Source organism: Acidovorax sp. Root402, from assembly GCF_001425125.1.
In the GTDB taxonomy this organism is placed as follows: Bacteria; Pseudomonadota; Gammaproteobacteria; order Burkholderiales; family Burkholderiaceae_C; genus Acidovorax; species Acidovorax delafieldii.
Map to the genome: position 1 here is coordinate 56584 of NZ_LMDQ01000002.1, position 107344 is coordinate 163927.

General features: G+C 62.2%; 100 protein-coding genes and 1 riboswitch (1 of these 101 cut by a window edge). Of the genes, 63 read left to right on the forward strand and 37 right to left on the reverse strand.

Annotated features, from left to right (window positions below; translation table 11 throughout):
• The 3 genes from uvrA to ASC83_RS03030 form a co-directional block, all read left to right on the forward strand.
• Positions 1-2179: the 3' end of an excinuclease ABC subunit UvrA gene (gene uvrA, locus ASC83_RS03020; RefSeq protein ID WP_056057893.1), read on the forward strand. Its footprint begins 3695 nt before the window's first position; only the last 2179 of its 5874 coding nucleotides appear in the window; its start codon lies beyond the left edge, outside the window; the stop codon is at positions 2177-2179.
• Between the two features lie 182 nt (positions 2180-2361).
• Complete coding sequence (locus tag ASC83_RS03025; RefSeq protein ID WP_056057896.1) at positions 2362-2868, forward strand: hypothetical protein; 507 nt, start codon at positions 2362-2364, stop codon at positions 2866-2868.
• 274 nt (positions 2869-3142) lie between these two features.
• Positions 3143-3502 carry a hypothetical protein gene (locus ASC83_RS03030; protein ID WP_056057899.1) on the forward strand — a complete coding sequence of 120 codons (360 nt, stop codon included), beginning with the start codon at positions 3143-3145 and terminating at the stop codon, positions 3500-3502.
• A 67-nt stretch (positions 3503-3569) separates the two neighbouring features.
• Here the strand turns inward: ASC83_RS03030 and ctlX are convergent, their stop codons facing one another.
• A complete protein-coding gene (ctlX, locus tag ASC83_RS03035; protein WP_056057901.1) occupies positions 3570-4508 on the reverse strand; it encodes a citrulline utilization hydrolase CtlX in 939 nt (312 codons plus the stop codon).
• Positions 4509-4636: 128 nt separating this feature from the next.
• Between ctlX and ASC83_RS03040 the strand changes: the two genes are divergently transcribed.
• The 3 genes from ASC83_RS03040 (at position 4637) to ASC83_RS03050 (ending at position 7767) form a co-directional block, all read left to right on the forward strand.
• The gene (locus tag ASC83_RS03040; RefSeq protein WP_056057905.1) at positions 4637-5068 is read left to right on the forward strand and encodes an Lrp/AsnC family transcriptional regulator; all 432 of its coding nucleotides are present in this window, start codon (positions 4637-4639) and stop codon (positions 5066-5068) included.
• 141 nt (positions 5069-5209) lie between these two features.
• The gene (locus tag ASC83_RS03045; protein ID WP_056057908.1) at positions 5210-6172 is read left to right on the forward strand and encodes a tripartite tricarboxylate transporter substrate binding protein; all 963 of its coding nucleotides are present in this window, start codon (positions 5210-5212) and stop codon (positions 6170-6172) included.
• A gap of 77 nt (positions 6173-6249) precedes the next feature.
• Positions 6250-7767 carry an NYN domain-containing protein gene (locus tag ASC83_RS03050; protein WP_056057911.1) on the forward strand — a complete coding sequence of 506 codons (1518 nt, stop codon included), beginning with the start codon at positions 6250-6252 and terminating at the stop codon, positions 7765-7767.
• Positions 7768-7770: 3 nt separating this feature from the next.
• Here ASC83_RS03050 and ASC83_RS03055 read toward each other — a convergent pair whose 3' ends face one another.
• Positions 7771-8829: a PfkB family carbohydrate kinase gene (locus tag ASC83_RS03055; RefSeq protein WP_056057914.1), complete on the reverse strand. Its 1059-nt coding sequence runs from the start codon at positions 8827-8829 to the stop codon at positions 7771-7773.
• A gap of 136 nt (positions 8830-8965) precedes the next feature.
• Between ASC83_RS03055 and ASC83_RS03060 the strand changes: the two genes are divergently transcribed.
• The 5 genes from ASC83_RS03060 (at position 8966) to ASC83_RS03080 (ending at position 13624) form a co-directional block, all read left to right on the forward strand.
• Positions 8966-9979 carry a sugar ABC transporter substrate-binding protein gene (locus ASC83_RS03060; protein ID WP_056057916.1) on the forward strand — a complete coding sequence of 338 codons (1014 nt, stop codon included), beginning with the start codon at positions 8966-8968 and terminating at the stop codon, positions 9977-9979.
• A gap of 165 nt (positions 9980-10144) precedes the next feature.
• Positions 10145-11104: an ABC transporter permease gene (locus ASC83_RS03065; RefSeq protein WP_055393070.1), complete on the forward strand. Its 960-nt coding sequence runs from the start codon at positions 10145-10147 to the stop codon at positions 11102-11104.
• 2 nt (positions 11105-11106) lie between these two features.
• Positions 11107-11913, forward strand: a complete 807-nt coding sequence (locus tag ASC83_RS03070) for an ATP-binding cassette domain-containing protein (RefSeq protein ID WP_056057919.1) — start codon at positions 11107-11109, stop codon at positions 11911-11913.
• Between the two features lie 3 nt (positions 11914-11916).
• Positions 11917-12369 carry an RbsD/FucU family protein gene (locus tag ASC83_RS03075; RefSeq protein WP_056057921.1) on the forward strand — a complete coding sequence of 151 codons (453 nt, stop codon included), beginning with the start codon at positions 11917-11919 and terminating at the stop codon, positions 12367-12369.
• A gap of 13 nt (positions 12370-12382) precedes the next feature.
• Positions 12383-13624 carry an ROK family transcriptional regulator gene (locus tag ASC83_RS03080; RefSeq protein WP_055393077.1) on the forward strand — a complete coding sequence of 414 codons (1242 nt, stop codon included), beginning with the start codon at positions 12383-12385 and terminating at the stop codon, positions 13622-13624.
• A 189-nt stretch (positions 13625-13813) separates the two neighbouring features.
• Here ASC83_RS03080 and ASC83_RS03085 read toward each other — a convergent pair whose 3' ends face one another.
• The 6 genes from ASC83_RS03085 to ASC83_RS03110 are packed head-to-tail and all read right to left on the reverse strand — an operon-like array spanning position 13814 to position 21078.
• A complete protein-coding gene (locus ASC83_RS03085) occupies positions 13814-14623 on the reverse strand; it encodes an HAD-IIB family hydrolase (protein ID WP_056057924.1) in 810 nt (269 codons plus the stop codon).
• Positions 14624-14656: 33 nt separating this feature from the next.
• Entirely contained in the window at positions 14657-15715 is a 1059-nt protein-coding gene (locus ASC83_RS03090; RefSeq protein ID WP_056057927.1) for an acyltransferase, read from the reverse strand.
• Positions 15705-16664, reverse strand: coding sequence for a glycosyltransferase family 2 protein (locus ASC83_RS03095; RefSeq protein ID WP_056057931.1), 960 nt, complete (start codon positions 16662-16664; stop codon positions 15705-15707). Before ASC83_RS03095 ends, ASC83_RS03090 begins: the two co-directional genes overlap by 11 nt.
• Before the next feature lie 10 nt (positions 16665-16674).
• Positions 16675-17022, reverse strand: a complete 348-nt coding sequence (locus ASC83_RS03100; RefSeq protein ID WP_056057932.1) for an EamA family transporter — start codon at positions 17020-17022, stop codon at positions 16675-16677.
• Positions 17015-19435, reverse strand: a complete 2421-nt coding sequence (locus ASC83_RS24260) for an acyltransferase (protein ID WP_056057936.1) — start codon at positions 19433-19435, stop codon at positions 17015-17017. The genes ASC83_RS03100 and ASC83_RS24260 overlap by 8 nt, the downstream gene beginning before the upstream one ends.
• A 14-nt stretch (positions 19436-19449) precedes the next feature.
• On the reverse strand, positions 19450-21078 hold the full coding sequence (locus ASC83_RS03110) for a peptide chain release factor 3 (protein WP_056057939.1): 1629 nt from the start codon (positions 21076-21078) through the stop codon (positions 19450-19452).
• 176 nt (positions 21079-21254) lie between these two features.
• A riboswitch (S-adenosyl-L-homocysteine riboswitch) is annotated at positions 21255-21334 on the forward strand.
• A gap of 73 nt (positions 21335-21407) precedes the next feature.
• Between ASC83_RS03110 and ahcY the strand changes: the two genes are divergently transcribed.
• The 4 genes from ahcY (at position 21408) to ASC83_RS03130 (ending at position 25389) form a co-directional block, all read left to right on the forward strand.
• Positions 21408-22841, forward strand: coding sequence for an adenosylhomocysteinase (gene ahcY, locus ASC83_RS03115; RefSeq protein ID WP_056058155.1), 1434 nt, complete (start codon positions 21408-21410; stop codon positions 22839-22841).
• Positions 22842-22991: 150 nt separating this feature from the next.
• The gene (locus ASC83_RS03120; RefSeq protein ID WP_056058158.1) at positions 22992-23978 is read left to right on the forward strand and encodes a TlyA family RNA methyltransferase; all 987 of its coding nucleotides are present in this window, start codon (positions 22992-22994) and stop codon (positions 23976-23978) included.
• Positions 23975-24826 carry a methylenetetrahydrofolate reductase [NAD(P)H] gene (gene metF, locus ASC83_RS03125; RefSeq protein WP_056057942.1) on the forward strand — a complete coding sequence of 284 codons (852 nt, stop codon included), beginning with the start codon at positions 23975-23977 and terminating at the stop codon, positions 24824-24826. The genes ASC83_RS03120 and metF overlap by 4 nt, the downstream gene beginning before the upstream one ends.
• A gap of 176 nt (positions 24827-25002) precedes the next feature.
• A complete protein-coding gene (locus tag ASC83_RS03130; RefSeq protein ID WP_369816936.1) occupies positions 25003-25389 on the forward strand; it encodes a septal ring lytic transglycosylase RlpA family protein in 387 nt (128 codons plus the stop codon).
• Positions 25390-25422: 33 nt separating this feature from the next.
• On the opposite strand, the gene ASC83_RS03135 is transcribed toward ASC83_RS03130, so the two are convergent.
• On the reverse strand, positions 25423-26310 hold the full coding sequence (locus ASC83_RS03135) for a 23S rRNA (adenine(2030)-N(6))-methyltransferase RlmJ (protein ID WP_056057949.1): 888 nt from the start codon (positions 26308-26310) through the stop codon (positions 25423-25425).
• A 252-nt stretch (positions 26311-26562) separates the two neighbouring features.
• On the opposite strand from ASC83_RS03135, the gene ASC83_RS03140 reads away from it, so the two are divergent.
• The 7 genes from ASC83_RS03140 to mdtD all read left to right on the forward strand — a co-directional run bounded on the left by ASC83_RS03140 (position 26563) and on the right by mdtD (position 32930).
• Entirely contained in the window at positions 26563-28530 is a 1968-nt protein-coding gene (locus ASC83_RS03140; protein WP_056057950.1) for a serine/threonine-protein kinase, read from the forward strand.
• A gap of 191 nt (positions 28531-28721) precedes the next feature.
• On the forward strand, positions 28722-29153 hold the full coding sequence (gene rplM / locus ASC83_RS03145) for a 50S ribosomal protein L13 (RefSeq protein WP_015015720.1): 432 nt from the start codon (positions 28722-28724) through the stop codon (positions 29151-29153).
• Positions 29154-29164: 11 nt separating this feature from the next.
• The gene (gene rpsI / locus ASC83_RS03150; RefSeq protein ID WP_005798582.1) at positions 29165-29557 is read left to right on the forward strand and encodes a 30S ribosomal protein S9; all 393 of its coding nucleotides are present in this window, start codon (positions 29165-29167) and stop codon (positions 29555-29557) included.
• 157 nt (positions 29558-29714) lie between these two features.
• Positions 29715-30425 (forward strand): DUF6776 family protein, encoded by a 711-nt coding sequence (locus ASC83_RS03155; protein WP_056057952.1) that lies wholly within the window; start codon positions 29715-29717, stop codon positions 30423-30425.
• Positions 30426-30580: 155 nt separating this feature from the next.
• Positions 30581-30979 (forward strand): polymer-forming cytoskeletal protein, encoded by a 399-nt coding sequence (locus ASC83_RS03160; RefSeq protein ID WP_056057955.1) that lies wholly within the window; start codon positions 30581-30583, stop codon positions 30977-30979.
• 60 nt (positions 30980-31039) lie between these two features.
• The gene (erpA, locus tag ASC83_RS03165; protein ID WP_008907234.1) at positions 31040-31405 is read left to right on the forward strand and encodes an iron-sulfur cluster insertion protein ErpA; all 366 of its coding nucleotides are present in this window, start codon (positions 31040-31042) and stop codon (positions 31403-31405) included.
• A gap of 103 nt (positions 31406-31508) precedes the next feature.
• Positions 31509-32930, forward strand: coding sequence for a multidrug transporter subunit MdtD (mdtD, locus tag ASC83_RS03170; RefSeq protein WP_056057958.1), 1422 nt, complete (start codon positions 31509-31511; stop codon positions 32928-32930).
• A 33-nt stretch (positions 32931-32963) separates the two neighbouring features.
• Here the strand turns inward: mdtD and ASC83_RS03175 are convergent, their stop codons facing one another.
• Both ASC83_RS03175 and ASC83_RS03180 read right to left on the reverse strand, forming a co-directional pair.
• Positions 32964-34073, reverse strand: a complete 1110-nt coding sequence (locus ASC83_RS03175; RefSeq protein WP_056057961.1) for an anhydro-N-acetylmuramic acid kinase — start codon at positions 34071-34073, stop codon at positions 32964-32966.
• Between the two features lie 35 nt (positions 34074-34108).
• Positions 34109-35479: a M23 family metallopeptidase gene (locus tag ASC83_RS03180; protein WP_056057963.1), complete on the reverse strand. Its 1371-nt coding sequence runs from the start codon at positions 35477-35479 to the stop codon at positions 34109-34111.
• Positions 35480-35683: 204 nt separating this feature from the next.
• Between ASC83_RS03180 and tyrS the strand changes: the two genes are divergently transcribed.
• Positions 35684-36916 (forward strand): tyrosine--tRNA ligase, encoded by a 1233-nt coding sequence (gene tyrS, locus ASC83_RS03185; protein ID WP_056057966.1) that lies wholly within the window; start codon positions 35684-35686, stop codon positions 36914-36916.
• 91 nt (positions 36917-37007) lie between these two features.
• Here tyrS and ASC83_RS03190 read toward each other — a convergent pair whose 3' ends face one another.
• The gene (locus ASC83_RS03190; protein ID WP_056057969.1) at positions 37008-38009 is read right to left on the reverse strand and encodes a LysR substrate-binding domain-containing protein; all 1002 of its coding nucleotides are present in this window, start codon (positions 38007-38009) and stop codon (positions 37008-37010) included.
• A 131-nt stretch (positions 38010-38140) separates the two neighbouring features.
• On the opposite strand from ASC83_RS03190, the gene ASC83_RS03195 reads away from it, so the two are divergent.
• Positions 38141-38680, forward strand: coding sequence for a DUF2917 domain-containing protein (locus ASC83_RS03195; RefSeq protein ID WP_056057972.1), 540 nt, complete (start codon positions 38141-38143; stop codon positions 38678-38680).
• Positions 38681-38785: 105 nt separating this feature from the next.
• On the forward strand, positions 38786-39163 hold the full coding sequence (locus ASC83_RS03200; protein ID WP_056057975.1) for a DUF2917 domain-containing protein: 378 nt from the start codon (positions 38786-38788) through the stop codon (positions 39161-39163).
• 88 nt (positions 39164-39251) lie between these two features.
• Here the strand turns inward: ASC83_RS03200 and ASC83_RS03205 are convergent, their stop codons facing one another.
• Entirely contained in the window at positions 39252-39875 is a 624-nt protein-coding gene (locus ASC83_RS03205; RefSeq protein ID WP_056057976.1) for a TetR/AcrR family transcriptional regulator, read from the reverse strand.
• A 159-nt stretch (positions 39876-40034) separates the two neighbouring features.
• Here ASC83_RS03205 and fabF point away from each other — a divergent pair, with 159 nt between their 5' ends.
• Entirely contained in the window at positions 40035-41309 is a 1275-nt protein-coding gene (gene fabF / locus ASC83_RS03210) for a beta-ketoacyl-ACP synthase II (RefSeq protein WP_056057978.1), read from the forward strand.
• 32 nt (positions 41310-41341) lie between these two features.
• Here fabF and ASC83_RS03215 read toward each other — a convergent pair whose 3' ends face one another.
• Positions 41342-41740, reverse strand: a complete 399-nt coding sequence (locus ASC83_RS03215) for a BLUF domain-containing protein (protein ID WP_056057981.1) — start codon at positions 41738-41740, stop codon at positions 41342-41344.
• 138 nt (positions 41741-41878) lie between these two features.
• Here ASC83_RS03215 and ASC83_RS03220 point away from each other — a divergent pair, with 138 nt between their 5' ends.
• From ASC83_RS03220 to ASC83_RS03230, 3 genes are all read left to right on the forward strand, one after another.
• Entirely contained in the window at positions 41879-42634 is a 756-nt protein-coding gene (locus tag ASC83_RS03220; RefSeq protein WP_056057983.1) for a Crp/Fnr family transcriptional regulator, read from the forward strand.
• Between the two features lie 165 nt (positions 42635-42799).
• On the forward strand, positions 42800-44218 hold the full coding sequence (gene glmU / locus ASC83_RS03225) for a bifunctional UDP-N-acetylglucosamine diphosphorylase/glucosamine-1-phosphate N-acetyltransferase GlmU (protein WP_056058162.1): 1419 nt from the start codon (positions 42800-42802) through the stop codon (positions 44216-44218).
• Between the two features lie 181 nt (positions 44219-44399).
• Positions 44400-45185, forward strand: coding sequence for an ATP-binding protein (locus tag ASC83_RS03230; protein ID WP_200938889.1), 786 nt, complete (start codon positions 44400-44402; stop codon positions 45183-45185).
• A gap of 21 nt (positions 45186-45206) precedes the next feature.
• On the opposite strand, the gene ASC83_RS03235 is transcribed toward ASC83_RS03230, so the two are convergent.
• Both ASC83_RS03235 and ASC83_RS03240 read right to left on the reverse strand, forming a co-directional pair.
• Complete coding sequence (locus tag ASC83_RS03235; protein WP_056058164.1) at positions 45207-46259, reverse strand: diguanylate cyclase; 1053 nt, start codon at positions 46257-46259, stop codon at positions 45207-45209.
• A gap of 265 nt (positions 46260-46524) precedes the next feature.
• Positions 46525-47013 carry an Lrp/AsnC family transcriptional regulator gene (locus ASC83_RS03240; protein WP_056057991.1) on the reverse strand — a complete coding sequence of 163 codons (489 nt, stop codon included), beginning with the start codon at positions 47011-47013 and terminating at the stop codon, positions 46525-46527.
• 139 nt (positions 47014-47152) lie between these two features.
• On the opposite strand from ASC83_RS03240, the gene glmS reads away from it, so the two are divergent.
• Positions 47153-49087 (forward strand): glutamine--fructose-6-phosphate transaminase (isomerizing), encoded by a 1935-nt coding sequence (glmS, locus tag ASC83_RS03245; protein WP_056057994.1) that lies wholly within the window; start codon positions 47153-47155, stop codon positions 49085-49087.
• Positions 49088-49550: 463 nt separating this feature from the next.
• On the opposite strand, the gene ASC83_RS03250 is transcribed toward glmS, so the two are convergent.
• Both ASC83_RS03250 and ASC83_RS03255 read right to left on the reverse strand, forming a co-directional pair.
• Positions 49551-50417, reverse strand: coding sequence for an ImmA/IrrE family metallo-endopeptidase (locus tag ASC83_RS03250; RefSeq protein ID WP_056057996.1), 867 nt, complete (start codon positions 50415-50417; stop codon positions 49551-49553).
• Between the two features lies 1 nt (position 50418).
• Positions 50419-50745: a helix-turn-helix domain-containing protein gene (locus tag ASC83_RS03255; RefSeq protein ID WP_056057999.1), complete on the reverse strand. Its 327-nt coding sequence runs from the start codon at positions 50743-50745 to the stop codon at positions 50419-50421.
• Positions 50746-50892: 147 nt separating this feature from the next.
• Here ASC83_RS03255 and ASC83_RS03260 point away from each other — a divergent pair, with 147 nt between their 5' ends.
• From ASC83_RS03260 to ASC83_RS23350, 13 genes are all read left to right on the forward strand, one after another.
• Positions 50893-52500, forward strand: a complete 1608-nt coding sequence (locus ASC83_RS03260; protein WP_156379409.1) for an SAVED domain-containing protein — start codon at positions 50893-50895, stop codon at positions 52498-52500.
• A gap of 27 nt (positions 52501-52527) precedes the next feature.
• Entirely contained in the window at positions 52528-53769 is a 1242-nt protein-coding gene (locus ASC83_RS03265; protein ID WP_056058005.1) for a nucleotidyltransferase, read from the forward strand.
• A 17-nt stretch (positions 53770-53786) separates the two neighbouring features.
• The gene (locus ASC83_RS03270) at positions 53787-55481 is read left to right on the forward strand and encodes a ThiF family adenylyltransferase (protein WP_235509311.1); all 1695 of its coding nucleotides are present in this window, start codon (positions 53787-53789) and stop codon (positions 55479-55481) included.
• Positions 55482-55563: 82 nt separating this feature from the next.
• Positions 55564-55962, forward strand: a complete 399-nt coding sequence (locus ASC83_RS24510) for a Mov34/MPN/PAD-1 family protein (protein ID WP_369816937.1) — start codon at positions 55564-55566, stop codon at positions 55960-55962.
• Between the two features lie 157 nt (positions 55963-56119).
• The gene (locus tag ASC83_RS03275; protein WP_056058010.1) at positions 56120-57151 is read left to right on the forward strand and encodes a patatin-like phospholipase family protein; all 1032 of its coding nucleotides are present in this window, start codon (positions 56120-56122) and stop codon (positions 57149-57151) included.
• A 61-nt stretch (positions 57152-57212) separates the two neighbouring features.
• Complete coding sequence (locus ASC83_RS03280) at positions 57213-59081, forward strand: hypothetical protein (protein ID WP_056058013.1); 1869 nt, start codon at positions 57213-57215, stop codon at positions 59079-59081.
• Positions 59078-60457, forward strand: coding sequence for an MBL fold metallo-hydrolase (locus ASC83_RS03285; RefSeq protein ID WP_082522319.1), 1380 nt, complete (start codon positions 59078-59080; stop codon positions 60455-60457). Before ASC83_RS03280 ends, ASC83_RS03285 begins: the two co-directional genes overlap by 4 nt.
• A 167-nt stretch (positions 60458-60624) precedes the next feature.
• Entirely contained in the window at positions 60625-62823 is a 2199-nt protein-coding gene (locus tag ASC83_RS03290) for an AAA family ATPase (RefSeq protein WP_056058016.1), read from the forward strand.
• Positions 62824-62879: 56 nt separating this feature from the next.
• Positions 62880-63650, forward strand: coding sequence for a retron system putative HNH endonuclease (locus ASC83_RS03295; RefSeq protein ID WP_156379411.1), 771 nt, complete (start codon positions 62880-62882; stop codon positions 63648-63650).
• Positions 63651-63821: 171 nt separating this feature from the next.
• The gene (locus ASC83_RS03300; protein ID WP_235509307.1) at positions 63822-67136 is read left to right on the forward strand and encodes a DEAD/DEAH box helicase; all 3315 of its coding nucleotides are present in this window, start codon (positions 63822-63824) and stop codon (positions 67134-67136) included.
• Positions 67137-67540: 404 nt separating this feature from the next.
• Positions 67541-69283 carry a TnsD family Tn7-like transposition protein gene (locus ASC83_RS23345; RefSeq protein ID WP_082522320.1) on the forward strand — a complete coding sequence of 581 codons (1743 nt, stop codon included), beginning with the start codon at positions 67541-67543 and terminating at the stop codon, positions 69281-69283.
• Positions 69284-69349: 66 nt separating this feature from the next.
• Positions 69350-69679: a hypothetical protein gene (locus ASC83_RS03305; RefSeq protein ID WP_056058023.1), complete on the forward strand. Its 330-nt coding sequence runs from the start codon at positions 69350-69352 to the stop codon at positions 69677-69679.
• Between the two features lie 19 nt (positions 69680-69698).
• Positions 69699-71081 (forward strand): TniQ family protein, encoded by a 1383-nt coding sequence (locus ASC83_RS23350; RefSeq protein WP_082522321.1) that lies wholly within the window; start codon positions 69699-69701, stop codon positions 71079-71081.
• Here ASC83_RS23350 and ASC83_RS03315 read toward each other — a convergent pair.
• From ASC83_RS03315 to ASC83_RS03330, 4 genes are all read right to left on the reverse strand, one after another.
• Positions 71051-72337 (reverse strand): ATP-binding protein, encoded by a 1287-nt coding sequence (locus ASC83_RS03315; RefSeq protein WP_056058029.1) that lies wholly within the window; start codon positions 72335-72337, stop codon positions 71051-71053. The two genes, ASC83_RS23350 and ASC83_RS03315, sit on opposite strands and share 31 nt — an antisense overlap.
• The gene (locus ASC83_RS03320; RefSeq protein ID WP_056058032.1) at positions 72330-74594 is read right to left on the reverse strand and encodes a DDE-type integrase/transposase/recombinase; all 2265 of its coding nucleotides are present in this window, start codon (positions 74592-74594) and stop codon (positions 72330-72332) included. Before ASC83_RS03320 ends, ASC83_RS03315 begins: the two co-directional genes overlap by 8 nt.
• The gene (locus tag ASC83_RS03325; protein ID WP_056058033.1) at positions 74585-75487 is read right to left on the reverse strand and encodes a TnsA endonuclease N-terminal domain-containing protein; all 903 of its coding nucleotides are present in this window, start codon (positions 75485-75487) and stop codon (positions 74585-74587) included. Before ASC83_RS03325 ends, ASC83_RS03320 begins: the two co-directional genes overlap by 10 nt.
• Before the next feature lie 309 nt (positions 75488-75796).
• On the reverse strand, positions 75797-76186 hold the full coding sequence (locus tag ASC83_RS03330) for a helix-turn-helix transcriptional regulator (RefSeq protein WP_056058036.1): 390 nt from the start codon (positions 76184-76186) through the stop codon (positions 75797-75799).
• Between the two features lie 207 nt (positions 76187-76393).
• Here ASC83_RS03330 and ASC83_RS03335 point away from each other — a divergent pair, with 207 nt between their 5' ends.
• Entirely contained in the window at positions 76394-77530 is a 1137-nt protein-coding gene (locus tag ASC83_RS03335) for a hypothetical protein (RefSeq protein ID WP_056058039.1), read from the forward strand.
• A 176-nt stretch (positions 77531-77706) separates the two neighbouring features.
• Positions 77707-78156, forward strand: a complete 450-nt coding sequence (locus ASC83_RS23355) for an HAD domain-containing protein (protein WP_082522324.1) — start codon at positions 77707-77709, stop codon at positions 78154-78156.
• Between the two features lie 71 nt (positions 78157-78227).
• Here the strand turns inward: ASC83_RS23355 and ASC83_RS03340 are convergent, their stop codons facing one another.
• Positions 78228-79118 (reverse strand): hypothetical protein, encoded by an 891-nt coding sequence (locus ASC83_RS03340; protein ID WP_056058042.1) that lies wholly within the window; start codon positions 79116-79118, stop codon positions 78228-78230.
• 383 nt (positions 79119-79501) lie between these two features.
• Here ASC83_RS03340 and ASC83_RS03345 point away from each other — a divergent pair, with 383 nt between their 5' ends.
• Positions 79502-79738: an MbcA/ParS/Xre antitoxin family protein gene (locus tag ASC83_RS03345; protein WP_056058046.1), complete on the forward strand. Its 237-nt coding sequence runs from the start codon at positions 79502-79504 to the stop codon at positions 79736-79738.
• A 42-nt stretch (positions 79739-79780) separates the two neighbouring features.
• Here the strand turns inward: ASC83_RS03345 and ASC83_RS03350 are convergent, their stop codons facing one another.
• The gene (locus ASC83_RS03350; protein ID WP_056058049.1) at positions 79781-80242 is read right to left on the reverse strand and encodes a helix-turn-helix transcriptional regulator; all 462 of its coding nucleotides are present in this window, start codon (positions 80240-80242) and stop codon (positions 79781-79783) included.
• A 78-nt stretch (positions 80243-80320) separates the two neighbouring features.
• Here ASC83_RS03350 and ASC83_RS03355 point away from each other — a divergent pair, with 78 nt between their 5' ends.
• On the forward strand, positions 80321-80590 hold the full coding sequence (locus ASC83_RS03355) for a hypothetical protein (RefSeq protein WP_056058051.1): 270 nt from the start codon (positions 80321-80323) through the stop codon (positions 80588-80590).
• 120 nt (positions 80591-80710) lie between these two features.
• Here the strand turns inward: ASC83_RS03355 and ASC83_RS03360 are convergent, their stop codons facing one another.
• The 4 genes from ASC83_RS03360 to ASC83_RS03375 form a co-directional block, all read right to left on the reverse strand.
• Positions 80711-81022, reverse strand: a complete 312-nt coding sequence (locus tag ASC83_RS03360) for an HU family DNA-binding protein (protein WP_056058054.1) — start codon at positions 81020-81022, stop codon at positions 80711-80713.
• Between the two features lie 70 nt (positions 81023-81092).
• Positions 81093-81896 carry a DNA/RNA non-specific endonuclease gene (locus tag ASC83_RS03365; RefSeq protein WP_235509308.1) on the reverse strand — a complete coding sequence of 268 codons (804 nt, stop codon included), beginning with the start codon at positions 81894-81896 and terminating at the stop codon, positions 81093-81095.
• Between the two features lie 275 nt (positions 81897-82171).
• Positions 82172-82465, reverse strand: a complete 294-nt coding sequence (locus ASC83_RS03370; RefSeq protein ID WP_056058059.1) for a hypothetical protein — start codon at positions 82463-82465, stop codon at positions 82172-82174.
• A gap of 198 nt (positions 82466-82663) precedes the next feature.
• Positions 82664-83587: a DUF72 domain-containing protein gene (locus tag ASC83_RS03375; protein ID WP_056058062.1), complete on the reverse strand. Its 924-nt coding sequence runs from the start codon at positions 83585-83587 to the stop codon at positions 82664-82666.
• Between the two features lie 89 nt (positions 83588-83676).
• Here ASC83_RS03375 and ASC83_RS03380 point away from each other — a divergent pair, with 89 nt between their 5' ends.
• The 5 genes from ASC83_RS03380 to ASC83_RS03400 all read left to right on the forward strand — a co-directional run bounded on the left by ASC83_RS03380 (position 83677) and on the right by ASC83_RS03400 (position 86647).
• Positions 83677-83985 carry a hypothetical protein gene (locus ASC83_RS03380; protein ID WP_056058069.1) on the forward strand — a complete coding sequence of 103 codons (309 nt, stop codon included), beginning with the start codon at positions 83677-83679 and terminating at the stop codon, positions 83983-83985.
• A gap of 26 nt (positions 83986-84011) precedes the next feature.
• Positions 84012-84233, forward strand: coding sequence for a hypothetical protein (locus tag ASC83_RS03385; protein WP_056058072.1), 222 nt, complete (start codon positions 84012-84014; stop codon positions 84231-84233).
• 63 nt (positions 84234-84296) lie between these two features.
• Entirely contained in the window at positions 84297-84668 is a 372-nt protein-coding gene (locus ASC83_RS03390) for a hypothetical protein (protein WP_056058074.1), read from the forward strand.
• 415 nt (positions 84669-85083) lie between these two features.
• The gene (locus ASC83_RS03395; protein ID WP_056058079.1) at positions 85084-85554 is read left to right on the forward strand and encodes a hypothetical protein; all 471 of its coding nucleotides are present in this window, start codon (positions 85084-85086) and stop codon (positions 85552-85554) included.
• Positions 85555-85729: 175 nt separating this feature from the next.
• Positions 85730-86647: a LysR family transcriptional regulator gene (locus tag ASC83_RS03400; protein WP_200938890.1), complete on the forward strand. Its 918-nt coding sequence runs from the start codon at positions 85730-85732 to the stop codon at positions 86645-86647.
• Positions 86648-86662: 15 nt separating this feature from the next.
• On the opposite strand, the gene ASC83_RS03405 is transcribed toward ASC83_RS03400, so the two are convergent.
• Genes ASC83_RS03405 through ASC83_RS03435 form a run of 7 tightly spaced genes read right to left on the reverse strand, consistent with a single transcriptional unit; the run spans position 86663 to position 93192 of the window.
• Complete coding sequence (locus ASC83_RS03405; protein ID WP_369816938.1) at positions 86663-87079, reverse strand: heme-binding protein; 417 nt, start codon at positions 87077-87079, stop codon at positions 86663-86665.
• A gap of 49 nt (positions 87080-87128) precedes the next feature.
• Positions 87129-87785, reverse strand: a complete 657-nt coding sequence (locus ASC83_RS24265; protein ID WP_056058089.1) for a glutathione S-transferase family protein — start codon at positions 87783-87785, stop codon at positions 87129-87131.
• A 45-nt stretch (positions 87786-87830) separates the two neighbouring features.
• Positions 87831-88799 carry a tripartite tricarboxylate transporter substrate binding protein gene (locus ASC83_RS03415; protein ID WP_082522326.1) on the reverse strand — a complete coding sequence of 323 codons (969 nt, stop codon included), beginning with the start codon at positions 88797-88799 and terminating at the stop codon, positions 87831-87833.
• A 59-nt stretch (positions 88800-88858) separates the two neighbouring features.
• A complete protein-coding gene (locus tag ASC83_RS03420) occupies positions 88859-90400 on the reverse strand; it encodes a bifunctional 3-(3-hydroxy-phenyl)propionate/3-hydroxycinnamic acid hydroxylase (RefSeq protein WP_082522327.1) in 1542 nt (513 codons plus the stop codon).
• Between the two features lies 1 nt (position 90401).
• On the reverse strand, positions 90402-91262 hold the full coding sequence (locus tag ASC83_RS03425) for a fumarylacetoacetate hydrolase family protein (protein WP_056058094.1): 861 nt from the start codon (positions 91260-91262) through the stop codon (positions 90402-90404).
• Positions 91259-92164: a VOC family protein gene (locus tag ASC83_RS03430; RefSeq protein WP_056058097.1), complete on the reverse strand. Its 906-nt coding sequence runs from the start codon at positions 92162-92164 to the stop codon at positions 91259-91261. The genes ASC83_RS03425 and ASC83_RS03430 overlap by 4 nt, the downstream gene beginning before the upstream one ends.
• The gene (locus tag ASC83_RS03435; RefSeq protein WP_056058171.1) at positions 92161-93192 is read right to left on the reverse strand and encodes an amidohydrolase family protein; all 1032 of its coding nucleotides are present in this window, start codon (positions 93190-93192) and stop codon (positions 92161-92163) included. The genes ASC83_RS03430 and ASC83_RS03435 overlap by 4 nt, the downstream gene beginning before the upstream one ends.
• 70 nt (positions 93193-93262) lie before the next feature.
• Between ASC83_RS03435 and ASC83_RS03440 the strand changes: the two genes are divergently transcribed.
• The 9 genes from ASC83_RS03440 to ASC83_RS03480 all read left to right on the forward strand — a co-directional run bounded on the left by ASC83_RS03440 (position 93263) and on the right by ASC83_RS03480 (position 103265).
• Entirely contained in the window at positions 93263-94174 is a 912-nt protein-coding gene (locus tag ASC83_RS03440; RefSeq protein WP_056058102.1) for a LysR family transcriptional regulator, read from the forward strand.
• Positions 94175-94414: 240 nt separating this feature from the next.
• Entirely contained in the window at positions 94415-95368 is a 954-nt protein-coding gene (locus tag ASC83_RS03445; protein WP_056058105.1) for a PDR/VanB family oxidoreductase, read from the forward strand.
• A gap of 61 nt (positions 95369-95429) precedes the next feature.
• Positions 95430-96611 (forward strand): MFS transporter, encoded by a 1182-nt coding sequence (locus ASC83_RS03450; protein ID WP_056058108.1) that lies wholly within the window; start codon positions 95430-95432, stop codon positions 96609-96611.
• Positions 96612-96620: 9 nt separating this feature from the next.
• On the forward strand, positions 96621-97685 hold the full coding sequence (locus ASC83_RS03455) for an aromatic ring-hydroxylating dioxygenase subunit alpha (RefSeq protein ID WP_056058112.1): 1065 nt from the start codon (positions 96621-96623) through the stop codon (positions 97683-97685).
• On the forward strand, positions 97682-98341 hold the full coding sequence (locus ASC83_RS03460; protein WP_056058115.1) for a glutathione S-transferase family protein: 660 nt from the start codon (positions 97682-97684) through the stop codon (positions 98339-98341). The genes ASC83_RS03455 and ASC83_RS03460 overlap by 4 nt, the downstream gene beginning before the upstream one ends.
• A gap of 47 nt (positions 98342-98388) precedes the next feature.
• Positions 98389-99429: a porin gene (locus ASC83_RS03465; RefSeq protein ID WP_162245479.1), complete on the forward strand. Its 1041-nt coding sequence runs from the start codon at positions 98389-98391 to the stop codon at positions 99427-99429.
• Between the two features lie 72 nt (positions 99430-99501).
• Positions 99502-100503 carry a tripartite tricarboxylate transporter substrate-binding protein gene (locus ASC83_RS03470; RefSeq protein ID WP_082522330.1) on the forward strand — a complete coding sequence of 334 codons (1002 nt, stop codon included), beginning with the start codon at positions 99502-99504 and terminating at the stop codon, positions 100501-100503.
• 119 nt (positions 100504-100622) lie between these two features.
• A complete protein-coding gene (locus tag ASC83_RS03475) occupies positions 100623-102107 on the forward strand; it encodes a carotenoid oxygenase family protein (RefSeq protein WP_200938891.1) in 1485 nt (494 codons plus the stop codon).
• 21 nt (positions 102108-102128) lie between these two features.
• Positions 102129-103265 carry an ABC transporter substrate-binding protein gene (locus ASC83_RS03480; RefSeq protein ID WP_056058126.1) on the forward strand — a complete coding sequence of 379 codons (1137 nt, stop codon included), beginning with the start codon at positions 102129-102131 and terminating at the stop codon, positions 103263-103265.
• Between the two features lie 50 nt (positions 103266-103315).
• Here ASC83_RS03480 and ASC83_RS03485 read toward each other — a convergent pair whose 3' ends face one another.
• The gene (locus tag ASC83_RS03485) at positions 103316-103972 is read right to left on the reverse strand and encodes a GntR family transcriptional regulator (RefSeq protein WP_056058130.1); all 657 of its coding nucleotides are present in this window, start codon (positions 103970-103972) and stop codon (positions 103316-103318) included.
• 191 nt (positions 103973-104163) lie between these two features.
• Between ASC83_RS03485 and ASC83_RS03490 the strand changes: the two genes are divergently transcribed.
• Together ASC83_RS03490 and ASC83_RS03495 are read left to right on the forward strand one after the other, a co-directional pair.
• Positions 104164-105042: an NAD(P)-binding domain-containing protein gene (locus ASC83_RS03490; RefSeq protein WP_082522331.1), complete on the forward strand. Its 879-nt coding sequence runs from the start codon at positions 104164-104166 to the stop codon at positions 105040-105042.
• Positions 105043-105085: 43 nt separating this feature from the next.
• Positions 105086-105580 carry a tripartite tricarboxylate transporter substrate binding protein gene (locus ASC83_RS03495; RefSeq protein WP_235509310.1) on the forward strand — a complete coding sequence of 165 codons (495 nt, stop codon included), beginning with the start codon at positions 105086-105088 and terminating at the stop codon, positions 105578-105580.
• Positions 105581-105765: 185 nt separating this feature from the next.
• Here the strand turns inward: ASC83_RS03495 and ASC83_RS03500 are convergent, their stop codons facing one another.
• Positions 105766-107304 carry an IS3 family transposase gene (locus tag ASC83_RS03500; protein ID WP_056058136.1) on the reverse strand — a complete coding sequence of 513 codons (1539 nt, stop codon included), beginning with the start codon at positions 107302-107304 and terminating at the stop codon, positions 105766-105768.
• Positions 107305-107344: the final 40 nt, after the last annotated feature.

The window sequence follows — 107344 nt, forward strand, 5'->3', positions numbered from 1 at the left end:
GGCCGACGCACTCACGCACGGCAAGGGTGTGGTGCATGTGCTCAGTGGCATCACCGGCCTGCGCGAAGCCATGGAGGGCGGCCAGCCCACGGCCGGTATTGGCACGCTGCAGGCGTTCTCCACCAAGCGCGCCTGCCCCGTGTGTGCCACCAGTTATGCCGAGCTGGACCCGCGCCTGTTCAGCTACAACAGCAAGCACGGCTGGTGCCCCGACTGCGTCGGCACCGGCGTCAAGCTCACCAAGGACCAGCGCAAGGTGTTTGACGACTCGGTGCAGGACGACAAGGAAAAAGGCCGCGAGCAGACCTTTGCCGAGCCCGAGGTGGAAGACCTGGCCGACACGGCCTGCCCGAGCTGCAGTGGCACCCGCCTGAACGCCACGGCGCGCGCTGTGCAGTTTGCCGGTGTGGGCATCACCGACATTGCCGCGCTGTCCGTGACCGATGTGCGCTGCTGGGTCGAGACCCTGCGCATTGAAGGTGGCATGACGGCGCGCGAGGCCGACATTGCCCGCGACCTGGTGCCCGAGATCCAGAGCCGCCTCGAATTTCTGGAAGAAGTGGGCCTGGGCTACCTCACGCTGGACCGGGGGGCGCCCACGCTCAGCGGTGGCGAGGCGCAGCGCATCCGTCTGGCCGCGCAGCTGGGCAGCAACCTGCAGGGCGTGTGCTACGTGCTCGACGAGCCCACCATCGGCCTGCATGCGCGCGACAACCAGATCCTGCTCAATGCCCTGCACAAGCTGGGTGACAAGGGCAACACGCTGGTGGTGGTGGAGCACGACGAAGACACCATCCGCCGTGCCGACCACATCATCGACATCGGCCCCAGCGCCGGCAAACGCGGCGGGCGCCTGGTGGCGCAGGGCAGCGTGGCCGACATCACGGGCGCCGAAGATTCGCAAACCGGCCGCTACCTGCTGCATGCCATGAAGCACCCGCTGCAACTGCGCCGCAGCATGGCGCCCGGCGAGGTCAGCGCCGAGGCCACGGCGGCCTTTGCCCAGGCCGAGGCGGCCGCGCCCAAGGGCCGCCAAAGCGCCGCCGTCAAGAAGCGTGCGGCGCAGGCTGCATCGCTGGCCGCTGACGCCCTCAATGAAGCCAAGGAGCGCGCTGCCATGCGCTGGCTCACGGTGCATGGCGCGCAGTTGCACAACCTGCAGAACGTGACGGCCACCGTGCCGCTGCACCGCCTGGTGGCGGTGACGGGCGTGAGTGGTTCGGGTAAGTCGACCCTGGCGCGCGATGTGCTGCTGGCCAATGTGCAGGCCTGGGTGCAGCAGCGCAGTACCAAGGCCGGGCGTGATGCGATGGACGCTGGCAAGGCGCCGCCGCTGGTGGGTTGCATAGGCCTGTCGGGCTTTGAGAGCATCGACCGCGTGCTCGAAGTGGACCAGACACCCATCGGCAAAACGCCGCGTTCGTGCCCCGCCACCTACATCGGCTTCTGGGACACCATCCGCAAGCTGTTTGCCGAAACGCTGGAGGCCAAGGCACGCGGCTATGCGGCCGGGCGCTTCAGCTTCAACACCGGCGAAGGCCGCTGCCCCAGCTGCGAAGGCGCGGGCGTGCGCACCATCGAGATGAGCTTCTTGCCCGATGTGAAGGTGCCCTGCGAGACCTGCCACGGCGCGCGCTTCAACCCCGAGACGCTGGCCGTGACCTGGCGCGGCAAGAGCATCGGCGATGTGCTGCAGATGGAGGTGGACGAGGCCGTGGGTTTCTTCGCCACCATGCCCAGCATTGCGCACCCGCTGCAGCTCTTGCAGGACGTGGGCCTGGGCTACCTCACGCTGGGCCAGCCGTCACCTACGCTCAGCGGTGGCGAGGCGCAGCGCATCAAGCTGGTGACCGAACTCACCAAGGTGCGCGACGAGGTCGGCCGCCGGGGCCAGAAGGCGCCGCATACGCTGTATGTGCTGGACGAGCCCACGGTGGGGCTGCACATGGCCGACGTGGATAAGCTCATCCGCGTGCTGCACCGCCTGGTGGACGGCGGCCACAGCGTGATCGTGATCGAACACGACCTCGATGTGATCGCCGAAGCCGACTGGATCCTGGACCTGGGGCCCGAGGGCGGTGGCGCAGGCGGCCGCATCGTGGCGGCGGCCACGCCCGAAGACGTGGTGGCGGCGGGGACCCACACCGGCAAGGCCCTCGCGCCCGTGCTGGCCCGCTGAGGCGTGCAGGGCTGACGGCAGGAGGCTGGGCCAGCCTGGTGGTTGGCGCACAGCGCTGTCGGCCTCTGTCCTACGCACTGCGCAGAACATGGCGCACGCGCTGCATGGGATGGGCTTCCTACGATGGATTGCAGGGGATCGGCTCCCCACCTTCCATCCACATTTCAAGGACGCCCATCACCATGAACGCATTCAAATTCCTCAAGACCTGTACCGCTCTGGCGGCCACCTCCGTGTTGCTGGTGGCCTGCGGCGGTGGCAATAACGACGACCCATCTCCCAGCAACGAGCCCGGTGTGCTGACAGTCAGCAACGCCACCATCGACGGCCTGAATGGCGTGTATGGCAATGGCGCTCTCAACCTCACCGATGTCGACAAGAAGAACCCTGTCGGTTCGGTGCCGGAGCTGTGCACCTTCCGGTTTGATGGCGCCAACAAGGTGGGCTCATCTGCCACGGCCTTTGGCGATATCCGTTACCGCCCCGACGCCACCAGCCTGCACCAGGTGTTCCTGACGTTCGATGGCAAGGAATACGGCAGCGGCGAACCCACCGACACTGCCGTGGTCCGCGAAAGCGACCAGGTGCGCTTCAGCGGCAAGACGCTGACGGCGTCGGATGGATCTGGCGCCACGCTGCGCGTCAGCGGCATCGTGCCCATGCGCCCCAACCGTCCTTCGGGCTGTTGAGTCCGCGTTTTTCGCCTCTGAGACTCGGTTCAAGATCTGATTGCTTGTCTCCCTCCCCGGTCCCTTCGGCCGGTTCAGCCCCAGCTGCGATAGCGGCAGGGGCTTTTTTTTGGGGCGTGCGCGGGGCGGGTGCACACCGCTCTCCCTCGGGTTGCGGCGCAGGGCTGGGCGAACCTGTGCACCTGCGATCCCGGTGCGCGCAGCGGTTTGCTGGCGGCACAATGCATCGGTGCGCGTGCGGCGCTGTGGCCGCGCTGCACGCTACCCATCGTCCATGCCCGTACCACCCCCTCACCCAACCACCGTGGTGTGGCTGCACCCCGAAGCACCTGCCAAGCCGGCCGAGGGAGCGCCCTGCAATGGCTGTGGTCTGTGTTGCCTGGCGGAACCATGTCCGCTGGGTGTACTGGTCTCGCGCCGCCGCCGTGGCGCCTGCGTAGCCCTGCGCTGGAGCGATGTGGACCAGCGCTACTGGTGCGGCATGGTGGCCGATCCGGCCGGGGTGACGGGGCTCACCCACCCCTGGGCAGTGCGCGCCATGTCGGCGCTGGCGCGGCGCTGGATCGCATCGGGCGTGGGTTGTGATGCGCGGCTGGACGTGCAGGGTCCGCCACCAGACAACCAGCTGAAGTAGCCCGCTATAAATTCAATAGCTATTCGGGAATGTTCGACTAGCGCAAGCAGTGGATTGGACTGAAATTTCAGCCCCCCGCACTGCGCCGAGCCAGGTGCACGCCCGCCAGCATGCAGCGCACCGATCCACCCGCCAGTTCGATGGTTGGCACGTCCAACGGCAGCAAGCGGGCGCTTTGCTCGATGGTGGCACGCTGCGCCGGTGCGAGGCTGGCAGCGGCGCGCGCCGACAGCGCCAGCACCCGGCCCTGGGCGCCCGAGAGCTCCAGCGCGTTGCCGGCAAATTCCCTGATCTGGTGGGGGCTCAGGGCGATGACCTCGCGGCCCGTCTCGCGCAGGCGCTCGCACACGGCTGCACGGCGCGCAGGATCGGTGATCATGTGAAAGCCACCCAGCGCAAACGCGGTGCCAATGCAGAGCATCACGTTGGTGTGGTAGCAGGGCTGGCCCTCCTCGTCTGCAGTGGCAAAGACCACGGGCTCGTAGTTGAAGTGTGTGCAAAAGCGCTCCAGAGCCACGGGGTCGGCGCGGTTCGATTGCGCGGTGTAGGCAATGCGGCCGATGTGGTCCAGGACCATCGCACCGGTGCCCTCCAGAAATATGCCGTCGGCCTCCAGTCCCGAGTAGTCGATCACGTCCTGCACGCGGTACTCGGCCTTGAGCAACTCGATGACATCGCTGCGCCGCTCGCGTCGCCGGCTCCTGGCGTACATGGGGTAGATCGCCACATGGCCGCCCGCGTGGGTGGAGAACCAGTTGTTGGGGAACACTGCGTCGGGCGTGTCGTGCTCGCCAGGGTCGTCGAACAGGTGCACGCGCACCCCCGCGCCCTCCAGGCGCTCTGCCGCAGCAGTGACCTCGGCAAACGCGCGGCGCGAGGTGTCTGGGGCCGCCAGCTGCGCGGTGCGCACCTGAAAGGCGTTGTCGGCGGCGGTTTCGGGGTTGGGGTGAAAGCGATGCGGGCGCACCATCACAACGGCGCTGGGGGCTTGGACTGAGGCGTGCATGGCGGGGCGGGGTGTGAAAGAAGAGCGAAGAAGTCCCAGAATTTTCTTGGCAGCCCCCGCTATCCCCTAGCCTCAGAATTGATCAAAATGGCTGATAAATTGCCGTTCTGCCAGTTTTGAAGCCCACTATGACCAAGCTCGACGACACCGACCGCGAAATCATCAGCATCTTGCGTGCCGACGCGCGCACCCCTGTGGCCACGTTGGCGCAAAAGCTGCGCGTGTCGCGCGGCACCGTGCAGAACCGCCTGCACAAGATGGAGGAGAGCGGCGTCATCACCGGCTACACCGTGCGCCTGCGCCCTGATTCCGAGCCGCAGCGCATCCGTGCGTGGATGAGCATTGCGGTCGAAGGCAATGCCGCCCCCGCCGTCATCCGGGCGCTGCGCGGCGAGCCCACGGTGGGCACGTTGCACACCACCAACGGCCGCTGGGACATCGTGGCCGAGGTGCGTGCCGAGAGCCTGGAAGCATTTGACGCAGCCCTGGGCCGCATTCGCCTCACGCCCGGCATTGGCAACACCGAAACCAGTATCTTGTTGTCCACCTACAAGGCGTGATGCGGCCCTGGCGGTGCACCAGCGCAAGGGCTGCGCGCTGGCGCCTGGGCGACAGCGGCTAGGGGGTTTCCGCATGCCCTTGCAGCGCGGCCTGCAGTCCAATGGCGAAGTCTTTGTTTTTGCATTTTCAGGAGCCTCGCCATGCAACGTCGCCAGATCATCCAATGGGGAGCCGCCAGCCTCGCTGTCCCCGCATTCCTGGCGCAGGCCCAGAGCTTTCCCAACAAGCCCATCAAGCTGGTCATCGCCTTCCCGGCCGGTGGCCCCACCGACATCACCATGCGGTCGCTGGCCGACAACGCCAGCAAGATCCTGGGCCAGCCCGTGATCGTGGAGAACAAGCCCGGTGCCGGCGGCACCTTGCCCGCGCAGCAGCTGCAAACGTCTCCGGCCGATGGCTACACGGTGGCGCAGATTCCGCTGGGCGTGTTCCGCCTGCCCTACACCACCAAGATCAACTGGGACCCGGTCAAGGACATCAGCTACGTGCTCAACGTCACCGGCTACGCGTTTGGCCTGGTGGTGCCTGCCGACTCCCCGCTCAAGACCTGGACGCACTTCGTGGCCTGGGCCAAGGCCAACCCTGGCAAGCTCAGCTACGGCTCCACCGGCACCATGACCAGCCCGCACCTGACGATGGAGCTGATCGCCCAGCAGCTGGGCCTGGAGCTGCTGCACGTTCCCTACAAGGGCAGCGCTGACCTCATGCAGTCCATCCTGGGCGGGCAGATCATGGCGGCGGCCGACTCCACCGGCTTTGCGCCGCAGGTGGAAGCGGGCAAGCTGCGCGTGCTCAACACCTGGGGCGCCGAGCGCCTGGCTAAGTTCCCCGATGCGCCCACGCTCAAGGAGCTGGGGCTGAACCTGGTTCAGAACTCGCCCTTTGGCATCGGCGCACCCAAGGGCACACCCGATGCGGTGGTCAAGCGCCTGCACGATGCCTTCAAGCAGGCCATGGAGCAGGACAGCTACAAGACGGCCCTGGCGCGCTACGACATGGTGCCGATGTACATGAGCACCTCGGCGTACAAGAAGTTTGCGCAGGACACGTTCACGCGCGAAAAGGCGCTGGTCGAGAAACTGGGCCTGGCCAAACCCACCTGAGGCCACTCCCTTCGGAGGGGGCAATGCGTTCCGTGTGATGATCCGTCCCAACATTGAACGGAACACCGCGAGCATTTATGGCATCCCCCTCCGACAGCATCAGCATGGCCCTGTTTTGCGACTTTGAAAACGTCGCCCTGGGCGTGCGCGATGCGCAGTACGAAAAGTTCGACATCAAGCCCATCCTGGAGCGCCTGCTGCTCAAGGGCTCCATCGTGGTCAAGAAGGCCTATTGCGACTGGGAGCGCTACAAGGGCTTCAAGGCCACCATGCACGAGGCGAATTTCGAGCTGATCGAGATCCCCCATGTGCGCCAGTCGGGCAAGAACTCGGCCGACATCCGCCTGGTGGTGGACGCGCTGGACCTCTGCTACACCAAGTCGCACGTCAACACCTTCGTCATCATCAGCGGCGACTCGGACTTTTCGCCGCTGGTGTCCAAGCTGCGCGAGAACAACAAGCAGGTGATCGGCGTGGGCGTGAAGCAGTCCACGTCCGATCTGCTGATTGCCAACTGCGATGAATTCATCTTCTACGACGACCTGGTGCGCGAAAACCAGCGGGCCCAGGCCCGCCGCCAGAGCCCTGGCAGCAACCCGCCACCAGCACCCCGTCGCAGCCCCGAGGAGGAGCGCAGCCGCAAGGAAAGCCAGGACGCACGCCGCACCCAGGGCGTGGAGCTGGCGGCCGAAACGTTTGAAGCCCTGCTGTCCGAGCGCGGCGACACCGGCAAGATCTGGGCCTCGGTGCTCAAGGAGGCCATCAAGCGCCGCAAGCCCGATTTCAGCGAAGGCCGCTACGGCTTTCGCACCTTTGGCAACTTGCTGGAGGAAGCGCAGGCGCGTGGGCTGCTGGAGTTTGGGCGCGATGAAAAATCGGGTGCGTATGTGTTCCGCAGCCACGGTGGGCCGACTGCCGCCGCCGCGCCCGCGCGGCCTGAAGGAGCCGGTGAGCGAGCCAGCCAGGGCGGCGCCACGCGGCATGACTTTCATGCGGTGGCGACGGCACCCGATCTGCGTTCTGACAGTGGCGAAGGGCAGGGCGCGCCGGGCCGCAGCCGGGGGCGTCGCGGTGAGGGCGCAGACCGCCCCGACACCCGCTCCACGCAGCGCAGCGAGCCGCGCAATGACTCGAACCAGGAGCCACAGGCGTCCGAGCAGGCGGATGTGCCGTCAGAGCGCCCGGCCAGCCGCTATTTCAGCCAGCCGGTGGCCCACGAGGCCGGGCCATTGGAGCGGGTGATCGACAGCAGCCCTGAGCAGGATGCGCGCACCGAAGCGTTGGATGGCTCCGAGGCCCCGGCAGCGCAGATGCCTGCTGAGAACGATGGTGCCGAGCCTGCAGCCCCTCGCCGCAGCCGCGCTCGCAGTGGAGGCGGTGCCAAGCCAGCTGTCAGCGCCCCCAAGGCTGCTGCTGCGCCCCGAGCGCGTGGCGCGCGTGCCGTGGCGGATGCGGGCGGTGCTACAGCTGCCGAGGCATCGGCTTCTGTGGCCGACGCACCAGCCGCTGAGGCACAAGACGCGGATCCCACCAAGGCGGCCGCTCCCCGTCCACGCAGCCGGGCCCGCAAGCCGGCCGCCAAACCCGCCGAGTAAGTGTTATTGGCCGGCTGCGGTCGCTGAGCGCCGCAACGCCAGCCGCTCTTGCACTTCTTCGTAGCGGGGCGGCGTGCAGCCCGCCCGCTCCACGCAGTGGCTGGCGCTGGCCAGCGCATGGTGCAGCACGGCGCGCAGCCGGGCCTCCGCAACGGGCGCCGTCAGGCCACCCGGGCGCAAGGTCAGCGCTTCTTCGCCCCGCTCAGGCCCTGCCAGCCAGGCGGTGATCAAACCCGCCAGAAAACAGTCGCCTGCACCCACGGTGTCCACCACCGTGATCGGCGCTTCTTCGCGCGCATGCACGGCCAAGCCGTCGCGCTGCAGCAGCCAGGCACCTTCCGGCCCCAGGGTCAGGGCGAGCCATTGCGCCTGTGTTTGCTGCTGCAAATAGTGGGCGCGTTCCAATGCGTTGGCGCCCGGAACGGCCAGCGCCTCCAGGTCATCGTCGCTCACCTTGATGAGGTGGGCGTGCTGCAGGGCGGCCATCACATTGGCGCGGTAGGCCTCCGCATCGTCCATGGCCGACAGGCGCAGGTTGGCATCGACCACCACCATGCGGCCCGCTGTGCGTTGCGCCGCCAGCCAGGGCAGGTAGATGGTGGCGTCTTGCGCCACCAGCGCCAGGCAGCCCGTGGCCACTACTTGCAGCTCTGGCAATGCGGCGCAAGCAGCCGTCAGCGCGGCGGCCGTCACCTGGCGGTCGGCCACGCCGTCGCGGTAGAAGCTGTAGCTGGCCTTGCCCTCGGCATCCAGTGCGGCCAGCGCCAGCGCGCTGGGCGCACGCACCGGCGTGGGGGAGGCCAGGGCCACGCCCGCATCGTGCAGGCCGCGTGCCAGTTGTCGCCCCAGCATGTCGCCCGACAGCGGGTTGAGGTACAGCGTGCCCACCCCTTGCAAACCCAGCGCTCGCGTGAGGTTGTACACCGCGCCGCCCGCGCAGGGCTTGAGGCGGCCATCGGGCTCTTCGATCAGGTCAAACAATGCCTCGCCCGCCGTGGCCACGCGCAGCGGCGGTGCGGTGTGGGCGGGGCTGGAGTCGGCGGACTGGATAGGGAAAACCATAATTAAATCCACTTGATTTATTAACTTGTCGGCCACTATAGTTCGATCCCATCCACCCGACAAGAGTGGTTCACCTGCCAGCCGCGCAGCACGGGGCCGACAGGAATCTGCCATCCCAAAACCCGGAGACAACGCCATGCAACGCACCCCCGCTTTCGCGCTTTCTGCCCTTGCCCTCACCGGCGCCCTGGCCTGTGGCCTGGCCCAGGCACAGACGTCCGAACCCGTCATCGGCCTTATCACCAAGACCGAGACCAACCCCTTCTTCGTGAAGATGAAAGAGGGCGCCACGGCCGAGGCCAAGAAGCTGGGCGCCAAGCTGGTGTCGGCGGCAGGCAAGACCGATGGCGACAACGCGGGCCAGGTCACGGCCATGGAGAACCTGATCGCCGCAGGCGCCAAGACCATCCTCATCACCCCCAGCGACGCCAAGGCCATCGTGCCCGCCATCAAGAAGGCGCAGGCACGCGGCGTGATGGTGATTGCGCTGGACAGCCCCACCGAGCCCATGGATGCGACGGATGCGCTGTTTGCCACCGACAACTACAAGGCGGGCGAGCTGATCGGCCAATACGCCAAGGCCGCGGCTGCAGGCAGGAAGCCCGTGATCGCCACGCTGGACCTGTTCCCCGGACACCCCGTGGGTGCGCAGCGGCACAACGGCTTTCTGAAGGGTTTTGGCCTGCAGGCGAATGACGCCAAGAGCAATGAGCTGTCGCGCCCCGCCGAAGTGGTGTGCATGGCCGACAGCTTTGGTGACCGCGCCAAGGGCCAGACCGGCATGGAAAACTGCCTGCAGAAGAACCCCGACATCAACATCGTCTACACCATCAACGAGCCCGCCGCTGCCGGTGCCTACAACGCGCTCAAGGCCGCAGGCAAGGAGAAGAACGTGCTCATCGTCTCGGTGGACGGTGGCTGCGCGGGCATCGCCGACGTGGGCAAGGGTGTGATCGCTGCCACCAGCCAGCAGTACCCGCTGCGCATGGCCGCGATGGGCGTGGCGGCAGGCGTGGAATACGCCAAGACCGGCAAGAAGGTCAGCGGCTACACCGACACCGGCGTGACGCTGATCGCTGCCAAGCCCATGGCGGGCGTGGACAGCAAGGATGTGAAGACCGGCACCGACCTGTGCTGGGGCGCCAAGTAAGAGCCGTTCTCAAAACTCTTCTGGCGTCGTTGCTGCGTCTTGTCGTACTACCGTACTGCCTGCGACGCAGCGCCTAGCCAGAACCGCTTCGCTGAGTTTTGCGATCGGCTCCCAACCGTCAACTGCTTTCTGAGCGCCACCTTTGTCCACTCGCACGGAGCCGCCATGTCCTCGACCGCTTCCAAACTACCGCCGCTGGCCACGCTGGGGCCGTTCATCGCGCTGATCCTGGCGTGCGCCTTCTTTGCCACGCAGAGCGAGCGTTTTCTGTCGGCGCAGAACTTCGCGCTCATCCTGCAGCAGGTCATGGTCGTGGCCGTGATCGCCATTGGCCAGACGCTGGTGATCCTCACGGCGGGCATCGATTTATCGTGTGGCATGGTCATGGCGCTGGGCGGCATTGTGATGACCAAGATGGCGGCGGACTACGGCCTTTCGGCCCCCGTGGCGATTGCCTGCGGCATGGCGGTGACCATGCTGTTCGGCCTGATCAACGGCCTGCTGGTCACCAAGATCAAGCTGCCGCCCTTCATCGTCACGCTGGGCACGCTCAACATCGCGTTTGCCGCCACGCAGCTGTACTCGGGCGCGCAGACCATCACCGACATCCCCGCTGGCATGACCGCACTGGGCAACACCTTCCAGCTGGGGCAGACCGCCATCGTCTGGGGCGCGGTGCTCATGCTGGTGCTGTACCTCGTCACCTGGTTTGCGCTGCGCGAAACCGCGCCGGGCCGCCACGTGTACGCCGTGGGCAACAGCCCCGAAGCCACGCGCCTTACCGGCATTGCCACCGACAAGGTGCTGCTGGGCGTGTATGTGCTGGCGGGCCTGTTCTACGGCATCGCGTCGGTGCTGTCGGTGGCCCGCACCGGTGCGGGCGACCCGAACGCGGGCCAGACCGAAAACCTCGATGCCATCAGCGCCGTGGTGCTGGGCGGCACCAGCCTGTTTGGCGGGCGCGGCATGATTTTGGGCACGCTGGTGGGGGCGCTCATCGTGGGCGTGTTCCGCAATGGGCTCACGCTCATGGGCGTGTCGTCGGTGTACCAGATCCTCGTCACCGGCATCCTCGTGATCCTGGCCGTGGCCACCGACCAACTCTCGCGCAAAGGAGTGCGTTGATCATGACCACCTCCCCACACACCACGAACGCCCCGCTGGTCATGCAGGCCAAGGGCCTGGTCAAGCGCTATGGGCAGGTCACTGCGCTCGATGGTGCCGACTTTGAACTGCGCGCCGGTGAAATCCTGGCCGTGATCGGCGACAACGGCGCGGGCAAGTCGAGCCTCATCAAGGCGCTGTCGGGCGCCACCGTGCCCGACGAAGGCGAGATCCTGCTCGACGGCCAGCGCATCCAGTTCAAGAGCCCCATCGACGCACGCCGCGCGGGCATCGAAACCGTGTACCAGGACCTGGCCGTGGCCCCGGCCATGACCATTGCCGAAAACCTGTTCCTCGGCCGCGAACTGCGCCGCCCTGGACTGCTGGGCAGCGCTCTGCGCATGCTCGACAAGAAAAAGATGCTCGAAGAAAGCGTGGCCCGCATGGCCGAACTGAAGGTCGGCATCCGCTCCATGACGCAGGCGGTGGAGACACTCTCTGGCGGCCAGCGCCAGTGCGTGGCCGTGGCGCGGGCGGCAGCGTTTGCGCGCCACGTCGTCATCATGGACGAGCCCACCGCCGCCCTGGGCGTGAAGGAGGGCAACATGGTGCTGGAGCTCATCCGCCGCGTGCGCGACAAGGGCCTGCCCGTCATCCTCATCAGCCACAACATGCCCCATGTGTTCGAGATTGCCGACCGCATCCACATCGCCCGCCTGGGTAAGCGCGCCGCCGTCGTCAACCCCAAGAAGATCAGCATGAGCGATACCGTGGCCGTGATGACCGGTGCCATGTCCGCGTCTGACCTGCCCGCTGAATGCCTGGCCTGAACCATGCTGAAAAATATCGATCCCCTGCTGACCCCCGACCTGCTCAAGGTGCTGGCCGAGATGGGCCATGACGACGCCATCGTGCTGGCCGATGCCAACTTCACCGCCATGAGCCTGGGCGCGGGCAAGCCCGTGCTGCGCCTGCCCGGCATTGGCATGGCGCGTGCCGTGCAAGCGGTGGCCAGCGTGCTGCCATTGGCGCAAGACGTGCCGCACCCCGTGGCCTACATGCAGGTGGGCGGTACCGAGGTGCCGTACCGCTCAGCCCTGCAGCGCGAAACCATGGACGTGCTGGCACGCGAGGGCGTGGCCAGCGCGCAGGCCGAAGGCGTGGAGCGTTTTGCGTTCTACGAGCGCGTCAAAAAGGCCTATGCCATCGTCGTCACTGGCGAACTGCAGCCCTGGGGCAACTTCCTGCTGCGCAAGGGCGTCATCGGCGACACTCTGAACGCCTGATCGTTTCATCACCATGCTGGACACCGACGCATCCCTACCCGCCGTTGACAACACTGCCGCCAGCCCCGCGCTGCTGCGCCAGCGCGGCTCCAATCACGTGGGGCTGCGCCAGTTCAACGAACGTGTGGTGCTGCAGGCCCTGCGCACCCACGGCAGCCTCGCCAAGGCCGAGATGGCGCGGGTCACGGGCCTCACGGCGCAGACCATCGGGCTCATCACTGCTCGGCTCGATGAAGACCAGCTGCTGCGCCGCGAAGCCCCGGTGCGCGGCCGTGTGGGCCAGCCTTCGGTGCCCATTGGCCTGAACCCCGACGGCGCCTTTGCCATCGGCATCAAGATCGGCCGCCGCAGTGCCGACTGGCTGCTGGTGGACTTCACCGGCCATGTGCGCGAGCGCATCGTGCTCGACTACGCCTTCCCTGACATCGACGTGCTGTTGCCCGCCATCCGCACGCACCTGAACCAGCTGCTCGACGGCCTGGGTCCGCTGCGCTCGCGCGTGGTGGGCGTGGGCGTGGCCGCGCCGTTCCAGCTCGGCGGCTGGCACCGCATGCTGGGGCTGACCGAGGCGCAGTCCGAAGCCTGGAACAACATCGACCTGGCCGAGCAGGTGCAGCAGATGACCGAGCTGCCCGTGAGCTTTGCCAAGGACACCTCCGCCGCCTGCGTGGCCGAGCTGCTGCAGGGGCGCGGGCGCGACATCCCGAGTTTTCTGTACCTGTTCATGGACACCTTTGTGGGTGGCGGGCTGGTCATCAATTCGCACCTGCATCGCGGTCTGCATGGCAACGCGGGTGCGGTGGCCTCGCTGCCGCTGTCACCCGCCCAGCCGGGCCAGGCGCCCGCGCAGCTCATCAGCCAGGCCTCCCTGTGGGAGCTGGAGCAGCGCTTTCGCGAACACGGTCTCGACCCCATGGCCGCCTACGACAAGCGCGTGCTGCAGGCCCCGTGGCTGGAACACAGCCGGGGCTGGATTGCGCGCGCTGCGGCGGGCCTGGCGCACTGCATCGTCTCGGCCACCGCGTTTTTGGATCTGGACGCCGTGGTGGTCGATGGCGCCGCAGCCCCCGAGCTGCTGCAGGCCCTGTGCGAGAGCGCCCGCCACGCGCTGGCCGACTACAACTGGGAAGGCCTGCACCAGCCCCCCCGGCTGGAGCTGGGCACCATGGGCTCGGACGCCCGCGCGCTGGGCGGAGCGCTGCTGCCGCTGCATGCGTGTTTTGCGCCGGATACCGATATCTTCCTCAAGGCTTGATGGTTGTGCTATTGAAATAATAGCTATCACGGCATATTCCACTAGCGGAGGTGGCGTTTTCAGTCAAAACTGCTTCCTGGAGGTCTTGCGTACACTGTGCCCTCCTGGGAGCGCTGGCCCAGTTGCGTCGATCAGCCAGGGGCTGTGGCGACTGCGCCCTGTTGCCTGCTGCGCTTGCTTCGCTGACAGTCAGCGGCCCGCCAGAATCGCCCGCGCCACTTCGGCAAACCCCGCGCCCCGTTCGCCCTGCGTCACATAGCGTGGCAGATGTGTGAGCTGCGGGGCAAACCGCGCGATATTGGCCACACCCACGCTGTGGGTGAAGTGCTGGAACATCGCCTGGTCATTGCCCGAGTCGCCCACAAACACCCAGCGGTCCAGCTCCTGCGCCAGGTCGCGGCCCAGCAGCTCGCGCACGATCCAGTTGGCACCCTGCCATTTATTGAAGTCCCCAAAGCAGCCATGGATGTGGATGCTGCTCACCGTGGTCTGCATGCCAGCGCGCTGCAGCACAGCCAGCACCTGCTCCACGGTGTCGGGCGCGTGCCGGTCGAACTCTGCGTAATCAAAGGCCAGGTCCGTCTCACGCCCGGCGCTGTCGCGGCTGAGGGCGACCCCTGGCACTTCCGCAGCGACCTGGGCGGCGATCTCACGCATGCGCGCCTGGTTGGCACTGCGCGTGGCGGCGTCTTGCTGGTAGCGCTTGACCAGCGTTGGTTGAGCGCCAGAGCTGCGGGTAAATGCCACGGCACCGTTCTCTGCCACCATGGCATCGACAGGCCAGGTCGAACCGGCAGGCCCCGCCATGAAAGGCTCGCACCAGCCAATCGGCCGTCCGGTGATGGGAATGACCACCAGGCCCGCGGCCTTCAGGGCGGCCAGCGCCTGCAGCGCATCGGGCGTGATGGCGCCCTCGGTGGTCAGGGTGTCGTCGATGTCGGTGAATATTCCCGCGATGGTGGAGCGAGCGGCCAAATTCCAGTGAGGCAGGGGCAGCATGTGGCAAATGCAGGAAGTGTTCTGGCCTGATGATCAGCGCGCAGCTTGCAGGAGGGGCCTCTCGATGCAGCGGAACCACAGCATGCTGATGCCAACAATTGCAACGGGAAGACCGAGCAGGAAGAAGAGCAATGACTGCGGTTCCGAAATACCAAGGGACATGCGCATTCGACCGCTGGCATCGAGCAGGAAGGTGTGAAGCAGATACAAACTGTACGAAGCATCGCCCACCGCTACCAGCCAGGTGGGCGGTGAAAACCTGGTTTGCTCGAGGCACAGGGCAATGACTAGAGTGGCAACGCCCACCACCCCGAAGCTCGCCGCCCGCATGACTTCGACACGATCAAAAAACGGCGACATGGAACCTACCGCAAAGCCCGAGGCTATCAGCAGGAGGCACAACGGGATGGTGGTTTGACGTGTTCGAAAGATTGGAGCGCGTCTGTCATAGGCGTGGGCGACCAGTGCTCCTGCCAGGAACTCCAGCCCCAGTCCGGTGAGTCCATACCGTAGCGGTTGGTTGCCTTCAAACACACCTTGCGGGTCGATGATGACCCATGCGATGCCCCAAGCCGCGAGTACCAGCATTATCAAAACGATGGCTTTGATCCGATATCGCGTCGGAACGACTGCAATGGGAATGATCCACAGGTAGAAGTAGATTTCCATCGTCAGCGACCATGCTGGAGGCAGCCAGTTGTCCCAAATGTTGGGGTACAGCAGCAGTGTGCTGAAAATTATCTTCTGCAGTGGTGGCAGGCTCTCCTGGTATGTCCAGACTGTCGTCAGTGCGATGAGCAGCAGAACGGGCCAATAACCCAAATAGATGCGTCGCAACCGCTTCATCGCGAAAGGCTTGATGCCGCTCTCAGGAATGGTGCGCAGGGCCGAGCGGTAGACCACGAAGCCGCTGAGTGTGAAAAAAATGTCTACCCCTGAGAAGCCCCACCGTGTGATCGTGCTGGTTGCAGACAATATCGGCGACAGATCCCAATGAGGGTGCATGTGGAAGAAGAGCACCATCAGCGCAGCAATGCCACGCAGGGCTTGGATCCAGTGCAGGTCGGTTTTGACAGCGGTATCAGTCCTCATCGGATAACTCGGGACTGAGAGCCTCGCGCGGCACGTTGCTCACGTCATAGTGCAAAAAAGCAATCAAAAACTGAATGCCGATAATGAGTGGCAGTGCGGCGAACATCACAGTTCCGCTGGAAGCGGGAACTCCGGTGGCCATTCCGTGGAGCCAATGAAAGCCACCGAAGGTGATGCCTATTAGGCACAACAATGCGCCTAGGACGCTGTATAGGCTACCGATATTGAAATCCCGCAGGAGATACAGGTACACGTAGCGCTTGATAAGCCGAGAAATATGCTTGCCCAAAAACTCAGGCAGTATTTTGGAGACCTTTAGATTCGACTCTTCGGATGCATAGACTGAATCCATGGGAACGTCGTGTACGACCGCTCGAATGGTATTCAAGTGGTAAAGCATATCTGTTTCGAAAAAATACCGGCGCTCCAGTTTCGCAAGCGGTAGTTGGCGTAAAACCGCTGTATGAATAGCGGTGTAGCCATTGGTCGGATCCATTGAAGACCAGTAGCCGCAACTGAACTTGGTCATCAAAGATAGCACCGCGTTGCCAAACATCCGCACTGGAGGCATGCCGTGCAGGGATTCGGGCCGATAGAAGCGATTGCCCTTTGTGTAGTCGGCTTGCCTGCGTATGAGAGGTCGTACGAACAATGGGAGCAGCGCTGGGTTCATTTGTCCATCACCGTCAATCTTGACTACGATGTCCATCCCATCGGCGATAGCGGCTTCGTAGGCCGTTACTACGGCACCGCCCACGCCCCGGTTCTCGGGGTTGTAAAGTACGCGGACGCGAGGGTCCGAGTTGTGCTTTTCAATAAAGCGGCCACTGCCGTCAGGACAAGCGTCGTCTACAGCGTAGATGACGTTCACTTCGGGCCCAATGGCGGAGATGACCCCGAGGACATGCTGCAATACCTTGTAGCAGGGAATGGCGACAGCAATGCGCATTTTCGTTTTCTCAGCTGGTGGAGGCCAACGCCACGCCTGCCATGATCAGCGCACCGCCAGCCAGCGTGCGCCAATGCAGAGGCTCGCCAAGGAACATCCAGGCCAGCGTTGGAACGATGAGGAATGCAAGGCCCATGAAGGGGTAGGCAAGATGCAGGGGTACATTGCGCAGAATCCATACCCAGCCCAGCGTTGTGAGGCCGTATAGAACCAGCGACGCGATGAGCCAGCCATTGAAGACAAACGCCTGCCATGTCAACGGCGCTGAGAACGCTCCGGACGCTTTCTTGAACAGGATTTGCCCAACGCTGATGGACAGCACGCAGAGCAGTGTGAGCGCTATGGTGACGTTAGGCATTTTCTTGCTCCGATGTCCGGCAAATGATGGGGAGCAAAACCAGCGGTGCAGTGAAAAACGCCAGAAGGTACCGGTATTCCCCCGCGATCGAAAAAATGAAAACGGCGGCCAGTTGCAGGGCATATGTTCCTGCAATCAGTGCAACGACCTTGTCGCGTTGTTTCATCGTGCGGCGAAGCGCCACTGCCAACAATACGAGCCCGCCCCAGGGTGCCCACAGGATTGCGCGATGCTGGATGGAAAAGTCATACCAGGCATGGAGATGTTTGCGCAGCGAGAACTTCAAGGGCTGGACACTGGATATGGACTTGGTGTACGGCAGTATCTTGCTGGTCTCGGAGGGGTCGGGGATGCCGCCATTGGCCATCGCCGCATACAGGAAGATATTGACACGGCTGGCCATGAAGGCGGGGAAGTTGTGCCACAGGTTGTATTTGAAGAACTCCTTGAGGATGGTTCTTTTGGATTTGTCTGAGAGCGACATAAGAGCGGGGCCCGTGGGAAAGAAGATCAATGGGTCCCAGTAGTAGTGGTCGTAGAACTCACGGATCTTGTCCAACGATTGGCCCGTAGAGGTCAGCGCATCGACTGTTTTGGCTGTGACGCGTGGTTGGTCGTGTTCCCACAGCCCCATAGGCCGGTGCTCCAGGAAACCCACCGTTTCATACAGTGCGAGCGGGAATATCGAACCGATAGGGTTCTTGTACTTGTAGATGAACTGGCTGCCAAAGCCGACGATAAGCCAAGGGACGATGACCAAGCTCATGCGGATTCTGTAGGGCTTGGACAGTACCCAAGTCAATCCCGCAAGCGGTATTAGATTCAACACGCCGTTGGGTCGCCCGAAGATTGCAAACGGTATGGTGACGAAGAAGATCAGCAACGACGATAGATCCACGCTGCGGTTGCGGATGCTCCTCCACACTTCGAACATCATGCCGCTGAGCGCAATCGCATAGATACCGTCCGAGTAGAAGCTGCTGGAGTAGTACACGACGCTGGGCGCCAGTGCGACAAAGATGAGGCAGTAGGCAAAGCTCTTCCACATGCGGCGCGCCAGCATCCAGGCCAGTATGCGTGCGCACACTGCTGCACAAATCAGCATCTGCAAAGCGATCGGAACCTCGACCCGCCCTGTTGCGCCGTAGGTGAGCAGCGCATAGAGATACCAGAATGCCGGCTTGTTGGCTTGGTGCACGCGATCGGTATCAACCTCCAGCATGATGGCAAGGCTGTCTTGCCCCAGAATTCCGGGCCAGGAGGCGACGAGCCAGGCGGCATACACGACGCCAATCAACGCCAAGACGAAGGCGAAGTACTGCAGTTCGGACAGCGCCAGAAAGCGGGTTTTGACGGCGCGCACGGCCGACGCGCCAAACCACACCTGCGAGGACGACGGCTTGAATCTCAAAGCTTGCTTCTCCACCAGATGCCAACTGGCGTAGGCCAGCACCACGGTAATGGCAAGCGATATGCAGAGCGTTCCTGTGAATCCCAGCTGGGGCCATCCATACTGAATGACGGTTTGCTGGATGGGAAATGCGAACAGATAAATGCCATACGAAGGATCTCCCCACCGGCCAGCGCGCCGGATGTATGCCGTGGCTTGAGTTCCGGAATAAATGATGAAAAACGGCAGCCCTAGCAGCAAAGCGCTATGCCGCCAGCCCGCCATCCACACGGAGGCAGTTGCAAGGGCGATGGCTCCGCCCCACAGCACAGGCCGACGGCGCCAGTACGGCTCCAAGGTGTAGAGCGCGGCGCCGGCCAAGAAGAACGCACTCAGCTCACGACCGTGGTGAACCGTGCCGGTCACGTCGGGATTGCTGCGGGCGAGAAACCAGCCGATCAGAACCGCAATGCTCAAAAGCAGCACGGGCCGGTACTTCAACAGACCAATCAACCCCGCTAGGCCCAGCGCAATGTAGCAGCGTACTTCGATGGGAATGGTCCACAGCGACCCATTCACGCCGAGGCGATAGGGGTTGTTCTCAAACACCCCGGGCAGCACGAAATGGATCTTCATCCCCAGCGCCTGCAGGTAGTTGGCCGTTGCGCGGTGTGTCAGGTACTCCTTCAACGGAAGTTGCGTGACCCAGGCGCCCAAGACATAGGCGGTCAATACCACTGCGACGGTAAGGGCTGGCCAGATGCGTAAAAAACGACGAAGCCCGAATCGCCAGAGGTTCGGATCCCTCTGCCAACTGGCATTCACCAGATACCCGCTGAGTACGAAGAAGATGGTGACCGCCAGCCCGCCCAGGCTGTGGATGCCGAAGAAAGACGGCTCCATCTGGCCCGTAAGCGCGAAGTGGTGGCTGTATAGCACCATCGTCGCGGCCACGATGCGGATCGCGTCGAAGTTGTTACCCGGGTGGGTGGCTGGGGATGGCACCCCCGTGTGGGCCTTCATGGAACTCGGGGCGCTCATGCGCTGGCCTGCAAAGCCAACCCCGCATGCTCCCGCAGAGGATGGAAGTGGATCTTCGGAAACCGCTCCTGCGCCAGCCGCACGTCGTAGGGCGAGGTGCAAAGGTACGCCAGTGTGTCGGCCGCATCGTGCGCCAGCCGCAGTGGGTAGGCGTCGGTGAACGCGCGCAGGTCGGCGGCATTGTCGGCCGTGATCCAGCGCGCGCCCGTGTACTGGCAGCCTTCCAGCCGCACGTCGGCGTCATACTCGGCCTTCAGGCGGTGTTGCACCACTTCAAACTGCAACTGGCCCACGGCGCCCAGCAGCATGTTGCCGCCGGCGTCGGGCTTGAAGACCTGGATCGCACCTTCCTCGCCCAATTGGGCCAGGCCCTGCTGGAGCTGCTTGGTGCGCAGCGGGTTCTTGAGCACGACAGTCATGAACATCTCGGGTGCGAAGAACGGCAGGCCGGTGAACTGCAGGTTGGCGCCGTCGGTGATGGTGTCGCCCAGCTGCACGCCGCCGTGCGTGGTGAAACCGATGATGTCGCCTGCATAAGCTTCTTCGACGGCCTCACGGCGCTGGGACATGAAGGTCACGACCGAGGTGGGACGCAGTTCCTTGGCGGTGCGCTGCACCTTGAGCTTCATACCCGGCGTGTACTTGCCGCTCGCCACGCGCACGAAGGCGATGCGGTCGCGGTGGTTGGCGTCCATGTTGGCTTGCACCTTGAACACCACGCCAGCAAAGCCTTCGTCTTCGGGCTGGATGGTCTTGACCACGGGCTGTTTGTTGACTTCGAGCGTGCTCACGCGCGGGCCGGGTGGCGGTGCCATGTCTACCAGTGCGTCCAGCACCTCCATCACCCCGAAGTTGTTCACGCCGGAGCCAAAGAACACGGGGGTCAGCTTGCCGGCCAGGAAGGCCTCGTGGTCCCATGCGGGGGATGCGCCCACGGCCAGCTCCATGCTCTCCAGCGCGGCGTCAAACTCGGCGCCGAAGCGCGCGCGCAGTGTGGTTTCATCCGACAGAGGTATGGATTCAAAGTCCTGCGGGCGGCGTTCGCTGCCGGACTCAAACACCGTCATGGTCTTGGTGCGCAGGTTGATGATGCCGCCGAAGGCCTTGCCCTGGCCTACGGGCCAGGTCATGGGGCAGCAGGGCATGCCCAGCTCGCGCTCCACTTCGTCCATGATGTCCAGCGGGTCGCGTACTTCGCGGTCCATCTTGTTGACGAAGGTAATGATGGGCGTGTCGCGCTGGCGGCAGACTTCGATCAGGCGGCGCGTCTGCGCTTCCACGCCGTTGGCGGCGTCGATCACCATCAGCGCCGAATCGACTGCGGTGAGCACGCGGTAGGTATCTTCCGAGAAGTCCTTGTGGCCGGGTGTGTCGAGCAGGTTGATGACATGCTCGCGGTAGAGCATCTGCATGACCGACGAGGCCACCGAGATGCCGCGCTGCTTTTCAATTTCCATCCAGTCGGAGGTGGCGTGGCGGCTGGCCTTGCGGCCCTTCACGGCGCCGGCGATCTGGATCGCGCCCGAGAACAGCAGCAGCTTTTCGGTCAGCGTGGTCTTACCCGCATCGGGGTGGGAAATGATGGCAAAGGTGCGGCGGCGCCGGGTTTCTGGGGCGTAGGACACAGGGGTTCCTGAGTGGGATGGAGCGGGGCAGCGTGCCCTGCACAAGAATCTGGGGGCGGGGCCTGCGGGGAGGCCACGAGGTCTGCGGTCGCGGGATTTTACTGTTCCGTGCAAGGCTGGGGGATGGATTGCCCCGCTGGCGTAGCGCCGGGCGAGCACTTGCTTTTATAATCCGCCGATCCGAGGAGCGTTGCAGCGTCCCCAGCACAGGCGGGGCGTGAGGCTCGGAGTCATCTAGCAACGACGCTCATCCACTTCGCGTGCGGTGAGTCGTATCGACCATCCCCTTCGCGCAGTGGCTTTTCAAACATGCTTTGGAGCACACCATCATGAACGCACGCGTCAACGCCCCGGTCAACACCGACTGCATCATTGCCGACATCGGCCTGGCCGAATGGGGCCGCAAAGAGATCCGCATCGCCGAAACGGAAATGCCCGGCCTCATGGCCATCCGCGAAGAATTCGCCGCCAAGCAGCCGCTCAAGGGCGCGCGCATCACCGGCTCGTTGCACATGACGATCCAGACCGCCGTGCTGATCGAAACCCTGCAGGCGCTGGGTGCACAAGTGCGCTGGGCATCGTGCAACATCTTCTCCACACAAGACCACGCCGCGGCCGCGATTGCTGCCGCTGGCACGCCCGTGTTCGCCATCAAGGGCGAAACCCTGGCGGAATACTGGGACTACACCCACCGCATCTTTGACTTCGGCGCTGCCGGTACCGAGGGCGAAGGTCCCAATATGATCCTGGACGACGGCGGTGATGCCACGCTGCTGATGCACCTGGGCAAGCGCGCCGAAAAGGATGCATCACTGATCGCCAACCCGACCAGCGAAGAAGAAACCTGCCTGTTCAACGCCATCAAGGCCAAGCTGGCCGTGGATCCGACCTGGTACAGCCGCAAGAGCGCCCACATCATCGGCGTGACCGAAGAAACCACCACCGGCGTATTGCGCCTGAACGAAATGGCCGCCAAGGGCAGCCTGATGTTCCGTGCCATCAACGTGAACGATTCGGTGACCAAGAGCAAGTTCGACAACCTGTACGGTTGCCGCGAATCGCTGGTGGACTCCATCAAGCGCGCCACCGATGTGATGATCGCCGGCAAGGTCGCCTGCGTGGCGGGCTACGGTGACGTGGGCAAGGGCTCTGCCCAGGCGCTGCGTGCCCTGAGCGCCCAGGTGTGGGTCACCGAGATCGACCCCATCAATGCCCTGCAGGCCGCAATGGAAGGCTACAAGGTCGTGACGATGGAATACGCTGCCGACAAGTGCGACATCTTCGTGTCTGCCACCGGCAACAAGAACGTGATCCGCTACGAGCACATGGCCGCCATGAAGGACGAAGCCATCGTGTGCAACATCGGTCACTTCGACAACGAGATCGATGTGGCTTCGCTGGAGAAGCTGCAGTGGGACGAGATCAAGCCCCAGGTGGACCATGTCATCTTCCCTGACGGCAAGAAGATCACGCTGCTGGCCAAGGGCCGCTTGGTGAACCTGGGTTGCGCCACTGGCCACCCCAGCTTCGTGATGAGTTCCAGTTTCGCCAACCAGACCATCGCGCAGATCGAGCTGTTCACCAAGCAGGACGAGTACCAGGCTGGCAAGGTCTATGTGCTGCCGAAGCACCTCGACGAGAAAGTGGCGCGCCTGCACCTCAAGAAGGTGGGCGCCATGCTGACCGAACTCACTGACGAGCAGGCCGCCTACATCGGCGTGTCCAAGCAAGGCCCCTACAAGGCCAACACCTACCGCTACTGATCCCTGTGCAGCGCGCCCCGGCGACGGGGCGCGCGCACGGTGGTCTGGCGCCGTTGCTCGGAGCAATGTCTGATTGCTCTTTAATTGATAGCTGCTGGCGCATGATTCACTAGCGCTACCAGCCGATTTGACTCTAAAAGGATGGGCGCGATGCGCGCAGATGTATTTTTGGTGGAGCGTGGCCACGCTGCCACGCGCTCGCAGGCGCAGCGCCTGATTGCCTCGGGCGTGCAGTGGCGCCTGTCGCCGCTGGCGCCCTGGCAGAAGGTGGTGAAGAACGGCGACGACATTCCGTCAGTGGCCGAGGTGCAGCTGCTGGACGATGCAGAAGCCAAGTACATCTCGCGCGGCGGGCTCAAGCTGGAAGGCGCGCTCAAGGCGCTGGGCCTGTCGGTGGCTGGCCTGCGGTGCCTGGATGTCGGGCAGAGCACAGGCGGCTTTACCGACTGCCTGCTTCAGCAGGGCGCTGCCCAGGTGATTGGGGTGGACGTGGGCCACGCCCAGTTGCACGACCGGCTGCGCAGCGATCTGCGTGTGGTGTGTGTGGAGGGCGTCAATGCCCGCTCGCTCACGCCCGATGCGTTGGTCCAGGCTTGTGAGATGGCCCTGTCCGAAGTCATCGAGCCCGAAGAAGACAACGAGACCCAACCCGAGGCACCCTACAGCTGGATGCGCAATGGTGGCTTGGTGGACGAGGCGTACGACGACAGCGACGACGCCAAGGACCAGGACATCGAGGCCTTCAAGTCCGAGCGCGCGCAGCGCGCCCAGGGAACGCTGCCGGTGGAACGCCGCCGCCGGCCCGAGTGCGCCGATGTGGACATCACACCAAGTTTTGCGCTGGTGACCGGCGACCTGTCTTTCATCTCGCTCACCCTGGTGTTGCCTGCGTTGGTGCCGTTGCTGGCGCCTCAGAGCGACCTGGTCATGCTGGTCAAGCCGCAGTTCGAGCTGCAACCCGGGCAGGTGGGCAAGGGCGGTATCGTGCGCGACGAGTCCTTGTATGCGGTGGTGGAGCAGCGCATCCGCGATTGCTGCGCCGCGTTGGGCCTGGAGGTGTTGGCGTGGATTGATAGTCCCATCCAGGGCGGCGATGGCAACCGAGAATTTTTTGTACACGCAAGGAGAGCCGCATGAATGCAGCCCACGCGCAAGGCACCGGGTTCCCGGTGAGTTTCGAGTTTTTTCCGCCCAAGACGCCTGAAGGCGCCGACAAGCTGCGCGTGGCGCGCCAGCAGCTGTATGCACTGCATCCGGACTTCTGCTCGGTGACCTACGGCGCAGGGGGCTCCACGCAAGAAGGTACGTTTGGCACGGTGCGAGAGATCCTGTCCGAAGGCGTGGGTGCCGCCTCGCACTTTTCGTGCATCGGGGCCACGCGCCAGTCGGTGCGCGAGCAGCTGGCCACACTCAAGGCCATGGGTGTCAAGCGTCTGGTGGCACTGCGCGGCGACCTGCCCAGCGGCTATGGCGCGGGCGGCGAGTTCCAGTACGCCAGCGATCTGGTGGCCTTCATCCGCGCCGAAACGGGCCGCGACTTCCACATTGAAGTGGCAGCCTACCCCGAGGTGCATCCCCAGGCCAGGTCGCCCGAGGCAGACCTGCAGGCCTACGTGACCAAGGTGCGTGCGGGCGCGGACTCCGCGATCACCCAGTACTTCTACAACAGCGATGCATATTTCCGCTTTGTGGAAGACGCGCACCGCCTGGGCGCTGATGTGCCGGTGGTGCCGGGCATCATGCCCATTTCCAGCTCCACGCAGCTGATGCGTTTCTCGGACGCCTGTGGTGCCGAGATTCCGCGCTGGATCCGCCTGCGCCTGCAGTCGTTTGGGGACGACACCGCCAGCATCAAGGCGTTTGGCCTGGATGTGGTGACCGACCTGTGCGACCAGCTGCGCACGGCTGGCGTGCCCGCGCTGCACTTCTACACCATGAACCAAAGCGCCGCGACCCTGGAGATCTGTCGCCGGCTGGGGATCTGATGGCGGGGGGCACACAGCCTCCCGGGGCCCATCGCGGCGCTGCCCTGCGGGGGCTGCTGCGGCGAGCGGTGGGTCTGTGGCTGCTGTGCAGCGCTTGCACTGCTGTTCAAGCCCAGGGGTTGCAGGCAGAGCCGGATGCGCTGGCCCCTAATCTCTTGTCCGTGCCGGGCGAGGCCATGCTGATGGATCCCCCGGCCAAACCGGAACCCAGCACTCCTGCCGGGTCGCCGCTCAGCCTGGAGGCGGATGAGGTGGGCCTTGCCTCATGGTACGGGGCGCAGTTCCACCGGCGGCGCACTGCCAGCGGGGAGCTGTTTGACATGCGAGCGCTCACGGCCGCGCACCCCACGCTGCCCTTTGGCTCACGCGTGTGCGTACGCAGCCAGGCCACCGGGCGCACGGTGATCGTGCGCATCAACGACCGTGGCCCGCACACCCGCAACCGGGTGATTGACCTGAGCCGGGGCGCCGCCGAGGCGCTGGGCATGGTGGGCCTGGGGCTCAAGCCGGTGGAGCTGTTCGCCCTGCAGGACGACGACAAGGACTGCCCGGCGGCGCCTTGACGCCAGGCTTTGAACAGGTTCTTGGGAGGCCGGTCAGCCGCCCGATTCGAGCGTGTGGGTGGCGTGTTTGTCCTGCGCCAGCAGCTCGGCCATCTGGGGCAAGGCGTCTTTGAGCGCGGCCTTCAGCGTGTAGGGCGGGTTGATCAGGAACATGCCGCTGGCGGGCAGGCCTGGGCGCTTGGTGTCGCCGGTGACGGTTTCCGTGATCTTGCTTGACTTGACGGTGAGCGTGGCGTGCAGCCAGCTTTTGCCCGCCTTGGTGGCCAGCGTTTTCAGGCGGCGGGGCAGGTCGTGGGCTTCGGGGCGCGGAATGATGGGGTACCAGAACGCATAGGTGCCCGTGGCAAAACGCTTGAGCGAGTCGGCCGCCATGTCGAGCACCTTGGCGTAGTCGCTCTTGATTTCATAGCTGGGATCGCACAGCACCAGGGCGCGTCGGGCCGGTGGGGGCAGGAACTTTTTGATGCCCTCAAAGCCGTCCTCGTGCAGCACGGCCACCTGGCGGCCCGCCTCCAGCTGGGCCACGTTGCCGGCCAGCGCGCGCAGGTCGGTGGGGTGCAGCTCAAACAGCTTGAGCTTGTCGTGGTCGCGCAGCAGGCGCTGGGTGATGAAGGGCGATCCGGGGTACACGCGCAGCGCCTTGCCCTGGTTGAAGGCGCCCACCATGTCCACATAGGCCTGCAGGGCGGAGGTGAGGGCGGGGGTGGTTGGCGCAAACAGCCGGGCCACGCCATCGGCGGCTTCGCCACTGGTGCTGGCATAGTCCCCGTCCAGCCGGTACAGGCCCGCGCCCGCATGGGTGTCCAGCACGGTCAGCGCCGCGTCTTTTTCGGTGAGATGTTGCAAGGCGGCAATCAGCACGGTGTGCTTGAGCACATCGGCATGGTTGCCTGCGTGGAAGGCGTGGCGATAACTGAACATGGCCCAATGGTAACGAGTGTGTTGTGCCAGGGGGGGGCTCCCGTGTCCGGGCGCGGCACAATCGGGGGGGCGTGTGGTGGCGGGAGACGTGATGTTTTTGGCAGACAGGCCGCACTTTGTTAGCCATTTGTTGCCAAATCCGGCGCGGCCATGCTTCATGATCGCGCCTGCGGCGGGGTCAGCGTTTCGCCGTCGCCGTAGTTGCCTCATTGATTTGCATTTGAAATTGCCAGCCCGCCCCGTCCTCTGACCATGACCGCAAGCTCCAGCACAGCCCCCGCCAGTGGTGTCAGCCATATCGATGCGCTGCCCCCTGGCACCCGCCTGGCGGAGTTCGAGATCCTGGGGTTGCTGGGGGTGGGCGGGTTTGGCATGGTCTACAAGGCGTTTGACCATTCCCTGCACCGGGCGGTGGCCATCAAGGAGTACATGCCCTCGGCGCTGGCCGGACGCTCGCAGGGGCAGTCGCTCTGGGTGCGGTCCTCGTCCGACCAGCAGACCTTCCAGGCCGGGCTGGTCTCTTTTGTGGGCGAGGCCCGTCTGCTGGCGCAGTTTGACCATCCCTCTCTGGTCAAGGTGTTCCGCTTCTGGGAGGCCAACAACACGGCCTATATGGTCATGCCGCTGTACTCGGGCATGACGTTCAAGCAAGCCCGTGCCCAGATGCGCACCCCCCCACCGGAGGCCTGGCTGCGCAAGCTGCTGTGGTCGGTGCTGGATGCGCTGCGCGTGCTGCACGATGGCAACACGCTGCACCGCGACATTTCGCCGGACAACATTTTCCTGCAGGACAACGGTCCGCCGGTGCTGCTGGACCTGGGCGCCGCCCGGCACGCCATCAATGACCAGGACCGCAAGCACACGGCGGTGCTGAAGGTGAACTACGCCCCCATCGAGCAGTATTCCGACGGCGACGAGGAACTGCGCCAAGGCCCGTGGAGCGACTTGTACTCGCTGGCGGCGGTCATGCACGGGTGTCTGGCCAATGACACGCCTCTGCCCGCCACGCTGCGCTCCATCCGTGACCGCATGGTGTCGTTCTCCCGAATCGCCAAAACCGTCAAGCGGCAGTTTGGGGTGGAGTATTCAGCGCCTTTTGTCGCGGCGATTGCCCAATCGCTGGCCCTTCGGCCCGAGGACCGCCCACAGAGCATTGATGCCTTTCTCCAGACCATGGAGATGACCTCGGCGCCGGACGATGTGCAGCACTTCGACTTCCGGGCGGAGTTGGGCGACATCTGGGTGGAGCCCGCCGACCAGCCTGGCCCGGGTCTGGCCGCACCTACCGTGGACGTGACCTCCGCCCCCAAGATCGTGGCCGAGATGCAGGCGCAGGCCCAGCGTGAGGACTTGGTGGCGGCGGCTCCCGCATCGGATGCCAGCCGCCCTGGCGATGATTTTGGTGGGGACACGGTCATGCTGGCTGGTCCTGACACCGTGGCGGCCGATGCTGGCGACACGGTGTTCATCGATGCCGGCGATACCGTGGTGGCCGACGACGATTCGCGCTTTGAGGACCTGCCACACCACCGTTCACCGGGCGCGGGCGGGCCGCGTGCAGCCGATCGGCGTTCTGCGCCTTTGGAGCGGGATGTCGTGCGTAGCAATGGCAAGCCGACCCCATCCCCGCGGCGTTCCCCTTTGGTGGCGGGCATCGTGGTGGTGGCGTTGGTGGCTGTGGTGGCTGGCGCCGGTTGGCGCTGGAGCCAGGGCAGCAAGCCGCCCCGGGACGAGATCATTACGGAGATGGCCGAGCGGCCTGCCGCAGCGGCAGCTTCAGACGCTGCCCTGGTGGAGGTCAGCGCTCCGGCTGCTGCCGGGGGCGACGCGCAAGGTCTGAGCTCGGATGGCGCAGTGGCGTCAGCCAGCGCCGCCTCTGCGGCCGCACCTGCTCCTGCCTTTGTGGTTGCGTCTGCACCCAAACCGAGCCCCCGGGTGGCCAAGCGTGCAGGCGCAGAGCCCGCACCCACACCCATCGTGGTGCATGAAGAGCCTGTACCGGCGCCGCCTCCGGTGGTGGCCGAGCCCAAGCCCCGCCCCGCGCCGCCGCCCCGTCTGCCCTCGCCGCAAGAGGTGTGCGCCGACGCCAACTTCCTGGCCCGCCCGATGTGTATTCACCAGGAATGCCAGAAACCGTCCCAGGCCAATCAAATTGTCTGCGTGGAAAACCGTCGCCGTTACGAGGCCGACGAGCAGCGCCGCCGGCAGACGCCAAACTGACCGGAGCAGATGCCCTGAGGGCCGTGGCTGGGGTGCTCTTGCGCAAATGCATGGCTCTTTCGTATAATGGAAGGCTTCGCAGCGCTTTTGTGGTCCCGCGGCGAAGACTTTTTGCCACCTAAGAGGCTTCCTTCAGAGAAGCACCGACCGTGGAAAAGGACCCGCCAAACCCTCTTTTGAAGAGAAAACTCATGACAACTACTTTCAGCGCAAAGCCCGCTGAGGTCGTGCACGAGTGGTTTGTGATTGACGCGACCAACAAGGTCCTCGGACGAGTAGCCAGCGAAGTTGCTCTCCGTTTGCGCGGCAAACACAAGGCCATTTACACGCCTCACGTCGATACCGGTGACTTCATCGTCGTTATCAACGCAGCCCAACTCAAGGTCACCGGCACCAAGTCCCTGGACAAGGTGTACTACCGTCACTCGGGTTATCCCGGCGGTATCACGGCCACGAACTTCCGCGACATGCAAGCCAAGCACCCCGGCCGCGCGCTGGAAAAGGCTGTCAAGGGCATGCTGCCCAAGGGCCCCCTTGGCTACGCGATGATCAAGAAACTCAAGGTGTACGGTGGTGCAGAGCATCCCCACACCGCCCAGCAGCCCAAAGTGCTGGAAATCTAAGGAGCCTTGAGATGATTGGTGAATGGAACAATGGCACCGGCCGTCGCAAGTCCAGCGTCGCCCGCGTGTTTCTGAAAAAAGGCTCCGGCAAGATCACGGTGAACGGCAAGGACATTCAGTCCTACTTCGGCCGCGAAACCTCGATCATGATTGCCAAGCAACCCCTGGCGTTGACCAACCATGTCGAAACCTTCGACATCCAGATCAACGTGCACGGTGGTGGTGAATCCGGCCAGGCTGGCGCTGCCCGCCACGGTATCACCCGCGCCCTGATCGATTACGACGCATCCCTCAAGCCCGTCCTGAGCCAAGCCGGCTTCGTGACCCGCGATGCCCGTGAAGTCGAGCGTAAGAAGGTCGGTCTGCACTCAGCACGCCGCGCCAAGCAGTTCTCCAAGCGTTAAGCTGTGGCCCTGCCGGATGTTGCCTTGTGCAACATCCACTGCGAGGCACTCCTTGCGGGTGCTTTACAGAGAAAAACCGCCTTCGGGCGGTTTTTTCGTTTATGGTGCGCTCTTTTCGTTTTTTGGGGAGGCCTTCCATGGTCCGCCTGTTGAGCCTATGCGCTTTCGCCTGCTTCGCCGTCGGTTGACCATCAGCGCCCCCCGGGTGGCCATCCGCAGCGCCTTGCCCTGGCCCTTTCGATGGCTGGCTCTGGCCGTGGTGATGGGTTTCTGCGCTGCCGTGGCGTTGTGGGCCTTTGAATTCGGCAAATCCATTGCCGGGATCGATACCGTTTCGCGTGACGAAGTGGTCCAGATGAAGACGGAGATCAGCCGCCTGCGCGAAGAGGGCCAGGAGCGCCAGACGGTGGCATTGACCGCCGAGAGCCTGCTGGCCACCGAGCGCGCTGCCAAGGAGAGCCTGATGGCCCAGGTGCGCCAGCTTGAAGCCGACAATCGCACGCTGCGCGAGGATCTGGGCTTCTTTGAAAAGCTGATTCCTGCTGCCAAGACCGATGGGCTGGCCATTCGCGCGCTGCAGGCCGAGGTGCTGGGCGGGATGCAGCTGCGTTGGCAGGTGCTGGTGATCCAGGCCGCCCGCAATGCGCCGGAGTTCAACGGGCGGCTGGAGTTGGTGCTGGCGGGCACTCTGGATGGCAAACCGTGGGCACAGACCCAGCCACCCCAAGGCCAGTCGCTGCAGGTCAAACAATACCGCCGCATCGAGGGCGTGCTCGATCTGCCGCCCCAGGCCGTGGTAAAAACCGTGACCGCGCGCGTGCTGGAGGGCGCCACAGTACGCACCAGCCAGACCATGGCCATCGAATAGTGCAAGGTGGACGGTGGATGCGCTGATCAGGTCTTGGCGCTCTCGCAACGGCAATCCAGCCCCAGCTGCCACCCACAACCATCCGCCTTGCAGGCACGAATTCCACCCCCAAGCGGGCCTTTGTAACCGCTTGGCACTTCAGGAGTCTTCCGACCATGTTCTCGCGTAAAAAGCAGCCACCCATTAAAAGCCTGGTGGCACAGGGCACCAAGATCGAAGGCAATGTGCATTTTGCCGAGGGCATGCGCATTGACGGTGAAGTGGTCGGCGATATCCGGGCGGCGGCGGACCAGCCCAGCATCCTCGTGATTTCCGAGACGGCGCGGGTCGAGGGGGCGGTGCATGCCGACCATGTGATCATCAACGGCCAAGTGCTGGGCCCTGTGCATGCGGGAGAGCTGCTGGAGCTGCAGCCCAAGGCTCAGATCACGGGCAATGTGCATTACAAGGCCCTGGAGATGCACCAGGGCGCCGTGATCGCGGGGCAATTGATTCCAATGGCCGTGCTGGTGGAGGAAAAGCCCCCACTGAAGTTAGCGTCAAACAGCCAGTGACCTGAATTCCCGAGAGGTTTGCAGTAGTATTCCCTGCAAACCCTGAACCCGGAGTACCCCATGAGCGCAGTTGCCGAAAACATCCAGACCGAAATGCCCGCCCCCATCCTGTTCACCGACAGCGCGGCGGCCAAGGTGGCGGACCTGATTGCCGAAGAAGGCAACCCCGACCTGAAGTTGCGGGTGTTCGTGCAAGGCGGCGGCTGCTCCGGCTTCCAATACGGCTTCACGTTCGATGAAATTACCAACGAAGACGACACCACCATGACCAAGAACGGTGTGTCGCTGCTCATCGACGCCATGAGCTACCAGTATCTGGTGGGTGCTGAGATCGACTACAAGGAAGACCTGCAAGGGGCGCAGTTCGTGATCAAGAATCCGAACGCCACCACCACCTGCGGCTGCGGCTCCAGCTTCTCGGCCTGAGGGGCGCCGTGACAGGCGCAGCCCTGCTCCCGTGAATGAATCAACCGCCTTCGGGCGGTTTTTTCATGGGGCGCGTTCGTTTCGTTTGAAAACCCTGCAAACCATGCACCAGGAACCCTCCCAGAAAGTACTGCTGTGGCTGGTGGCCGTCGGCTTCTTCATGCAGACGCTGGACGCCACCATCGTCAACACCGCGCTGCCCGCCATGGCGCAGAGCCTGGGCGAGAGCCCGCTGCGCATGCAGTCGGTGGTTGTTGCGTATTCGCTGGCCATGGCGATGCTGATTCCGGCATCGGGCTGGGTGGCCGACCGGTTTGGTGCGCGCCGGGTGTACTTTCTGGCCATCGTCTTTTTCGTGGCGGGCTCGGTGTTCTGTGCGCTGTCGCACAGCCTGACCCAACTGGTGGCCGCCCGGGTGCTCCAGGGGCTGGGGGGAGCGCTGCTGCTGCCCGTGGGGCGGCTGGTGGTGTTGCGCACCTTTCCGCGCGAGAAGTTCTTGCAGGCCATGAGTTTTGTGGCCATTCCCGGGCTGATCGGCCCGCTGATCGGTCCCACGCTGGGGGGCTGGCTGGTCGAGGTGGCCTCCTGGCACTGGATCTTCCTGATCAACGTGCCGGTGGGCCTCCTGGGCTGTGCCGCCACCATGCGATACATGCCCGGGGTACCCGCGCCGACGGTGGCGCGGTTTGATCTGGCGGGCTACCTGATGCTCGCCTTTGGCATGGTGGCGCTGTCGCTGGCGCTGGATGGCTTGGCCAGCCTGGGGCTGCGGCAGGCGAGCGTGCTGGTGCTCATGATCTTCGGGCTGGCGAGCCTGGTGGCCTACTGGCTGCACGCGGCGCGGCGGCCCGACCCCTTGTTTTCGCCCCGGCTGTTTTCGGTGGACACCTTGCGCATCGGGCTGCTGGGCAATCTGTTTGCCCGGCTGGGCAGCTCGTGCATGCCGTTCCTCATTCCGTTGCTGCTGCAGGTCACCATGGGCTATTCGCCGCTGCAGGCGGGCATGATGATGTTGCCCGTGGCGGTGGCGGGCATGTCCATGAAGCGGTTCACCACCACGCTTATCACCCGCTTTGGCTACCGCCAGGTGCTGGTGGGCAACACGCTGCTGGTGGGGGTGACCATGGCCAGCTTCGGGCTGGCGGCACCCTCGCAGCCGCTGTGGGTGCATGTGGTGCAGTTGGCGGTGTTTGGTGCGGTGAACTCGCTGCAGTTCACGGCCATGAACACCGTGACCCTCAAGGACCTGGGGCACGACATGGCCAGCAGCGGCAACAGCCTGCTGTCCATGGTGCAAATGGTGGCCATGGGGATGGGAGTGGCTGCGGCGGGGGCGGTGCTGGCGGCGTTCACCGATTTCTTCCAGCCCACCGGCACGACACAGACCCTGCAAGCCTTTCAGGCCACGTTTGCCTGCATGGGGCTGATCACGGTGGCTTCAGCCGGTATCTTCTGGCAACTGTCGCCGCAAGACCGTTCCGGCACCCAGGCAGGCGCCTCGGTCGATGCCGGGGACCACGGCTGATCGCCCTGCCCAGGGCTGTGTAGACCGGACGGCTCAGGCGGGGTACACCGCGCCCAGCACGCGGGTACCGGCCGCACCGGTCACGCTGGGCAGGTTGCCTGGCGCCCCCTGCAGTGCCTGGCGCGCCAGCCAGGCAAACGCGGCGGCCTCCACCTGCAGGGCGGGCAGGCCCAGCGCATCGGTGGCCACCACCTGCAAGGACGGGCAGGCAGCCTGCAGCCGCTGCATGAGCTGGCCGTTCAGCGCACCACCGCCGCATACGGCCAGGGTCTTGCTATTGTTTAGATAGCTGTTAGCGCATATGGCACTAGCGCTTGCGGTGAATTCGGTCAATGTAGCCTGCACGTCGGCCGCTGCGGCCTGCGCAAAGGGCTGCAGGTGCGTTGCCAGCCAGGCGGGGTTGAACAGGTCGCGGCCCGTGCTTTTTGGGGGGGCCTTGTGCAGATACGGCTCCTGCAACAACGCAGCCAGCAGGTCCGGCAGCACCTGGCCCGTGGCGGCCCAGGCACCGTCCTTGTCAAACGGCTGGCCGGTGTGCTGCTGGCACCAGTGGTCCATGAGGGCGTTGCCCGGGCCGCAGTCGAAGCCCAGCACGCTGCCATCTGCCCCCAGCACGCTGAGGTTGGAGATGCCGCCAATGTTCAGCACCAGCACCGTCTCGTCCGGCCGGCCGAACACGCCCTGGTGGAAGGCGGGCACCAGCGGCGCACCTTGGCCGCCCGCGGCCACGTCGCGGCTGCGCAGGTCGGCCACCACGGTGATGCCCGTCAGCTCGGCCAGCAGGGCGGGGTTGCCCAGTTGTAGTGTGTAGCCTGTGCCGTCAAATTCCTGGGGGCGGTGCCGCACCGTCTGCCCGTGGGCACCTATTGCACGGATGGCGCTTGCCGGGTGGCCGCTGCGCTGCAGCAGGGTGTGCACCACCTCGGCGTAGGCCCGGGATAGCGCGTTGCCTGCGAGGGCCGCACGGTGCAGCTCGTTGTCGCCGGGGGTGTTGAGGGCCAGCAGCTCGGCGCGCAGTGCGGGGGCAAAGGCGGCGCTGGCGTGGTGCGTGACCTGCAGGCGCGGGCCCGAGAAATCAGCCAGCACCCCGTCGATCCCGTCGAGCGAGGTGCCCGACATCAGGCCGATGTACAGATCGGACATGGCCTGACGGGTGGTGTCTGGAGGTGCGGGAGCGATCAGTCTGCGCTGGCCTGCTCGATGAGCGCAGCGGCGTTCAGCTGAACACGCATGTTGGCCGCGAGGCGGTCAAACGCAGGGCGTGCGGCTGCAGACACCGGTGCCGCAGCTTCGCTCTGGGCGACGATGGTCATCGGGTCCTGGTGCACGCCGTTGACGCGGAACTCGAAGTGCAGGTGCGGGCCGGTGGCCCAGCCCGTGGCGCCCACGGCGCCCAGCGTCTGGCCTTGTTCGACCGACTGGCCCTGGCGCACGTCAATGCGGCTCAGGTGGGCATACACCGTGACGTGCTGGTTGCGGTGCTTGATGAACACCACGTTGCCGTAGCCGTTCTGCACACCCGCAAACTCCACCACGCCATCGCCCACGGTGCGCACGGCGGTGCCTGTGGGAGCCGCAAAGTCGGTGCCCAGGTGGGCGCGCCAGGTTTGCAGGATGGGGTGCAGGCGCATCTTGAAGCCGCTGGTCACGCGCGAGAACTCCACGGGCGAGGTCAGGTAGGCGCGGCGCATGCTTTCGCCATCCAGCGTGTAGTACGCGCCCTTGGTGGCATTGGGTTCCTGGAACCAGACGGCCTGATGGGTCTTGCCGTTGTTGACGAACTCGGCGCTCAGCACGCGGCCGCTGGACAGGGGCTCGCCATCGGCTTCCAGGGTTTCGTACACCACCGAGAAGCGGTCGCCCTTGCGCAGCGAGCGGCGGAAGTCGATATTGCCCGAAAACAGTTCGGCCACTTGCACGGCCACGGCGTCGGGGATGTTCGACGCGTCGGTGGCGGCAAACAGTGAGCTATTGATGATGCCGCCCGCCAGACGGCTGTTGGTCGTCATCTTGGCGGTTTCGATGCGGGTCGCAAACTTGTTGTCGCCCGCGCGCTCGACGATCAGGCGGCGGAAGTTGCCGGTGTCGTCCGGCACCCAGCGCACCGTCAGGCGGATCAGGCGGTGGTCGTCGGTGGTCTCTGCCGACACGATGCGGCCGGTGCGGCCCAGCACGTTCTGGCGCACCGGCGTGTCGCTGCGCATGAAGGCGGCGGCGGCCGGGTCGGCCACGCCCATGCGCTGCAGCAGCGACTCGGGGGTGTCGCTGCTGCGCACCTGTTCGGAGCGGAACAGCGAAAAACTGGGCGCATCCAGCTGACCCAGCACCATGTTCTCGGCGAGCGATTCGACCGGGTAGTTCACCATGCGCACCGGCAGCTCGGCCGGGTCGGGTGCGAAGGAGGCCACGGCAAATGCGCCGCCGCCGCCCGTCAGCAGGATGGCTGCGACGGCGGCGGTGATGCGTTTGGGATGTTGTTGGATCGTGCGGGACAGCTGGTCAAGCAAAGCGATGCTGGCGGTGCGGACCGTAGTGAGGCCGTGAATCAAAGGTCTATCCCCAGGGTGATTGCGGATCCGTGGCACACCCCCGGTGTGAATGCGGGGCGGGGCCAGGAGCACAGACTGTCAGGCTGCAGCCATTCGACAGGTTCATGAAAAACAGGTCGAAACGGCGGGCCCACTAGAATCCGCCTCTGCAATGTGGGCTGAAGTATAGCGGTGCATGCTGTCTAGACATCCCAAAAAACCCTTATGAATCAATCTGCTGTTACAACAACCCCGGTCACTGATGGTGTAAGACAAGCCCTCGAAATCTCGCTGCGCGGCGTGCAAGAGCTGCTGCCACAGGACGAATGGGTCAAGAAGCTGGCGCGTTCGGAGGCCACGGGCCAGCCGCTGCGCATCAAGCTGGGTCTGGACCCCACGGCCCCCGACATCCACATCGGCCACACGGTGGTGCTGAACAAGATGCGGCAACTGCAAGATCTGGGCCACCAGGTCATCTTCTTGATCGGCGACTTCACCAGCCTGATTGGCGACCCCTCGGGCCGCAACAGCACCCGCCCGCCGCTCACGCCCGAGCAGATCAAGGTGAATGCCGAGACCTACTACAAGCAGGCCAGCCTGGTGCTGGACCCGGCCCGCACCGAGATCCGCTACAACAGCGAATGGAGCGAACCCCTGGGCGCCACCGGGATGATCCAGCTGGCCGCCAAGTACACCGTGGCGCGCATGATGGAGCGCGACGACTTCCACAAACGCTTCACCACCGGCCAGTCCATTTCGGTGCATGAGTTCCTGTACCCGCTGATGCAGGGCTACGACTCGGTAGCCTTGAAGAGCGACCTGGAGCTGGGTGGCACCGACCAGAAGTTCAACCTGCTCATGGGCCGTCATCTGCAGCAGGAGTATGGCCAGGAGCCGCAGTGTGTGCTCACCATGCCGCTGCTGGTGGGCCTGGACGGCGTGGACAAGATGTCCAAGTCCAAGAACAACTACATCGGCATTGCCGAGGACGCCAACACCATGTTTGCCAAGGTGCTGTCGATCAGCGACACCCTGATGTGGGACTGGTACACGCTGCTGTCGTTCAAGAGCCTGGCCGACATCGCCGCGCTCAAGGCGGAGATCGCTGGCGGGCGCAACCCCAAGGACGCCAAGGTGATGCTGGCCAAGGAGATCACCACGCGCTTCCACAGCGCGGCTGCCGCCGATGCGGCCGAGCAGGACTTCATCAACCGCAGCAAGGGCGGCGTGCCGGATGAGATCCCCGAGGTGAGCGTGTCTGGCGCGCCGCTGGGGATTGGTGCGCTGCTCAAGCAGGCCAACCTGGCCCCCTCGACCAGCGAGGCCAACCGCCTGATCGACGGCGGCGGCGTGCGCGTGGAAGGCAGCGTGGTCAGTGACAAGGGCCTGAAGCTGGACGCCGGCACCTACGTGGTGCAGGTGGGCAAGCGCAAGTTTGCACGGGTGACTTTGGCCTGATTTGGGGTCAAAACAGCCGTAAGCGCTAGAAGAATAAGCGCTGATAGCTATCAAAATGAAAGCGCTGAGGCCGCAGGGCCCAGCGCTTTTTTCATGACCCGTCCAGGTTGTCGTTCAGGTCCGGGTCGGGCACATCGCCAATTGCCTGGCGGGTGGCCTCGGCCTGCACCTGCAACCAGGCGCAGAAGGCCTTGATCTCCGGCCGTTGCGCGCTGCGCGGCCCCACCATGAGCCAGTAGGCCAGGGGCGAGTCGATGCGGTGGCCGGGCAGCACCTCCACCAGGTCGCCCGAGGCCAGGGCATCGGCAATCAGTGGCATGCGCGCCAGGGCCAGGCCCTGGCCGGCCAGCGCGGCCTGCACGATCTGGTGGGCGTAGTTGAAGTACAGCCAGCGCTGGGGCTGGAGCTTGGTCAGGTCGCGGGTGTCGAACCAGCGGCGCCAGCTCAGGTATTCCAGGTAGTGCGTGCGGTGGGCGTCGCCCGCCTCGATCAGGGTGAACTGCGCCACATCGGCGGGGGTGCGCAGCGGCTTGCCGCTCTTGAGCAGCCAGGGGCTTGCCACCACGGCCAGTTGCTCGCCAAACAGGCGGATGCCGCCCTGCGTGGCCCCGGCCGGCATGGCATAGCGCAGGGCCAGGTCCACGTCCGAGGTTTCCAGGTCCACCTGCACGTCGCTCGCATCAATGCGGATGTCGATGCCCGGGTTGTCGCGCTGGAACTCCTCCATGCGTGGGATCAGCCACATCGATGCAAAGCTGGCCCAGGTGGTGATGGCTACGCTGCGGCGCCCAGCCGTTTGGCGCACCAGGCGCACGGCGGCGTCCATGCGCTCCAGCGCCGGGCCCACGGCGCGCTGCAACTGTGCGCCCGCGCTGGTCAGCTCCACGGCACGCGTGTGGCGCAGGAACAGGGGCACGCCCACTTCTTCTTCCAGCGCCTGGATCTGGCGGCTCACGGCCGACTGGGTGAGGGCCAGCTCGTCGGCGGCCGCGCGGAAGTTCAGGTGTTTGGCCACGGTCAGAAAGGCGCGCCAGTGCCCTGTGGCCACGGGCCGGGTGCGCAAGACGGCGGGAGAGTATTCGGCAGAGGCCATGGCAGTGATCCTGAGTGCGATTCATGCGTTGACGGAATGAATAGCGTACCTTGTTTTCATTGGACTGTGTACGGTGTAAAGCGCACTATCCAGTCTCCTCAACACGTTTTACTGAAGCCAAGGAGCCTGTCATGTCCCCCCGCAACGTTCTGGAATCGCAACAATCCGTCCACGCCGCCACGGCTGGCCGTCGCGCGGCCGGTTGCTGGAAACTGGCCACAGGCCAGGCCTTGTCATTGCACCCAGACACGCATGGCGTGCTGCAGATCGCCCAGGGGCAGGCGTGGGTCACCTTGCGTGGCGTTCTGGCGGACATGCCGGGCGCCGCTGTGGACTACGTGCTGCGGCCCGGCCAACAGCTGACGGTTGCGCCGGGGCAGCATGTGGTGATGGAAGCCTGGAGCGGTTCCGGCTGCGCGGAGCCGGTGGCTTTCCGCTGGGACGTCGTGGCAGCCCCCGCTCTGGCGCAGCCCGCCAGCACGGCTGCCAGGGATTGGGAATGTGGCGTCGTGCAGCCGCTGCGCGATCTGGGCCAGGCGCTAGGGCAGGGCGGACGTGCGCTGGGCACGGCGCTGGCCGGTGTGGCGGGCGCTGGGGGCCGGTTTGCCGCTGGCCTGGCCCGGTTTGCTCTGCTTCGGATAGCAGCACCGCTACAGCGCAGAACCGTTTGAGCAGCTCATGCAGGAAAAGCATCAATCGGTGCCGTGCTTTTCATTGGACGTTGTTCTGCAACCGGCGCACCATACGGTCATATTAGGGTTAACCCGGAGAAAGCCATGACAACCTCTCACGCTTTGCATCTGTTTGCATCTTCCCGCGCCACGGGCGCTGCCGCCGGTGAGGCGGGGCAAGTGGCCGCAGGCGCCGCCGTCACCCTGGCCCCCAAGGCCGCGATGACCCTGCGCATTGCCGAAGGCCAGGCCTGGGTCACGCTGGGCCAGGGCCTGGGCAATGGCAGCGACGTGTTTCTGTGCGCCGGTCAGTCGCTGCCTGTGGCGGCAGGCCAGGCGGTGGTGGTCGAACCCCTGAACGGTCGCCGCCTGCAATACCGCTGGGTGCGTGGCGATGCCGCCGATGCGCGCCCTGCCACGTGGTGGCGCCGTGCGTCGGTGGGCAATGGGGCTCCCGCCTGGGGCGACGCCTGCTGCGCCTGACGTGATCCCAGGGGTGTCTTGCCCCGGGTGATGTGACTTGTTAATAAGAACGGCCAGTGCTTGTGACGCAAGCGCTGGCTGTTCTTTTTTACTTCGAGGGGCTGGTGGATGTATTGTCCAGCCAGTCCGTCAGCTGCGTCTGCAGCGTCACCATCAGCTCATTCGACAACGCGGGTTGCGCCGCTGCCGTGGCGCGGGCCAGCACCATCCCCCCCACCATGGTGGCCAGCACATGGATCGCGCGGGCGCGGTCTTGTGGCGATGGGGTGGCGCCGCCGCCGGCATCGGCAGCGCTGTCAGCCAGCAGCTGGGCAAACCGCTGGATGTTGCGCTCGATGCCCTGGGCAAACACTTCGGACAACCCGCCGCCCGCCCGCGCGGCGTCCACCGCCAATGCGGCCACGGGGCAGCCTGAGCCCGGCGCGTCGCGGTGTTCAGGTGAGAGGTAGCGCTGGATGCGGTCGCCCACCGTGGCGTGGGGCCGCTCGCCGTCCAGCACGGGGATGGACCAGTCGAACGCCTTGGTGCACGCCTCCTGCACCAGCACATCCTTGGACGCGAAATGCCGGTACAGCCCGCCATGCGTAAGCCCGGCATCGCGCGTGATGTCGGCCACCCCTACGCCGGTCAGCCCCCGCTCGCGGTACAGGCGGGCCGCCGCGTCCAGGATGCCCTGCCGGTTTTCTGCGGCCTGTGCTTTGGAAACCTTCATGGAAGCCTCTTATTGATTGCGGTCGTACGCAAAAATGGGTTTGCGGTTTATGATGACGATTGCAATCATAAAGGTGCAGAGCCTCTGTGCCCCAACTGTCTGACGAGGTGAATCCATGAAAAAAGCGAGTGGTATGTGCAGCAACGAGGGGGTGGCCTGATGCGCCGCGTGGTGGTCACGGGCATGGGCCTGGTGTCGCCGCTGGGCTGCGGCGTAGAACTGGCGTGGCAGCGCTTGCTGGCTGGGCGCTCCGGCCTCTCGCGCTTGCCGGACGCGGTGACAGAAGGCATTGCCGCCAAGGTTGCCGGGCAGGTTCCCGGCACAGCGCAAGACCCCGAGGGCGGCTGGGATGTGGACGCCATCGTCTCGTCCAAAGACCAGCGCAAGATGGACCGCTTCATCCCCTTGGCGCTGGGCGCCGCGCAGCAGGCGCTGGCGCAGGCGGGCTGGCCGCCGGCCGACGAGCGGGCGCGTGAGCGCACGGCCACGGTGATCGCCTCGGGCATCGGCGGCTTTGGTGCGATTGCCGAGGCCGTGCGCACCACCGACACGCGCGGGCCGCAGCGGCTGTCGCCGTTCACGGTGCCGTCATTCCTGGTCAATCTGGCGGCGGGGCAGGTGTCGATCCGCCACGGGCTCAAGGGACCGCTGGGAGCTCCGGTCACCGCGTGCGCCGCCAGCGTGCAGGCGATTGGCGATGCCGCACGCCTGATCCGCAGCGGCGAGGCCGATGTGGCCGTGTGCGGCGGCAGCGAGGCGGCCATTGACCGCGTGAGCCTGGGCGGCTTTGCAGCGGCCAAGGCGCTGGGCACCGCGTTCAACGACACGCCCGAGCAGGCCTCACGCCCGTTCGATGCGCAGCGCGACGGCTTTGTGATGGGCGAGGGCGCAGGCATGCTGGTGATCGAGGCGCTGGACCATGCCCTGGCGCGCGGCGCACAGCCGTTGGCCGAGCTGGTGGGCTACGGCACGTCGGCCGACGCGTACCACATCACCTCCGGCCCCGAAGACGGTGACGGCGCAGCGCGCAGCATGTGGGCCGCGCTGGCGCAGGCAGGGCTCACGGCCCAGGACGTGCAGCATCTGAACGCACACGCCACGTCCACCGGTGTGGGTGACCGGGGCGAGCTGGCCGCCATTGGCCGGGTGTTCGGCGCGGGTGCGCAGGTGGCCATCAGTTCGACCAAGTCGGCCACCGGGCACCTGCTGGGGGCGGCGGGCGCCGTGGCCGCCATCTTCACCACCCTGGCGCTGCGCGACCAGGTGGTGCCCGGCACGCTGAACCTGCACACGCCCGATGCGCTGGCCGAGGGGCTGGACCTGGTGGCCCTGCAGCCCCGGCCCATGGCGCTCACGCATGCCATGCTCAACGGGTTTGGTTTTGGCGGCGTGAATGCCACGCTGATCCTGCGGCGCTGGACTGAGGCCGCGTGAAGGTTTGAATGAAAGAAGCGCGAGGAGGCCGGTCAGATCACCAGCTCGCCCCGCACGATCTCAAATGCGGCGATGGCCGCATCCCCATCCAGCAGCTCCATGCGAGCCAGTGCATCCACATCTTCTACGGTGCTGAACGCCAGGCTGAAGTGCTGAAAGCGCCGCCCCGCCAGCGGGCCGTGGTGCAACACCTCGACGTTGATGTGGCGGGGGTCGTTGCGGATGCGTTCAATGAGCTTGAGCACGGCCTTTTGCGGGCCTTCCAGCTGCTGACAAAAGCGCTGTCCGTCAAAGATCAGCAGGCCTGTGATGTCCAGCTCGGCATTCACAAAGCGCGCGCGCCCTGCAATCTCGGCCACCACGCTCAGCGGTTGATCGGGGGCGATGGTGCTCACGTAGAGCACCTCGTACAGGGCAGGGGATAGGTTCATAGGTGCAGCCCAATGTAGGTGGCGCATGGTGCCTGCGCAATGTCAAAAGACATAGAGGAGACAGCCGTTGCACATTGCGCGCAGCTTTGTTGCAACGAGCTGTTTCTGCGTGATTTCCATCCCTAGAATCGCTTCCTCATGAACGTCACCTTGCCCCCCAATGTCTGCCCTCCGGCCTGCCGCGATTGCCGATTGCGCAAGACTGGGGCCTTCACACCCGTGAAGCCGGAGGTGCTGGATTTCATCGAAGGCTTTCGCACCGACAGCCTTGCCGTGGAAGCGGGCGGCGCGCTGGTGCGCGAGAACCAGACCAACGCCAAGCTGTTCACGCTGTATTCGGGCTGGGCGTTTCGCTACAAGACGCTGAGCGACGGGCGCCGACAGATCCTCAACTTCCTGCTGCCCGGTGACTTGGTAGGCCTGCAGCAGGAGTTTGGCGATGTGTCGGCCCACGGTATCGAGGCGCTGACCGACTGCTCGCTGTGCGTGTTCCAGAACGACAGCCTGTGGGCGCTGTTCCGTGAACACCCGCGCCTGGGCTACGACATCACCTGGCTGTCGGCGCACGAAGAGGGCCATGTGGACGACAACCTGCTCACCGCCGGCCGCCGCAACGCCACCGAGCGTGTGGCCATGCTGCTGATGCACTTGTACCGCCGGCTCGACCGTATCGGGCTGGTGGAAGATGGCTCGGTGGCGTTCCCGCTCAACCAGCAGCACATTGCCGACGCACTCGGGCTGTCGCTGGTGCACACCAACAAGACGCTGCGGCGCCTGTCCATGCTGGGCCTGCACGAGCTGAAAAACGGGCGGCTGCGCCTGCTCAACACCCGCGCGCTGGCACGCATTGCCGAGTACTACGACACCCCGCCACGCTTGATGCCGCTGCTGTAGCGCCGTCGTTGCGGCAGGTTTGGGGTTCAACAGGCCGCAAGCGCCAGTCAACCATATGCAGTTAGCTATGGATTGGATAGCGTGTTGTGCCCCGTGGGCTGCAGCCGATAATCCACGCAACGCCCGCGCGTCGGGCTTGTGCTGCGCAACCCCCATTCCATTTTCATGACCCCACTCGACATCCTCATCATGGCGGCCGGCAAAGGCACGCGCATGAAAAGCCGCACCCCCAAAGTGCTGCAGCGCCTGGCCGGGCGCCCGCTGTTGCACCACGTGCTGGACCAGGCCGCGCACCTGCAGGCCCGCAGCGCCATTGTCATCACAGGCCATGGTGCTACAGAAGTAGAAGCGGCTACCGCAAGCGCGACTAGCGCTACGGGCACTTTTGACCTGAAGTTTGTGCGCCAGGAGCCCCAGCTGGGCACCGGCCACGCCGTGCAGCAGGCCGTGCCGCACCTGCGCGACGACGGCACGGTGGTGGTGCTCTCGGGCGATGTGCCGCTGACGCAAGCCGACACCCTGCGCGCCCTGGTGGCCGCCAGCGAAGGCAGCAAGCTGGCCCTGCTGGCGGTGACTCTGCCCGACCCCACCGGCTACGGCCGCATCGTGCGCAACGCCGACGGCGCAGTGCAAGGCATCGTCGAGCACAAGGACGCCACCGACACCCAGCGCGCCATCACCGAGGTCTACAGCGGCATCATGGCTGTGCCCGCGCGGCTGCTCACGCCCTGGCTGGCGCGGCTGACCAACCACAACGCCCAGGGCGAGTACTACCTCACCGACATCGTCGCCATGGCCGTGGCCGATGGTGTGCCCGTGGTGGCCCACCGCATCACTGACGCATTGCAGGTGGCGGGCGTCAACAGCCCGCTGCAACTGGCCGAGCTGGAGCGTGCCCACCAGCTGCGCCAGGCCCGAGCCTTGATGGAGCAAGGCGTGCGCCTGGCCGACCCCGCCCGCTTCGATGTGCGCGACGACACCCGCACCGGCGTGCGCGGGGAACTGGTCTGCGGGCAGGACGTGGAGATCGACGTGAACTGCGTCTTCACCGGCCGCGTGGAGCTGGGCGAGGGCGTGAGCATTGGCGCGAACTGCTGCATTGCCAATGCGCGCATCGCAGCAGGCGCGGTGATCCACCCATACACCCACATCGACGGCGAAAAGGCTGGAGCCACCGTGGGCGAGGGCGCGCTGATCGGCCCCTTTGCCCGCCTGCGCCCCGGCGCCCAACTGGGCCGCGAAGTGCACATCGGCAATTTTGTGGAAGTGAAGAACAGCACGCTGGCCGACGGCGCCAAGGCCAACCACCTGGCCTACCTGGGCGACGCCACGGTGGGCGAGCGCGTGAACTACGGCGCAGGCAGCATCACCGCCAACTACGACGGCGCCAACAAGCACCGCACGGTGATCGAGGCCGACGTGCATGTGGGCAGTAACTGCGTGCTGGTGGCGCCTGTGACCATTGGCGCTGGCGGCACGGTGGGCGGCGGCAGCACCATCACCAAGAGCACGGCGCCTGGCGCGTTGAGCGTGGCGCGGGGCAAGCAAGTCAGCATTGCCAATTGGTCCCGCCCGAAAAAATGAAGCACCCCCTGAGTCGCTTCGCGCCTTCCCCCTCCAGGGGGACGACAGCCTTTGCTGCGGGCCGGCCCTTGCTGGCTGTCCTCGCCTGCGCCTTCGTCTTCGTGCGTAGCGCGTTGGCGCCTCGTTGTGCCGTGCACGCTTCTGTGGCCTGCGGCGGGAGATGAAAGTGGCTGGTGCAGACATGACCCCCGAACAGCTGCGCGCCGAACTGGCCCGCAGCCAGCAGCAGGTGGCCGATATGGCGGCTGCGCAAGAGGAGTTCTTGCGCGCCGTCTCGCACGACCTGCGCGCGCCGCTGCGGCATGTGACGTCCTACGGAACGCTGGTGCGCGAGGTGTTGGGCGACCTGCCGCCCGAGGTGGTGCAGGGTGCTGAGGTGCAAGAGGCCCTGGGCTTCCTCGCCACCATGGACCAGTCGGCTCGGCGCATGGGGCTCATGATCGACGGCCTGCAAGCCCTGGTGCGTGCCAGCCGTGCGCCGCTGCGCCTGCTGCCCGTGCCGCTGACCGATGCTATGGCCCAGGCGCGCGCCACACTGGCCCCGGCCGAGGTCGGACGCGCGGTGGAATGGCAGGTGGGCACCGATTTGCCCACGCTGTGGGCCGACCCGACGCTGCTGCAGGATCTGCTGGTGCAACTGCTGGGCAACGCCCTCAAGTTCACCCGCTCCGTGGCGCACCCGTGCATCACGGTGTCGGCGGACGCGGCACCCGCAGGCCAGGGCGCCTTCACCGTGCAGGACAACGGCGTGGGCTTTGACCCGGCACGCGCGGGCAGCTTGTTTGGCGTGTTCCAGCGCCTGCACCGCGAGACGGAGTTCGAGGGCGTGGGCACAGGGCTTGCGCTGTGCCGTGCCATTGCGCAGCGCCACGGTGCGCAGATCAGTGCGACGGCGGTGCTGGGGGGCGGTTGCACGGTGCGGGTGCGGTGGCCGGTGAATCCTGCAGTTGCCGCCGACGAGTCCTGAACCTGCACGCAGTGCTGGTGGCTACACCGCCGGCACCAGCGCCGGTTCCATGCACCCCGCCACCTGATTGCGTCCGCCGTTCTTGGCGACGTACAGCGCCGCATCCGCCGCGTCGATCCACGCGCGCAGGCTGCTGTGGCGGTGGTCGGCCGGGGCCACGCCGATGCTGCTGGTGATGCGCAATTCGGGCAGGCTGCGCAGGCGCACGCCTTCGGTCTGCTCGCGGATGCGCTGGGCAATGGCCAGGGCGTCCCGGGCCTGCATGCCGGGCAGCACGATGGCGAACTCGTCCCCGCCGTAGCGCCCCGCGCAGTCGCCTGCGCGCACGTTGCCCCGCACCACATGGGCCAGCGCGCGGATCACCTCGTCGCCCACGGTGTGGCCGTAGGCGTCGTTGATCTCCTTGAAATGGTCGATGTCCAGCATCAGCATGCAGGCGGGCTCGTCGGTGGTGTGGTGGCGGCGCAGTGCGGCCTCTGCCTGCTCTTGCCAGTGGCCGCGCCCGAACAGGCCGGTCAGCGCGTCCACGCGGCGCAGCTCGTCCAGCATCTGGTTCTGGCGCGCAGACTGCCGGATGAGCTGGTAGCTCACGGCGCTGACCGACAGCGTGTGCAGCGACATCACCGGCAAGCAGGCCACCATCACACGCATGGAGGTCTCGGGCGCCCAGTGCAGGCCCATGACCGCCGTGCTGGCCACACCGGCCGCCAGCATCACCCACAGCGCGCGTGTCCACAGCCCCCGGATGCCGGTCGTGATCTTGTCCACCATGGTCAAGGTGAGCAACATCACGCTGGGCAGCAGGTTGAAGTGCATCAGCGGCACCAGCGCAGCGACCAGCGCTGAGTCGATGAGCAGGTTGCGCACTTCGGCGGCATAGGGGTCGGCGGCGCGGCGGGTGAGCAGGTAGGCCACATGCGGCCACACCAGCGTTGGCAGCAGCAGCGCCACCCAGGCTGCGGCGGACGCCTGGCGCTCCCACAGCACCACCGCCACCACCATGCCGCCCAGCCCCATGCCCAGGATGCGCAAGGGGTAGATGCGGCGTGGCATCTGGCGGCGGGGCGTCGGCATGGGGGTGCAGGAGAAGGGCGGTGCTGCCACGCGGGCATCCACCGGCCAGGTAGGTTGAAAGTGCGGGGGAGCTTACAACGCCCGGTCAGGCGATACCAGCAAGAAATGACCGTGCTCCTTTACCATGAGGCGCATGGATGACGTTGCTGGGTTGTGGGATGTGCTGCCGGGCCTGTCAGGGGTGGGGCTGAGGGGCGAGGTGGTGAGAGGGCGCCGGTGAGGGTGCAGGTGTTTTTGCTAATAAATTGATAGCGGCTAGCGCATATCAATCTAGCGCTACTGGCACTTTTGTCTCAAATTTTGCCCGCCGGGTCGCGAAGAACGCCTTCACATTGCGCACATTGGCGTCGCCCGTGAACAGCCGCTGCGACAGCGCCAGGTAGCCCGGCATGTCCCGCGTGTGCACCACCAGCACAAAGTCGGGCCCCGGCGACACGCGCCAGCACTGCTGCACCGCGGCCTCCTGCACGGCGCGGGCTTCGAACGCGTCGAGTTGTTCTGCCCCCTGGCGGTCCAGCGAAACCTCCACGATGCACGCCAGCCCGTGGCCTTGCAGGGCGGCGAGCCGGTCGGGCTGCAGGATGGCCACCTGCCGCTCGATCAGCCCCACATCGTGCAGGCGCTTGACCCGGCGCAGGCAGGTGGGCGGGGACACGTGCACCTGTTCGGCCAGGGCCTGGTTGCTTTGTGCGGCATCGGTTTGCAGCAGGTTGAGCAGCTGGAGATCGATTGCATCGAGAGATATTGATTCCATTGATTGATAAAAAATGAATGAAAATTTCACCGATGTGAATTGGTGAAATTTAAGTTCATTTTTGTGCAAATATCAATGAATAATTTTTCTCTTTGCTGCCTACGATCGCCCCATCGAATCCAACCCAAGGGCAACCACCATGTGCGGCATCGTCGGCGCAGTCTCCACGCGCAACATCGTTCCCATCCTCGTGCAGGGCCTGCAGCGGCTTGAATACCGGGGCTATGACTCCTGCGGCGTGGCCGTGCATGCGTCCAGCCTCGACGCCACGCGCCCTGCCGGCCTGCAGCGCGCCCGCAGCACCGCCCGCGTGGCCGAGCTGCTGGAGCAAGTGAGCACCGAGCACATCGACGGTGCCACCGGCATCGCCCACACCCGCTGGGCCACGCACGGCGCGCCCGCCGTGCACAACGCCCATCCGCATTTCAGCCACGGCACGGGCGCAGACGCGCAGGTCCAAAGCGCAGGTCGCGTGGCGCTGGTGCACAACGGCATCATTGAAAACCACGAAGAACTGCGCAAGGCACTGCAGTCACGCGGCTATGTGTTTGCGAGCCAGACCGACACGGAGGTCGTCGCCCATCTGGTGGACAGCCATTACAGCGGCGACCTGTTCGAAGCCGTGCAGGCCACCGTGGCCGAACTGCACGGCGCCTACGCCATCGCCGTCATGCACAAGGACGAACCCCACCGCGTGGTGGGGGCACGCGCCGGGTCCCCATTGATCCTGGGGGTGGGCAAAGACGCCACCGCTGGCGCATCTGCGTCGCGCGAGCACTTTCTGGCCAGCGACGCCATGGCCCTGGCAGGCGTCACCGACCAGATCATCTACCTGGAAGAAGGCGACCTGGTGGACCTGCAGCTGGGCCGCTACTGGATCGTCGGCAAGGAAGGCGGCGCGCTGACCACCGAGCAGCGCCCAGTGCGTACCGTGCTCGCCCACAGTGGCGCGGCCGAGCTGGGGCCTTATCGCCACTACATGCAAAAGGAAATCTTCGAGCAGCCACGTGCGATTGCCGACACGCTGGAAGGCCTGGCCGGCATCGTGCCCGAGCTGTTCGACGGCGCAGGCCAGCATGGCGAGCCCGGTGCGGCCGCCTGGCGTGTGTTCAAGGAGATCGACAACGTGTTGATCCTGGCCTGCGGTACGAGCTACTACAGCGGCTGCACCGCCAAATACTGGCTGGAAGACATTGCTGGCATCCCCACGCAAGTGGAAGTGGCCAGTGAATACCGCTACCGCACCAGCGTGCCCAACCCGCGCACCCTCGTTGTCACCATCAGCCAAAGCGGCGAAACCGCCGACACGCTGGCCGCCCTGCGCCACGCGCAGTCGTTGGGCATGCAGCACACGCTCACCATCTGCAACGTCGCCACCAGCGCCATGGTGCGCGAATGCAAGTTGGCCTACATCACGCGCGCCGGGGTCGAGATTGGCGTGGCCAGCACCAAGGCCTTCACCACCCAGCTGGCAGGCCTGTTCTTGCTGACGCTGGCGCTGGCCCAATCCAAGGGGCGTTTGAATGACGAGCAGGAAGCTGCGCACCTCAAAGCCATGCGCCACCTGCCTGTGGCCTTGCAGGCCGTGCTGGCGTTGGAGCCACAAATCATCAGCTGGGCCGAAGACTTTGCGCGCATGGAAAACGCGCTCTTTTTGGGCCGGGGGCTGCATTACCCCATCGCCCTGGAAGGTGCCCTGAAGCTCAAGGAAATTAGCTACATCCACGCCGAGGCCTACCCGGCCGGCGAACTCAAGCACGGCCCCCTGGCCCTGGTGACCAGCGCCATGCCCGTGGTCACCGTAGCACCCAACGACACCCTGCTCGAAAAGCTCAAGAGCAACATGCAAGAGGTGCGTGCGCGCGCAGGTGTGCTGTACGTGCTGGCTGACGCCGACACCCGCATCGAGAGCAGCGAGGGTATCCACGTCATCCGCATGCCCGAGCACTACGGCCCCTTGAGCCCGCTGCTGCATGTGGTGCCGCTGCAGCTGCTGGCGTACCACACGGCCTGCGCGCGGGGGACGGACGTGGACAAGCCCAGAAATTTGGCCAAAAGCGTCACGGTGGAGTGACTTGTCGAACGGACCACTTTTTTTATTCTGGGTAATTAAAGTCGTAAACACGCAAATAAAGTCGTAAACAAGCCTCCAGCATTCATGCGGGTTTGCGGGGTGGTCATTTGTAACAGTAAAGTCGTAAACTCGAGCTTGACAGGTAAAGACGACCTAGAAATACGAAGCAAATCGCAGCCCTGTTTGGGCTTGTTGCTATATATAAAAGAGCGCTCAGTTTGAGCGCTCTTTTTCTTTGGTTTTTCCAGAAGTTCTTGCGGTCCGAGCAGCCCCTAAACGCTCCGATGACTGCAAGAGGCTGGATGCAGTCGCTCAACTTTTGCGCACGAATGACCACTGATGAGCACAGCAGTCACTGCAATGTGCTTTGACTGAAGTAGCGATCTGCACCAAATGCTTTCACTGGACTAGAGATTGCTTGAATGCTTCGAACTATTCACTTGTTTGATTCACTCGGCTCATTTCAAGCATTGCTCCACTCCTTGGGCTCCCATACCTTGTCACCGTCGGACAAGCTCAATAGTGTCAGCGTGTAACCATAGTTTTCGCAAACGAGCTTCATTTCCTTGGCGACGGCGTCGCGATGCGCGTGCTTAAACCAAGTGGCCAAACTGATTGGGTCACCGCTGCGGTTGGACGCAATCGCCTTGTTCGCGGCGAGGGACCCAGGAGGAAGCTCAACTACGCGGCCTTTGGTTTTGTAGAACGCGCCATTGGCTCTGGCCTTGTCGGACGAGATCGCCCAATCCATGAACCCATCCCTCGACAAGATGAGGACGGCGCTCTGTTCCGTTGAGCCTATCCAACGCAGCGCGGTTGCGGTCAAGGAAACTCCGAACTTGCTTGAGGCGTCGGAAAGAATGTCGAAGTCAACTTCCGAAGTCGATGTGCACGCACGGAAGTGCTTCATGGGCATCAGCAGGTTCGATGCGAAGTCATCGGCCTCTGCCTCGATCGACCTCATTTCGGGGCCCCAGTGCACCATGTCTGCCTGAGAGCATTCAAATTCCTGCTGTGCAAGGCGGTGGACGAGGTAGTGCCCAAGTTCGTGGGCTTGGGTGAACCGAATTCGTCCTTCGGATGTCATGTTGCGGTTGTACAGAAGGGCCCAGCCTTGATCCTCAACATGGAAGAGGCCACCTTCAAACGATGGGATGTCCGCAGCCACGACTTTGAAGATGGGATCTGGCCACTTGAGCTCCTTGCCCACATGAAGCGCAAGCTGCTCGACATCGACAGGAAACCGCTGCAAGCCGGCTGCCGCAGCGGCATCAAGCCAATGCGTGAGCCGTATCGCGGCGGTCGTGGGCGTGAAAGTCGCCTCAGTCATGTCAGGATTTTTTCAGCACATCCAGGATCTGCCGCAGCTTTTCCTTAGCTTCAGGTTCCAGCTTGGAGTAGCTGCGGAAGAACTCCTTGTCCTTGTTTGATTCCTGCGGTGTATCAATCGTGTCGTCTAGGAAGAAGGACACATCCTGTCCAAGCACGTCCGCTATCGCCATCAGCTTCTCCGCTGATGGCTTCTGGGATTCCCGGTTCTCCAGCTCCCAGAGGTAGCTCTTGCTCAGGCCGGCTCTACGGGCTGCCTCCTCAAGCGTTAGGTTCACCTTCGGCGAAGTCCGGCACGCTCGAAGTTTCTCGCCAAGTTTTGACGCCATCTTGCGCTCTCTTTCTAGACAGCCTTCAATTCTATCGCTACTCCGAACTTCTGATAAGCAAATCCCGAGCAAAAAGCGTGCTCTCTGATGTTCGCTATTCCGAACTTCCTGTTATGCTATGCCGTAGTTCGATTACTGGGGCAATGAATGAGCACACCGACGGCTGGAGGTTTGACCGATGACGAGTTGGCTGCGGCCTTGCGCGACCGAGCGGCGGCGGGCGAGCCTCATGTCCTGGTGATTGCCAACAAATTCAGCGCCCGGGTGCTCGCTGCCGCGACTGCGTCGCCTGCTGCATGGAGTGATTTAGGCGTTGGGGACATCGGTTCAGCCGCGCTCAAGATGTTGGAGGCGGCTGCGAAGCGGCAGCAAGTCCAATGGATCGAGACCTCCGAATCGGATGTAGGTGAAGTGGACTACGCTGTGTCAGGCCCAGCCATTCGGGCTGTTCCCGCCCAGATGCGTGCTTGGTGCAAGGAGCGAGACAAGGTCACAGGAACGTCCGGCCGCCATGGGGAGGTGGATACCGTTACGCGCTTTGAGGTTGCATCGCTGGCCGGCTGGCGGTGCCAGTTCGATGGTTGCGGAGAGGACCTGCGCCATCACTTTGTGCCAGGAGCCACAGGGAACTACAGCTACTTCGCGCACATCGTGGCCTCATCTGCGGACGGCCCTCGTGGCGACAAGATGAAATCACCGCTGCTGGCGAATGATCCGTCGAACATCATGCTCATGTGCGACAAATGCCATCGTCTGATCGATCGCGTCGCACCCAAGAGATACAGCGCTGCTCACCTCAACGAGATGCGTCAACGCAACGTCGATGAAGTTCACCGGTTGCTGAACACGCTTCGCTACCCGGCAGCCCAGATGCTCGTCATCGGCGGCAACATCGAAGGGCAGCCATTTACCTTTGATGAGCGGATCGCTGAAGAGGCCATGTGGTTGCGCCAACTGCGCACCGGAGGGGTTCGCGCAGAATGGTTCGCTCGCAATGGTCCTCATCTCGGGGCATCGAACTCGGATGGCTACTGGCTGAGCCTGTTCCAACTACTCAAGAATGACAGACCAAGATTGGCAGGTTTGCTGGACGGTACGTTGTACGGCGGCGCACCGCGACCGCCGCTCGCGGTTTTTCCTGTGCATGGCACGTCGGTCTTGGTCCTTTCGGGGCGGCTCATCGGGGACTCCAGCAGTGCCCACATTTTCCAGTTTCATCGCGATCAAGTGGGCGGGCAACGCGGTGGACAGTGGGCTTGGCCGCAGGCAGAGACAGTGCCGGCGAATGACAAATTCAAGGTTCGGATTCACCGTCATGCCAATGGCGGTGAAACCGAAGCATGCCTGCGGATCAATTTGACTGCAGCGGTCCCGGCGTCCGATTTGCCTGTACACCTGTTTTCCGCTGGGCAGCACGAATTGCCGACGATTGAGGTCACGGTTGACAGTCCGAGTCACCGTGTCATGGGGCACCCCGCCGATCTTGATCTGTTTGGACGTGCTGTCGACCAGGCGCTGCAGAAGCTTCAGGATGAATGGCGGGTGTCCAAAGTACATCTGGTGCTGATCGCACCGGTGTCTGCCTGTTGCCGTGTGGGACAAAAGATGCAAGCACGACACCACGCTGAGTTCATCCTATACGAACGCAGGCCCAGCGGGACATCCGGTGCGCGCGGCGAGTTTGCCAAAACGATTGCGATTTCTCCCACCGAGGTGACCCTGCTGTCGACCGGCGAGTCCCTTTCCATCTCGTAAACAAGGTCGGCACAAAGGCACTTCATCATGACTACGAACCCGCCAAACAAGATTTCGTTCACCACTCGCTTGCAGAAGTCTCTGGGCATGACGCGAGATGCCGGCCGTTGGGAGCAACTCATCATGTCCCTGCTTCGGCGACTTGAAATCGACAAGGTAGATCGCGCCAAGGCCATCAAGCAATACGAGCTCTTGGCAGATGACATCGCCACAAAGCTGGACATTCCGCGCCACAACGTGGATGTCTATTCGCAGGGATCGATGCGCACGCAGACCACCACCCGCCCCCGGGGCAATGCGAAGTTTGATATCGACATCATGGTGGAGCTGTCCGGGCCTAAATACAACAACCCCGACTCGGAGGCGATGTTTGAAGAGTTTGGGAAAGCCCTTGAGGGCAACGAAGAAGTTACCGGTGACCCAGATCCACGGCGTCGTTGCTGGCGATTGCAGTATCCGGGAGAGGCGTTCTATTTCGACGTGACACCGGCGGTGGCGGACATGTACAAAACCTATGGCGCGGGCCTGCGGGTACGAGACCCCGATACGGTCTGGAGTCCGTCGAATCCGAAGGAGTTTGCTGATTGGTTTTGCGAGCGTGCCGAACTGCGGTTTGAATTTCATCAAGAAGCAGTGTTGTCTTCGCTGGTCGAGGCCCGTAAGTCAGTCGCCCCCCTTCCCAGCGCCCCTGTTGGGATCGACGACATCCTCCGTCGAGCCGTCCAGTTGATGAAGCTGCATCGCGACAACTTCTACTTCTACGCCAGCCCTGACCAGAAAGATACGATGCCGATCTCGGTCATCATCGTGACCCTAGCCACCCACGCGTTTGAGAACATGTGGCGCACCAGACAGCGCAGCTTCAGTTCGCCTATTGAAGTAGTCCTTGCAATCGTGGAGGAGATGCCCGACTACATTAAGCGTGATGCAGCAGGTCGCTTCTATGTGGAGAACCCGAAGCTCTCGACGGAAAATTTCGCGGATCGTTGGAACAGTGATCAAGGGGCCCGTGCACGCGAATTCAAGCGCTGGCACAAGCAACTGGAGACTCACCTCGAGGCACTGCTCACAGATGAGTATTCCAGGAGCACTGAAGAGAAGCTGCGCGGCGTGTTCGGACAAGCCGGGGTTGAGGCGTGGCGCGACAGCCTCGGCAGCCCGACCGAGCCGACGCCGCTGCTCAAGAGTTTGGTTGCAGCATCTGGGGGGCAAGTGGTCAACCCGAGTGTTGCAACGCCCGTCAGCCACCGCACCAACACGTTGGCGTAGAGGGCAATTTGCTGACCGTGCCGACGTTTTCAGCCGCGATCAGCACGGTCACGGCGTGGCTTGACGGACTAGGGCCCAGCGCTGCAATGCGATGCCCGGACAAGGAGTCGGAGCAGCGCTGTCGCGTCTGGCGTTTGGCCGAAGGTGCGCCGGTATTGAACGGCGCTACGCCCCTGCTGGTGCTCCAGCACGATTTTCCGCTCACGCCTGCCCGCATCGAATTGGACCGGAAGTCCTGTTTGCAACTGCCCCACATCGAGGTAGATGGCCATTTCTGCCACGGTGTCGAGTTTGACCCGGCAGATGTCGCCACCCCGGTGACGGCAGTCGGTCGTGTCTTGTCCAGGTTTTCCGACTTCCTCGACCGATGCGCCGATCCAGGTTGGGTAGAAGCGGAGTTCAATCGGGAGCGTCAAGATTACTGGGCCCGCTATACGGTTGCCGCAAAAGCACCAGCCAGCTATCGCACGATCGAGTTACTGCTGGATGCCGATGTAAAAATTGACGAGCCACAGGAGGCTGCTGCGCTTTCCCTTCAGGACGGCAGAGCCATCGCCACGACGTCTACGACGGAGCCAGAGCGCGTGGCAAAGGCCAGAGCCTGGCCATTGGGAGGGATTGTTCGTGGCGGCGCATTGGTGATGAAGCTGCCTACTGCCGAGCCTTGGACACCCAGTGTTTGGCCGAGGAGTTTCCACGAGCTCGATGAACTCCTTTCGCAACTCAATGGCTCTGAGGGAAAGCTGAGGAATTGGTACCTGGCGCGTCGTTGGCCGAACAAGGCGCCCGTGTTCGTGGTGCTCGTGCAGGGCTCAGCCGGGTACGGATGGCGGATAGTGCCGTCGCAGGCCGCACGTCAAGTCGAGCCAGCCCTTGTGCCTATCGACGTCACCCGTGTCGACAGGCAATGGTGCCTGTCTCGAGATCATCGGATTGAGAGTTTGGCTCATCTTGCCACCAAGAAGGTGGTGGTGCTCGGATGTGGCTCGCTGGGTGCGCCGTTGATTGAGCTCCTGGCGCGCGCAGGTGTCGGAACCATTGAGGTTGTGGATCCGCAGACATTCGAGCCAGAAAATATCTCACGTCATGTGCTCGGTGCGCCACACATAGGCCTTGGGAAAGCTGCTTCACTATGCGCTCGATTGCGGCAGGCCATCCCAGGGGCGCAACTCGACGCTTTCGGTGAACAAGCCATGCAGTGGTGCGCCAAGGCGGATCAACGGCAGCTGCCGGATCTCATCGTGGATTGCACGGGCGAGCGCTCCGTAAGGATTGGCACTTCATTGCTTCGGAAGCGTGTGCTGAAAGATGCCCCATTGATGATGGCATGGATGGAGCCGTTTGGCGCAGCTGCTCATGCGGTTTTGATTTCTGGTAATGATGTATGGCCTACTTCGGACCCCGCCGATACAGCCGTCAATGTCGCGACTTGGCCAGACGATGTTCAGGTTGAACTTCCCGGATGTGGTCAGGGCTTCCATCCCTATGGTGTTGCCGACGCGTGGGGGGCTGCAGGCATGGTGTCCGAGCGCGTACTAAGAGTTCTGAATGGCGAGCAGGTGTGCTCAGGGGTGTGGTCCATGATTCGTCATGAAGGGTACTTCAGGAGTAAGTCGCCCTTAGTGACCTTCAACCGTCCTCCACCGGTTCCTGTGGGGGTGGATTCGGTCATCGAGCATCGTCTGTTGACAGAGGTCCTGCTAGATGCCTGAGTCGCTTGTGACGTTTGCACTCCCTGGCGCGGAGTGGAGTCTCCAGTTTGACCAAGCCGCAGTCTCGATGCTGCAAGGGAGGATGCAGCGCTGGTCACGTTCCAAAGAGTCCGTGGGTCAGCTCTTCACGAACGATCTCACGGCATCAACCATCGTGATTTCGAGGGCCACATTGCTCAAGGCGCGGCACGCGTCTTGGTCAAGTGTCACATTCGATCCCGTTGAGGCGATGCGGCAGCGACAGGATTTGCTTCAGCAAGGCCTGTATTGCATCGGGCTTTGGCACACCCACCCTGAAGTGGCACCCGTCCCCTCTGGCACAGACGAGAAGCTTGCGGCTGATCATGCACGCGAGGCCATTTCTGTTTTGAACGGGTTGGCATTTGTTATTGTAGGAAATCGACCTTTCCCAAATGGGTGGTACGTTGGCTTCCACGACATAGTTCGTTTTCACAAGGCAAATCTTTTGTCTTCGCGATAGTTTTTTGTCCGCACCCCCTGCTGATCACGTTGCACTGGCACTAACAGTCACCAAAAAGGATGGGGGACGAGTTTGTTCACGCAACAAATTTCTTGCATGCCCCCCCTCGCTGCTGTAACGTTTCTTCATAAGTTCACGAAGCCGAAACGGAGGGACTATGACGGTGACGATCGGCGGCAAAGATTGCCGCATTGGCCTTGCTTTGTCTGGCGGGGGATTCAGAGCTGCTGCATTTCATCTGGGCATGTTGCGGAAGCTTCAGTCACTGGGGCTTCTTCAACGCATTGATCTTTTGACATGTGTCAGTGGCGGAAGTATTGCGGGAGCAACGCTTGCGGTGAATTGGTCGAGTGGCGTTGATGCAGCACTGGAAAAGCTCGACGAGTACCTCAGAACCAAGTCAATTGCGGTGGGATCCGTGATCGGGGGCTTCTTGGATCCGTTTGAGTCCCGCTTGGACAAGCTGGCAGAGAGCTACGACAAAGATCTCTTCGGTGAGAAGTCTTTATCCACCTTGCAACACGGCCCTCGGATCTATTTGAACGCGACGAACATTGCTACGGGGAACATGTTCTTTTTTGTCGCTGGTGGCGGGAGCGCTTCTAAAGCGGAGATGGGCGAGCACGAGCTTGGCGTTGTCGATGCGGGAACCTTCAAAATCAGCAACGCCGTTGCGGCATCTTCAGCATTCCCACCTGTTTTCGGGCCTCTGCGGCTGGATCCGGACGTCTACCCTCCGGCAGAGAAAGTGGGCTATGTGACGCTCACAGATGGCGGTGTATACGACAACCTCGGTATAAATCCTGGTCTGCGTGTAGAACGAAACAAGCTCGACTATTTGATCACCAGTGACGGCGGAAAGCCGTTCACCAATGCCTCAGAGCCAACAGAGGCCGGAGCCATGGTCCTCAAAGCTGCTCTGGACATTCTGATGGAGCAAGTGAGAGGGCTGCAGTTCGATCGCATGCAGCATCGGCACTTGGCGGGTAAGGGGCCAAAGCCACTGTGGTTCTCTATCGATAGCGTCGAGGGGCAAGCCAACCCGGGAGATGCCACCTTTGCATCCTCGATCAGCACCAACCTGAAGCGGTTGAACGACGACGAAATGACTGTTCTCCAACGCCACGGAGGGGCACTCGTTGAAGCCCGCCTTCGTTCATACGCACCCGAGCTCCTCGCGGCGGTTTGATCCGATCTTTCCAGGTCGAATTGCGACCACATGAGGTCGCGCAGTCTAGAGGAGCCCAGCCGTGACGATGATCAAGCCAGGCAAGCAGTCGTTCTTAGTGTTGGCCCAAGATCCAGGGGTGACGGGGCCCGCAGGAGAGCGGGTATTTGCGACTGTAGATGTCCCAGCAGAACGACTTGCCCTCGGGCCCACGGGATACCGGGTCAAGGTCGTTGACTTTGATGCTGAGGCCGGTGTGCTGTACAAGGCCCACGCATACCAAGAGGATGCGGAAGGCAGGCTAGAGGACATTTTTGCGGCCAAGCTTCCACCTCCTGGGAGCAAGCTCCGCAAAAAGGCGGAAGACCAATTGCTAGCCAATCCAGCGTTTCACGGGCAGAACGTCTATGCGTTGGTAATGCGAACGCTGGCGCGTTTTGAGTACGCGCTGGGACGGCGGGTGCACTGGGGTTTCGATGGTCACCAGCTCCATGTTGCCCCGCACGCCTTTGTGGATGCCAATGCGTTCTACTCCCGTGAAGACCGCGCGTTGATGTTCGGCTACTTCAAAGCCGATCAGGAGCCTGTGAAGCCTTTCGTCTTTACGAGTCTCTCGCACGACATCATCGTGCACGAGACTACCCATGCTCTGCTGGACGGACTCCGCGCAGGCTTCATGAATTTCTCCGGACCGGATCAGGCTGCATTTCATGAAGGTTTCTCAGATGTTGTCGCGTTGCTGTCGATTTTCTCGCTCAAGGAAATCGTTGAACTGGCCTTGGCTCAGTTCAACGACGGAACCAAGCGTGTCGCCATCAAGAGCAAGGGAAAATCTCTGATTCATCGGCGGGCGCTCACTGCTAGCGCATTGACCGACGGTGCCCTCATGGGACTTGCGGAGGAGTTTGGTCGGGCGCTGGGCGGGATGCGAGCGAACGCTTTGCGTCGATCAGTTCGAATGAAGCCCTCACGCGACTTGCTCGACTCTCCAGACTTTCGAGAGCCGCACACCCGAGGGGAAATCCTCGCTGCCGCCCTGATGCGTACGTTCCTTCAGATCTGGCTGCGTCGCATTGAGGAGCTTGGGACCTTTGATGATGGTTACTACAACCTAGTGGAGGTTGCGGCCGAGGGGGCCAAGGTGGCAGACCACCTTCTCACCATGTCAATTCGAGCCCTCGACTATTGCCCGCCTTTGGACTTGGAATTCGGGGACTACCTTGCAGCACTGCTCACAGCAGATGCTGAAATTGCCCCCGATGACAAGCGGTACCACTATCGAAACACTGTCTTAGAAGTATTTGGGTCCTTCGGAATAGAGCCTCCTGCGAGTAGAACGGACGCGAGTGGCTGTTGGCTTGGCTTCTCGCAACACGCCTCTATCCAGTACCGGAGGACGAACTTTGAATCCATGCTCCGCGACCCAGAAGAAGTGTTCCGATTCATCTGGGAAAACCGAGATGCACTGGGAGTCGACGAGCGGTCCTACACCCAAGTAGTCTCTGTACGCCCCAGCCTACGCATTGGGCCTGAAGGCTTCCTGTTGCGCGAGACCATCTGTGAATACGTCAGCCGCGCCAACATATTCGGGGCGGAGCTCAAGGTAGTTTGCAATGTGGATCCGCGACCACCTGGCGTGAACTCCAATACGGCACTGACCGTCTATGGCGCAGGCACACTTGTGTTTGACCAGTATGGCCAGTTGAAGTATCACATCGCCAGGCAAATGAACGATGGTCAATGGCAGCGCAAACGGCTTGAGTACCTGGTCGGCGAACCCACGGAGGATCCCGAGATAGGCAGTGCCTTTGCCAATCTACATCGAATGCGAGCGCACTGCGCTTCTTGTGATGACACAGGCAAACGGCAGAGAACTTCGTCCAGTCCGCGAGCCAAAAGCGCACAACCTGTATCGCGTCCGATCAAAGGCCATTTAGGAGGCTCGGCATGAGTACGAACAAGGCGCGTGCGAAGACCGGCGCGGGGGTAAAGGCTCATGCTTTGACGAAGTTCGCCAAGGGCCCGACTCATCTCAATCTGTTCGCCTACCAAGTAGGCTTTGGCGACTGCTTTCTGTTGCAGTTCGTGTATGGGGATGGCGCCTCAGACAAGCGGCATGTACTCATTGATTTCGGTACCACTGGAGCGCCAGAGGCGGACAGTGGAAAGCTAATGCAGAGAGTTGCGGAAGATATCAGGGAGAAATGTCGGGGAGCGCAACTGGATGCTGTTGTTGCCACACACAGGCATGCCGACCATATTAGCGGGTTCGCCACGAAATCCAACGGCAATGGCTCTGGAGACATCATTCGGGCACTTCAGCCGCGCCTTGTGCTGCAGCCTTGGACTGAGGATTTGGCATTGGCAACGGACGCTACGGGGCCACGCACAAAGAATGCGAAATCCACCGCTGGAAGCACTCGTGCATTTAGCGCGCTTCAGGCCATGAACAACGTGGCGGAGCAGGTCGTCAAGTTGGCCGCTGAGAAGCCAGGAGGACTACCACGAGGCCTAGCTGAACGGCTTGATTTTCTTGGGCGGGATAACACCAAGAACCTATCTGCTGTTGAGAATCTGGCCGGCATGGGCAAGGCTGGAAAAAGCTCGTACGCGTACTACGGCATGGAAGATCCTCTTAAGGATTTGCTACCCGGTGTAAAGACTCACGTGCTGGGACCGCCCACGGTGGATCAAAGCGCGACCATCAAGAAGCAGCGCGCCACGGACAACGATGAGTTTTGGCATTTCCATGCTCGTGGAGTGTCCACGGCAAACTCAATCGACGGCAATACGCATGGGCCATTTGATGCGAGCTATGTTTTCGCCAAAAAGGGCAAGCTGCCACGAGAGGCACGCTGGGCGGCGAAGCACATCTCCAATTCTCGCGGCAATCAGCTTCTTGGCATTGTCACCATGCTGGACAAGGCGATGAACAACACCAGTCTTATCTTGCTTTTCGAGGTCGGTGGAAAGCGGTTGCTGTTTCCAGGTGATGCGCAGATCGAGAACTGGTCATATGCACTTGAACAGCCCGGGGTTGCAGAGATGCTGGCAGATGTTGATCTCTACAAGGTCGGGCATCACGGGAGCCTGAATGCCACGCCGAAGTCGCTTTGGAAGGGCTTCAATAAGCGTGGAAACTCCTCGAAAAAGAACCGCATGACCTCCGTTCTATCGACCATGGCAGGCAAGCACGGCAGCGAAGAGAAGCGAACAGAAGTTCCAAGGAAAACGCTGGTAGATGAGCTGAAACACGATACGCATTTTCACTCTACGCAAGAGATGCCAGTCAATGGACTATTCACACAAGTCCGGATCGATTTTTGAGCAATGGCGTCACGAGTTCTGCTTGAGGCAGTGAAGATGCTGACTGAATTTCCTCAGCGTGCAGTTAAGGCGAATGCGCACATCGTAGAGTCGAACTCAATGCTGGCTCAGTACGGACACGCCATGATTGCTCAGTCTTCGTATTGTCTGCAGGTGGAGACGCAGTCATGATTAAGCTCCCTCAAACTAGACCTCCAGAATTTTTTCTGTCGCAGGAAGCGCTATTGTTGCGACAGGAAGCGGAGGCCTTTTTCTTGAGAACGTCCTCGTCGCGAGCACAGGTGCGCTTTGATTTCCAACGCATTGGTACTCGCATTTATCCGCATGTGCGGCGAGGTTTCAAAGATCAGCTGCCTGCGAAATGCGCCTACTGCGAGACACCTATCGAGAATCCCGATATCGAAGCGTTTCGGCCAAAGCAGCGTGCGACCAACTTGGATGGGCAGGTTGACGACGGCCACTACTGGTGGCTGATGTTCGAGTGGAGCAACTACCTACCAGCCTGTCGCCAATGCAATACCTTAAAAGGGCAGCGTTTTCCCGTGAGAGGGCCGAGGGCCCAGGTGGGCGCAGTAGGCCCATCGTTGGAGGCGGAGAAGCGACTGTTGCTGGACCCCCGAATCGATGATCCTGCACGCGTGCTGCTCTTTTTGGACGATGGCCGCGTCACAAGCGAGGACGAGCGAGGGCGGGTAAGCATTGACGTTCTGGGACTCAACCGAGAGTCGCTGGTCAAAGCCCGTGAGAATGACTTGCACGTCCTACTGTCGCTCATGGCTAAGAGCAAGCCTAGTGAGCGGCATTTGGTGGGCCTTGTTGGACTACTGGCGAAGATGACGGAGCCCGACCAGTCCTTTGCAGCCATGAGGCGACAGTACGTGAAGGCATGGGCCGTTGAAATATCCAAAGCGAGTCCAAAGCTGCACCGACTGACAAAGAGATTTCTCGATTTCGAGACTGCCCTTGTATCCGGTCTGAACTCGCGCAAGAAAGAGATCAAGGATGCTTCGGTGGGACTGACAACCCGCACTGTCAGTTCCGAGTCCTACTCTATCGCAGCCGAGAATGTGTCGGATGACTACTACCGCCAAGCGAGGTTCATAGAGCGTTTCGAGTTGCGCAATATCAGGGCATTCGAAAATCTCGCGCTCCGCGCCTCTATTGGCAGCGGCAAACCTGGCGAGTGGCTCGTTCTGCTCGGTGAAAACGGCTGCGGCAAGAGCACAGTACTTCAGGCCCTTGCATGCGCACTCGTTGGTCAGGCTGGCGTCGAAAGCACAGGTATCAAGGCAACCGACCTCCTACGTCGTGGATGTAGCCGTGGACAAGTGACGGTACACGTAACAGGGATGTCAAAGCCCATTGTGATGACGCTCATTCGGCGAGGCAATCGAATCAAGGTGGATCCACCTGAGCCCAAGCTGATGGTGCTCGGGTACGGCGCGACCCGCTTGCTGAAGCAAGATAAAGATGGCGCTCCCAGTAGTTCCAGGTTCAGGATCAACAACCTCTTCGACCCATACTCTCGCCTGAGTGATGGACGGCCATGGCTCTACGAAGCCAAGAAGACTGAGTTCGATAGATTTGTACGCTCTTTGTCAGCACTCTTGCCACGGGCAGACGGCGCGAAGTTCACTCGCAGAGGTGACCGAATATTTGTCGAAACGCCTGGAGTCAAAGACACACTGGATACCCTCAGCAGCGGCTATCAAGCGGTACTTGCACTCGCGCTGGACATCATGAGCGTGATGCGGCTGGGTTGGCAGGACATGGCTTCGGCCGAAGGCATCGTGCTAATCGACGAAGTGGACGCTCATCTCCACCCAAGATGGAAGATGCGGATTGTCCAGCGCCTTGGGGAGGTATTTCCTCGCATGCAGTTTATCGTCACCAGTCACGAGCCACTGACCTTACGTGGGCTAGATCGCGAAGAGGTCGCTGTGCTTAAACGAACTCTGGATGGCAAAGTAGTCGCCATAACAGCGGACAGTGCAGACTTCCCGTCTCCGCAGTTGATGAGGGTCGATCAGCTACTAACCTCTGAATTGTTCGGCTTGAACTCCACCGAAGATTTAGCGATAGACACGCTTTTCGAGGAGTACTACGTTTTGCTCGCTCAGCGCTCGAGAACAGCAGCGCAGGACGCCAGATTGAATGAGCTGCGCATGCAACTTGATGACGGTACGCGCCTTGGATTGACTCCAAGAGAGCGGCTGGTCTTTGAAGCTGCAGACGCCGTGATTGCTCAAAGTAAGGCCAACTTTGAAGCATTGTCGGAGGCAACCCAAGCAGCCGCGCGGGAGCATTTGAAGTCCTTGTGGGCGGAAGTTCGGAATGAACCGCCTGTGGCTGGGAGCGGAACGTGATACACGTAGATCGAGTTCCTACTCCCGCAAGCCTTGACGGCATCGACGCGAAGGGTGTGAAAGAGACGAAGGATGCCATCCTAGCGGTGAAGAACGGCATCCAGTTCGAGTTCAAAGCCTACAAGGAAGACGACGTCGTCGCGGCACTGCGCGCGATGTTTAACAAGAAGTGCGCCTATTGCGAATTCAACTACGCCGCCGGAGGCCCCGAGGACATTGAACACTTCCGTCCGAAGGGCGGTGTCATTGTCAATGGAAAGCTTGCGCAGCCGGGGTACTACTGGCTAGCTGCCGCATGGAGCAACTTGCTGCCGTCTTGCAGCGACTGTAATCGCAAAAGAACCAAAGAGTTCGTCGACAGAGCAACAGGCGTATCGGGCAAGGCGAACCTATTTCCGATTGCTGAAGAGTCCCGACGCTGGCGCAGTCACAGGTCAAAAAATCGGGAGGAGCCATTGCTTCTGAATCCCTGCGACGACGATCCCGAGCAGCACCTTGAATTCCTCGACAAGGGGTTGGTGCGGCCTGCGCTGGACGCAGTTGGAACTCCAAGTCGTAAGGGAGAAGCATCGATCGAGGTCTATGGACTCGCGCGGAAGGACTTGGTCGAGCAGCGGGAAAAGAAGCAAACGCGAGTGCGAGCGGCTCTCCAGCAAGCGAGTGAGATTGCCGCGAAAGCTCAGGCCACTGCCGACCCGGCGATGCGTTCCTTTCTGGACAAGCAGGTGAGAACTCTGATGCAAGAGGCTCAAAGCCACCTCGACAAGACAGAGCCCTACCTGGCTGCTGTCCGAGCAGTATTTCGGGAGTTCGGACTGCACCCCTGACCGGCGTTTGGCTTCAGCACCATACCAGTATCAACAGGCTGGTCGCTGCCATAGGGCGGCAGCAGTAGACACCAACACCTACGGCTCCGGTGCACCCAAGCCTGTTTCGTACTTTTATAGAAGTTGGAGAGATATTATGTTTTTTTGTGATTTTATTTTCCCGGCGCATAGGTGAAGTCAGGTAATCAAAAAACGGGAGATTTGATGCGGGTTAAGTTGCCGGCGGTCTTCGCCGTAGAAATAAAGTCGCGCTTGGGCCGAGTTCGGCAAATCACTGAGCCACAGAGGCTCATCGAAGGTTGTGCAATCAGGTATACGTTGGAGAAGGATATTGGAATCATCATTAGGGACTCCAATGGCTTAAATCTGCTCTACCTCTTCCCCGCACGACCAAAAACTATTTCGTTCCCAAATGATGCACCGGTTCTCATCGCGAGCTACGAAGACACAGAAGCTGAACAAGATTTAACTAACGGCCAGTGGGTCTTCCATCCAGCAATCAACCCCCAGGTCGGGACGGGCGCTAACCTCGCAGAGAGAGTGCTCGCGTCTTGGTCAAATGCATTTCGGTATTTTGAGGAAGACCCAGATCACGGAGTTTTAGGGCTGCGCAACCCGCAGATCGGTGCGCTGCACGCTGTTCATGCGCACTGGTCGACGAGCACTGAAACAGCGACAGTTGTTATGCCCACCGGGACAGGCAAGACAGAGACAATGCTCGGAGTGCTGACGTCAGCACGCTGCAAACGGGTACTGGTTGTCGTCCCCACGGATGCGCTGCGATCGCAACTCTCCGGAAAGTTCGAGACGCTGGGCCTCTTGAAGATCGTTAATGGCATTCTGGAGAAGAGTGCTTTGCGCCCAGTTGTCGGCACCTTGACCGCCAAACCGATCACTGTTGAAGACGTTGACGGCTTTTTCTGCTCCTGCAATGTGATCGTGACAACCAGCCAATTGCTGGGCACTTGTTCGCCAGCAATCCATGAGCGAATAGCCTCTCTATGCAGCCACCTATTCATCGACGAGGCGCATCATGCTGAAGCCGCTACCTGGAAAGCACTTCGCGAGCGCTTTGCAGACAAGTTGGTGCTGCAGTTCACCGCGACGCCGTTTCGCGAAGATGGTCAAGCTATCGACGGCAAGCTTGTCTACGTCTATCCGCTTCGAAAAGCCCAACAGGAAGGCTATTTCAGGCCTATACGCTTTCGCCAAGTGAGCGAATTTAATGTTGAAAATGGCGACCGAGAAATTGCGCTCGCCGCGTTGAACGAGCTAGACATTGACACCTCCCGTCGGCACATAGTGATGGCGCGAGTAAGCGACACCAAGCGAGCATCAAGGATCCTTGAGCTTTACGAGTCCTTTGGGCGATACAAGGCAGTCGCAATCCACTCACGCATGTCGGCCAAGGCGCAGCAGGAGGCAAAGCGTCAACTCTTCGACGGAACGGCTCGGATTGTCGTGTGCGTAGACATGCTCGGAGAGGGCTTCGATCTGCCAGAACTCAAAATTGCAGCTTTTCACGATATCCGAAAGAGTCTGGCAGTCACATTGCAGCTTGCTGGGCGTTTCACGCGTGCTCGCGCAGATCTGGGGAATCCTGTCTTCATCGCGAATGTCGCGTTGATCGATGCTCGCGAAGAGTTGCGCAAGTTGTATGCCCAGGATCCTGATTGGAACGAGTTGCTCCCCGACTTAAGTGCAACAGCGATAGAAGCGGAGCGATCTTCGCAAGAATTCTTTCGCGGCTTTAGCTCATTCTTGGACGAGGTGCCACTCAAGGACCTCCGGCCGGCCGCTAGCATGGTCGTATACAAAACCGAGTGTGCCAACTGGACACCTGAAAAGTTCAGACGCGGCATGCGCGGGCTGAGTGCGCGCGACAAGGTATATCACTCCCTCAACGCGAATCAAAACACTTTGGTGATCCTCACTGCGACCGAACAGGCTGTGCGTTGGAGCGACGTCGAATCAGTACGCGAAACTGTTTGGGAGCTAGTCATCGCAGTGTGGGATCGCGAGCGGCACCTGCTTTATCTTCATGGGTCAGGGTTGAATGGCGAGTATCGGGAATTCGCTAAGGCCGTTTGCGGCACTAATGTCCACTTGGTAGTGGCACCTGAAGTGTTCCGCTGCTTCCATGGAATCAAACGACTGATTTTGAACAACGTTGGACTTAGTGAGTATTTGGGGCGGCAGGTGCGGTACACGGGACGCATGGGCTCTGATGTTGAATCTCGAATTGGCCAAGCAGCACGTCGTGGAGTCAAACGCGCTGTACTCTCTGGCGGCGGTTTTGAGCATGGCGCAATGGTTTCCATCGGTGCTGCAAAGAGAGGGCGTGTCTGGTCCAATTTGAGGCTGAGGGTGGACACGTTTGCGAACTGGGCACGCGGGGTTGGTGCAAAGATCATGGACGACTCCATCGACCCGGATCTGGTACTGCGAGGAACACTGAAACCCGAGCCCGTGGGACGGGTTCCGGCGATGACTGCTATCGCTGTAGATTGGCCCAATGAAGTCCTGGAGCGCCCGGAATCAGGCTGCAGGTTCTGGGGTCTGAGCGTGGTTGATGTGCCGTCAACGAATGTTGACATCGAATCATTGACTCGCGAACTTGACGGTCCACTACTGATAAGAGTTTTCTCGGATCAATGGGAGAGTGTTCTACGTCTTGAGTTGTTCTCGGATGAAGGTGCCTTTGATTTCCGCTTCGTGCAGGAGCGAGGGGTTGCTCTCAAAATTGCCCTTGGGTCCAAAGAGCACTCGCTTGTGGAGTTTTTCAACGACCATCCTCCGACCATTTGGTTTGCCGACGGCTCCTCGCTTGAGGGCTGCGAGTTCACGCAACTTCCATCAGAGGCCATCCGTCCCTACAGTCCAGAACTCTTAAAGGTGCTGGACTGGACCGGCGTCGATATTCGCACTGAGTCGCAAGGACCAACTCGCGTGCCAGGGACAATCCAGCATCATGTAATTGGTCTCCTCCAGCAGGACCCGGCGTACGAAGTGATCTTCGACGACGATGGGGCCGGTGAAGCAGCCGATATAGTGGCGATCAGAGTCGACCGCAGCAAGCCAGCCTTGCCGATCATTGAAGTCGAGTTTTACCACCTGAAGTATGCGGGAGGCGACCCGGGCGCAAGGATTGATGATCTCTACGTTGTCTGCGGACAGGCCCAACGAAGTACTTCATGGTTGACCTCTTACGGGCGTCGTACAGGCCTCTTTACCCATCTGCTAAGTCGCAACGATCAACGAGTGAGCCGCGGTGCCCCGACTCGATTTGAGCGTGGCGCAGAGGCCCAGCTGCTACAGATCCGTGAAATGAGTCGGCAGTCAGAGGTCAAAATCAAGATCTATATCGCGCAGCCAGGCGTTTCGAAGTCCCGAGTTTCAAATGAGCAGTTGAGACTTCTGGCTGTGACGGAAAATTTCCTCGCCGATACATACGCGATTCCGTTCGTGATGATGTGCAGCGCGTGATCGCGGATTGTCATGTCTGACAGATCTCATCACTTGTTTGCAAAATGGAGTTGCCACAGAGGCACTTCGGCCAATCTGTAACTACATGCACTCACTGTTCGCCTATGCACTTCATGCGTTCTGGGCCCGATACGACCCAGGCTCTCAGGCGGCCAAAATCCCAGTGGCCCTTTAGTCTGCGATCGGGCAAGAGCATTCGGCGGCTGAGTTGATAGGTCGTGACGTTGAATGAACGACTGCTTTCCCGCTGTTAAGAAGCGTTCAAGTTAAGGCCGCCAGCGGCAGCAATCGCTGCATTGCCGACATCGAGCCGAACCTTCACCTGAGTGACCAGCGGCGGCGACTCCCGATCCGGCAAGCCAAGACACCTTGCGGAGCGACCTCCTTCGGCATAGCCTACCGCGATGCCAGAAACGGACAAACTCTTTCCCGAGTACCAGCTCCTGTCCTGGCTGCCTGACGAGACATTCTTCAGTCTGGTTAGCCGTCATCATCAGCTTTGGGGGCATGTCACAGCCGCGCAAACCTGCCAACTGATGTTCGGCAGCGCACGTGCCGGTGTTCACCACGATCTACCCAACAGTCTTTGTGCCTTCGCTCAACGCACGAATGCATTGCTTGGTGAGGTCGATTCCATAGCGAGAGAGCGAACACTGCTCAATTTCTACGCGGCCTTCGCCCCACCAGACGAGACTGCAAACGCTGTCGCGTGTATGTCCAGTACCAGTGTGGCCCATCTGAAGCTGCGCCTGGGCATCCTCACAAGCCGATTTCGCGCCAACCATCCCCTCAAGGCTTGCGCGCAATGCATGGAGCAAGACCTCCGCGAGACCGGATGGGCTTATTGGCATTTGAAGCACCAGTTCCCGGGTGTGTGGATCTGTACGGCACACCAGCAGCCGTTGCTTCAATCAGCCCTTAAAGCCAATGGAGTCGAGCGCTTCCAATGGCTCTTGCCGCGCTTGGCTGACTTGCATTCCGCAAGCGCGAAGTCCCCCGAAACAGCTTCGTGCTCTTTGTTGTTGAGCCTCGCAGAGCTCATTGAGCATCTTGTTCAATCAGGAGCATTCCAGCCACTGCTGTTGAGAGATCTGTACGAGGTCTACCGCGAAGAATTTCGGGCGCGTGGATGGGTTGCTGGTGCCGCAAGCTTGCGCACAGGACAGATCGCGACAGCCTTCCTCAGCTACTGCGAGCCACTCAGATGCATTCCGGAGTTTTCGCCGCTCGCCCAAGATGAGGAAGAGATGGCGACGCAATTGGGTCGATTGCTGAGACCTCCTCGCTCGGGAACCCATCCCATCCGGCACCTGCTCCTTATCCATTGGCTGTTCGGCACTGCACAACGGTTCGATCTTGCAATCAAATCCAGGGGTGCTCATACCCAATCAACCGCCCCAAACAAGGTGTTGCCCGGGTTCGCCGTCATTGACCCGCGAATGGACCACCTGCATCGTCTCATTCAGGAAGAGGGGGAATCGGTGCGCAAGGCAGCGAGCCTTGTTGGTGTTGACCCGCAAACAGCGCTCATGTGGGCTGCAAAGGCAGGGATAGCGATTTCACGCCGACCACAGAAGCTGTCCACAGATGTGCGTGCTAGAGCCATCCGGGAGCTACGCAAAGGGGCTGACAAAGAACAAGTGGCATCTCGAGCCGGAGTCTCTGTCGGGACCGTCACCCGTTTGCTGCTCAGTGAGGAAAAGCTGCATGCTGACTGGTCTGAAGCGCGAAGCGAAAAAGCGAGGGCCCATGCTCGAAATCGTTGGCTTGAGCTGTTTCAGTCCTCTGGAAATCTCGGGGTCAAGTGGATGCGCACCATGGATCCACGCACCTATGCGTGGCTCTATCGAAATGACCGCGCCTGGTTGGACGCTCACAAACCGGATCCACTTCCTGAATCCCAGCGCTCCCGACCGCCCTCAGTGGATTGGGTAGCCCGAGATGAGCAACTCTGCATCCTGGTTCGTGAAGCCGCGTTGCGCCTGATGGAGGAGCAGGGCGTCTCGCGCATACACCTCTGGCAGTTGTGCCAGCAAATACCTGACCTGCGGGCAAAGCAGGCCCAACTGCCCCGATTGCCGCGCACTCTAGAAGCCATCAAAGCAGCTCTGAGTGCCAATCGTCCATCCCAAGATCTTTTTCGCTGAGACCCATCCATTGTTGACTCCGCTTCGTGCTTGATATGTATATATGTAATGGGTTATGCTTTATGCATGATTGGATCGGAAATCAGAGCACGCGCAGCAAACGCTCGTCGTATTTGTTTGGCCCATGGAATAGCCCAAGCGGACATCGCCGTCCACGTAGGGGCCAGTCAATCTCAGGTGAGCCGCATCCTCAAGGGAGAGGGCGTTAGAGCCTCACGTCTGTTTGAAGAGGTGTGCCTTTTTGTGGAGCGCTTCGAAGGTGGCGTCAGCGCCGAAACCGTTCGCAGCAATCGAGAGTTGATTGAAGCCCTGCAGGCCACTTGGGACGGGTCTGCATCGCATGCCAAGGCATTGGCTGCCGTGATTCGATCCCTGGCGATTCTCAAACCCGCTTGATCTGATACGGAGACAGCTGATGAACATGCTTGTGCAGCCAGCACCATTGCCAGAAGAGATGGACCGTGGCTACTTGGGGAGGATCATGCGGATCAATGGATACCGCACTCCGAAGGACGCGGTGGAGGCGATTGCTGCGCACTTTGGCGAGGAAGGGCGGACACGCCGCGACCTCACAACGCACGAGCGTCTCAGCAGGATGGCGGGAATGACAACCGAGCACTTCGCGCAGTGTCACACGACACTGCCGTTGCGCAGAGGGATTACCTCCTATCTTCCAAAGCTTGTTCATGGATGTGGTGAACGCACAAGCCTGCTGTATGTCAGTGGCACCCTGCGCAAGTATCCGGCGGCCTTCTTCTGCGAGGAGTGCGTTCGAGCAGATATTCAATTTCATGGGACCGCCTATTGGCGCAGGGACCTGCAGACTCCAGGTCAGCTGTGGTGTTCCAAACACTCGAAGCCACTGAGCTTCGTCGCCGGAAAAGATCCTTTCCTTGACGCCCCTGCGGCCTATATCGGGAAATCAGAGCAAATACCTCAAGAGTGGGTAACGCCTGCAGTCAACAATGCACATGTGAATCGGTTCTTAGAACTTGCCTCGGCTCTCTATGATCGGCCGGTTCCTCTCGATGTTGCCCTCATCGCTCCACTTCTTCGCGATACTGGGAGTGCGCAGGGTTTCAAACCTAACGCTTGTTCGAAACAAGGGACACTGATCAGTGATCGGATAAAGGAGCTGTTTCCAGAGAATTGGCTTGGTACCGTATTTCACGAAGTGGTTGCAAAGGATCCAGGTAGCTATCTCCACCAGGTGGATGGAACCCTCTACCTGCGCAAATCAGCCTCGTCTGTGATCGCCTACCTGCTCGTGCTGTCTGTCCTGTTTGAGAGCGCTGACCAAGCCTTGCACGCCTTGGTTGACGCCTGCAATGGGCAAGTAGCGCCGTCATGGCGGCCACGGTTAGCGAAACCGAGTGTTCCAGGAGTAGATGATTTGCTGGCGCAGTATGTCGCAGCGAAGGGAGTTCATTCAGCAGTCGCGCAGCTGCTTGAGTTACCGCTTCATACGGTACGAAAGGCGCTGTGTGATCTTGGGTTACCCAGCCTACCTGAGTGGGATGAGACGGCTGATGTTGGGCCTGTCGCAGCGTTGAAAGCGTACTACCTGGACAAGCTGCCCTACACGTCCTGCTTGAAGATAGCGGGTGTCACTGAGGCTCGTTTTGATGCGCTGATGCGTCAATGTAGTCCAAAGATGGCAATAGCCCTTGGGCGGATGAGTCTGAAGACAAGCATCCGGCCAAGGGCGCGCCAAGCGAAAGGTCGGCTCCCCGTCAGACTGGAGCAAGGGGCTGTGCTGGCAGTCCCTCAGTTCCGCGAAATGTTGCTCCAGAACTGAGCCCAAAAGCTGTGGTCCTCCGGAGAAAGGTCTTCGTACATTGATAGCCGTCCTGGGTCATTGCTGTGAAGCGCAGCAACGGCCTGAGCCACTGGAGCCAGATAGGTATCTGCAGCCGCCTTGAAGTCATCGAGACGAAGATCGTCGTCATTGCGCTCGAACGCCACACGGTGCGCGGCAATCCAAAGCGCAATGATCAAACGTTGAACGCCTGCAGTTCTTTCGAGGATCAGATCACCCAATGCTTCATTGATAGCTATTGGGCGAGCTACGTACTGGTAGTGTCCGAGTCTCGGCAGAAAGTGCTGCCGGAACGCCGCATCATGATCTCCCCAGAAATGCTTGAAGGCGTGGTACCCGGAGGTGACGATGCGTTCAGTGTTGCTCAAGCGCTTGGTCAACGCGCCGAAGCCGTCCGGTGTACCTGAGACCAGCAGAGGTATCTGCCATTCATTCAAGGCCGTCAAAATCCACTTGAGTGACTGGTCATCAATGATCCGCAGCTCTGGCGGAGGTTCGCCGAGCTTTCTTTTGCTTCTGGACTTGAGCGTAGGAAGCTTGAACAGGTTCTGAATCTCGTCCAGGTGCAGAAGGCCAAGAAAATGACTGGAGGCGACTTGCCGCCACTCGTCCAGCATTTGTGGCCCATTGCGCCATTCACCAGCCAGCGTCTTGTCAAAGCGGGTGCTGTCTGTCGCCTTCTTCCATGCCGTCATCAGCGCCGCGGCCAGATCGGTGGCTTTGCCCCCCGCAGGAACATCCAACGAGAGCCAAACTACTTGCTGCAAGCCATTGACCATCCGAAAAAATGAAGTGTGCTGGATAGTTTGAGGGAATGTGGAGAGGCATCTGCGAATCGCTTGTGTCTTGCCAGAGCCCGAAACACCCACAACTGCTGCACCGTAGCTTGGTGCCGTTACCGGTGGCCTAAAGCGGGCCTCCTCGCCACTGATCATGCTCCATGTACTTGATGACGAGGGTTGCAGGTGGTGGTAGTTCTGACGGATCATCATGTCCATCGTTTCGTACAACTGCAGCTCTTCCAAACTGGGTACATGCAGATCGCGCACACTCGTCAGCATGTGTAGGCGGACGTGGCGCGGAATAGACGCGATGTCTTTGGGTGGACGAGCTGGGAACTCCACCAATGCCTTGAGTGCGTCGGGCCGTGAACGTATCGGTCCAAGCTGGGCGATGAGTGAATTTCCTGCGTAAGGGTCGTGCACTGCGACGGTTTCAGGTGCGCGCTTAGTCATGCATGGCCTCCGCATCCATTGCTTTGACTAAGTCGCCCATCATCGCGTCATAGTTGGATTTGGACTCCGAGCGTGTCTTCGCCGTTCCGCGGACCTCACCCACCATCAGTTGACCAGCAAACTCATTTTCGATTGCACGAGCTTCACGGATTGTGGGAGTGATCCCCCGCGCGCGTTGACGTGCAGCGCGTGTCTCCTCAATGGCTTGCTTGCGGATTGACTCCATGCGGTAGTAGCCAAGCACCGCTTCCTGCACACGTTGGTGTTCAACGTCGGCGGCCTTGAGCTTTTGGAACGCAAATGCGTCAACCATCTCGTCGTGGGTGAGCGCGGGATCGGCTCGGGAATGGTCGGAGATGGTGAGATCGATCAGCCCATTTCCGCTTTCGTACGGAGTCCAGATGCGTGAAACTGAGCCTGGGTAGTACTGGGCCGGGATTTCCCAACTGCCCCGGACTGATCGTGCGCGAGTTGTCCATTGCTCAGTTTCTACGACCGGCGCGCTATAGCGATTCGTCCGAAAAACGACACCGTTCCGAGTGACGCGTGCATTGCCTGTTGGGAGCAGTTGCGTGATTAACTCCGCCTGCGACTGTGCGCGAGAGAAGCCAATCCCCATGTCATGCCCCCAATGCCACAGCCCTGCGGGGCTGGGGAAAACACCTTGCGCGACCATGTGTGCGTCCAGGCGTTTGCTTCGATCCGCCGTCAGGTTGTAGACATAGAAGCATTCATGAAGAAACTGCATGTACTGACGTACCGACATGGTTGCCGCTGCGGGGTTTGAGCGACGCAAGTCGTACTCTTTCCGTCGAGCGTCCATAGCGCCTGGAATGAAGTTGTACTGGACGTTCTTCATGATGCGGTGCATGACCTCCACCACGCCCTTCAGGTCGGGACGGAAGGGCGCGGTGTAGCTGAGAGTAGTGAGCAGAGCCATGCCTGTCGCCCGTGCCAGTATGGACAGATACTCCCCCCGATCACAGAGTAGTCTTGCAGGAAGGGTAGGGGCCGGAAACAGAGACTGGCGCATGTCGTATCCCCACAGATCGCTCAGCAGGTCAGTCGATGCGACAGTGTTGAAAATCGCGACCTGCGCGGTGTCCCAACTGGGCCCAGTGAGACAGACGTAGAAGCCCACCACAGCAGTCGAGAAAACGTCCACAATGACATACACGATGGGGCGTCCGATGATCCAGTTGGGGTCGATTGACGATCGCAAGTACACGTCCCCGATGGTGGAGTCGATGGCGTACATAAGCCCTGGTCCCTCGGCACCCTCCCAGCTGTAGCCCTTCAAGCCGCGGAGCGCGCGTTCGAAATGTCCGCTGCTGGTCTTTTCGCGGATTCGGTAGATCTCCTCGATGCCTTCCGTCAGAACCCGCTTCACCTGTTGGTAGTTGGGGTACTGGCCTTTTTCAAGATCGATTGCGACGATGTTCCCGTTGTCGTCATAGCGCATCGCCGTGGTGAACTGGCTGGCGATGATGCGTTTGTGGCGCTCCGGCATCGAAGGCTTTGGCGTTGCGATGCCTTTGTCCGCCATCATGATTTTTGCCCGCCAGGCAGTGCTCATTCCTGGCTGAACAGGCTCACCCCAGCAGCCGTGAATCAGCTTGGAGAGTCGCTGCGCAAATGTTTTTCTGCCGGCCTTCTTTCTTGTGCTGCTGGCTGAAAGATAACGTCGTTCTCCGGGCGCACCGCACTTGTCAAAACGAGTGCGGAGACTTGTTTTGGTGAGTCCAAAAGTGCACAGAATGGACCAGAGTTTGTATACGTACGATTTACTGACGTTGTGTTGCTTGATCGCCTCGCGTACTAAGTGCCCCAAATTCCCGTGAATCAGAATGGATTCCTTGAGTGTCTCGTTGTCAAGGAACTGCTCCATAACCCGGCAACGCTTGTCGAAAGCATTTTGTGCGCTTAGTTGATCAATCGGTGTGTAGTACAGACCGGGAAGCTCAAGGCTAATGGAGATCGCTGCATGTGACTCTATGAGCTCAATGAGATCTTTCCGACAAATTGCGTACAAGGTGCCAACTAGCGATTTCTGGGGAATTCTTTTTTTTCGCTTGAGTTTTCGGTCTTCGATGCGGGGTCTGCCTCCTCGTACGTTTGTTCGCGGGGACTCTTGCTTGATCAAAACGCAGTAGGTGATGTCTGTGGAGGAATCATCCACAACGATCCGAAAGATGCCTTCGGGGAGTCCCAGCGCCACCGTCGTCAACTTGAACGCTTGGTTGTGCATCAGATGCATGCCGACCTCCGCGCCAGAATTGGGTTGAGGGACACGAACTCTTTCTGCGAAATCAAGCTCAGGGGGTGGTGAGGCCTCCAGCCGCGGCGCAAATCCACAGGTAGTAAACCGCGCCAGATCGATTGCCAAATTGCCCGCTGCGCTTGATGGCGGTGCGCTTCTCCTCCCAATCGGTCAGTCAGGTGCTGGACGATGTCAGAGAAGGCATGCCAAGGTGCAGAGCGCACCACTTTGCAGGCCATCTGGATTTCTGAAGTACCTGCTGGCTCGTCAAATCCCCACGGCGAGCTTCGTCGCAGGGTTAGACCAACACTCTTTTCGTACTGCTCTGGCGTGATGAGCAGCCACTCCACGCCCCGGAGATTCCAATAGGTTTTCTCCAGGCGGAGCAACTCTTTGGCCCGTTTTGTGAGGGCGCTGGATGGTTTGCACGAGACAGCGAGCAGCCCAAGCCCGCCGCGTTGAGTGCGTATGACGAGCAGCAAATCAGTGGAGCTGGTCCAGACATGGGTTTCGTCGCCGTCTTTCAGCGCAGGGTGCTTGATACCCAGATTGCCGGCTATCTCCAATGTTCCAGGGAATTGCGTAAGACCACCGCCGATTTGCCACCGAGAGAGATCATGCGAGGCGGAGTCCTGGCTTATCGGAAACTGCTCGGCAAGATCGACCAGGCCTGGAACTAAGCCGGCGAAATTCAGCCCCCCCCATTCCTGGTCAGACAGAAGCTCCCGCTGTCGATCCATCCAGACGATGAGGTGGGAGCGTCCCTTACTTGAAGGATCGCCCCGCGAAACGCGGTGCCACGGGGTGTAATCGGAATATGTGCCTGTACCCCTGCCTTCTCTCCGGAAGCGTTCGAGGACTTTGGGCGTGAAGCGCTTTTCGGTCCTCATCGCGTCGCCTCCATTCCCTGGAGTTGAGGAGGCGACAGGAGAAAAATTACGACGTGCCTTGAACAGCCTGGAGGGCCTATTCGCTGAAAGCCGGGGGCGCGGGCGACGCAAGTGGCATGGCGCGGGCGCGTCAAGAACGCACTGCGAAAAGTGATTTTCTGCATAGATCTGACTTTCGGGTGTTCGCTTGTGAGGAGCGAACGTTTCCCACACCCGTTGTCAGATCTGCTAAGGTAGCGTTGCGAACCGCGAAGACTTAGGTCTGAGCACCCGGGCGGCGGGGCTTCTGAGAAGGGGTCCTGCCGTTTCTTATTTCATCGCGATGCCTCCTTCCAGGAGCTGTGCCCTGATGTTGTTCGCCTGCGTGGGCGAAAGTTGATGACTCATGCAGGCGATGTCTCTGAGGAGAGAGGCCACATGCTTTGGTGTTGTCTTGCCTATCTTCAAACCCAGCGACTGCCTTTCCCGCGCCGCCAAGTCAGATAGGGTGGCTTGTTCACTGGATGACGCTTTCAGGGCTCGCCCAATGCTGAGCACGTATTTGTCTGGTGGCGGGGGGCGTCGACCGTTCTCTATTTCACTGACCATCGAAGCTGGCAAACCAACTGCGGCGGCCAGTCGCCGCTGGCTCACGAAGGCCCTTTCCCGCAACTGAAAAAGTAGCGCTCCGAAAGTGATGGATGTGTTGCCAAAGGTCATGGGTGCAGCGTGTTTCTGTCTCATGGTTCTGGCGAAAAGCGACCATCAAAACCACCGGTAAAAGTACCCGCGGTCCACAAAAAAGTCGACAGCAATTTCTGAGAAAAAAGAACCGTGGTAATTGCGTCATGCTGGTGTGACGCGGTGCGCAGGCCGGCACTCTGGCCGCATCTGTGATTCGTATTCCAGTCAAAATGCGAGTCACCTATGGACGCCAAGACAAGCCAAACGACGCACCAACTGCGCTTGAGGGCAGGGGTAAACCATTTCAAGCATATGGTCCTCGGCCAAGCACATGTGGCGAACGAGCCTCAAGCTGCGCTGGTGATGGACCGCGTGCCACAGGGGCTTGGAATTCGTGGACTCGATTCGCGAACATGGTCGAGCTGGTTTGCCGATCCACTGCCCAACCCACGTCCCTCAGCCGTAGACTGTCTTGACTTGTGGGTCGAGAAGGGCGGGTTTGAGCGGGCTTGCGGCTTTCGCGATCAAAGGCATTTCTATCGGGAGCTGATTACCCAGGGGCTTGGGAATGTTCTCTTGAAGCCGTTGAAAATTCGAGATCCTGAGATGGCCGCGCGCGTGCGAGTTGCTGAATACGTACCAGCCAGTGCACTGCATTTGCATCTGGATGCCATTGAAATCGTCGGCCTGAGCAGCTGCAATGGTGCTGTCTCCTGCGAAACGCTGCAGGTGATGGGCGCTGAGCGAATCATGCAGTTGCTGCACGATCGCTGGAATGCGCGCTCGGGATGGATCTATCCGTTGCTGTCATCTGACTTGGCCCTTCATCTGTCGCAAGTGAGCGAAGAAGAAGGCGCTGAGATCAAGCGGACTCTCGATCAATTCAAACCTAGTGCGTTTGGCCCGTTGTTGAAGAAGACGCCATTCCCAGTTTTGTGTGCATTTGCTGATCAACGTGATCTGGGACCATCACAAGTGCATCAGACACTGCTGGCTATCGCAGGGGATGGTAGTTTTCTCCAGGGTGATCGAATGGAAGCTTGGTGCATCGACCTGGCAAGCTCCTGTTTGGCGCTGCATGCGCAGACCTGGGCGAATCGGCCAGTCCGAAACGCGCGTCGAATCGAATCTGAGACGATTTACCTTGCAGCGCTGGAGGCACTTCTGTTCGCCGAACTGAACGAGGATGAATTGGGCGAGCTGATAGGTCAGGTCAACGTGGTAGGGCGATTCGACTGGTCTGCAGATGTTTATGACACCCTCGTTCGAGCTCGAGAGCATTACCACCAGCTGCTGCGGTTGTATGGGTTAACGACGCACGACGTTTGGGGTGAGGCCCTGCGAAACGACTCTCTTCGCCCTTGTGTGATTCGGCAGTAGCGTGATTGAGATCGGGAGCAAATGCTGATGGCGACGGATCAATTGCAATCAGCTTTGAATCACCTATTTGGCCGGAATGGCGGTGCAACTCTGAGTGTCCCGCATTCAATGAACTAACGCATCCGGAGGTTTCTCTCCCAGTCTGGTCTTTTGCGTTTGTGTGGAGTGGCTATCGCATGAAAACACTTTTCTTGGACTTTGACGGTGTTCTGCATCCGGAGCACTGCCACGAGTCTCGGCACTTCTGCTGCCTGTCCGTCTTCGAGCAAGTGCTGCGCAGTGTTCCCGATTGGGAGGTCGTGATTACCAGTACGTGGCGCCTCCAAATTCCGCTCGAAAGTCTGCGTGATCGTTTCTCCCCTGATGTTGCCCTCCGCATCATCGGTGTTACGACACCATTCAGCCACTTGCAAAGCGTTCCTGACTCACTCAAGGCTTTCGAGAGGGAAGCCGAATGCAGCGCTTGGCTGCGCGGCAATGATCGTGCTGTGTTTCCGTGGTTGGCTATTGACGACCGTTCATGGCTGTACCGTCCGTTCAATCGCTCTCTATTCCTCGTGGATGGAAAAACTGGTCTAACTGCAGCCGATACTCAAGCACTCATTGATCGTATGAGTAGCCTGTAGCGGAATCCCTTAATGATGCGGTGATTTTTCCGGTTTGCTGTAGACGTACGCCCGTCTGTATCGCACTCCTATCAAAGCAAAGGCCGCAGCACCTTCCTATAAATGTGCTCCGCCTGCTCCTGCCCCCGCGTCGGGTGATTCAACACATCCAGCCAGACCTGGATCACATCGGCCACCATCACCCCATCCCGGCGCACAGCCCCACGAAACGTCGATTCCGGAAACCTCGCCACCCGCAGCAATACGTGCGGCGCCTCCTTCGGAAACGGCTGGAGGGCATTCCATGGATTGCTTCCCGGAGACGCCCGATTGAACCGAGGCATGCGGCGAACGCTGATGTACCTGGGAACGCCGCTCACATGTCCCACGCGGAGCCCATCCGCTGCCGCAAACAGCCCCAGGCAGGCATCTCCTTCGACTTTGTTCAAGAGCTCTTGAACACGCTCGCCAATTTGTATGTTGGCCAAGAACCGGGCAGGAACATCCGGAGTGCCGTGGGGCGCCACTGAACTCCAGTGCTCGAACAGCTCCTCTCTCTGCACCAGTGTGAGGAACTCCTGAGACTCCAACAGGAATCTCTCGCGCCGCAGTTGCTGCAAGAACCTGGAGGCGGTCATCGCAGAAACCTGGGCCGCCCGCGCAAGCTCCACCCCATTGCGGTACCGGCCCCGGGGAGCGTTCAGCATCCCTTCTGGCAACTCTGGCGCCAACAAGACCTTCAGCATCCATTGGTTCAGATCAGAAAACAGGTTGTCCGTGCGAATCAGCGTGCCCTTGACCTGTCGTGGCCTGAAGGGCGCGGAGACGTTGAGACCCTCCAATCCCTCCCCCCGAAACTCACTCGCTCCCTCCGCTGATACGAAGCCTACGGCCACCTCCGCCGCGAACTCCTGCGCAAAAGCCATTACATTGGCAGTGAGCGCTCTCGGCGCATGGTCCACATGCACCACGGCCAGGGGCATGGATCCACGTGACTGAAGGGCATATGCCCGGGCCTCAAGAACGGCTTGGGACAACAGAGGAATCACCCGGTCTGCTCGCCCCTCGGATGTGGCTTTGAGTACCACTCCGTAGCGTTTACCCCGCCGCCGAACGACGAGGTCCGGCCCGGTGCTGCCGGGCTCACCGGCCAGGACCTTCCAACCCTTGGATTTAAACAGCCCAGCCACGCGCTGAAGTGCTTGCGCAGTTCGTTGGGATGTCTTGGGAGAGGGCATGGCGGCGAGGGTAGTAACACGGCCATGTTATCTAACACGCGCGTGGTAGGCAAACACGCGGGTCGCATCGTCATGACAAGACCCAGCGCCAGGGTTGCGAGTGGCGGGGCGCGAGACCAGAATGCGGCATGGCCCGCCCCAACGACGCTCATCCCCCACAGGTTCTGACGGATCTGGTCCAGCAGATCGTGATGGAGTCGGGCAACCCCGAGGGATTCAACGCCGAGGCTTGGCTGCAGGAGTGGCTAGCGGCGCCACTCCCCGCTTTCGGAAACCGCCGCCCGTGGGATGTCCTGCAAGAACCCGAAGGGCTGGCGTTGGTCCAAGCAACGCTCTTGCAAATCCAGAAAGGCAGCTTCGCCTAGATCCTCCGTGGCGGTCCACAGCGCAAGCAGCGCAGCTGGACCTCAGGCCTTTGCAGGCTGGCGCATCTTCTTCTCGGCCTTGGCTGGTCCCATGTTCACCAGTTCCTCAATCTTTGCCAGCTGTTTGGTCCGGGGCTGGGCCTGCCCCTTCTCCCACCGCGAGTACGTGAGAGGAGAGACGGCCAACAGGGCCGCCATTTGAAGCTGGGTGGCGCCCAATGCATTGCGCATCTGCGCCAGCATCTCCGGCGCGAAAACGAACTCCTCGCGCGCGGCGCGTTTCGAAACTTTGGGTTGATCAGATGGCGCAGCCACCCTTCCAACCTTGGTTTGGCGCTGAGTCGCCTTCAGCTCCGAAGTGAGACTCTTCACTTCCCGCTTCAGCGCCGCAATCTCGGAGCGGTGGCCGGTGATCGCCTTGCGCATACCCTGCAGCTCAGGCTTAAGTTCCTTGCGCGCCATGCGAACAACTTCGGCGCGAAAGGCATTGGAAAATGTATTCATGGCCCTGATGGTACGAGATGCCCCTGTCTGCCACCCTGAGCACCAAATCGACACCCCCACCTCGTAAGATTCCGCACCATGACCACCAAACCCACCTGGACGCAGGAAGCCCTCGAACAAACGTCCTGGGCGAAAGAGTTCAAGAAGGAAGCGCCTGTCAGCTACGCCACGGCCATCCGCTATGCCATGGAAGACAGGCTGGAGGTGATCATCGAGCACACCACCGAATCAGGTGAGCCACAGTGGGTCGTCCGTGTGCTGGATGATCCCTCGTTCTGGATGGACGCCGTTCCCACCAAGGCTGCTGCGGTGCAACTCAGCCGAGAGATGGGTTGGAAGATCGTCTGATAGCTGTTCAGATCTATCGGAACGCTATCAATCGATAGACCCTCAGCGTCTCCAAAAACAAAACCGCCAGAGGCCTGAGCCCATGGCGGTTTGCTTAGGTTGCGCCCGAAAGCGCCGTACTTACTTCCCAGCCTTGTCCGCCCTGCGCTTGGCGGCCTTGGGATCCACCACCGCCTTGAACTTCGCACCCGCCACAAACTTGGGCACCGTGCTCGCTGGGATCTTCAGTGCGGCACCGGTCGAGGGGTTCTTGCCCGTCCGTGCTGCACGCTTGGCCGACTTGAAGGTCCCAAAACCTACCAGCTGCACGGCGTCGCCCTTCTTGACGGCTGTCTGGATGGTGTCGATCAGCGTTTCCAGCACTGCATTGGCTGCGGTCTTGGACAAATCATTCTTGGAAGCCAGGATTTCAACGAGTTCTGCGCGGTTCATAGATGCTCACGGGTAGAGGTTGGAAAGGACCGATTTATACCGCCACCGCTGACACGGCCCTTGCTGCGACTCAATGCTGCAGTGCACTTCTTGGCAAAAACTCCACTCCGGTTCTCTTCACCAGTTCCTGATAACTGATCGGCCGTCCCACTGTCTCCCCCTCGCGGTTCTCCTGCCAGTGCGCCCAGGCCCGCTGGGTGGTCGCGTCGTACACGAGCTTGTACAGATAGGTCGGCACCTTCACCCCATTGGCCCCAATGCGTGGTCCCGCATCCGTGAACACCGGCCCGGTGATCACAAACACATCCCCCTTGGCCCGCTTCACATAGTGCCGCGTGTCCTGCTCGATCTTGTTCCAAGCGCCGCCGTTGTGCTGAGCGTTTTGGGGAACCATGTTCGCGAGGCTGAAGCTCTGGGTCATGGCCGTGGGTGTCGGCATGTCTCCCGCAGGCGCCATGTGCCCACGGCTATGCCCTGAGTTCTTGTAGTCCTCCAATTCCGCTCGCTCCCCACTTGGGAGTCGCGCATCTGCAAAGAACCGCTTGGCCCGCTTCTCATCGGCATCCTCAATGAGCCTGCGGTTCAGGCGCTGGGCTACGAACACCGGCGTCTTGGTGGTCCCGGAGTGCAGCACCGCAAACGCTTCATAGCAAAGCTCGCGCAGCTGCGGCCGGGGTGTGATGGCCGGTGGTGTGCTATTCGCAAAGAACTGCGGGCACTGCGCAAAAGAGGTGGGCTCAGGCGTGAGCAGGGCCGCACTGTCGAACTGCGGAGAACGTGCCCAGGAAAGATTCGGGAGAGCAACGCTGGCGAGAGACAGGGCCAGCACCGCTGCCAGGCGCACACGGCCTGGCCAAGAGAGGAAGCGATTCACAGCAGGGGCAATCGGGTCAAACAAAAGGAGCCCGATTGGAGCACCGTTCACCTCTCGCTTCTGGCCCGGAAGCTCGAATCCCGCAGGGTTTTACAGCTGCTTGCAGAGATGGGGTGCACAAACAGAAAGGGCTCCCAAAGGGAGCCCGATCTGCCTGCCCGCCCCTGCGGTTCAGTTAACACTCCCCATGGCAACAGCACCCGCAAATGCAAAGTGCCACCGCCATGGGAAGTCCCGCAACTGCTTCAACCCAACTCAAGCAGTTGGTCTACCAATTACATGGCGCTGAATTCGCCCGAAGGGATCTTGCCGGTGCGCAGGGCTTCCGCAGCCTGGGCACGCACGGCAGCGCGGTCAGCCGTGGACGTGTAGGTCACCACACGCGAACCAGCAGGCTCGATGCTGCGGGTCTGGGCCACGGTGGCGGCTTCAGCGGCCACTTCAGCGCGGGTGCGGTTCGTTTCGAACTTCAGGGCGAATTGCGAGCTGTCGGCTTCGTCAGCGTGGGCGCCGAAAGCAGTGAAAGCGGCAACAGCAGCGACGGAGAGGAAACGGGCGGTCTTGTTCATGATGAAAATCCTTAAAAGCTAAAAAAGCGTCTCAAAAAAGCCGGGTCAAAAACCATTCCTGAACCGGGTTCGGTGAGTCGCCTTGCGGGTTCGGCTCATCGATGGGATGAACTGTACAACTGTTCCAGTATTGAAAACAATCTTTCGGAACCTTTCTACGCCGTACCTCCGCGCCTTCGCTTCTCATTCAGCACTCCCTCAGCTCGCCTTCAAAGCCGCCAAAAACTCCCGCGCGTTGAGCTGGCTCTTGTCCTCCATGCAGTTGTTGAACACCGCATGCGGATGCCGCACCGACCGCGCAATCGGGCTGTAGCGCTGGGCCAGCGTCTGCAGCTCAGCGGAGGTGTACGCATAGTCAAACCGCTCGGCTGCTGACTTGGCTGGCATCCCGTACGCCACTTCATTACGCCCATGGAGCCTGAGCAGTGCATGGTCGGGATGGGTGGTCTCCCAGATCGTCGGAACACTGTGCGGTGATCCCTGCGGGCCATCCACGATGGTGTGGACCAGGCCCAGGCTTCTGAGTAGGCCCAGGGTGTCTGCCGTCACCGCATCGTTCTCCCACCAACTCGGATGCCGGAACTCAATGCTCAGGGTGTAACCGGGCAGATGCTCCAGGCAGTGCTCGATGTGGGCCATGGCAACCGGGTGGCGCACCACCTTGGGTGAGAACTGGAAGTGCACCAAACCCAGCTTGCCGTTGACCTGCAAAGGCACCAGGCAGGCCACAAAGCGCTTCCACAGCTCCTCCCGAAACTCCGCCGCCATGTCCTTGTAGACCAGGCGCTGCCCAGGCCCCAAAGCCTCCTTGATGTCCTTGGGCAAAACGTCCGTGCTGGTCCATTGCCCAGTGAACAGGCTGAATGCTTTCACGTTAAACACAAACCCAGGAGGTGTGCGTTCTGCCCAGTGCTGGGCGGTGGTGACTGCAGGGATGGCGTAGTAGCTGGTATCCACCTCCACCAAGTTGAACTGTGAGGCGTAAAAACGCAGCCGCGCTTCTGGTGTCTTGGCCGTGGGGGGATAGAACTTGCCGCAATCGAGCAGGGTCTTGTCCGACCAGGAGGCGGTCCCGACCAAGGGATTGAAGCCAGGAATGTGGGGGGCGAAAGAGTGCTCCATGGGGAGGCCTCCTTGGGTTCATCCTACATGCGCATTTGCGGCAAAAGCTGTATATTTATCCAGTATTCAACCACAGGAGAAGCAGCGCCATGCAAGTCATCGAATCCACCTATGTCGTCACCCTGCGCGACTACCCCGAAGAGATCCCTGCCAAGGAGCGCATCGCCGCAGAAACCCGGTACGCCCAAGCCCTCGAAAAGCAGCTTGGTGGCCCCGAACAGGTGGCCGCCGCCCTGGACACCATGCACAGCTTGGAAGAGTCGCCACCTGAGGTGGTGTCTCCTGGCGATCTCACTTTGCTCAAGGCCTGGGGCAAGGCCAGTGCTGCGGCCAAGCAGGCGGGGTTCCGAGATCTGGGCGAAGGGGATGGGGCGTACTTTGAAGTGCGGCTGGTGTGAGGGTGAAGGTCCACTGAGGACATGCCATGCCGATCAACGCGCCCTGGAACTACCCGACGCTGATGTGCACGCCACCGGGCGGAGCCGGTGGTGTGTTCCCGACCGAGACCGTGCTGCCGCTGGAGGCGGAGGCCTATGCGGTCACGCAGGAGGGTGAGGTCTGGCGGGTGATGGTGAAGCACTCGGGGGAGGTGCTGTACGCGGGGCCTGGGCCTGTGGTGTTGGTGGAGTCGCCGGCGCCGTTTTAAAGCAAACCGATTGCACCGTACCGGCTACCGGTTGTATGGTGCACCAGCCAGCAAGGAGTCGATATGTCGATAGACCGTGCCAACTATCCCGGGGTGCCGGAAGACTTTCCGATGACTGCAGTACCGTCTGCCGTTGCGGGTGCCCAGCCCAAGATGAACCTGGTTGAGGAAGGTGGGAAGTTCTATGCCCCGGGCACGTCGCCAGGCGAGGTCATGGCCGCCTTTCAGATGTGTGACGATCTGGTCTCGCAGATGGTCGCGTACTGCCAGAGAAAACTCGCTACCTACGAAGGCAACCAGGAGGCGACAGTGAAGGCTGCGTTGAAGGGGCTGCTGGCCAAGCGGTGGTGCACTGATGCGCAGTGCGTGTGGATCATGCGCAGGGTGGTGGATGAGTTGCAGTGGACCGTGGGTGATGACGCTTGGGCAACCTGATGCCTCGATGCTCTCGCCAGCCCTCCATGGCAGTTAGACGTAGGGTGGGATCACATCAATTACCCCGCCGGCTTCATTGATTGGATCGTTATGGCAAGCCCATCTTCCGATATGCAAAGACAAGGTCCTCGCGTTCTTGCAATCTGTCGCTGGCATCGTGGAAAGTCGCGACACAATCCCGATCTTGTCCAATGTGCTCGCACGTCGGACAGCTTATTTCGACGTCATGGCGATTGAGATGTGCCTTGCGGTTCTTGGAGTACCGGCCCGCCATAGTGCCGAGGTGTTCGACTTGTTCTCACGTCCGATGGCTAAGCTCAAGCAGGCTCTTGCATTGACCTTGTCGTGCACTTCCTGTTTTAGCAGCAAGGTCAACGGCCAAAACGCGCCATAGGGCGCCATTGATGAAGTCCCCATGAAAACACCCTCGACAACATCAACCACTCGCCACCGCGCAAACAACACCCCAAGCGCGGTTGCACATCCGTCGCCCTACGCGTCTGCTGCTCAGACCAAGGCCTTATTGGCTGGCAGCCTGGCTGCCCGGATGGCGCGCTTGGAAGCCAAGGACATGCTCAGCACAGACATGGCTGCCGATCTGGTTGGTACCACCCCAGTGACGATCAATGCGTGGATCGCCAAAGGGCGGGCTATCGGATTGACCCAACCCCGGCGTGGATTCAAGTTGCCCAGTTGGCAGTTTGAACCCGTTCTATGGGATGCCGTGCCCAAACTTTCACAAGCCTTGGGAACCAATGAGGGCTGGGCGCTGCTCGCCTTCTTGGAGACACCATCGGGCGCTCTGGGCGGTTTAACGCCGCGTCAGGCCATAGAGCAAGGTCATCTGGCCCGCGTTGTCGAAGTGGCGGGTGCTGAGGGTTATTGACTCTCTTCCCCCTGAATCGCCCCGGGGCGACTCACAAATTTCATGGGGAAAGCTCGCTATAGCCGGCCGTGTTCGCGTGCCATGATGACCGTCCAATAAACGCCACAAACAGGCCCACACCTGTGTTGAAAAGCAGCCGCCCACCATGCGCTTTGAACGATTTGATCTAAACCTGTTGGTCATTCTGGATACCCTGTTGGAGGAGCGAAACGTCACCAAGGCCAGCGAGCGGCTTCACATTGGGCAATCTGGCGCCAGTGCGGCGCTCAAGCGGTTGAGGGAGCACTTTGGTGACGAGTTGCTGGTGCCGGTGGGGCGGCAGATGACGCTGACCCCGCTGGCGCAGACCCTGGTCGAGCCCGTGCGCGAGGCCCTCCTGCAGGTGCGCGCGGCGCTCGCGCGCAGGCCGGCGTTTGACCCGAAGACTGAGCACCGCAAGTTCGTTGTGTGTGCTTCAGACTACGTGACCACGGTGCTCATGGCCGAAGTGATCCAGCACATTGCCGTGCAGGCACCCCAGGTGTCCGTCGATGTACGCAGACCTCCCAAGGGTTTCGCTGAAGTGTTCGATCGTGGGGAGCTGGACCTGATCGTGATGCCCGAGCCCTATCTGACCCACTTCACCCATCCCAGGACACCGCTGTTCCGGGACACCCATGTCTGCCTGGTTTGGACCGGTCATGCATCGGTGGGTGAGTCGCTTGCGTTCGACCAGTACATGGAACTGGGGCATGTGGTCGTGCGTCTGGGAGAGGACGCCAGAGCCGTGATGTTTGAGGAGTGGTTCCAGCCACGCTATGGCCGGCAGCGCCGCATCGAATGCTCCGTTGACAACTTCAGCACACTGCCGTTGCTGGTGGTGGGAACCCGGCGTGTGGCCACCCTGCACCGGCGACTCGCGGAGTATGCGGTGCGGCACCTGCCGTTGCGCATGCTGGAGGTGCCGGTGGAGGTCCCCCCGCTGATCGAAACCATGGCTTGGCCACGGCACCTACAGAACGACCCCGCGCATGCATGGTTGCGCGAACAGGTTCAGCTGGTGGCTGCGCGGCTTGACAACCGACCAGCCCCGGGCGGTGCTTCCGCAGTCTGAGTCGGGTCGGCCGGGTCAGCCCGGCTGCAGTCCCGCCGAGGTGACACCCGCCATGCAGATCTCTTCGTCTTCGTCGCCGGTGCCTCCGCTGGCCCCGACGGCCCCGATCACCGCACCGCTGCTGTCCTTGATCAGCACCGCGCCGGTTTGCGGGATGAACTTGCCCTGACCTGTGGCGGCCAGCGCGCCGAAGAATGCAGGCATGTCGGTTGCGCGCTTGGTGAGCACGCGGGAGGAGGCGCCCATGGCCACGGCGGCCCAGGCCTTGCCGGTGGCGATGTCCACACGGAACATGCTGGCGCCGTCCTGGCGCTGTGCTGCTTTGAGGTGGCCGCTGTCGTCCAGAACGACCACGGCCATGGGCCGGTAGGACTTCTGGTCGGACAACGCCAGTGCGGCTTGGATGATCTGGTTGGCTTGGTTCAGGGTCAGGGACACGGAAAGATCTCGCTCGAAGGTTGAAAAAATGCAGCCTGGCCGGTCAAGCCGGCTGCGATTCGCGCGCCAGGGCGCGTTGAAAGGCAGGGCGGGCGTGTTGCCGCGCCAGCAGTCCGGCCAGGCGGGGAGTCGAGGCCGCGTCCCAGCCACTGTCCGTGGCGCGGCCAACGGCCCAGCACACATGGCTGTCCGCGATGTTCCATGCTTCTCCGCACAACCATGGCCGGCCATCGGCCAAGGCGCGCTCTGCCACGGCAAGCTGTTCTGCCAGTTCGGACATCGCCACACTCTGGATGCGCGATTGCACCTGGGGGTCGGGGTGGATGCGGGACGCCATGCGAAGGCGAAAGACCAATCCGTGCAGCGTGCTGACGCTCCACGACAGCCAGGAGAGTGCTTGCGCACGCATCCAGCTGTTCTCGGCTCCCGGAAGCAGGGCGGCCTGCGGGTGGTGCATGTCCAGCCAGCTGACGATGGCAACGATTTCGCTCAAGGTCCCCTCGCTGGTCAGCAGCAGGGGGACTTTCCCTTTCGGGTTGAGCGCCCGGTAGCCGGCTTGCCGTTGTTCGCCGGAAGACAGGGCAATGGGGCGAGCGGCGTAGCCGACACCAGTGACCTCAAGCGCCTCCAGCGCCACACGCGAACAGGCGCCCGGCGAGAAGAACAGCGTCAGGGTTGATTGGCTGGGTTTTGCGTTCATGTCTTTTAGCTCAGAGGCAGTGGCGCCGACTGCAAGGGGGCCTCGTCATTCGGGCAGCACATCGATTTCCTTGGCAAGGGCGCCCCACCGTGCGTGCTCTTCCCGCAGGAAGGTCGCCAGCCGTTCCGGTGTCCAGCCGGGTTCGGCAATCGGGCCCAGCGTCGCCATGCGCTGCACGATCTCGGGGTCGCTCAAGACTGCGCTCACATCCTTGCTCACGCGGTCGATCACCGTCTGCGGCGTGCCGGATGGGGCCACCAGCGCGAACCATCCGACCAGATCCAAGCCCGGCAGGAGGTCCGCCAGACGGGGGATCGACTCGAAGCCTGGGACCGGGCGGCTGGAAGTGACCGCCAGCAGCCGCAGCCGTCCCTGTTTCACCAGCGCAGCCGTGGACGCCACATCGGCCACGATGGCCTGTACGTGGCCACCCAGAAGGTCCTGGACGGATGCACCGTTGGACGAGTACGCGATCAGATTGGCGTTGGCCTTCGAGCGGGCGTTGAACAGGCGGGTAATCATGCCGCCGAAGGTGCGTCCGCCTTCGTTGCCCAGGGTGTACTGCCCTCCCATCTCCTTGGAGCGGGCGATCAGGTCATCGACCGAATGCACAGGGGAGTCCGCTCTCACCAAAATGCCGAAAGGACTGCGCGCAATGAAGGTCACCGGGACGAAGTCCTTCAATGGGTCATAGGGCAAATGCTTGAACAGGTAGCTGTTGGTGACCAGCGCCGCAGCGGTGGCGAAGTAGAAGCTGTATCCGTCGGCGGGCGCCTTGGCGGCGGCCTGTGCGCCGATGGTGTTCTGGCCGCCGGGCTTGTTGTCGATGACGACGGACTGTCCCCATTGTTTGCCCAGGCGTTCGCCCAGCAGTCTCGCCACGTTGTCGGGGCCCGATCCCGCCGGCTGGGACAGGATGAACTTCACGGGTTTGTGGGGCCACTGGCTTTGCGCCCACGCCGCTGGTGCGGCGAGCATGACCATCAATGAGGCGAGGAACGTTCGTTTCAGCATGGTATTTGTCTCCGAGTCGTTGTTCAGTCATTCCAGGCAAACGGGAAGGGTTGCAGGCGCTACTTCAGTCGTGCCCTCCATTCCTTCAGCAAGCTGTCGAGTTGCGTTGCGTCATTTGCAGCGCCGAAGACGCAATGGTCGGGCCGTACCAGTACGGCGGCGCACTCATGACGGTGCATCCAGTCCTGGAGAACGCCCTCGGCCTCCTTCAGGCCGTCGTCCACGCGGATGATCGTGAGACCGTGGCTCTTGGCCGGCGAAGGCATATCGACCTGCAGCGCAAGACGCCAGCCGGCGCCCGTGATGTGATCGAGCAGCACCGTCTGGCCGTCGCACAGCACCCGGGGTTGCGGAAACAGCGTGCCGACCACCGGGTGAGGCGTGGCCGACAGAAGGCCGCCAGCGAGTGGAGGTATCACGTCCTGGCGCGGGGTGTCCTTGACGATGCCGCCGACATCGGCGAGCAACTTCGCGTCTCGCTGTCGTGCGAGTGCGGGGTCGCGTTCGCAAATCACGGCGCCGATGCCTTTGATGCGTGAGGTCAGTTCCTTCACGTGGGCCTTGCGTTCCTCGCCGTAGCTGTCCAACAGCGTTTCAGCGGCCTGGCCTGTCACATCGCCCTGGAGCACCGCCGCCAGTTTCCAGCAGAGGTTGGCTACGTCGCGCACGCCCTGGCACATGCCCTGTCCCAGAAAGGGGGGCTGCTGGTGCGCCGCATCTCCGGCCACGAACACGCGGCCCACGCGCCAGCGTTCGGCAACCAGGGCGTGGAATCGGTAGCTCGCCTGGCGCCAGAGTTCTCCGTCGTCGGGTCCGATCCACGGCGACAGCAACCGCCAGGTGCCTTCGGGCGTCGCGACTTCCCTGGGGTCCTCGCCCGGTTTGAGGGAGATTTCCCAGCGCCGGTGGTTGTGCGGGCCGATGACGAAGGTGGTGGGGCGCTCGGGGTTGCAATACTGAACGCTGGTGGTCGGCAGCTTCCTGAGGCCGGCTTCGTTGACCCGTACATCCACCACCAGCCAAGGCTCGTCGAACACCAGGTCTTCGAGGGCAATGTCTGCCAACCGGCGCACCGTGCTCGAGGCGCCGTCGCAGCCGATGACGTAGCGGGCGCGGACGCTGGCCTGCGAACCGTCCTCGCGCTGCAACTGCAGTGTGGCGCCATCGTTGTCTTGCGTCAGGCCATTGACCTCCACGCCCAGCTCAACGGCCACATTCGACAGCTGCGCCACGCGCTCGCGCAGCGCGGCTTCCACCGGGGGTTGGGTGAACACGTTCGATGGTGTGTAGCCCAGCGGGTAGGGCGGTGAAACCATGGTCATGCGCTTGATGAGCTGGCCGTCCACCCCAAAGTATTCCGAGGGCGTGAAGGGCTCCATGTGCGGCACAACGGCATCCACCACGCCGATCTGCTGGAACACCCGCAGGATTTCATGGTCCAGCGCAATGGCGCGCGGCTTGTCGTAAACGCCGTGCAAGCGGTCACCCACCCACACCTTCAGCCCCATGCCACCCAGCAGGGCCGCAGCCACCGCGCCCGTCGGGCCGAAGCCGACCAGCGCGACGTCGTATTCGTCGCGTGCTTGCATCCCTTTGCCCATGTCAGACCTCGCCGACGATGGTGTTCTTCAGGGTACCCAGGCCGTCGATCTCCACCTCGAACACGTCACCGGCCTTCATCCACACGGGAGGCGTGCGGCTCTGACCCACCCCGGCCGGGGTGCCCATCACGATCACGTCTCCGGGTTCGAGCGTCAGGCACTCGGTCAGCAGGGCGATGGTTTCGGCCACGCCCCAGATCATGTCGCGGGTGTTGGCGTCCTGCATCGTCTCTCCGTTCAGGCGCCCCTGGATGCGCAGGCCCTCGGCGCCAGGTGGCAGCTCATCGGCCGTCACCAGCACCGGACCGAAGCCGCCGGTGGCGTCGAAGTTCTTGCCGATGGTCCACTGCGGCGTGCGCTTTTGGTAATCGCGCACGGAAATGTCGTTGAAGCAGGCGTAGCCGAACACCAGCTCCAGCGCTTTCTCCTGCGGCACATGTTTGCCGCGGCGCCCGATCACCACGGCCAGTTCGGCTTCATAGTCCAGCTTGTCGGACACACGCGGCTTCAGGGCCGGTGCGCCGTGTGCAAGCAGCGAACTCGCGCCCCGGTAGAAGAACCAGGGGTATTCCGGCTTCTGGCGCCCGCTTTCCTTGGCGTGATCAAAATAGTTCAGGCCCAAGCATATGATCTTGCCCGGTTCGGGCACCAGCGGCGCCAGCCTCAGCGAGGCCAGGGGCACCCGGGGCGCCTCGGCGGCGAGGGCCGCCTTCGCCACAGCGGTGAGGTCGTGGCCTGCCAGCAGGGCCTGCCGCAGATCGCTCGGCACTTGCGGCTGTGCGTCCTGCACATCGATGACGGATTCGCCGTCGAGCAGGCCCAAGCGGGGTTGTCCGTTCCGTAGGTAGGTGGTGAATTTCATGTGTTGGTCTCCTGGATGAAGTGAATGCCGCGCTGGGCCTGCTTCAGGTCGGCACTGGGTGGGGCCGAGATGCCCCAGCGATCAATCCGGCCGGGTGGCCAGACCCAGTCGGACGGGCGGCCGACCCGGTAGGTGTCGTCGATCTGCTCGACCTCGGCGGTGTACTCAATGACCACGCCATCGGGGCCGATGAAGTAGTTGAAGGCGTTGTTGCCCGGCCCGTGCCGGCCGGGACCCCACTCGATGGCGTGGCCCGCGTCCCGCATGCGGCCGCCGCCGCGCATCACCGAGTCGATGTCGGGCATGAGGAAGGCGATGTGGTTGAGCGCGTTGTTGTCGGCGTCGCCCAGCGCGATGCTGTGGTGATCGCGATTGATGTTCATGAAGGCCATGATCCTGGTGCGGTCGGCCAGGCGGCATCCGAGCGCCTTCTCGAAGAAGCTCTGGCTGGAGGGTACGTCGTGGCTGTTGAGTACCACGTGGGCCAGGCGGATCGGGCGGTCCTTGGCCTCGTGCGCATCGCCATGGCGAACGTCACCGTGCACCACGCGCAGGATGCGGCCGTCCGGGTCGCGCACCGTCACGGCCACGCCGCCGCCCGGTTCGTCCACCGGCGCGAGGGCGCGCAACACGGTGCCGCCCGCCTCCACGGTGGCTTGGGCGATGTGGCGCAAGGCGTCTTCGCTGCGCGCTCGCAAGGTCACATCCCGCAAGCCCGGTTGCGTGCCGCAGTGCAGGGACAGCACATGGTGCGCGTCACCCGTGGCGCGCAGATAGACAGCGTCTTCCTGAGCCTCTACCACGTTCAGATGCCAGACATCGGTATAGAAACGGGTGGCCTTGGCCAGGTCCGGCGTGTACAGCGCCACGCTGCGCAGGGTTTCTATCGGGGAAGAGTTCATGCCTTGTCTTTCAGGCCGAGAAAGCGCTCGGCGTTGTGGTGGATCAGCGCCTGGGCCGTGTCGGCGTCGAAGCCTGCGGCCTCGATCCGCTGCACTGGGTGGCGTTCGTGGAAGTTGAAGGGGTAGTCGGTGCCCACCATCAGTTGCGTGGAGCCGAACATCTGCACCAGGTGGGTCAGCGTGGGCGTGTCGAACACCAGGGTGTCGTAGTGCAACTGGCGCGCTTGCTCGGTGGGGGACGCGTTGACCGACTCCTTCAGCTTGGGGAACACCTGCCAGCCCTGTTGCAGGCGGGGCAGTAGGGACGCCAATGTGCCGCCACCGTGACTGAAAGCCAGCCGCAGGCGGGGATGTCGAACCATCAGGTTGCTGGTGATGCAGGATGCGGCCGCCAGACCCACGTCGCTCGGGTAGGCCAGCACCTGCTGCAGCGGAGCGGGGCCTACGAGGCGGTCCATGCCGGTCGGCTTGATGGCGTGCACGAAGACGGCGGCGCCCAGCGACTCGCAGGCGGCGAAGAATGGATCGAATCGGGGGTCGCCGATCACGACGCCGTTGATGTTGCTGCCGATTTCTACACCGGCGAACCCTGGCGTCTGCATCACATGGTGGAGCTCGCGGATGGCCAGGTTCATGTCCTGCAGCGGCACGGCGCCCAGGCCCACCAGTCGCTGGTTCGAGCGCGCCACCATCTCGGCGATCTGTTCATTGAGGTAGCGAAGCAGCACCTGCGCGTCGGGCGGGTCCATCCAGTAGGACAGCAGCTCCGGCATCGGAGAGATCGCTTGGGCCGCCAGGCCCATGGCGTGCATGTCGTCCAGCCGCTTGGGCACGTCCCAACATTTGTCCGACACGGTGCGGTAGACGTTGCCGTTGATCATCACGTGCCGGTGGCATTCGTGCGCAGGTGCCATCGATGGCCAACTGGCGGGCGCCACCTTGTTCTTCAGGTAGTGCGGCAGATGCTCCGGCACGATGTGGGCATGCACGTCGATGCCGCAGGCAGAGCAATGTTGAAAGTGGCTCATGAGGCCGCGAAGTTTCAAGCGATGGTTGACATCCATCAAGTCGATTTCATAAATACCTAGAATCCATCGCATGGATTTGCGTGGTTTCGACCTCAACCTCTTGATCGTTTTCAATGCCTTGGCGCAGCACCGCAGCGTGACCCGCGCCGGGGAGTCCATCGGGCTGAGCCAGCCGGCCATGAGTGCCGCGCTCGCGCGCTTGCGGCTGCTGCTGGGCGATCCGCTTTTTGTGAAGACCGGGCCCGAGATGCGGCCAACGCCGCGCGCGGCGCAACTGGTGGCGCCGGTGCGTCAGGCGCTGGAGATCGTCAAGGGCGAAGTGCTGTTGACCCAGGCGTTCGACCCGGCCACCTCGACGCGGACGTTCTCCATCCTCACCCCAGACATTGGCGAGAGCAACCACATTCCGCGGCTGCTCTCATTGCTGTCTGCCGAAGCCCCCGGGGTCAACATCAAGGTGCTGTCCATGCCCCGCCATGCCGCCTTCGAAGCCCTGGAAGCGGGGGTGGTGGACCTGGCCGTGGGGTACTTTCCTGATCTGCACCGGGAAGGGTTGTTTGTCCAGCGCCTGTTTCGCAATGAACATTTCTGCATGGTCCGTAGGGATCACCCGGTGATTGGCGAGAAGCTGTCGCTCAAGCAGTTCATGGCGGCCGACCATGCGACGGTTCGGCCCGAAGGCCGCGAGCACGTGTTCGAGCACTACCTCCACGCCCGGGGCATCCAGCCCCGCGTGCGGCTGGAGGTGGCCCACTTCATGAGCCTGCTGCCCATCATTTCCACCAGCGACCTGATAGCCACCGTGCCGCGCGACCTGGCCGAGGTCTGTGTTCGCTACGGAAACATCCGCATGCTGCCCACGCCCTTCAAGGTGCCGGCCATCGAGATCCACCAGTTCTGGCACCCGCGGGTGCACAAGGACATTGCGAACCAGTGGCTGCGCGGTGCCATGCGAAGGCTGTTCCCCGACGGCAACCCGTAGTGCGCGCAGCGCATCAGCGCTGCCGCGCCTGGCATCCAAGGGGTTTCCCTATGTATTGCCAACATTGATGCAGATCATGACCAGGAACTGTTATTTGTTGTAGCGGCGTTTCCCTACAGTGCGCTCATTCGCACACAAGGAGACAGCACTTTGCACGCCTCATGCAACCCGCCGGTAACGGTCAGTGAACCCCTGCCTGTGGCCTGTGGGAGCGCCGCAGCGTCGACCCCCACGAGTGTTTTGCTCAGCGTCCGGGTCAGCGCGGTCACGGACGAGGCGCAGGGTATCCGCAGCTTTGAGCTGGTCGATGTTGCGGGCAGTGCGTTGCCTGCCTTTTCGGCCGGCGCCCACATCGACGTGATACCGCCCGGGGGCCCGACCCGCTCGTACTCGCTGTGCAACAACCCGTCCGAGCGCCACCGCTATCTCATCGCGGTGCAGCGTGAGGCCGACAGCCGCGGCGGTTCGGCATCGATGCACGAGCGGGTGCGTGCGGGCGATCTGCTGGCCATCAGCGCACCGAAGAACCACTTCCCGCTCGCACAGGATGCCAGCAGCAGCCTCCTGCTGGCCGCGGGCATCGGTGTGACGCCGATCCTGAGCATGGCCGAGCGGCTGCATGCCTCCGGGTCCGACTTCCAGATGCACTACTGCACCCGGTCGATGCAACGCACCGCGTTCCACCGGCGCATCACGACGGCGCCGTATGCCGAGAAGGTGCATTTCCACTTTGGCGACGGCGAGGCGGTGCAGAGGTTTGACGTTGCAACCCATCTACCAGAGCCGCAGTCCGGCGTGCACCTGTATGTGTGTGGTCCTGGTGGCTTCATCGAGTCCGTGCTCACCACCGCGCAAGCGCTTGGTTGGAAGGAGTCGCATCTGCACCGCGAGTACTTCGGCGCCCACGTGGAGCTGTGTGGGGCCGAAGAGGGATTCGAGGTGGTCGCTGCGCGCACCGGCAAGGTGGTCGTGGTGCCGCCGGGAAAAACCGTATTGCAGGCGCTGGCGGAGGCCGGAGTCGACGTGCCGTTTTCATGCGAGCAGGGTGTGTGCGGCACCTGCGAGACGCGCGTGCTCGATGGCAAGCCCGAGCACCGGGACCTGTACCTCACACCTCATGAGCAGGCCGCGAACGACCGGTTCATGCCGTGCTGCTCGCGCAGCCTCTCGCCCCGCTTGGTGCTGGACCTGTAGCCAAAGCACTCGTGCGAAGAGCGGTCGTGACGAATCCCATTTCTATAAAAAGGAGACTGAAGTGTCAAAACCCATTGGCCTCGGCGGCAAGGCCGTCCTGACGATTGGCCACATGGCCGGAATGATCGACATGGTGGCGCTGCCGCTGTGGATCGGCGGCCTGATGCAGCACTACCGGTTCAGTCCGCAGCATGCGGGCATCACGGTGACGCTGTTCCTGCTGGGCATGGTGATCGCCAGCGCCGTACTCGCCCCCCTGTTCAACCGAATTCCACGGCGCTTGGTCACCGTGTTGGGTTTTGCAGCGGCATCGGCTTGCTTTTTGCTGATTGCGCGCCAGCCCGTCGATGGTGCGAGCTTCGAACTGCTCGCACCGCTGCACGCGCTCGCCGGACTGGGGGCCGGTTGCGGGCTGTCGCTGGTGCATGGCTCCATTGGTCGCACCGACAACCCCCACCGGCTCTTCGGCATGGTCAGCCTTGCTGCGGCAGTTCTCGGTATCGGGGTGTTCGCTGTGGTACCTGGTCTGACGGCTCAGTACGGTGCATCGGTGCTGTTTGTGGTCTTTGCCGTTGCCATGGGGCTGGCCGCAGCGGTGTCCCTGGTCGGGTTTCCTGATCTTGGTGATCCGGCGCGGGTGTCGGCCGAGGGTGCCCGCACAGCGAGCCCGTCCAGCCGGTTGATCTGGATGCCGATCGCTGTGGTGATCTGTCTCACGCTGAATCAGTCGATGGTGTTTGCTTTTGTCGAGCGCATAGGTGCGGCGCGCGGCTTCGGCGCTGGTGACATTCAGGCGATGCTGGTGACCCTCGGGTTCTTCAACCTGCTGCCGGGACCGCTGGCCGCCTGGATGCAGCACCGCATTTCCCCATTGAACGTGGGCATTGTCGGGCCCGTCGGCCAGGCGTTGCTGGCGTTCACCCTGGCGAGCTCAGCGGTGTTTGCGCCCTATGCGCTGGCCGGTGTGCTGTACGTGTCCATGGTGATCTTTACACACACCTTCCTGTTCGGCCTGCTCTCCAGGCTGGACCCCAGTGGCCGGGCCACCAGCGCGACACCGGCCATGATGATGATGGGTTCCTGCATGGGGCCAGCCCTGGGTGGCTTCATCGTGTCCGGTCTGGGTTATCAAGGCCTGGGTTGGGCGGCCTGCCTGGTGTCCCTGGTGGCGGTGGTGCTCATGGCGCGCCTGCGCATGCAACTCCGGGTGCACGCCGACACCCATCAGCGCGCTTTCGCCTGAGGGAGGACCATGGACTACCTGAAGAACTGCTGGTATGTCGCCGCGTGGGACCACGAAGTCGGTGCAGAACGACCGCTGGGCCGCGTGCTGCTGGATCAACGCATCGTGCTGTACCGGGGTGCAAGTGGCGAGGTTCATGCGCTGGAGGATCGCTGCCCACACCGGTTCGCCCCGTTGCACATGGGGACGGTTTGTGGCGAGGCGATCCGCTGTGCCTACCACGGCCTGGAATTCGGTGCCGACGGAAAGTGCTCGCACAACCCCCATGGAAACGGAGCGATCCCTTCCGGAGCCAGGGTGCGGGGCTATCCGGTGGTGGAGCGCGACAGCCTGGTGTGGATCTGGATGGGCGACAGCGAACGGGCCGATCTGAAGGACATTCCCCGCTTCGAGTCGCTGAACCCGGACACGCACCATGTGGGCAAGGATTACCTGCTCGCCCGGGCGCACTACCAGCTCGAAGTCGACAACATCATGGACCTCAGCCACATTGACTATCTCCACCCTGGCACCTTGGGGGGAGGGACGGACAAGAACGCTGAAACGAGTGTGGTGCAAGAAGGACGTCGCGTGTGGTCGTACCGGCTGGCCCGCGACGAACGGCTCTCGCCGGAGCTGGAGGCGCGCAACCGCCTGGAGCCCGGCACCCGCGTCGACCGCTGGCTGGATGTGCGCTGGGATCCACCGGGCGTGATGGAGCTGCAGGTGGGCTTCGCGCCTGCCGGTACGCCGGAGCCACGGACCCAGGGCAAGGTGCGGCTGTTTCAGCACATTTTCACGCCCGAGACGCGGCAGACCACCCACTACTGGTTTGGCACTAGCGTGCCGCGTGCCGCAGGGCCGGGTGGTGCGCAGATCGTGGCCGAGATGGTGCGGTTTCTGCGCCTGCCCTTCGAGACGGAAGACCTTCCCATGCTGGAGGCGCAGCAACGCGTGATGGGCAGTGCGAACTTCTGGGACCTCAAGCCCATTCTGCTGCCCGGAGATGCGGCCGCCGTGCGGTCGCGTCGTGTACTGGACCAACTTATTCAGCAAGAGCGTCAGACAGATGACGCTAACAGGAGACCCACATGATCACTCTCTACGGCGACCTCCGGTCGCGCGCCCATCGCGTTGCATGGATGCTCAAGGAGCTGCAGATGCCCTTCGAGCACGTGCCTACTCACTTTCTGGACGGCAGTACCCGCACGTCCGAGTACCTGCGCATCAACCCCAATGGGCGTGTGCCGGCCTTGAAGGATGGTGATCTGGTGCTGTTTGAATCGCTGGCCATCAACCTGTACCTCGCGCGCAAGTACGGCGGGCCGCTGGCGCCCTCTGATCTGCGGGAGGAGGCGCTGGCGACGCAATGGACCCTCTGGGTGCTGACCGAGATCGAAAAGCCCTTGCTACTGACCGCAGCCAACCTGTTCCTCTTCGCTGAGAACGAGCGCGATGCGCAGGAGGCAGAGGCCATGAAGCGCAAGCTCGGTCGTCCGTTCAAGGTGCTCAACGCTCATTTGCAGGCACGCCCGTTCCTGCTCGGCGACCGTTTCACGGTGGCAGACCTCAACGTCTCCTCCGTGATGACGCTGGTGCCGCTGTCGGGTATGGAGCTGGGCGAGTGGCCCGCGTTGAACGCATGGCTGAACCAATGCCTGGAGCGTCCCGCCGCCGCCGACTGGAAGCCGATCAGGTTCCGCATTCCGCGTCCGCCCACGCCCCTGGCGATGCTCGAGTCATTCGTTTGAATTTTTCAACCAAGCCGGCGTTGACCGGTATCCAGGAGACAACAAGCATGAATCAACGACTCGCACAAACGACCCTGCTCGCCCTCGGTCTCGTTAACGCGACCGCCCAGGCCCAGTCCAACCCACTGTCCTTCTACGGCACCCTGGATCTCGCCCTCGGCAAACTGTCATCACAACCACCCGGTCCGCCGAATGCCCCCGTCACCAGCGTGAATGGTGTGCACAACGGCGGCATGCAGACCAGCTACTTCGGTGTGCGCGGCATGGAAGACCTGGGCGATGGTCTCAAGGCGAAGTTTCAGCTGGAGTCGTTCCTCCGTGCCGACACCGGTGCGTCCGGCCGCTTCAATCCACCGGGTCCACCCCAGGACCCCTTCTGGTCACGCTCGGCCTGGGTCGGCCTGGAGGGGGGCTTTGGCGAGCTGCGTTTGGGCAACAACACCAATCCGGCCTGGCTGGCCAACGTGTTCACCAGCGCCATGGGTAACAACTCGCTGTTCTCTCCCTCGTTCCGCCAGCAGTACAACGGCAGCACCCGCGGCTCCATGGCGCAGGACACAGGCCTGCCCAACTCGTTGAGCTATTCGTCGCCGAACCTGGCGGGCACGGTGGCGACCATCAACGTGCAAGCTGCTGAAGGCACTGGCTCGGGCAGCAACTTCAATGCCAGTGTCGTCCATCGGTCCGGCCCGCTGCTGCTGGCGGTGGCCGGCGCCCGCGTGCAGCATGTGCCATCGCCAGATCCAGCCGGTGCGCTGGACGAGCAGTTTGTGATGCTGGGCGCGAGCTACGACCTGAAGGTGGTGAGGCTGTTTGCGCAGTACACAGACTTCAAGGACAAGCTGGGCAACGCCAAGATCAGGACCCCCCACATCGGGTTGACAGCGCCGATGGGTGCGGGGCAGGTGCAGCTGGCATGGGCCGAAGGCAAGACCTCCGGGGCGGCGAGTGGCACGCGCACCACCATCAGCGCGGGGTATGTGCATCCGCTCTCGCAACGCACGCAGCTGTACCTGATGGTCGGCACCGACAAGGTCTCGACGGGAACGGCCAAGAGCTATGTCACGGGTATCCGCCACACGTTCTGACCGCCTTCGCCAGGCTTTTGCCGTCAAAGGTACCAGGCGGCCAGCCCGGTACCCATCTTTCAGGAGACAGACATGACCCATTCCTCACAACACATTACCCGGCGCCGCGCGATCGCAACCGTTGCCGCCGGCTCCCTGGGTCTAGCCTTGCCAGCGCTGCGCGCGCAGGACCTGCCGCCGCTGGCGCGCATCATCGTCGGCTTTCCGGCTGGGGGGGCGCCCGACTATGTGTCCAGGCGACTCGCCGAAGGCCTCACCGGCAAACTGGCGGCTGCCGTCGTCGTCGAGAACCGGCCCGGCGCCGGCGGCCGCATTGCGTTGGACGCCGCCCGCCAGTTGCCACCCGACGGCCTGACGCTGCTGCTGTCCCCCGCAGGCATGGTGACAACCAACCCCCACACGTACCGCCGCCTCAACTACGACCCGGTCAAGGACCAGGCGCCCATCACGATGTCTCACTCGGTGACCTTGGGCTTCGCCGTTGGTCCGGCCGTGCCGTCCCAGGTGCGGGACATCGCCGGGTTCGCCGCCTGGGCCAAGGAGCAACCAGGGGCCGTCGCCTTCGGATCACCCGCTGCGGGTGCACCCCCCCACTTCATCGGGGACTGGCTCGGTCGCAGCCTCAATCTCGGTCTGACCCATGTGGCCTACCGGGGCGGGGCACCGGCGCTTAACGATCTGTACGGCGGCTCCATTGCCTCGCTGTCGCTGACGCTCGCTGACTTGGTTAAACCGGCCGAGGCACAGCGGCTGCGCATCCTTGCCGTTTCAGGAAGCAAGCGCTCCGTGTTTGCGCCTTCGGTGCCCACGTTCGCGGAGCAGGGTATCAAGGGACTTGATCGCGACGACTGGTTTGGTCTGTACGTGGCCGGTCAGCCTGCGCCCGAAGTCGTGCGACGGCTCTCAGCCATCACCAAGGAGGTGCAGGGCGGGGCGGTCTATCAGAAGGCCCTGCGCAGCAACTTCCTGGAGCCAGCCTGGAGCACCCCGCAGGAGCTGGCCCAGCGTGGACAGGACGATCTCGCGCACTGGGGACCCATCATCAAGGCCTCCGGCTTCACGGCCGACTCCTGACCCATCGGAGGTGCCTGCCGTGTCTTCCCTGCCCTTGCGCTGCCGCAAGCCCGGCCTCTTCTGACCCAACACATTTTTCATCCACATCCATTTCATACAGGTTGAACAACATGAACGACATGACACTTCCCTTTGCAAAGGCCACAGGTCTGCGGTTCCCGGACGACATCGTGTTTCGCGGCTACGCGGCGCCCTCGCGCGTGGAGGGCGAGGTGCACGATCTGGAGGTCGAGGGACAGATCCCGAACGAACTCAATGGCGCCTTCTATCGCAACAGCGCCGACCACGCCTACCCGCCGCTGCTGGGCAAGGACATCTTCCTCAACGGCGACGGCATGGTCCACATGGTGCGCTTCGAGAACGGGCACGCCGACTTGAAGACCCGCTACGTGCGCACGCGCAAGCTCGAGCTGGAGCGCAAAGCGCGCCGCGCCCTGTTCGGCGCCTACCGCAACCCCTTCACCGACTTGCCCGATGTGGCTGGTGAGGACAACAACACCGCCAACACCTCGGTGCTGTGGCACCACGGCAAGCTGTACGCGCTCAAGGAGTCGGGCCTGCCGTACGAGCTGGACCCCCACACCCTGGAGACCCTGGGCGAGCGCAACTTCGGCGGCAAGCTGCAGCGTACCTTCACCGCGCACCCCAAGCTCGATCCGGAAACGGGCGAGTGCATTGCCTTCGCGTACAACGCGCCTGGACAGCCCACCCGCGACATCGAGTTGTACGTGCTGTCACCGGCCGGCGAGATCACGTCCCACGAGACGTTCCAGGCGCCCTACAGCTCCATGGTTCACGACTGCCTGGTCTCGCGCAACCACATCGCCTTCGTGATCTGCCCGATGACCAGCGACTGGGAACGCGTGAAAAAGGGAGAGTCGTACTGGCACTGGGACAGCAGCCTGCAAACGCACATCGCCATCATCCCGCGCAAGGAGGGCGTCAAGGGCATCCGTTGGTACACCTGCCCCAAGGTTGCCATGCAAACGCACACCTTCAACGCCTGGGAAGAGCAGACGGCGTCGGGCACCACCCTGCATCTGGACCAGTTCATCACCGAGTCGGGCTGGCTCAGCCAGTTTCCGGACATTCGCGATCCCGAGGCCCACGAGAAGCCGCCGTTTGGCGAGCGCTGGTCGTTTGACCTGGACAGCCCCTCGCCCGAGTTCCGGATCCAGCGGCTGATCAACCAGATCGGCGAGATGCCCGCCATCGACCCGCGTTACGCGATGAAGCGCACCGGCCACTTCTGGTTCGGTACCAACAACCCGGCCATTGGTCCGATGCTGCCCTGGGGCCCCAAAGGCCCGCCGTTCACCTGCGTCGGGCATTTTGACGAGGCGACCAACAAGCTGAACTTCTGGTATGCGGGGCCCGACTCCGCGCCCGAGGAACCGCATTTCGTTCCCCGGAGCCCCAATGCGCCCGAAGGGGATGGCTGGGTCCTGACCATGGTGGGGCGCCGCGCGGAGAACCGTACCGACCTCGTGATCCTGGATGCCCTGCACCTGGACCGTGGACCGGTGGCGGTGGTGAAGTTCCCCTACCGGGTTCACGAGGGGTTCCACGGCATCTGGGTGGGTGCCAAGGCGCTGGGCTGGTAAGCCTGCTACAGGAGGACGGGCATGTTCAGGCACATCCATCGGGTGCATTCCATCTTGCTGCTGGTGGTTGCCATGTGGCTTCCATTGGCCACTGCCGCACAGTCCGTCACCCTGGCGCACATCGGCCCCTTCACCGGGCCGGCGGCCAACGATGCGCGCGATCTCAACGCCGGCATGCTGGCCTACCTTGCAGAGGCGAATGCGAAAGGTGGTGTTGGTGGTCGCCAGATGGACCTGTTGACGCTGGACGACCGTTACGAAAGATCCGAATTTTCGAAGCAGTTTTCGCAAGCGCAGTCGCGGGGGGCGGTGGCACTGCTGTCGCCTCTGGGGCTGAACGCCCTTCGTTCTCTGCTTGAAGACCAACTCCTTGAACGCAGCGACATGGTGGTGGTGAACGCCCTGCCGGGTGCCACACCCTTTCGCTCGCCGGGCCACCCGCGCCTGTTCCATATCCGTGCCAGTGATCGCCAGCAGATCGAGAAGATCCTGGTCCAGGCGTCGGTCGTTGGTGTTCGGCGGATGGCGGTGCTGGTGCATGACTTGAGAGCCGGTGAGGCCGATGTCAAGGGCGCGCAGGCAGCGCACGCCGAGCTCGGTGCATTGGTGCTCCAACTTCATGAAGCGCCCGACAACGCGGATTCGCTTGCTTCACTCGCCAGGACCATCGCCGCCAGCGATTCGCAGGCGGTATTGGTCATCGGCTCACCCCCCCGAATGGCAGAGTCGGTGGCCGCACTTCGGAAGGCCGGCGTTAGGGGCCACATCTATGCGCTGTCCTATCTGCCACACGGCCTGCTCTCCACAGTGGCGGGTCAAGATGCGGCCCGGGGCGTGGCCATCGCGCAGACCTACCCGAATCCGATGGGCAGCACCATGCCGTTGCACCGTGAGTTCCAGACCGCTATGCGCCAGGCACACCCGAAGCTGACCACGTACTCCGCATTCCATCTGGAGGGGTATCTGAGCGCGCGCATGGCTGTGGAAGGGCTGCGTCGCGTGCAAGGGGCGGTTCGGTCGCAGACCCTGGCCGAGGCCCTGCGCCGCATGGGCCCGGTGGACATGGGCGGCTTTAGGGTCAACTTCAGCCAGTCAAACGCAGGCAGCACCTTTGTCGAGATCGGTGTGATCGACGCCCGGGGGCGCCTCATTTATTGAACGGGTGGGGGAGCAGACAGTACGACTAACTGCAGGTCGACATCCGGTGGTCATGCGTCCTTGCGGTATTCGCCCCGGTGTTTCATGAATCGGTGATATGACATCCGCAGGTGCAGTTGCATCACATGGCGCGCCAGCTCCCCATCCCGGGCTCGCACGGCAATTACAAGATCGCGATGATGGTGCAGGCTTTGCACCAGCTCTTCGGGTGTGTAGATGTAGAACGAGCGCTTGATGATCGGCATGTCGATCATGGTCGCCAGCATGGTCTTGAGGCGCGGCGAGCCCGACGCCTCAATCAGCGCGTGGTGAAAATCCCGGTTGGCTGACTGCACCTCGGCAATGCCCTCGAGGCCGGCAGCAATGCCGGCCTCCATGCGCTGGTTGCTGGCTTCCAACTCATCGGCCAGCCCCTCACCGCCGCGCGTGGCCGCGAGGAACGAAGCGTACGGCTCCAGCAGCATGCGCAGCTGGAAGGTCTCCTCCACATCCCAGTCGCTCCACTCCGACACGCGGATGCCCTGGCCCAAGCCATCGGTTGCCAGGCCATCTTCCACCAGGCGGTGCAGCGCATTGCGCACCGGCGTGCGGCTCAGCCCCAGGTCGCGGGCGATGGGTTCTTCCTTGAGCTGCTCGCCCGGGCGGTAGTGCCCGCCAATGAGCCGCTGCCGCAGAACCTCGTACGCCTTGTCTTTCACGTTTTGCACTGTTTTTGCACCAGGTGGATGGGGTGGGGTGTGCTGATTCTAGGTGAGCCGTGCAGGCTGTGCCGGATCCGGCGGCGATCTCTAAAAAATACAAAATAAGTGCAAATTTGCGTTGCTTTACGGGAAATCCCTATGAATCAATCGTCACTGTGGTTTCTAAACTGCCGCAAATGTTTTGAAATTGTACTTTTATGAAGTTCGCAATACTAGGTGGTGGAATGGTCGGTGCCTGCTACATGCAAGCATTTCTGGAGCATGGGCACAGCCTGGTAGGTCTGTGCGACCTGCAGCCCAACGCTGCGGTGGCGGATGCCGTGCAGGCTGCCGGTGCGCAAGTTCACACCGCACCTGGCGCCTGGCTGGCTGGCGCCGACGTGGTGGTGAGTGCCGTGTTCGGTACTGTGGCGCGCAGCCTGTTCGAGGCCTGCCTGCCTCATCTACAGGATGGCGCGCTGTACGTGGACATGACCACGGCCGACCCGCAGGAGATGCGCGAATGCGCCGAACTGGCCGAGCGCAGCGCACAGGGCAGGGCGGTGCACTTCGTGGACGTGGCCATCACCGGGGCCGTCAACCTGGGTGGCAAGAAGACGCCACTCCTCGTGGCCGGCGGCAAGGCCGGTTTTGTACAGGAATTGTTCTTGCCGTTCGGCGGCTCCGTCCGCGTGGTGGGCGAACGGCCGGGCGATGCCGCCTCGCTCAAGCTGCTACGCAGCATCTACACCAAGGGCATCGAGGCACTGGCCGTGGAATGCTTGGTAACCGCAGAGCAAAGGGGCCTGCGCGAACCGCTGTACGCCGTGCTGCAGGACATTGACGAGACCCCTTTGCGCACGCTGATGGAATCCATGGTGCGCACGCACATCCCGCACTCGGCGCGTCGCCGCAACGAGGTGGCCGAGGCCCAGCAGCAGATGGCCCGGCACGGCCTGACGCCGATCGTCTTGCCCGCCGTCGAATCGCTGTTCGCCACCACCGCGCAGGCGCATGCGGCAGAGCCTTTCACTGGCGCGACCACCGACGAAGCCATCGCCTGGCTTGGCGACCGCGTGCTCACCAACCACCCCTAACCAACCCGCGCCTTTGCCCATAACCCTGAAGGAGACACCTGCAATGACCTTGAATCGACGCACCCTCGCCATTGGCGGCCTGCTGGCCCTGGCCGCTGCCACGGCAATTGGCCCGGCCCACGCTCAGGGCAACTACCCGCAAAGGCCTATCAAGATCCTCGTCCCTTTCCCCGCAGGCGGCGGCACTGACAGCCTTGCCCGCCTGGTTGGTACGAAGCTCACCGATGCCTATGGCTGGACCATCGTGGTGGAGAACAAGCCTGGTTCTGGCGGCAACCTGGCGCTTGACCAGACGGCCAAGGCGCCCGCCGACGGTCTGACCCTGGTGATGGCGCAGACCGACAACGTGGTGCTCAACCCACTGCTGTACTCCAAGCTCACCTACAACCCCGACAAGGACCTGCGCCCCGTGGCTCTGGTTGCCGCCGGGGCGGCTGTGCTGGTGGTGAATGCCGACTCGCCCTACAAGACGCTGGACGACATCATCCAGGCCGCCAAGAAGGACCCCGGGCGCCTGAGTTTTGGGGGGTGCGGATAAAAACTTGGACTGGTTTTATGCCGCAAGTCCAAGGCTCACCCGGTATTCGATAGGGCTGAGGGAGCCAAGAGAGATCTTGATCCGNACCAAGAACTTATCCACAACGTGAGCGTGAAGCTCACGAACCAGGGTGGGTCAGATCGAGATGGAAATGGCGGGGGTGCGGATAAAAACTTGGACTGGTTTTATGCCGCAAGTCCAAGGCTCACCCGGTATTCGATAGGGCTGAGGGAGCCAAGAGAGATCTTGATCCGCTTCTCGTTGTACCAGCGGATGTAGTCGTCGACCACCTCAATGAACCGCTCGATGGTCGTGCCCTTCCAGTCCCGAGGATAGAACAGCTCATTCTTCAGCCGGCCGAAGAAGCCCTCACACGCCGCGTTGTCAGGCGAGCACGCCTTACGTGACATGGAGCGGGTGAGCTTGGCATCGCTCATTCTCGATAGCCAGCCAGGCCAGCGGTAGTGCCCTCCGCGATCGGAATGAACTACCGGCCTAGCGGTGGTTTCTGCCACTGTCTCGATAGCAGCATCCAGCATGGTGTTGACCAGTTCAGCGTCCGGGCTCGTGCCAATGGTCCAGCTCACCACCATCCCGTCGAAGCAATCGATGATCGGTGACAGGTACACCTTGCCCGCAGGGATCTGGAACTCTGTGATGTCGGTCAGCCATTTCTCGTTGGGGGCTGCAGCCTGGAAGTCACGGTTGATGATGTTCTCGGGTGCGGGGCTGATCTCGCCGAGGTACGACGCGTAACGGCGCCGCTTTGGCTTTGCAACGACCAGGCTTTCTTGTTTCATCAGCCGCTGCACCACCTTCTCGGAGATGGTGACGTCCTGCTTGGTCAGCGAGGCCTGCAGCCTGCGGTAGCCGTAGCAGCGGTGGTTTGACTCGAAGATCTCGGTGAGGGATTGGCGCACACCAAGGTACTTGTCGCCGACCGCTGTGCGGGCCCGATGGTAGAAGTACGAGCTACGTGCAAGACCCAACTGTCCAAGGAGCTCAGGCAAGTCATAGTGCTCCTTGAGGGCGTCAATCAGCAGTGTCTTCTCCCGGTTGGACAGGAGCTGTAGATCGACGCCCAGGCCTTTTTTTAACAGTTCATTGGCCTTGTTCAAGAGGTCCTGCTCAAGGCGCAGTTGCCTGACTTCGAGGCGCAGTATCTCAACCTGGCGCTCGAGCTCTTCACGCTCTCGCGCCTGCGGGGATTGATTGGTGTGTTTCATTGATGCGGGTGCCTCACGTCCCAGAAGCTGGTTCTTCCAGTTGTACAACGTTGGCCGGCACACGCCGAGCTTGTCGGCAACGGCCTGTGCACTTTCCTGCCGAGTGCAAAGCTCCATCACTCCCGCTCGCTTCAAGCTCTCGGGGTACCTTCGTTGGCCCACACTGCCAACGACTGCCTTCCTGGTCTCAGGGAAGGCCTCACGAACCCACTTGGTCAGCGTTCCACGACCAGGGTAGCCCAGCGCCCTCATGGTGGCGGCGATGCATCGATCGTGGGTGAGGTAGTGCTCGATGGCTGCAGCCTTCTGCGCCTGCGAGAACTTCGGTTCACGGCCTGCGTAGCCAGCGGACCAGTCGAGCTTGAACTGGTACTCGTTGTACCAACCCTTCAAAGAATTCTTCGTCGGATAGCCCAGCTGCCGTATGGTGGGCCTGACGCGCTTGCCCAGCTTGATGTAGAGCTCAACGGCTCGGATTCGATCTTCGTAGGAATACATGAACTACCTCCCGGTAGTCCAAGTTTTTGTCCGCATCCCC

What these genes read in the sequence shown, in the direction of transcription:
- ASC83_RS24260 (WP_056057936.1), bottom strand. Translation starts at nt 19,435, where the DNA reads ATGAAGGCCCACACGGGGGTGCCATCCCCAGCCACCCACCCGGGTAAC.
- ahcY (WP_056058155.1), top strand. Translation starts at nt 21,408, where the DNA reads ATGAACGCACGCGTCAACGCCCCGGTCAACACCGACTGCATCATTGCC.
- ASC83_RS03385 (WP_056058072.1), top strand. Translation starts at nt 84,012, where the DNA reads ATGCCGATCAACGCGCCCTGGAACTACCCGACGCTGATGTGCACGCCA.
- ASC83_RS03160 (WP_056057955.1), top strand. Translation starts at nt 30,581, where the DNA reads ATGTTCTCGCGTAAAAAGCAGCCACCCATTAAAAGCCTGGTGGCACAG.
- ASC83_RS03090 (WP_056057927.1), bottom strand. Translation starts at nt 15,715, where the DNA reads ATGAGGACTGATACCGCTGTCAAAACCGACCTGCACTGGATCCAAGCC.
- ASC83_RS03355 (WP_056058051.1), top strand. Translation starts at nt 80,321, where the DNA reads ATGACCACCAAACCCACCTGGACGCAGGAAGCCCTCGAACAAACGTCC.
- ASC83_RS03470 (WP_082522330.1), top strand. Translation starts at nt 99,502, where the DNA reads ATGACCCATTCCTCACAACACATTACCCGGCGCCGCGCGATCGCAACC.
- ASC83_RS03260 (WP_156379409.1), top strand. Translation starts at nt 50,893, where the DNA reads ATGAGCACACCGACGGCTGGAGGTTTGACCGATGACGAGTTGGCTGCG.
- ASC83_RS03140 (WP_056057950.1), top strand. Translation starts at nt 26,563, where the DNA reads ATGACCGCAAGCTCCAGCACAGCCCCCGCCAGTGGTGTCAGCCATATC.
- ASC83_RS03290 (WP_056058016.1), top strand. Translation starts at nt 60,625, where the DNA reads ATGATTAAGCTCCCTCAAACTAGACCTCCAGAATTTTTTCTGTCGCAG.
- ASC83_RS23355 (WP_082522324.1), top strand. Translation starts at nt 77,707, where the DNA reads ATGAAAACACTTTTCTTGGACTTTGACGGTGTTCTGCATCCGGAGCAC.
- ASC83_RS03285 (WP_082522319.1), top strand. Translation starts at nt 59,078, where the DNA reads ATGAGTACGAACAAGGCGCGTGCGAAGACCGGCGCGGGGGTAAAGGCT.
- ASC83_RS03085 (WP_056057924.1), bottom strand. Translation starts at nt 14,623, where the DNA reads ATGCTGCCCCTGCCTCACTGGAATTTGGCCGCTCGCTCCACCATCGCG.
- ASC83_RS03375 (WP_056058062.1), bottom strand. Translation starts at nt 83,587, where the DNA reads ATGGAGCACTCTTTCGCCCCCCACATTCCTGGCTTCAATCCCTTGGTC.
- ASC83_RS23345 (WP_082522320.1), top strand. Translation starts at nt 67,541, where the DNA reads ATGCCAGAAACGGACAAACTCTTTCCCGAGTACCAGCTCCTGTCCTGG.
- ASC83_RS03490 (WP_082522331.1), top strand. Translation starts at nt 104,164, where the DNA reads ATGAAGTTCGCAATACTAGGTGGTGGAATGGTCGGTGCCTGCTACATG.
- ASC83_RS03370 (WP_056058059.1), bottom strand. Translation starts at nt 82,465, where the DNA reads ATGAACAAGACCGCCCGTTTCCTCTCCGTCGCTGCTGTTGCCGCTTTC.
- ASC83_RS23350 (WP_082522321.1), top strand. Translation starts at nt 69,699, where the DNA reads ATGAACATGCTTGTGCAGCCAGCACCATTGCCAGAAGAGATGGACCGT.
- ASC83_RS03200 (WP_056057975.1), top strand. Translation starts at nt 38,786, where the DNA reads ATGACAACCTCTCACGCTTTGCATCTGTTTGCATCTTCCCGCGCCACG.
- ASC83_RS03025 (WP_056057896.1), top strand. Translation starts at nt 2,362, where the DNA reads ATGAACGCATTCAAATTCCTCAAGACCTGTACCGCTCTGGCGGCCACC.
- ASC83_RS03190 (WP_056057969.1), bottom strand. Translation starts at nt 38,009, where the DNA reads ATGGCCTCTGCCGAATACTCTCCCGCCGTCTTGCGCACCCGGCCCGTG.
- ASC83_RS03430 (WP_056058097.1), bottom strand. Translation starts at nt 92,164, where the DNA reads ATGAACTCTTCCCCGATAGAAACCCTGCGCAGCGTGGCGCTGTACACG.
- ASC83_RS03045 (WP_056057908.1), top strand. Translation starts at nt 5,210, where the DNA reads ATGCAACGTCGCCAGATCATCCAATGGGGAGCCGCCAGCCTCGCTGTC.
- ASC83_RS03340 (WP_056058042.1), bottom strand. Translation starts at nt 79,118, where the DNA reads ATGCCCCTGGCCGTGGTGCATGTGGACCATGCGCCGAGAGCGCTCACT.
- ASC83_RS03050 (WP_056057911.1), top strand. Translation starts at nt 6,250, where the DNA reads ATGGCATCCCCCTCCGACAGCATCAGCATGGCCCTGTTTTGCGACTTT.
- ASC83_RS03455 (WP_056058112.1), top strand. Translation starts at nt 96,621, where the DNA reads ATGGACTACCTGAAGAACTGCTGGTATGTCGCCGCGTGGGACCACGAA.
- ASC83_RS24510 (WP_369816937.1), top strand. Translation starts at nt 55,564, where the DNA reads ATGCAGCGCTGGTCACGTTCCAAAGAGTCCGTGGGTCAGCTCTTCACG.
- ASC83_RS03230 (WP_200938889.1), top strand. Translation starts at nt 44,400, where the DNA reads ATGACCCCCGAACAGCTGCGCGCCGAACTGGCCCGCAGCCAGCAGCAG.
- ASC83_RS03100 (WP_056057932.1), bottom strand. Translation starts at nt 17,022, where the DNA reads ATGCCTAACGTCACCATAGCGCTCACACTGCTCTGCGTGCTGTCCATC.
- ASC83_RS03195 (WP_056057972.1), top strand. Translation starts at nt 38,141, where the DNA reads ATGTCCCCCCGCAACGTTCTGGAATCGCAACAATCCGTCCACGCCGCC.
- ASC83_RS03130 (WP_369816936.1), top strand. Translation starts at nt 25,003, where the DNA reads ATGCTGATGGATCCCCCGGCCAAACCGGAACCCAGCACTCCTGCCGGG.
- ASC83_RS03305 (WP_056058023.1), top strand. Translation starts at nt 69,350, where the DNA reads ATGATTGGATCGGAAATCAGAGCACGCGCAGCAAACGCTCGTCGTATT.
- ASC83_RS03065 (WP_055393070.1), top strand. Translation starts at nt 10,145, where the DNA reads ATGTCCTCGACCGCTTCCAAACTACCGCCGCTGGCCACGCTGGGGCCG.
- ASC83_RS03070 (WP_056057919.1), top strand. Translation starts at nt 11,107, where the DNA reads ATGACCACCTCCCCACACACCACGAACGCCCCGCTGGTCATGCAGGCC.
- ASC83_RS03220 (WP_056057983.1), top strand. Translation starts at nt 41,879, where the DNA reads ATGAACGTCACCTTGCCCCCCAATGTCTGCCCTCCGGCCTGCCGCGAT.
- ASC83_RS03235 (WP_056058164.1), bottom strand. Translation starts at nt 46,259, where the DNA reads ATGCCGACGCCCCGCCGCCAGATGCCACGCCGCATCTACCCCTTGCGC.
- ASC83_RS03425 (WP_056058094.1), bottom strand. Translation starts at nt 91,262, where the DNA reads ATGAAATTCACCACCTACCTACGGAACGGACAACCCCGCTTGGGCCTG.
- fabF (WP_056057978.1), top strand. Translation starts at nt 40,035, where the DNA reads ATGCGCCGCGTGGTGGTCACGGGCATGGGCCTGGTGTCGCCGCTGGGC.
- ASC83_RS03465 (WP_162245479.1), top strand. Translation starts at nt 98,389, where the DNA reads ATGAATCAACGACTCGCACAAACGACCCTGCTCGCCCTCGGTCTCGTT.
- ASC83_RS03345 (WP_056058046.1), top strand. Translation starts at nt 79,502, where the DNA reads ATGGCCCGCCCCAACGACGCTCATCCCCCACAGGTTCTGACGGATCTG.
- ASC83_RS03135 (WP_056057949.1), bottom strand. Translation starts at nt 26,310, where the DNA reads ATGTTCAGTTATCGCCACGCCTTCCACGCAGGCAACCATGCCGATGTG.
- ASC83_RS03255 (WP_056057999.1), bottom strand. Translation starts at nt 50,745, where the DNA reads ATGGCGTCAAAACTTGGCGAGAAACTTCGAGCGTGCCGGACTTCGCCG.
- ASC83_RS03395 (WP_056058079.1), top strand. Translation starts at nt 85,084, where the DNA reads ATGAAAACACCCTCGACAACATCAACCACTCGCCACCGCGCAAACAAC.
- ASC83_RS03350 (WP_056058049.1), bottom strand. Translation starts at nt 80,242, where the DNA reads ATGAATACATTTTCCAATGCCTTTCGCGCCGAAGTTGTTCGCATGGCG.
- ASC83_RS03275 (WP_056058010.1), top strand. Translation starts at nt 56,120, where the DNA reads ATGACGGTGACGATCGGCGGCAAAGATTGCCGCATTGGCCTTGCTTTG.
- ASC83_RS03480 (WP_056058126.1), top strand. Translation starts at nt 102,129, where the DNA reads ATGTTCAGGCACATCCATCGGGTGCATTCCATCTTGCTGCTGGTGGTT.
- ctlX (WP_056057901.1), bottom strand. Translation starts at nt 4,508, where the DNA reads ATGCACGCCTCAGTCCAAGCCCCCAGCGCCGTTGTGATGGTGCGCCCG.
- mdtD (WP_056057958.1), top strand. Translation starts at nt 31,509, where the DNA reads ATGCACCAGGAACCCTCCCAGAAAGTACTGCTGTGGCTGGTGGCCGTC.
- ASC83_RS03475 (WP_200938891.1), top strand. Translation starts at nt 100,623, where the DNA reads ATGACACTTCCCTTTGCAAAGGCCACAGGTCTGCGGTTCCCGGACGAC.
- ASC83_RS03215 (WP_056057981.1), bottom strand. Translation starts at nt 41,740, where the DNA reads ATGAACCTATCCCCTGCCCTGTACGAGGTGCTCTACGTGAGCACCATC.
- tyrS (WP_056057966.1), top strand. Translation starts at nt 35,684, where the DNA reads ATGAATCAATCTGCTGTTACAACAACCCCGGTCACTGATGGTGTAAGA.
- ASC83_RS03360 (WP_056058054.1), bottom strand. Translation starts at nt 81,022, where the DNA reads ATGAACCGCGCAGAACTCGTTGAAATCCTGGCTTCCAAGAATGATTTG.
- ASC83_RS03250 (WP_056057996.1), bottom strand. Translation starts at nt 50,417, where the DNA reads ATGACTGAGGCGACTTTCACGCCCACGACCGCCGCGATACGGCTCACG.
- ASC83_RS03080 (WP_055393077.1), top strand. Translation starts at nt 12,383, where the DNA reads ATGCTGGACACCGACGCATCCCTACCCGCCGTTGACAACACTGCCGCC.
- ASC83_RS03435 (WP_056058171.1), bottom strand. Translation starts at nt 93,192, where the DNA reads ATGAGCCACTTTCAACATTGCTCTGCCTGCGGCATCGACGTGCATGCC.
- ASC83_RS03415 (WP_082522326.1), bottom strand. Translation starts at nt 88,799, where the DNA reads ATGCTGAAACGAACGTTCCTCGCCTCATTGATGGTCATGCTCGCCGCA.
- ASC83_RS24265 (WP_056058089.1), bottom strand. Translation starts at nt 87,785, where the DNA reads ATGAACGCAAAACCCAGCCAATCAACCCTGACGCTGTTCTTCTCGCCG.
- ASC83_RS03315 (WP_056058029.1), bottom strand. Translation starts at nt 72,337, where the DNA reads ATGACTAAGCGCGCACCTGAAACCGTCGCAGTGCACGACCCTTACGCA.
- ASC83_RS03060 (WP_056057916.1), top strand. Translation starts at nt 8,966, where the DNA reads ATGCAACGCACCCCCGCTTTCGCGCTTTCTGCCCTTGCCCTCACCGGC.
- ASC83_RS03120 (WP_056058158.1), top strand. Translation starts at nt 22,992, where the DNA reads ATGCGCGCAGATGTATTTTTGGTGGAGCGTGGCCACGCTGCCACGCGC.
- ASC83_RS03075 (WP_056057921.1), top strand. Translation starts at nt 11,917, where the DNA reads ATGCTGAAAAATATCGATCCCCTGCTGACCCCCGACCTGCTCAAGGTG.
- ASC83_RS03500 (WP_056058136.1), bottom strand. Translation starts at nt 107,304, where the DNA reads ATGTATTCCTACGAAGATCGAATCCGAGCCGTTGAGCTCTACATCAAG.
- ASC83_RS03460 (WP_056058115.1), top strand. Translation starts at nt 97,682, where the DNA reads ATGATCACTCTCTACGGCGACCTCCGGTCGCGCGCCCATCGCGTTGCA.
- rplM (WP_015015720.1), top strand. Translation starts at nt 28,722, where the DNA reads ATGACAACTACTTTCAGCGCAAAGCCCGCTGAGGTCGTGCACGAGTGG.
- ASC83_RS03155 (WP_056057952.1), top strand. Translation starts at nt 29,715, where the DNA reads ATGCGCTTTCGCCTGCTTCGCCGTCGGTTGACCATCAGCGCCCCCCGG.
- ASC83_RS03325 (WP_056058033.1), bottom strand. Translation starts at nt 75,487, where the DNA reads ATGAGGACCGAAAAGCGCTTCACGCCCAAAGTCCTCGAACGCTTCCGG.
- ASC83_RS03240 (WP_056057991.1), bottom strand. Translation starts at nt 47,013, where the DNA reads ATGGAATCAATATCTCTCGATGCAATCGATCTCCAGCTGCTCAACCTG.
- ASC83_RS03335 (WP_056058039.1), top strand. Translation starts at nt 76,394, where the DNA reads ATGGACGCCAAGACAAGCCAAACGACGCACCAACTGCGCTTGAGGGCA.
- ASC83_RS03175 (WP_056057961.1), bottom strand. Translation starts at nt 34,073, where the DNA reads ATGTCCGATCTGTACATCGGCCTGATGTCGGGCACCTCGCTCGACGGG.
- ASC83_RS03390 (WP_056058074.1), top strand. Translation starts at nt 84,297, where the DNA reads ATGTCGATAGACCGTGCCAACTATCCCGGGGTGCCGGAAGACTTTCCG.
- glmU (WP_056058162.1), top strand. Translation starts at nt 42,800, where the DNA reads ATGACCCCACTCGACATCCTCATCATGGCGGCCGGCAAAGGCACGCGC.
- ASC83_RS03495 (WP_235509310.1), top strand. Translation starts at nt 105,086, where the DNA reads ATGACCTTGAATCGACGCACCCTCGCCATTGGCGGCCTGCTGGCCCTG.
- glmS (WP_056057994.1), top strand. Translation starts at nt 47,153, where the DNA reads ATGTGCGGCATCGTCGGCGCAGTCTCCACGCGCAACATCGTTCCCATC.
- ASC83_RS03205 (WP_056057976.1), bottom strand. Translation starts at nt 39,875, where the DNA reads ATGAAGGTTTCCAAAGCACAGGCCGCAGAAAACCGGCAGGGCATCCTG.
- ASC83_RS03320 (WP_056058032.1), bottom strand. Translation starts at nt 74,594, where the DNA reads ATGCATCTGATGCACAACCAAGCGTTCAAGTTGACGACGGTGGCGCTG.
- ASC83_RS03330 (WP_056058036.1), bottom strand. Translation starts at nt 76,186, where the DNA reads ATGACCTTTGGCAACACATCCATCACTTTCGGAGCGCTACTTTTTCAG.
- ASC83_RS03040 (WP_056057905.1), top strand. Translation starts at nt 4,637, where the DNA reads ATGACCAAGCTCGACGACACCGACCGCGAAATCATCAGCATCTTGCGT.
- metF (WP_056057942.1), top strand. Translation starts at nt 23,975, where the DNA reads ATGAATGCAGCCCACGCGCAAGGCACCGGGTTCCCGGTGAGTTTCGAG.
- ASC83_RS03380 (WP_056058069.1), top strand. Translation starts at nt 83,677, where the DNA reads ATGCAAGTCATCGAATCCACCTATGTCGTCACCCTGCGCGACTACCCC.
- ASC83_RS03420 (WP_082522327.1), bottom strand. Translation starts at nt 90,400, where the DNA reads ATGGGCAAAGGGATGCAAGCACGCGACGAATACGACGTCGCGCTGGTC.
- ASC83_RS03440 (WP_056058102.1), top strand. Translation starts at nt 93,263, where the DNA reads ATGGATTTGCGTGGTTTCGACCTCAACCTCTTGATCGTTTTCAATGCC.
- ASC83_RS03265 (WP_056058005.1), top strand. Translation starts at nt 52,528, where the DNA reads ATGACTACGAACCCGCCAAACAAGATTTCGTTCACCACTCGCTTGCAG.
- ASC83_RS03055 (WP_056057914.1), bottom strand. Translation starts at nt 8,829, where the DNA reads ATGGTTTTCCCTATCCAGTCCGCCGACTCCAGCCCCGCCCACACCGCA.
- ASC83_RS03095 (WP_056057931.1), bottom strand. Translation starts at nt 16,664, where the DNA reads ATGCGCATTGCTGTCGCCATTCCCTGCTACAAGGTATTGCAGCATGTC.
- ASC83_RS03030 (WP_056057899.1), top strand. Translation starts at nt 3,143, where the DNA reads ATGCCCGTACCACCCCCTCACCCAACCACCGTGGTGTGGCTGCACCCC.
- erpA (WP_008907234.1), top strand. Translation starts at nt 31,040, where the DNA reads ATGAGCGCAGTTGCCGAAAACATCCAGACCGAAATGCCCGCCCCCATC.
- rpsI (WP_005798582.1), top strand. Translation starts at nt 29,165, where the DNA reads ATGATTGGTGAATGGAACAATGGCACCGGCCGTCGCAAGTCCAGCGTC.